112 protein-coding genes and 1 pseudogene (1 of these 113 running past the window's edge) are annotated in these 113146 nt (G+C 60.4%); 48 read left to right on the forward strand and 65 right to left on the reverse strand.

Going from position 1 to position 113146, the window contains the following annotated elements:
* Together lpxH and KW849_RS16870 are read right to left on the reverse strand one after the other, a co-directional pair.
* Positions 1-254, reverse strand: the beginning of a protein-coding gene (gene lpxH / locus KW849_RS16865; protein WP_218430461.1) for a UDP-2,3-diacylglucosamine diphosphatase. It extends 499 nt beyond the left edge of the window; only the first 254 of its 753 coding nucleotides appear in the window; it begins with the start codon at positions 252-254; the stop codon falls past the left edge of the window.
* Positions 251-754, reverse strand: coding sequence for a peptidylprolyl isomerase (locus KW849_RS16870; protein ID WP_218430462.1), 504 nt, complete (start codon positions 752-754; stop codon positions 251-253). The genes lpxH and KW849_RS16870 overlap by 4 nt, the downstream gene beginning before the upstream one ends.
* Positions 755-1006: 252 nt before the next feature.
* Between KW849_RS16870 and KW849_RS16875 the strand changes: the two genes are divergently transcribed.
* Entirely contained in the window at positions 1007-2704 is a 1698-nt protein-coding gene (locus KW849_RS16875) for a glutamine--tRNA ligase/YqeY domain fusion protein (protein WP_218430463.1), read from the forward strand.
* Between the two features lie 14 nt (positions 2705-2718).
* A complete protein-coding gene (gene cysS, locus KW849_RS16880; protein WP_218430464.1) occupies positions 2719-4101 on the forward strand; it encodes a cysteine--tRNA ligase in 1383 nt (460 codons plus the stop codon).
* A 150-nt stretch (positions 4102-4251) separates the two neighbouring features.
* Here the strand turns inward: cysS and KW849_RS16885 are convergent, their stop codons facing one another.
* The gene (locus KW849_RS16885) at positions 4252-6108 is read right to left on the reverse strand and encodes a sigma-54-dependent Fis family transcriptional regulator (protein ID WP_218430465.1); all 1857 of its coding nucleotides are present in this window, start codon (positions 6106-6108) and stop codon (positions 4252-4254) included.
* A gap of 362 nt (positions 6109-6470) precedes the next feature.
* On the opposite strand from KW849_RS16885, the gene KW849_RS16890 reads away from it, so the two are divergent.
* Genes KW849_RS16890 through KW849_RS16915 form a run of 6 tightly spaced genes read left to right on the forward strand, consistent with a single transcriptional unit; the run spans position 6471 to position 12426 of the window.
* The gene (locus tag KW849_RS16890) at positions 6471-7565 is read left to right on the forward strand and encodes an ABC transporter ATP-binding protein (RefSeq protein WP_108219067.1); all 1095 of its coding nucleotides are present in this window, start codon (positions 6471-6473) and stop codon (positions 7563-7565) included.
* Positions 7565-8680 carry an ABC transporter ATP-binding protein gene (locus KW849_RS16895; protein WP_218430466.1) on the forward strand — a complete coding sequence of 372 codons (1116 nt, stop codon included), beginning with the start codon at positions 7565-7567 and terminating at the stop codon, positions 8678-8680. Before KW849_RS16890 ends, KW849_RS16895 begins: the two co-directional genes overlap by 1 nt.
* Positions 8677-9543 (forward strand): carbohydrate ABC transporter permease, encoded by an 867-nt coding sequence (locus KW849_RS16900; protein ID WP_108219065.1) that lies wholly within the window; start codon positions 8677-8679, stop codon positions 9541-9543. Before KW849_RS16895 ends, KW849_RS16900 begins: the two co-directional genes overlap by 4 nt.
* A gap of 9 nt (positions 9544-9552) precedes the next feature.
* On the forward strand, positions 9553-10353 hold the full coding sequence (locus tag KW849_RS16905; RefSeq protein WP_108219064.1) for a carbohydrate ABC transporter permease: 801 nt from the start codon (positions 9553-9555) through the stop codon (positions 10351-10353).
* 10 nt (positions 10354-10363) lie between these two features.
* Positions 10364-10636, forward strand: coding sequence for a DUF2160 domain-containing protein (locus KW849_RS16910; protein WP_218430467.1), 273 nt, complete (start codon positions 10364-10366; stop codon positions 10634-10636).
* A 47-nt stretch (positions 10637-10683) separates the two neighbouring features.
* A complete protein-coding gene (locus tag KW849_RS16915) occupies positions 10684-12426 on the forward strand; it encodes an ABC transporter substrate-binding protein (RefSeq protein WP_218430468.1) in 1743 nt (580 codons plus the stop codon).
* Positions 12427-12609: 183 nt separating this feature from the next.
* On the opposite strand, the gene KW849_RS16920 is transcribed toward KW849_RS16915, so the two are convergent.
* Together KW849_RS16920 and KW849_RS16925 are read right to left on the reverse strand one after the other, a co-directional pair.
* Positions 12610-12795, reverse strand: coding sequence for a hypothetical protein (locus KW849_RS16920; RefSeq protein WP_218430469.1), 186 nt, complete (start codon positions 12793-12795; stop codon positions 12610-12612).
* Positions 12796-12943: 148 nt separating this feature from the next.
* Complete coding sequence (locus KW849_RS16925; protein ID WP_218430470.1) at positions 12944-13303, reverse strand: DUF6124 family protein; 360 nt, start codon at positions 13301-13303, stop codon at positions 12944-12946.
* A gap of 691 nt (positions 13304-13994) precedes the next feature.
* On the opposite strand from KW849_RS16925, the gene KW849_RS16930 reads away from it, so the two are divergent.
* Genes KW849_RS16930 through KW849_RS16940 form a run of 3 tightly spaced genes read left to right on the forward strand, consistent with a single transcriptional unit; the run spans position 13995 to position 16017 of the window.
* The gene (locus KW849_RS16930) at positions 13995-14222 is read left to right on the forward strand and encodes a hypothetical protein (protein ID WP_218430471.1); all 228 of its coding nucleotides are present in this window, start codon (positions 13995-13997) and stop codon (positions 14220-14222) included.
* Positions 14219-15631: a PAAR domain-containing protein gene (locus tag KW849_RS16935; RefSeq protein WP_218430472.1), complete on the forward strand. Its 1413-nt coding sequence runs from the start codon at positions 14219-14221 to the stop codon at positions 15629-15631. The genes KW849_RS16930 and KW849_RS16935 overlap by 4 nt, the downstream gene beginning before the upstream one ends.
* Positions 15628-16017 carry a hypothetical protein gene (locus tag KW849_RS16940; protein WP_108217842.1) on the forward strand — a complete coding sequence of 130 codons (390 nt, stop codon included), beginning with the start codon at positions 15628-15630 and terminating at the stop codon, positions 16015-16017. The genes KW849_RS16935 and KW849_RS16940 overlap by 4 nt, the downstream gene beginning before the upstream one ends.
* 73 nt (positions 16018-16090) lie before the next feature.
* On the opposite strand, the gene nuoN is transcribed toward KW849_RS16940, so the two are convergent.
* From nuoN to KW849_RS17055, 23 genes are all read right to left on the reverse strand, one after another.
* Positions 16091-17554 carry an NADH-quinone oxidoreductase subunit NuoN gene (gene nuoN / locus KW849_RS16945; RefSeq protein ID WP_218430473.1) on the reverse strand — a complete coding sequence of 488 codons (1464 nt, stop codon included), beginning with the start codon at positions 17552-17554 and terminating at the stop codon, positions 16091-16093.
* Between the two features lie 7 nt (positions 17555-17561).
* Complete coding sequence (nuoM, locus tag KW849_RS16950; protein WP_218430474.1) at positions 17562-19094, reverse strand: NADH-quinone oxidoreductase subunit M; 1533 nt, start codon at positions 19092-19094, stop codon at positions 17562-17564.
* A 39-nt stretch (positions 19095-19133) separates the two neighbouring features.
* Positions 19134-20987 (reverse strand): NADH-quinone oxidoreductase subunit L, encoded by a 1854-nt coding sequence (gene nuoL / locus KW849_RS16955; protein ID WP_218430475.1) that lies wholly within the window; start codon positions 20985-20987, stop codon positions 19134-19136.
* Positions 20984-21292: an NADH-quinone oxidoreductase subunit NuoK gene (nuoK, locus tag KW849_RS16960; protein WP_007946416.1), complete on the reverse strand. Its 309-nt coding sequence runs from the start codon at positions 21290-21292 to the stop codon at positions 20984-20986. The genes nuoL and nuoK overlap by 4 nt, the downstream gene beginning before the upstream one ends.
* A 2-nt stretch (positions 21293-21294) precedes the next feature.
* A complete protein-coding gene (gene nuoJ, locus KW849_RS16965) occupies positions 21295-21798 on the reverse strand; it encodes an NADH-quinone oxidoreductase subunit J (protein WP_218430476.1) in 504 nt (167 codons plus the stop codon).
* A gap of 9 nt (positions 21799-21807) precedes the next feature.
* Positions 21808-22353: an NADH-quinone oxidoreductase subunit NuoI gene (gene nuoI / locus KW849_RS16970; RefSeq protein WP_015094374.1), complete on the reverse strand. Its 546-nt coding sequence runs from the start codon at positions 22351-22353 to the stop codon at positions 21808-21810.
* 10 nt (positions 22354-22363) lie between these two features.
* Complete coding sequence (nuoH, locus tag KW849_RS16975) at positions 22364-23371, reverse strand: NADH-quinone oxidoreductase subunit NuoH (RefSeq protein ID WP_046037838.1); 1008 nt, start codon at positions 23369-23371, stop codon at positions 22364-22366.
* Positions 23368-26082 carry an NADH-quinone oxidoreductase subunit NuoG gene (nuoG, locus tag KW849_RS16980; protein ID WP_218430477.1) on the reverse strand — a complete coding sequence of 905 codons (2715 nt, stop codon included), beginning with the start codon at positions 26080-26082 and terminating at the stop codon, positions 23368-23370. The genes nuoH and nuoG overlap by 4 nt, the downstream gene beginning before the upstream one ends.
* A 137-nt stretch (positions 26083-26219) precedes the next feature.
* Complete coding sequence (gene nuoF, locus KW849_RS16985; RefSeq protein WP_108217848.1) at positions 26220-27575, reverse strand: NADH-quinone oxidoreductase subunit NuoF; 1356 nt, start codon at positions 27573-27575, stop codon at positions 26220-26222.
* Complete coding sequence (gene nuoE, locus KW849_RS16990) at positions 27572-28069, reverse strand: NADH-quinone oxidoreductase subunit NuoE (protein ID WP_129394523.1); 498 nt, start codon at positions 28067-28069, stop codon at positions 27572-27574. The genes nuoF and nuoE overlap by 4 nt, the downstream gene beginning before the upstream one ends.
* A 2-nt stretch (positions 28070-28071) precedes the next feature.
* Complete coding sequence (nuoC, locus tag KW849_RS16995) at positions 28072-29856, reverse strand: NADH-quinone oxidoreductase subunit C/D (RefSeq protein WP_218430478.1); 1785 nt, start codon at positions 29854-29856, stop codon at positions 28072-28074.
* Positions 29857-29930: 74 nt separating this feature from the next.
* Positions 29931-30605 carry an NADH-quinone oxidoreductase subunit B family protein gene (locus KW849_RS17000; RefSeq protein ID WP_007970441.1) on the reverse strand — a complete coding sequence of 225 codons (675 nt, stop codon included), beginning with the start codon at positions 30603-30605 and terminating at the stop codon, positions 29931-29933.
* Between the two features lie 10 nt (positions 30606-30615).
* Positions 30616-31029, reverse strand: a complete 414-nt coding sequence (locus tag KW849_RS17005; RefSeq protein ID WP_003223812.1) for an NADH-quinone oxidoreductase subunit A — start codon at positions 31027-31029, stop codon at positions 30616-30618.
* Positions 31030-31673: 644 nt separating this feature from the next.
* Positions 31674-32999 carry an isocitrate lyase gene (gene aceA / locus KW849_RS17010; RefSeq protein ID WP_057399864.1) on the reverse strand — a complete coding sequence of 442 codons (1326 nt, stop codon included), beginning with the start codon at positions 32997-32999 and terminating at the stop codon, positions 31674-31676.
* A 474-nt stretch (positions 33000-33473) separates the two neighbouring features.
* Entirely contained in the window at positions 33474-34235 is a 762-nt protein-coding gene (locus KW849_RS17015) for a secretin N-terminal domain-containing protein (RefSeq protein WP_218430479.1), read from the reverse strand.
* Between the two features lie 289 nt (positions 34236-34524).
* Positions 34525-34950, reverse strand: a complete 426-nt coding sequence (locus KW849_RS17020) for a GNAT family N-acetyltransferase (protein WP_095966499.1) — start codon at positions 34948-34950, stop codon at positions 34525-34527.
* Positions 34943-36112 (reverse strand): cupin domain-containing protein, encoded by a 1170-nt coding sequence (locus KW849_RS17025; protein WP_218430480.1) that lies wholly within the window; start codon positions 36110-36112, stop codon positions 34943-34945. Before KW849_RS17025 ends, KW849_RS17020 begins: the two co-directional genes overlap by 8 nt.
* Positions 36113-36198: 86 nt before the next feature.
* Positions 36199-37569, reverse strand: a complete 1371-nt coding sequence (gene purB / locus KW849_RS17030) for an adenylosuccinate lyase (protein ID WP_108217854.1) — start codon at positions 37567-37569, stop codon at positions 36199-36201.
* 124 nt (positions 37570-37693) lie between these two features.
* Complete coding sequence (gene hflD, locus KW849_RS17035) at positions 37694-38317, reverse strand: high frequency lysogenization protein HflD (protein WP_108217855.1); 624 nt, start codon at positions 38315-38317, stop codon at positions 37694-37696.
* Positions 38314-39447 (reverse strand): tRNA 2-thiouridine(34) synthase MnmA, encoded by a 1134-nt coding sequence (mnmA, locus tag KW849_RS17040; RefSeq protein WP_218430481.1) that lies wholly within the window; start codon positions 39445-39447, stop codon positions 38314-38316. Before mnmA ends, hflD begins: the two co-directional genes overlap by 4 nt.
* Before the next feature lie 59 nt (positions 39448-39506).
* Complete coding sequence (locus KW849_RS17045; RefSeq protein ID WP_218430482.1) at positions 39507-39953, reverse strand: NUDIX hydrolase; 447 nt, start codon at positions 39951-39953, stop codon at positions 39507-39509.
* A gap of 197 nt (positions 39954-40150) precedes the next feature.
* Positions 40151-42376 (reverse strand): NADP-dependent isocitrate dehydrogenase, encoded by a 2226-nt coding sequence (locus KW849_RS17050; protein WP_218430483.1) that lies wholly within the window; start codon positions 42374-42376, stop codon positions 40151-40153.
* Between the two features lie 339 nt (positions 42377-42715).
* Positions 42716-42883 (reverse strand): hypothetical protein, encoded by a 168-nt coding sequence (locus KW849_RS17055; protein ID WP_218430484.1) that lies wholly within the window; start codon positions 42881-42883, stop codon positions 42716-42718.
* On the opposite strand from KW849_RS17055, the gene icd reads away from it, so the two are divergent.
* Complete coding sequence (icd, locus tag KW849_RS17060) at positions 42882-44138, forward strand: NADP-dependent isocitrate dehydrogenase (protein WP_057399856.1); 1257 nt, start codon at positions 42882-42884, stop codon at positions 44136-44138. The genes KW849_RS17055 and icd overlap by 2 nt on opposite strands.
* 80 nt (positions 44139-44218) lie before the next feature.
* On the opposite strand, the gene cspD is transcribed toward icd, so the two are convergent.
* Positions 44219-44473, reverse strand: a complete 255-nt coding sequence (cspD, locus tag KW849_RS17065) for a cold shock domain-containing protein CspD (RefSeq protein ID WP_218430485.1) — start codon at positions 44471-44473, stop codon at positions 44219-44221.
* 224 nt (positions 44474-44697) lie between these two features.
* Between cspD and clpS the strand changes: the two genes are divergently transcribed.
* The 3 genes and pseudogenes from clpS to KW849_RS31365 form a co-directional block, all read left to right on the forward strand.
* Complete coding sequence (gene clpS / locus KW849_RS17070; RefSeq protein WP_032829596.1) at positions 44698-45060, forward strand: ATP-dependent Clp protease adapter ClpS; 363 nt, start codon at positions 44698-44700, stop codon at positions 45058-45060.
* 30 nt (positions 45061-45090) lie between these two features.
* Positions 45091-47361, forward strand: a complete 2271-nt coding sequence (clpA, locus tag KW849_RS17075) for an ATP-dependent Clp protease ATP-binding subunit ClpA (RefSeq protein ID WP_218430486.1) — start codon at positions 45091-45093, stop codon at positions 47359-47361.
* 288 nt (positions 47362-47649) lie between these two features.
* Positions 47650-47754, forward strand: a pseudogene (locus tag KW849_RS31365) (outer membrane lipoprotein carrier protein LolA); the annotation flags it as partial.
* Here the strand turns inward: KW849_RS31365 and infA are convergent.
* The 4 genes from infA to trxB all read right to left on the reverse strand — a co-directional run bounded on the left by infA (position 47728) and on the right by trxB (position 50524).
* Positions 47728-47946, reverse strand: a complete 219-nt coding sequence (gene infA, locus KW849_RS17080) for a translation initiation factor IF-1 (protein WP_002553999.1) — start codon at positions 47944-47946, stop codon at positions 47728-47730. The pseudogene KW849_RS31365 and the gene infA sit on opposite strands and share 27 nt — an antisense overlap.
* 111 nt (positions 47947-48057) lie before the next feature.
* Complete coding sequence (locus KW849_RS17085) at positions 48058-48765, reverse strand: arginyltransferase (protein ID WP_218430487.1); 708 nt, start codon at positions 48763-48765, stop codon at positions 48058-48060.
* A 56-nt stretch (positions 48766-48821) separates the two neighbouring features.
* Positions 48822-49502, reverse strand: a complete 681-nt coding sequence (gene aat, locus KW849_RS17090; protein WP_218430488.1) for a leucyl/phenylalanyl-tRNA--protein transferase — start codon at positions 49500-49502, stop codon at positions 48822-48824.
* 62 nt (positions 49503-49564) lie between these two features.
* Positions 49565-50524: a thioredoxin-disulfide reductase gene (gene trxB, locus KW849_RS17095; protein ID WP_218430489.1), complete on the reverse strand. Its 960-nt coding sequence runs from the start codon at positions 50522-50524 to the stop codon at positions 49565-49567.
* A gap of 306 nt (positions 50525-50830) precedes the next feature.
* Here trxB and KW849_RS17100 point away from each other — a divergent pair, with 306 nt between their 5' ends.
* From KW849_RS17100 to cysG, 6 genes are all read left to right on the forward strand, one after another.
* On the forward strand, positions 50831-53242 hold the full coding sequence (locus KW849_RS17100) for a DNA translocase FtsK (protein ID WP_218430490.1): 2412 nt from the start codon (positions 50831-50833) through the stop codon (positions 53240-53242).
* A 67-nt stretch (positions 53243-53309) separates the two neighbouring features.
* Positions 53310-53933, forward strand: a complete 624-nt coding sequence (gene lolA, locus KW849_RS17105) for an outer membrane lipoprotein chaperone LolA (RefSeq protein WP_057399851.1) — start codon at positions 53310-53312, stop codon at positions 53931-53933.
* 139 nt (positions 53934-54072) lie between these two features.
* Complete coding sequence (locus tag KW849_RS17110; protein WP_218430491.1) at positions 54073-55395, forward strand: replication-associated recombination protein A; 1323 nt, start codon at positions 54073-54075, stop codon at positions 55393-55395.
* Positions 55395-55769 carry a fluoride efflux transporter CrcB gene (gene crcB, locus KW849_RS17115; RefSeq protein ID WP_056723806.1) on the forward strand — a complete coding sequence of 125 codons (375 nt, stop codon included), beginning with the start codon at positions 55395-55397 and terminating at the stop codon, positions 55767-55769. Before KW849_RS17110 ends, crcB begins: the two co-directional genes overlap by 1 nt.
* A 16-nt stretch (positions 55770-55785) precedes the next feature.
* Positions 55786-57066 carry a serine--tRNA ligase gene (gene serS / locus KW849_RS17120; RefSeq protein WP_218430492.1) on the forward strand — a complete coding sequence of 427 codons (1281 nt, stop codon included), beginning with the start codon at positions 55786-55788 and terminating at the stop codon, positions 57064-57066.
* On the forward strand, positions 57067-58461 hold the full coding sequence (gene cysG, locus KW849_RS17125; RefSeq protein WP_218430493.1) for a siroheme synthase CysG: 1395 nt from the start codon (positions 57067-57069) through the stop codon (positions 58459-58461).
* 170 nt (positions 58462-58631) lie between these two features.
* Here the strand turns inward: cysG and KW849_RS17130 are convergent, their stop codons facing one another.
* From KW849_RS17130 to KW849_RS17165, 8 genes are all read right to left on the reverse strand, one after another.
* Positions 58632-59633 carry a glutathione S-transferase family protein gene (locus tag KW849_RS17130; RefSeq protein ID WP_218430494.1) on the reverse strand — a complete coding sequence of 334 codons (1002 nt, stop codon included), beginning with the start codon at positions 59631-59633 and terminating at the stop codon, positions 58632-58634.
* Positions 59634-59724: 91 nt separating this feature from the next.
* Positions 59725-60726, reverse strand: coding sequence for a glycosyl transferase family protein (locus KW849_RS17135; RefSeq protein WP_218430495.1), 1002 nt, complete (start codon positions 60724-60726; stop codon positions 59725-59727).
* Positions 60723-61058, reverse strand: a complete 336-nt coding sequence (locus KW849_RS17140) for a TusE/DsrC/DsvC family sulfur relay protein (RefSeq protein ID WP_218430496.1) — start codon at positions 61056-61058, stop codon at positions 60723-60725. The genes KW849_RS17135 and KW849_RS17140 overlap by 4 nt, the downstream gene beginning before the upstream one ends.
* Positions 61055-61348: a sulfurtransferase complex subunit TusB gene (tusB, locus tag KW849_RS17145; RefSeq protein ID WP_218430497.1), complete on the reverse strand. Its 294-nt coding sequence runs from the start codon at positions 61346-61348 to the stop codon at positions 61055-61057. Before tusB ends, KW849_RS17140 begins: the two co-directional genes overlap by 4 nt.
* Positions 61348-61710, reverse strand: coding sequence for a sulfurtransferase complex subunit TusC (tusC, locus tag KW849_RS17150; RefSeq protein WP_218430498.1), 363 nt, complete (start codon positions 61708-61710; stop codon positions 61348-61350). Before tusC ends, tusB begins: the two co-directional genes overlap by 1 nt.
* 1 nt (position 61711) lies before the next feature.
* On the reverse strand, positions 61712-62104 hold the full coding sequence (gene tusD, locus KW849_RS17155) for a sulfurtransferase complex subunit TusD (RefSeq protein WP_218430631.1): 393 nt from the start codon (positions 62102-62104) through the stop codon (positions 61712-61714).
* Between the two features lie 58 nt (positions 62105-62162).
* On the reverse strand, positions 62163-62492 hold the full coding sequence (locus KW849_RS17160) for a DUF6388 family protein (protein WP_218430499.1): 330 nt from the start codon (positions 62490-62492) through the stop codon (positions 62163-62165).
* 20 nt (positions 62493-62512) lie between these two features.
* Positions 62513-62761 carry a hypothetical protein gene (locus KW849_RS17165; RefSeq protein WP_008015571.1) on the reverse strand — a complete coding sequence of 83 codons (249 nt, stop codon included), beginning with the start codon at positions 62759-62761 and terminating at the stop codon, positions 62513-62515.
* A 150-nt stretch (positions 62762-62911) separates the two neighbouring features.
* Between KW849_RS17165 and KW849_RS17170 the strand changes: the two genes are divergently transcribed.
* Both KW849_RS17170 and KW849_RS17175 read left to right on the forward strand, forming a co-directional pair.
* A complete protein-coding gene (locus KW849_RS17170) occupies positions 62912-63262 on the forward strand; it encodes a hypothetical protein (protein WP_218430500.1) in 351 nt (116 codons plus the stop codon).
* Positions 63263-63549: 287 nt separating this feature from the next.
* Positions 63550-64143, forward strand: a complete 594-nt coding sequence (locus KW849_RS17175) for an NUDIX domain-containing protein (RefSeq protein WP_218430501.1) — start codon at positions 63550-63552, stop codon at positions 64141-64143.
* Positions 64144-64315: 172 nt separating this feature from the next.
* On the opposite strand, the gene KW849_RS17180 is transcribed toward KW849_RS17175, so the two are convergent.
* On the reverse strand, positions 64316-64831 hold the full coding sequence (locus tag KW849_RS17180; RefSeq protein ID WP_218430502.1) for a methylated-DNA--[protein]-cysteine S-methyltransferase: 516 nt from the start codon (positions 64829-64831) through the stop codon (positions 64316-64318).
* Positions 64832-64967: 136 nt separating this feature from the next.
* Here KW849_RS17180 and ggt point away from each other — a divergent pair, with 136 nt between their 5' ends.
* Entirely contained in the window at positions 64968-66695 is a 1728-nt protein-coding gene (gene ggt, locus KW849_RS17185) for a gamma-glutamyltransferase (protein ID WP_218430503.1), read from the forward strand.
* 69 nt (positions 66696-66764) lie between these two features.
* Positions 66765-67298 carry a cysteine hydrolase family protein gene (locus tag KW849_RS17190; protein WP_108217881.1) on the forward strand — a complete coding sequence of 178 codons (534 nt, stop codon included), beginning with the start codon at positions 66765-66767 and terminating at the stop codon, positions 67296-67298.
* A 125-nt stretch (positions 67299-67423) separates the two neighbouring features.
* On the opposite strand, the gene KW849_RS17195 is transcribed toward KW849_RS17190, so the two are convergent.
* Positions 67424-68326: a LysR family transcriptional regulator gene (locus KW849_RS17195; protein ID WP_218430504.1), complete on the reverse strand. Its 903-nt coding sequence runs from the start codon at positions 68324-68326 to the stop codon at positions 67424-67426.
* A gap of 199 nt (positions 68327-68525) precedes the next feature.
* Here KW849_RS17195 and KW849_RS17200 point away from each other — a divergent pair, with 199 nt between their 5' ends.
* The 7 genes from KW849_RS17200 to KW849_RS17230 all read left to right on the forward strand — a co-directional run bounded on the left by KW849_RS17200 (position 68526) and on the right by KW849_RS17230 (position 78008).
* Positions 68526-70025 carry a cytosine permease gene (locus KW849_RS17200; RefSeq protein ID WP_218430505.1) on the forward strand — a complete coding sequence of 500 codons (1500 nt, stop codon included), beginning with the start codon at positions 68526-68528 and terminating at the stop codon, positions 70023-70025.
* Positions 70022-70849, forward strand: coding sequence for a nitrilase family protein (locus tag KW849_RS17205; RefSeq protein ID WP_218430506.1), 828 nt, complete (start codon positions 70022-70024; stop codon positions 70847-70849). Before KW849_RS17200 ends, KW849_RS17205 begins: the two co-directional genes overlap by 4 nt.
* A gap of 101 nt (positions 70850-70950) precedes the next feature.
* The gene (locus tag KW849_RS17210; protein ID WP_218430632.1) at positions 70951-71970 is read left to right on the forward strand and encodes a helix-turn-helix transcriptional regulator; all 1020 of its coding nucleotides are present in this window, start codon (positions 70951-70953) and stop codon (positions 71968-71970) included.
* A 200-nt stretch (positions 71971-72170) separates the two neighbouring features.
* Positions 72171-73967 (forward strand): amidohydrolase, encoded by a 1797-nt coding sequence (locus KW849_RS17215; protein ID WP_218430633.1) that lies wholly within the window; start codon positions 72171-72173, stop codon positions 73965-73967.
* Between the two features lie 18 nt (positions 73968-73985).
* A complete protein-coding gene (locus tag KW849_RS17220) occupies positions 73986-75725 on the forward strand; it encodes an amidohydrolase (RefSeq protein ID WP_218430507.1) in 1740 nt (579 codons plus the stop codon).
* A gap of 108 nt (positions 75726-75833) precedes the next feature.
* Positions 75834-76574, forward strand: a complete 741-nt coding sequence (locus tag KW849_RS17225) for a TorF family putative porin (protein WP_218430508.1) — start codon at positions 75834-75836, stop codon at positions 76572-76574.
* 45 nt (positions 76575-76619) lie between these two features.
* Complete coding sequence (locus KW849_RS17230) at positions 76620-78008, forward strand: cytosine permease (protein WP_218430509.1); 1389 nt, start codon at positions 76620-76622, stop codon at positions 78006-78008.
* Between the two features lie 128 nt (positions 78009-78136).
* On the opposite strand, the gene KW849_RS17235 is transcribed toward KW849_RS17230, so the two are convergent.
* The 7 genes from KW849_RS17235 to KW849_RS17265 form a co-directional block, all read right to left on the reverse strand.
* Complete coding sequence (locus tag KW849_RS17235; protein ID WP_218430510.1) at positions 78137-78853, reverse strand: L,D-transpeptidase; 717 nt, start codon at positions 78851-78853, stop codon at positions 78137-78139.
* Positions 78850-79608 carry a M15 family metallopeptidase gene (locus tag KW849_RS17240; RefSeq protein WP_218430511.1) on the reverse strand — a complete coding sequence of 253 codons (759 nt, stop codon included), beginning with the start codon at positions 79606-79608 and terminating at the stop codon, positions 78850-78852. Before KW849_RS17240 ends, KW849_RS17235 begins: the two co-directional genes overlap by 4 nt.
* A 33-nt stretch (positions 79609-79641) precedes the next feature.
* Positions 79642-80631: a lipoyl synthase gene (lipA, locus tag KW849_RS17245; protein WP_218430512.1), complete on the reverse strand. Its 990-nt coding sequence runs from the start codon at positions 80629-80631 to the stop codon at positions 79642-79644.
* Between the two features lie 142 nt (positions 80632-80773).
* Positions 80774-82030, reverse strand: a complete 1257-nt coding sequence (gene glyA, locus KW849_RS17250) for a serine hydroxymethyltransferase (protein ID WP_218430513.1) — start codon at positions 82028-82030, stop codon at positions 80774-80776.
* A 29-nt stretch (positions 82031-82059) separates the two neighbouring features.
* A complete protein-coding gene (gene gcvH / locus KW849_RS17255) occupies positions 82060-82443 on the reverse strand; it encodes a glycine cleavage system protein GcvH (protein ID WP_218430514.1) in 384 nt (127 codons plus the stop codon).
* A 397-nt stretch (positions 82444-82840) separates the two neighbouring features.
* Positions 82841-84349, reverse strand: coding sequence for a sigma-54-dependent transcriptional regulator (locus KW849_RS17260; protein WP_218430515.1), 1509 nt, complete (start codon positions 84347-84349; stop codon positions 82841-82843).
* 68 nt (positions 84350-84417) lie between these two features.
* Positions 84418-85332, reverse strand: coding sequence for a LysR family transcriptional regulator (locus KW849_RS17265; RefSeq protein ID WP_008049321.1), 915 nt, complete (start codon positions 85330-85332; stop codon positions 84418-84420).
* A gap of 151 nt (positions 85333-85483) precedes the next feature.
* Here KW849_RS17265 and speB point away from each other — a divergent pair, with 151 nt between their 5' ends.
* The 5 genes from speB to KW849_RS17290 all read left to right on the forward strand — a co-directional run bounded on the left by speB (position 85484) and on the right by KW849_RS17290 (position 92292).
* Entirely contained in the window at positions 85484-86485 is a 1002-nt protein-coding gene (gene speB / locus KW849_RS17270) for an agmatinase (protein WP_218430516.1), read from the forward strand.
* A 55-nt stretch (positions 86486-86540) separates the two neighbouring features.
* Complete coding sequence (locus KW849_RS17275) at positions 86541-88052, forward strand: aldehyde dehydrogenase (protein ID WP_218430517.1); 1512 nt, start codon at positions 86541-86543, stop codon at positions 88050-88052.
* Positions 88053-88372: 320 nt separating this feature from the next.
* A complete protein-coding gene (locus KW849_RS17280; protein WP_218430518.1) occupies positions 88373-89947 on the forward strand; it encodes a cytosine permease in 1575 nt (524 codons plus the stop codon).
* Positions 89948-89979: 32 nt separating this feature from the next.
* The gene (gene betA / locus KW849_RS17285) at positions 89980-91668 is read left to right on the forward strand and encodes a choline dehydrogenase (RefSeq protein WP_218430634.1); all 1689 of its coding nucleotides are present in this window, start codon (positions 89980-89982) and stop codon (positions 91666-91668) included.
* Between the two features lie 165 nt (positions 91669-91833).
* Entirely contained in the window at positions 91834-92292 is a 459-nt protein-coding gene (locus KW849_RS17290) for a GNAT family N-acetyltransferase (RefSeq protein WP_218430519.1), read from the forward strand.
* Position 92293: 1 nt separating this feature from the next.
* Here KW849_RS17290 and KW849_RS17295 read toward each other — a convergent pair whose 3' ends face one another.
* Positions 92294-92611, reverse strand: a complete 318-nt coding sequence (locus tag KW849_RS17295) for an NIPSNAP family protein (RefSeq protein WP_218430520.1) — start codon at positions 92609-92611, stop codon at positions 92294-92296.
* Between the two features lie 230 nt (positions 92612-92841).
* On the opposite strand from KW849_RS17295, the gene KW849_RS17300 reads away from it, so the two are divergent.
* The 6 genes from KW849_RS17300 to KW849_RS17325 all read left to right on the forward strand — a co-directional run bounded on the left by KW849_RS17300 (position 92842) and on the right by KW849_RS17325 (position 96601).
* Positions 92842-93504, forward strand: coding sequence for an ATPase (locus KW849_RS17300; RefSeq protein WP_218430521.1), 663 nt, complete (start codon positions 92842-92844; stop codon positions 93502-93504).
* Between the two features lie 67 nt (positions 93505-93571).
* Positions 93572-93910 (forward strand): hypothetical protein, encoded by a 339-nt coding sequence (locus KW849_RS17305; RefSeq protein WP_218430522.1) that lies wholly within the window; start codon positions 93572-93574, stop codon positions 93908-93910.
* Positions 93911-94195: 285 nt separating this feature from the next.
* Positions 94196-95125: a Ppx/GppA family phosphatase gene (locus KW849_RS17310; protein WP_218430523.1), complete on the forward strand. Its 930-nt coding sequence runs from the start codon at positions 94196-94198 to the stop codon at positions 95123-95125.
* 23 nt (positions 95126-95148) lie between these two features.
* Positions 95149-95592, forward strand: a complete 444-nt coding sequence (locus KW849_RS17315; protein WP_218430524.1) for an arsenate reductase ArsC — start codon at positions 95149-95151, stop codon at positions 95590-95592.
* 62 nt (positions 95593-95654) lie between these two features.
* The gene (locus KW849_RS17320; protein WP_218430525.1) at positions 95655-96050 is read left to right on the forward strand and encodes a DUF1801 domain-containing protein; all 396 of its coding nucleotides are present in this window, start codon (positions 95655-95657) and stop codon (positions 96048-96050) included.
* Between the two features lie 161 nt (positions 96051-96211).
* Positions 96212-96601, forward strand: coding sequence for a c-type cytochrome (locus KW849_RS17325; RefSeq protein ID WP_218430526.1), 390 nt, complete (start codon positions 96212-96214; stop codon positions 96599-96601).
* 213 nt (positions 96602-96814) lie between these two features.
* On the opposite strand, the gene KW849_RS17330 is transcribed toward KW849_RS17325, so the two are convergent.
* From KW849_RS17330 to KW849_RS17375, 10 genes are all read right to left on the reverse strand, one after another.
* Positions 96815-97243 carry a nuclear transport factor 2 family protein gene (locus KW849_RS17330; protein WP_218430527.1) on the reverse strand — a complete coding sequence of 143 codons (429 nt, stop codon included), beginning with the start codon at positions 97241-97243 and terminating at the stop codon, positions 96815-96817.
* Positions 97236-97979, reverse strand: a complete 744-nt coding sequence (locus KW849_RS17335) for an SGNH/GDSL hydrolase family protein (RefSeq protein WP_218430528.1) — start codon at positions 97977-97979, stop codon at positions 97236-97238. Before KW849_RS17335 ends, KW849_RS17330 begins: the two co-directional genes overlap by 8 nt.
* A gap of 27 nt (positions 97980-98006) precedes the next feature.
* A complete protein-coding gene (locus KW849_RS17340; RefSeq protein WP_007988375.1) occupies positions 98007-98207 on the reverse strand; it encodes a helix-turn-helix transcriptional regulator in 201 nt (66 codons plus the stop codon).
* A complete protein-coding gene (locus KW849_RS17345) occupies positions 98204-98578 on the reverse strand; it encodes a hypothetical protein (RefSeq protein WP_218430529.1) in 375 nt (124 codons plus the stop codon). Before KW849_RS17345 ends, KW849_RS17340 begins: the two co-directional genes overlap by 4 nt.
* 140 nt (positions 98579-98718) lie before the next feature.
* A complete protein-coding gene (locus KW849_RS17350) occupies positions 98719-99291 on the reverse strand; it encodes a chorismate mutase (RefSeq protein WP_218430530.1) in 573 nt (190 codons plus the stop codon).
* Between the two features lie 80 nt (positions 99292-99371).
* Positions 99372-99656: a hypothetical protein gene (locus KW849_RS17355; protein ID WP_218430531.1), complete on the reverse strand. Its 285-nt coding sequence runs from the start codon at positions 99654-99656 to the stop codon at positions 99372-99374.
* A 79-nt stretch (positions 99657-99735) separates the two neighbouring features.
* A complete protein-coding gene (locus KW849_RS17360; protein ID WP_218430532.1) occupies positions 99736-100896 on the reverse strand; it encodes an iron-containing alcohol dehydrogenase in 1161 nt (386 codons plus the stop codon).
* 3 nt (positions 100897-100899) lie between these two features.
* Positions 100900-102291 carry an aldehyde dehydrogenase family protein gene (locus KW849_RS17365; protein ID WP_218430533.1) on the reverse strand — a complete coding sequence of 464 codons (1392 nt, stop codon included), beginning with the start codon at positions 102289-102291 and terminating at the stop codon, positions 100900-100902.
* A 7-nt stretch (positions 102292-102298) separates the two neighbouring features.
* The gene (locus KW849_RS17370; protein WP_218430534.1) at positions 102299-103672 is read right to left on the reverse strand and encodes a glutamine synthetase family protein; all 1374 of its coding nucleotides are present in this window, start codon (positions 103670-103672) and stop codon (positions 102299-102301) included.
* A gap of 238 nt (positions 103673-103910) precedes the next feature.
* Positions 103911-105500, reverse strand: a complete 1590-nt coding sequence (locus tag KW849_RS17375) for a winged helix-turn-helix domain-containing tetratricopeptide repeat protein (protein ID WP_218430535.1) — start codon at positions 105498-105500, stop codon at positions 103911-103913.
* Positions 105501-105761: 261 nt separating this feature from the next.
* On the opposite strand from KW849_RS17375, the gene KW849_RS17380 reads away from it, so the two are divergent.
* The 4 genes from KW849_RS17380 (at position 105762) to KW849_RS17395 (ending at position 109742) form a co-directional block, all read left to right on the forward strand.
* Entirely contained in the window at positions 105762-106514 is a 753-nt protein-coding gene (locus KW849_RS17380; RefSeq protein WP_218430536.1) for an SDR family oxidoreductase, read from the forward strand.
* 44 nt (positions 106515-106558) lie between these two features.
* On the forward strand, positions 106559-106972 hold the full coding sequence (locus KW849_RS17385; protein WP_218430537.1) for a cupin domain-containing protein: 414 nt from the start codon (positions 106559-106561) through the stop codon (positions 106970-106972).
* 92 nt (positions 106973-107064) lie between these two features.
* On the forward strand, positions 107065-108162 hold the full coding sequence (locus KW849_RS17390) for an HlyD family secretion protein (RefSeq protein WP_218430538.1): 1098 nt from the start codon (positions 107065-107067) through the stop codon (positions 108160-108162).
* Positions 108159-109742, forward strand: coding sequence for a DHA2 family efflux MFS transporter permease subunit (locus KW849_RS17395; RefSeq protein WP_218430539.1), 1584 nt, complete (start codon positions 108159-108161; stop codon positions 109740-109742). Before KW849_RS17390 ends, KW849_RS17395 begins: the two co-directional genes overlap by 4 nt.
* A gap of 69 nt (positions 109743-109811) precedes the next feature.
* On the opposite strand, the gene KW849_RS17400 is transcribed toward KW849_RS17395, so the two are convergent.
* The 4 genes from KW849_RS17400 to KW849_RS31375 all read right to left on the reverse strand — a co-directional run bounded on the left by KW849_RS17400 (position 109812) and on the right by KW849_RS31375 (position 112630).
* Positions 109812-110252: a phage infection protein gene (locus tag KW849_RS17400; protein WP_218430540.1), complete on the reverse strand. Its 441-nt coding sequence runs from the start codon at positions 110250-110252 to the stop codon at positions 109812-109814.
* 248 nt (positions 110253-110500) lie between these two features.
* Positions 110501-111193, reverse strand: a complete 693-nt coding sequence (locus KW849_RS17405; RefSeq protein WP_218430541.1) for an RES family NAD+ phosphorylase — start codon at positions 111191-111193, stop codon at positions 110501-110503.
* Entirely contained in the window at positions 111187-111591 is a 405-nt protein-coding gene (locus KW849_RS17410) for an antitoxin Xre-like helix-turn-helix domain-containing protein (RefSeq protein ID WP_218430542.1), read from the reverse strand. The genes KW849_RS17405 and KW849_RS17410 overlap by 7 nt, the downstream gene beginning before the upstream one ends.
* A gap of 904 nt (positions 111592-112495) precedes the next feature.
* Positions 112496-112630: a hypothetical protein gene (locus tag KW849_RS31375; RefSeq protein WP_256357258.1), complete on the reverse strand. Its 135-nt coding sequence runs from the start codon at positions 112628-112630 to the stop codon at positions 112496-112498.
* Between the two features lie 295 nt (positions 112631-112925).
* On the opposite strand from KW849_RS31375, the gene KW849_RS17415 reads away from it, so the two are divergent.
* Positions 112926-113120 (forward strand): hypothetical protein, encoded by a 195-nt coding sequence (locus KW849_RS17415; protein WP_218430543.1) that lies wholly within the window; start codon positions 112926-112928, stop codon positions 113118-113120.
* The last annotated feature ends 26 nt before the right edge of the window (positions 113121-113146 follow it).

A 113146-nucleotide genomic window follows, 5' to 3' on the forward strand; every position in this document is an offset into this window, starting at 1 on the left:
TTGCCGAGCAGGAAGTCGCGATTGCCGTGCATCAGAAAAATGGCCGTGCCGCTGTCGCTGAGGTCGCGCAGGGCCTGGCAGATGGAACGCTGGAAGGGTGTCATGGCGTCGTCGCCAATCCACACCTCGAAGAAGTCGCCCAGAATGTACAACGCACTCGCCGAGCGGGCGCGTCCGGCGAGCAAATCCAGAAACGCCCGGGTAATGTCCGGGCGCTCCTCTTCCAGATGCAAGTCTGAAATCAGCAATATCACTCAATGATCTCGGCTTTCTCGATGATCACGTCGTCTGCTGGTACGTCCTGGTGGCCGGCCTTGGAAGTGGTCGAAACGCCTTTGATCTTGTCAACAACGTCAGTGCCGGCGGTCACTTTACCGAATACCGCGTAGCCCCAGCCCTGAACGTTCTTGCCGCTGTGGTTGAGGAAGCTGTTGTCCGCCACGTTGATGAAGAACTGCGCGGAAGCCGAATGCGGTTCCATGGTGCGGGCCATGGCGACGGTGTACTTGTCGTTGGAAAGGCCGTTGTCCGCTTCGTTCTGGATGCTTGGACGCTTGTCTTTCTTTTCTTTCATGCCTGGCTCGAAACCGCCGCCCTGGATCATGAAGTTACCGATGACGCGGTGGAAAACGGTGTTTTCGTAGTGACCGGCTTTGACGTATTCGACGAAGTTGGCCACGGTGATCGGGGCTTTATCGGCGTTCAGTTCGAGGACGATGTCGCCGAAGTTGGTAGTCAGTTTGACTTGGGTCATGATCGTTACTCTTTATAAGGAATTCGTGGTGTTGGAACCTCATGTCCCGCCACCGGTTCAGCCTGTTTTGGCCAAGGTGCGCAGTTTAGCCTGCCAGACGCGAATTTCGAGGCTGTTTTTTCATTTGCGGCCTATTAAATGCGACGGTTTACAGAGTGCGCTCTGTCAGGTACTTGACGGCATCGGCTATGATAGCGGCTTTGTTTTGTCCGGCCTTCATTACGGCCACGCACTTGTACGTTCAAGGATCCTATGAGCAAGCCCACTGTCGACCCTACCTCGAATGCCAAGACCGGCCCTGCCGTGCCGGTCAACTTCCTGCGGCCGATCATCCAGGCAGACCTGGACTCGGGCAAGCACACGCAGATCGTCACCCGTTTCCCGCCTGAACCCAACGGCTACCTGCACATCGGTCACGCCAAGTCGATCTGTGTGAACTTCGGCCTGGCCCAGGAGTTCGGCGGCGTCACGCACCTGCGTTTCGACGACACCAACCCGGCCAAGGAAGACCAGGAATACATCGACGCGATCGAAAGCGACGTGAAATGGCTGGGCTTCGAGTGGTCCGGTGAAGTGCGCTACGCCTCGCAGTATTTCGACCAGTTGCATGACTGGGCGGTGGAGCTGATCAAGGCCGGCAAGGCCTATGTTGACGACCTGACCCCTGAACAAGCCAAGGAATACCGTGGCAGCCTGACCGAGCCGGGCAAGAACAGTCCGTTCCGCGACCGCTCGGTTGAAGAGAACCTCGACCTGTTCGCCCGCATGAAGGCCGGCGAGTTCAAGGACGGCGCACGCGTGCTGCGGGCCAAGATCGACATGGCCTCGCCGAACATGAACCTGCGCGACCCGATCATGTACCGCATCCGACATGCCCATCACCACCAGACCGGTGACAAGTGGTGCATTTACCCGAACTACGACTTCACCCACGGTCAGTCGGACGCCATCGAAGGCATTACCCACTCGATCTGCACCCTGGAGTTCGAAAGCCATCGTCCGCTGTACGACTGGTTCCTCGATAACCTGCCAGTGCCGGCGCACCCGCGCCAGTACGAGTTCAGCCGCCTGAACCTGAACTACACCATCACCAGCAAGCGCAAGCTCAAGCAGCTTGTGGACGAAGGTCACGTCAATGGCTGGGACGACCCGCGCATGTCCACGCTGTCGGGCTTCCGCCGCCGTGGCTACACGCCGAAATCGATCCGCAACTTCTGCGAAATGATCGGCACCAACCGTTCCGACGGCGTGGTGGACTTCGGCATGCTCGAATTCAGCATCCGCGACGACCTCGACCAGAGCGCCCCGCGCGCCATGTGCGTGCTGCGTCCGCTGAAAGTCGTGATCACCAACTACCCGGAAGGCCCGGTCGAGAACCTCGAACTGCCGTGCCATCCGAAAGAAGACATGGGCATGCGCGTTCTGCCGTTCGCCCGTGAGATCTACATCGACCGTGAAGACTTCATGGAAGAGCCGCCAAAAGGCTACAAACGCCTGGAGCCGAACGGCGAAGTGCGTCTGCGCGGCAGCTACGTGATCCGTGCCGACGAAGCGATCAAGGACGCCGACGGCAATATCGTCGAACTGCGCTGCTCGTACGATCCGGACACCCTGGGCAAGAACCCTGAAGGCCGCAAGGTCAAAGGTGTGGTCCACTGGGTGCCGGCCGCGGCCAGCGTCGAGTGCGAAGTGCGTCTGTACGATCGTCTGTTCCGTTCTGCGAACCCGGAAAAAGCCGAAGACAGTGCCAGTTTCCTGGACAACATCAACCCTGACTCGCTGCAAGTTCTCACTGGTTGTCGTGCTGAACCCTCGCTGGGCAATGCACAGCCGGAAGACCGTTTCCAGTTCGAGCGCGAAGGTTACTTCGTCGCGGATATCAAGGACTCGAAACCAGGTCAGCCGGTATTCAACCGTACCGTGACCTTGCGTGATTCGTGGGGCCAGTGATTCAAGGATTAAACGTGCTTACGATCTACAACACGCTCACCAAGAGCAAAGAAGTCTTCAAGCCGCTCGATGGCAACAAGGTGCGCATGTACGTGTGCGGCATGACCGTGTACGACTACTGCCACCTGGGCCACGGCCGCAGCATGGTCGCGTTCGACCTGGTGACGCGCTGGTTGCGCTTCAGCGGCTACGACCTGACCTACGTGCGCAACATCACTGACATCGACGACAAGATCATCAATCGTGCCCGCGAGAACGGCGAGTCGTTCGAAGCGCTGACCGAGCGCATGATCGCGGCGATGCACGAAGATGAAGCGCGCCTGAACATCAAGAAGCCGGACATGGAGCCGCGTGCCACCGATCATATCCCGGGCATGCACGCGATGATCCAGACCCTGATCGACAAGGGCTACGCCTATGCCCCGGGCAATGGCGACGTGTACTACCGCGTCGGCAAGTTCATGGGCTACGGCAAGCTGTCGCGCAAGAAGATCGAAGACCTGCGCATCGGCGCACGGATCGAAGTCGACGAGTCCAAGCAGGATCCGCTGGACTTCGTATTGTGGAAAGCCGCAAAACCGGGCGAGCCGAGTTGGGAATCACCATGGGGCGCCGGGCGTCCGGGCTGGCACATCGAGTGCTCGGTGATGTCGACCTGCTGCCTCGGCGAGACTTTCGACATTCATGGCGGCGGCAGCGACCTCGAGTTCCCGCACCACGAAAACGAAATCGCCCAGAGCGAAGCGGCCACCGGCAAGACTTACGCCAACGCGTGGATGCATTGCGGCATGATCCGCATCAATGGCGAGAAGATGTCCAAGTCCTTGAACAACTTCTTCACCATCCGCGACGTGCTCGACAAGTACCACCCGGAAGTCGTGCGTTACCTGCTGGTGTCGAGCCACTACCGCAGCGCCATCAACTACTCGGAAGACAACCTCAAGGACGCCAAGGGCGCTCTGGAGCGTTTCTACCACGCGTTGAAAGGCCTGCCGAACGTGGCGCCTGCTGGCGGCGAAGCTTTCGTCGAGCGTTTCACCACGGTGATGAACGACGACTTCGGTACGCCGGAAGCCTGCGCGGTGCTGTTCGAGATGGTTCGCGAGATCAACCGCCTGCGCGAGAGCGATCTGGATGCAGCGGCCGGTCTGGCAGCGCGCTTGAAGGAACTGGCGAGCGTGCTGGGTGTATTGCAGCTTGAAGCCGATGACTTCCTGCAGGCCGGTGCCGAAGGGCGTGTGGATGCAGCCGAAGTCGAGGCGCTGATCGCTGCGCGCCTGGCAGCACGTGCCGGCAAGGACTGGGCCGAATCCGACCGAATCCGCGATCAGCTCACCGCCATGGGCGTGGTGCTGGAAGACGGGAAGGGCGGGACGACTTGGCGTCTGGCTGACTGATAGCAGCTGTATTGGCTACAAAACAAAACCCGCCTTGTGCGGGTTTTTGTTTTTTTACAATCAAAAGATCGCAGCCTGCGGCAGCTCCTACACTGGGATTGCATACACCCTGTAGGAGCTGCCGCAGGCTGCGATCTTTTGATCTGGCTTTTAACCCTCCGACTGACGCAACCGCTTGTACAGGGTATTGCGACTAACCCCCAACCGCCGCGCCAGATGGGAAATATTCCCCCCCGCTGCCTGCAACTGCCGATTCAAATCCTCGGCATCATTCAGATCCACGGCCAACGGTTCCGGCGAGTCGACCGGCTCCATCTCCAGATCAACAAAAAAATCCTCCGGCAAATGCTCCGGCCGCACCGGTTGCTCCTCGGCCATGGCCAACGCCACCTGCATCACACTGCTGACCTGGCGCAAATTCCCCGGCCACGGGTGGCGGTCGAACAACTCCAATACCTCGCGGCTCAGTCCAGCCCATTGGCTGGGTTCGCGGTGCTGTTCCCACAGGCGTTTGAACAGTGCCTCTTTATCGCTGCGCTCTCTTAACGGCGGCAATTCCAGGGTCAGGCCGCCGATGCGGTAATACAGGTCTTCACGAAACCGCCCCAGTTGTACCTGTTCGCGCAAGGAGCGGTTGGTCGCGGAAATGATGCGGATATCCACCGGGAACAACTCGCTGCTGCCCACCGGCTGCACGCAACGCTCCTGCAACACCCGCAACAGTCGGGCCTGGGTCGGCAGCGGCATGTCACCGATTTCGTCGAGGAACAGCGTGCCTTTGTCGGCCTTGCGGATCAGGCCGATGCTGCCTTTCTGGTTGGCCCCGGTGAACGCGCCTTTCTCATAACCGAACAGCTCAGATTCCACCAGTTCGGCGGGGATCGCTGCACAGTTGACGGCGATGAGCGCTTGTTTGCTGCGCGAGCTGGCGTGGTGCAGGGCCTTGACGAAGACTTCCTTGCCGACTCCGGTTTCGCCGTGGATCAACAGCGGGATGTCTTTTTCCAGCAGGCGTTCGGCCTGGCGCACGGCTTTTTCCACGCGACTGTCGCCGAAGTGCAGGGTGTTGAGGTCGATCGCCGCTGGTGTCGGGTTTGCCGTGGCAGGTTCGGCGCTCTTGTTTTCTGAAAAAAGCCGCGGCTGGATCGGAACCTGCTTCGGCCTTTTCAGCAGGCACTGGAAGCGATTGCGTCCAGAGGTTTGCAGGGCGAAGGGCAGACCTTCGGGTTGATTCAACAATTCCAGCAACGAGACCTTGAACAGGCTTTCGACACTGACCCGCGACAGGCTGATGCCCAGCAGATTGTCGGCCCGGCGATTGGCCGACAGCACCTGGCCCGTCTCATCGAAGATCAGCAAGCCGGCCCACTGACTGTCGAAATTGTTCAGTCCGGTATTGAACGTCAACTGGAAATGCTGGCCATGGAACAGGTTGAGGATCAGCCGGTTTTCCACGGTCTGGCTCATCATCTTGACCATGCCCAGGGTGTGGGAGGGCGGCAGGTAGCTGTCACTGGACACGTCCAGCACCGCGATCACCTTGCGTTCGGCATCGAAAATCGGCGCGGCGGAGCCGGTCATGAAGCGGTTGGCCTTGAGGAAATGTTCATCGTGCTCGATGTGCACCGCTTGTTCACAGGCCAGGGCGGTGCCAATGGCGTTGGTGCCGCTGCAGCGTTCCATCCAGCTGGCGCCGGCGCTGAAGCCCCGGGCCAGTTTGGGTTCGATAAAGCGCTGCGTTCCCCACGACGTGAGCACCTGGCCCTGATGGTCGGCGAGCATGATCAGGCAATTGGAATTGCTCAGGATGTTCTCGTAGTAGGGCAGCACTTCCTGGTGGGTGGTTTGCACCAGTGAATGTTGGCTCTCCAGCAATTGCGCAATGCCCGCTGCCGGCAACTGATCGAATACCGGCGCGCTCTGATGACTGAGGCCGAACGCGCGGCAACGGGACCAGGAGTCCTGGATGATGGCGTCGTGGGACAGCGGCAATGCGGGTGCGGCCATGGCAGTCGATCTCTGAATCAGCATTCTTATTGTTTTTATGGGTAACGCCGATCCCGGTAGGAGCTGCCGCAGGCTGCGATCTTTTGATCTTGTTTTTGAACAGCAAGATCAAAAGATCGCAGCCTGCGGCAGCTCCTACAGGGGGGCGTGAACAGTCCGTAGAGTGTTGTTCACTATTGTTCACTGTCAATGGGTGAACTGTTCAATTGTTCATTTCAGATTGTTCATTTGTGTTCAGCAACGAACGTCGATTGACTATGCTTTTCAATAATTTCAAGTTAAATCAACAGCTTGTGATTTCTGGCATGTTTGTCGCTTTAGAGCTCTGGTCGCTTGACTCCAAATAATAAAAAGGCCGAGCCATGTCACTCACCCTGGAGCACGTCAGCCGTACCGTCGAGGGCCAGATCTGGATCGACGATGCCAACCTGAGTTTTGAACCCGGTTCCTTCAACGTTTTGCTGGGTCGCACCTTGTCCGGCAAAACCAGCCTGATGCGCTTGATGGCCGGTCTGGACAAGCCCGACAGCGGCCGCATCCTGATGAACGGCGTCGATGTCACCCAGCGCCCGGTGCGCCTGCGTAACGTGTCGATGGTCTATCAGCAGTTCATCAACTATCCGACGATGACCGTCTTCGAGAACATCGCCTCGCCGCTGCGCCAGGCCGGTGTATCCAGCGAGCTGATCCAGAGCAAGGTGCTGGAAACCGCGAAGATGCTGCGCATCGAGAAATTCCTCCAGCGCCATCCCCTCGAACTCTCCGGCGGCCAGCAACAGCGCACGGCGATGGCCCGGGCGCTGGTCAAGGACGCCGAGCTGATCCTGTTCGACGAGCCACTGGTCAACCTCGACTACAAGTTGCGCGAAGAGCTGCGCCAGGAAATGCGCGAGCTGTTCAAGGCGCGCCACACCATTGCCATCTACGCCACCACCGAACCCAATGAAGCCCTGGCTCTGGGCGGTACCACGACCATTCTTCATGAAGGCCGGGTGATCCAGAGCGGCCAGTCCTCGTCGGTTTATCACCAACCGCAATCGGTGCTGGCGGCCGAGCTGTTCTCCGAGCCGCCGATCAATTTGATGCCGGGGCGCATTGCCGGCAACGAAGTCAGTTTCGCCAATTTCGTGCACTTCCCGCTGAACGTCGATCTGCGCCCGGTGGGCGAGGGCGAGTTCCGCTTCGGCGTGCGGCCCAGCCATATCTCGCTGGTACCGAGCAATGATGATGATCTTGAGCTGGCGGTGACCGTCGAGGTGGCCGAGATCAGCGGTTCGGAAACCTTCCTGCACGTGCGCAACGAGCATTTCCTGCTGGTGCTGCACTTGCCGGGTGTCCACGAATACGATGTCGATGCGCCGATCCGCATCTACATCCCGACCCATAAACTGTTTGTGTTCGATACGCAGGGGCGCCTGGTCCAGGCGCCGGGCCGGCGTGTCACGAGGGTTGCCTGATGGCCGAAATCCGTTTGCAGAACCTGGCCCACAGCTACACCAAGACCCCGGCCGGACCTGAGGACTACGCGATCCGCGAGATGGATCACATCTGGGAGCAGGGCGGCGCTTACGCGTTGCTCGGTCCATCGGGCTGCGGCAAATCAACCTTGCTCAACATCATTTCCGGGCTGCTCAGCCCGTCCCAGGGCCATGTGCTGTTCGACGGCAAAGCGGTCAACAACCTGACCCCGGAGAAGCGCAACATCGCCCAGGTTTTCCAGTTTCCGGTGGTCTACGACACCATGACGGTGTTCGACAACCTGGCCTTCCCGTTGCGCAATCAAGGCATGGTGGAAGCGAAAATTTACAGTAAAGTGCAAGAAATCGCTGAAGTCCTCGACCTCCAGGCACTGCTGTACAAGAAAGCTCGCAACCTCACCGCCGACGAAAAACAGAAAGTCTCCATGGGCCGCGGGCTGGTGCGCGATGACGTGTCGGCGATCCTCTTCGACGAGCCGCTGACGGTGATCGACCCGCACCTGAAGTGGAAGCTGCGACGCAAGCTCAAGCAGATTCATGAGCAGTTCAACATCACCATGGTCTACGTCACCCACGATCAGCTGGAGGCCTCGACCTTCGCCGACAAGATTGCGGTGATGTACGGCGGGCAGATCGTGCAGTTCGGCACGCCGCGGGAGTTGTTCGAGCGCCCGAGCCACACCTTTGTCGGCTACTTCATTGGCAGTCCGGGGATGAACCTGATCGAGGTGCAGCCGCAACCGGGTGGTGTCGGTTTCGCCTCGACGCACTTGCCGCTGTCCGAGGCGATGCAGCAGCGTATTGCTGAATCGGAATGGAAAACCCTGAAAGTCGGCATTCGACCGGAGTTCGTCCATGTGTGGGACGAAGCCTTTGATGACGCGCAGCGGGCAAAGGTCGTACACGTCGAAGACCTGGGCACTTACAAGATCATGAGCCTCGACCTCGATGGTGCGCCCCTGAAAGTGCGCCTGGCCGAAGACAAACCGGTGCCGCAGGGCACGGCCTACATCAGTTTTCCGGCGCAATGGCTGATGGTCTATGCCGACGAATTCCTCCTGGAAACCCAAGCCAACATTGAGGGGCAGCCATGAACAAAGTGCAGAACAACAAGGCCTGGTGGCTGGTGCTGCCGGTGTTCCTGCTGGTGGCGTTCAGTGCGGTGGTCCCGATGATGACCGTGGTCAACTATTCGGTGCAGGACATCTTCGACCAGTCCAGCCGCTATTTCGTCGGCGCCGACTGGTACAAGCAAGTGCTGCTCGACCCGAGGCTGCACGACTCGTTGCTGCGTCAGTTCATCTATTCCGCCTGTGTGCTACTGATCGAAATTCCGCTGGGCATCGCCATTGCCCTGACCATGCCGACCAAGGGCCGCTGGTCTTCGGTGGTGTTGATCGTGCTGGCGATCCCGTTGCTGATCCCGTGGAACGTGGTCGGCACCATCTGGCAGATCTTCGGCCGCGCCGATATCGGTCTGCTGGGGGCGAGTCTCAAGGCCATGGGCATCAGCTACAACTATGCGGCGAACACCATGGACGCCTGGGTCACGGTGCTGATCATGGACGTCTGGCACTGGACCTCGCTGGTGGCGCTGCTGTGCTTCTCCGGGTTGCGGGCGATTCCCGACGTGTATTACCAGGCGGCGCGGATCGACCGTGCCTCGGCCTGGGCGGTGTTCCGGCATATCCAGTTGCCCAAGCTCAAGAGTGTATTGCTGATCGCGGTGATGCTGCGCTTCATGGACAGTTTCATGATCTACACCGAACCGTTCGTACTCACGGGCGGCGGTCCTGGCAATGCCACGACCTTCCTCAGTCAGACCTTGACCCAGATGGCTGTAGGGCAATTCGACCTGGGGCCGGCAGCGGCCTTCTCGCTGGTGTACTTCCTGATCATCCTGTTGGTGTCCTGGCTGTTCTACACCGCCATGACTCATTCCGACGCCAACCGCTGAGGCCCGGCCATGAGCAAGAGAAAGCTTATTCCGCTGCTGATCTACATCCTGTTCCTGCTGGTGCCGATCTACTGGCTGCTGAACATGTCCTTCAAGAGCAACACCGAAATCCTCGGCGGCCTGACGCTTTTCCCACAGGATTTCACCTTGGCCAACTACAAGGTGATCTTCACCGATCCGAGCTGGTACACCGGCTACATCAACTCGGCGTACTACGTGAGCCTGAACACAATCATTTCCCTGACCGTGGCGCTACCGGCGGCCTATGCTTTCTCGCGCTATCGCTTTCTGGGTGACAAGCACCTGTTCTTCTGGCTGCTGACCAACCGTATGGCGCCACCGGCGGTGTTCCTGTTGCCGTTCTTCCAGCTGTATTCCTCAATCGGGCTGTTCGACACCCACATCGCCGTGGCCTTGGCCCACTGCCTGTTCAACGTGCCGCTGGCCGTTTGGATTCTCGAAGGCTTCATGTCCGGCGTGCCCAAGGAAATCGACGAAACCGCCTACATCGATGGCTACAGTTTTCCCAAGTTCTTCGTGAAGATTTTCATCCCGCTGATTGGCTCCGGCATTGGCGTCACGGCGTTCTTCTGCTTCATGTTTTCCTGGGTCGAACTGCTGCTGGCGCGAACCCTCACTTCGGTGAACGCCAAACCGATCGCCGCGGTGATGACCCGCACGGTCTCGGCATCCGGTATCGACTGGGGCGTGCTGGCGGCGGCGGGGGTGTTGACCATCCTGCCGGGCATGCTAGTGATCTGGTTCGTGCGCAACCATGTGGCCAAGGGCTTTGCCCTGGGCCGGGTATGAGGAACTGATGATGGAATGGATGAGCTGGACCACCCCCACGGCGGCATTCTTCAGCGTGATTGCCCTGATCCTGGTGGTCATGACCACCTGGGAATTGCGTTCGCCGAGCATCCTTCGGCGTGGTTTTCTGCCGATTGCCACCACCCGTGGCGATCGCTTGTTTATCGGTCTTCTCGGCAGCGCCTACCTGCACTTGCTGGTAATCGGCGTCACCGACTGGAGCATCTGGGTCGCCTTCGCGTTGTCCCTGGTGTGGCTGTTGGCTGTGATGCGTTGGGGCTAGTCGAATCGCTCGGCAATGTTGCTCCGAAACTTAAACAGGAGGTCTCTATGTTCGACAAAAACAATAAGCTGCGACATAGCATTTCATTGGCAGCCATGCTGGCACTCAGCGGTTTGAGCGCTTCGGCCTGGGCCGATGCCTACGAAGATGCCGCGAAGAAATGGATCGGCAGTGAATTCAAGCCGTCCACACTCACGGCCGAACAACAACTGGAAGAGCTGAAGTGGTTCATCAAGGCGGCGGAGCCATTTCGCGGGATGAACATCAAGGTGGTGTCGGAAACCATCGCCACCCACGAATACGAGTCCAAGGTGCTGGCCAAGGCTTTCACCGAGATCACCGGGATCAAGCTGACCCACGACCTGCTGCAGGAAGGCGACGTGGTGGAAAAACTGCAGACCGTGATGCAATCGGACAAGAGTATCTATGACGGCTGGGTCAACGATTCGGACCTGATCGGCACGCACTTTCGCTACGGCAAGACCGAATCGATCACCGACCTGATGGCCAATGAAGGCAAGGACTTCACCTCGCCGACCCTGGACATCAAGGATTTCATCGGTATTTCCTTCACCACCGCACCGGACGGCAAGATCTATCAACTGCCTGACCAGCAGTTCGCCAACCTCTACTGGTTCCGCGCCGACTGGTTCGAGCGTCCGGAGCTGAAAGCCAGGTTCAAGGAAAAGTACGGCTACGAGCTCGGCGTGCCGGTGAACTGGTCAGCCTATGAAGACATCGCCAAATTCTTCAGCGAAGACGTCAAGGAAATCGACGGCAAACGCGTCTACGGGCACATGGACTACGGCAAGAAAGACCCGTCCCTGGGCTGGCGCTTCACCGATGCCTGGTTCTCCATGGCCGGTGGCGGCGACAAGGGCATCCCCAACGGCTTGCCGGTGGACGAGTGGGGCATCCGCGTCGAGGACTGCCATCCGGTGGGTTCCAGCGTGACCCGCGGCGGCGACACCAACGGGCCGGCGGCGGTGTTCGCCACCACCAAGTATGTGGACTGGATGAAAAAGTACGCGCCACCGGAAGCGGCTGGCATGACCTTCTCCGAATCAGGTCCCGTGCCCTCCCAGGGCAACATCGCCCAGCAGATCTTCTGGTACACCGCGTTCACTGCCGACATGACCAAACCGGGTCTGGCGGTGATGAATGCCGACGGCACGCCGAAATGGCGCATGGCGCCTTCGCCGCGTGGGCCGTATTGGGAAGAAGGCATGAAGCTGGGGTATCAGGACGTGGGTTCCTGGACCTTCATGAAGTCCACGCCTGAGAAGCAAAAACTCGCGGCCTGGCTGTATGCGCAGTTCGTGACCTCGAAAACCGTTTCGCTGAAGAAAACCATCGTCGGCCTGACCCCAATCCGCGAGTCGGACATCAACTCGCAAGCCATGACCGACCTGGCGCCGAAACTCGGTGGCCTGGTGGAGTTTTACCGCAGCCCTGCCCGCGTGCAATGGACCCCGACCGGGACCAACGTGCCTGATTATCCACGCCTGGCGCAGTTGTGGTGGAGCCACATCGCCGAAGCCGCCAGCGGCGAGAAAACCCCGCAACAGGCACTTGATGGCTTGGCCAAGGATCAGGACGCAATCATGACCCGTCTGGAACGCTCGAAGGCACAAGCCACCTGCGCGCCGAAAATGAACCCTGAGCGTGATGCACAATACTGGTTCGACCAGCCGGGCGCCCCGAAGCCGAAACTGGCGAACGAGAAGCCTAAGGGCGAGACCGTGAGCTATGCCGAACTGCTGAAATCGTGGGAGGCGGCGCGTAAGTAAGTTGGTTGTATTGTGAAAGGCGAACGGCACCGGAAGGTGCCGTTTTCATTTGTGCCTGATCCACCGCTTCCGGGCGGCGGTCTGACGAAGAGGCCATGCCAGACGGCCAGCTTTTCCAGCCGAAAAAACATCTGTCAGAAACGCTGATCGCTGAGCTGGCTAACCGCTTATGGAACAGAGATCTTATTCGTGGGTGCCTTCGAAATCATCATGTGTGTCATCAGGCAGAGGCGCGTCGAAGTCTTCGGGAAGCACCAATTTAACTTTCATCGCTCCTATACGTTGGTGACAGGGTTCAGCATCACTCAGACGCTCAGTAGCCAACGCATCAAAGTCTTCTACGGGTTCGGAAAAGCTGTCACGGTTCATTTTCGTTCTCGCATTAATATCGTCATCCAGCAGCTTGAGGCACAACCTTTAGATGTCAGAGCTCCAAGCACCATTGGCGGGGTACAAACTAGTCCGCTAATGGTGCGTTGTGCCTGAAAGTCGGCCGAAGCCACAGCTACCGGGACTATTAAGGTGGGTCAAGTTGGTCCAGCGCGCGATTGACCGCAAGTTCGCCCAGCATGATGACTTGCGCAATACCTAGTAGGGAGTTGCGCCTGGGCCCATCCATATGGTCCGCCAAATCCATGGTCATGACATTTGCCGAGGCCAGCGACTCGCAAGCATGGGCCAGGAGGGTTTCGGTATCTAGTTCGGGATTGACGATGAACATCGTGCCGGGTGTGCGCGGAGTGTCCATGATGGGGACCTCTGGCTTCAGGTGATAGTCGATGTCGCGCTCTGCGGCTTCGTGAAGGCTTTTTGAATCGAGGGTTTCGTACGGGGAAGCCGGATCGGTGTCTGGCGGATTAGGTGTGACCTTGAACATAGATGGAACTCCGATGCTATTTAAAAGGAGCCATCACCACCTCGCTACCAAACGAAGGGTGGCGACCATACGAAGGTTGGTAGACCGGGCATCGGAACCGGCGCTCCCGAAGGAGCCCTGCGCATGGCCACCATAAAAATACCGCCAAACATTGGACAGCAAAAAGGTGACGCTATGCGTCGATGCTACGGGTCTACCAAACCCGGTCACTGTTTTTTTCAGCGACCGGCAAACGATAGAACCCATGTCAAAGACGCACAAGCCGGCGGATTCTGTCTTACCTGTAGGTAACGCCGCAAGGTGTTGTAGCTTTAACGAAGTAACTCTCCGAAACGATTAAACATGAGTGTTTAAATTTCTTTGAGCGCCGCGCAGGTGAGCAGGGGGGTGTCACGCAGTCTGGGAAGATGTCGTTATTAGTCTACCCATCGGGCTACGCTCGCTCGTGAAAAACACCACACACAGCGCGCTTCAACTGCACAAAAGATACTTCTTGTAACTACCGTTGTAGGAAATGGGTTGTTTGTTATTGCGAAAATTCCTATTTGTTCATTTTGGCTATGCCATTGGATTGCGTTCAGCACGCGACCCACCGTCTTATTCGTCGTTGCCCAATATTCTCTCTGCTCAGCGCTTCTGCCGAGATGAGAAGGAAAGGCAACTCAAACCGATGAGGATAAGGAAGTTGCAAATGAATGCACCTGTGCACCCCTTGTATACCAACGAAGTCTCCGCTGAATTTCTTTGCAGTCTTGACGCCCCCCATTTCACTGAAGAGCGACTTGCGCAATTTTGCGACGAAGCTCTGGCAGTTGTTCGCCAGGGGCAGGCATACATGGACGCTCATCCCGCTCACGCCATTTACCGAATCGCAACCGAGGACTTTCTGCCTTCCATCAAGGAGGAAGAACATCAATGAACGAAGGACATTTCATTGGCCTGCATGACAAGACCACCTGTGGCGGCAAGGTCCTGGATGGTGACACCCGGATCATGATGTACGGCATTGCCCATGCCCGCGAGGGTGATCGAGTCACCTGTGGCAAGGACGGCAAGACTTACAAAATTGTCGGTGGCATTTCGCACATGATCAGTCATGGCAAAGCCATGGCGGGCACGCTGGACAGCCACAGCGATTGTCCCTGCAAGGCCCGACTGATCCCCGCGGTGGTCACGGCCACCTATCGCAACGCTAACCCCGCACCGCGAACGGACAGGAGCGTTGTGCAACCCGTTTCCAGTGCGGCAACCAGTCAACCGGCCGCGCCACGTCAGCCTGGTTTCGCCCCTTCGAACCCTCCAGCGCCTGTCATATTCGCCCGCGCGGAACCTCAAGAACCGGGTTTCTATGTGGTGCCCAAAAGCATGACCCGCGAAGCCCTGGAGGCGACGCTTTTTGCCTCGCCTGACCCTCAGGTGATGAGCAAGTTTCGGGCACTCAACCCAGCGTCAGACAACATCAAGGCTGGTTCGCTGATCGTACTGAGCGATCCGAATAACACCTCCTGCACCTACCAGGAAGCCCAGTTGATGCAGGCCGCGCAACAGGTCAAGGCGGCTCTCGACCCTCTTTCACCAGAGGAAGCGGAGTTAATGTTCCGCCACGCTGCGGAAATCGCCAGTTTTACCGGCCCGACTTCGACCTGGCTTGGCGTCAGCGCGGCGGTGATGGAAAAGCACCTGACCCGACTGCGCGACACTTTGCAAGCCATGGAGCGCCTGCATCAGGAAACCTATCGCCAACACGGCCACCTCAAATCACCGCAGTTCTTCGCCGAGCGCCAGCGCCTGCTCGCCCAGTTGGACGCTCACCTGCTGAATTCCACTCGACTGCGTGGCTACACGACATTGGGTGATCATCCCAAGCTTAAAACGGCGCTCGGTATTTCCAGTCGTAGCCTGGTGCATCACTGGGATAAGGCCGGAGCGCCGGGACAGATTCCAGGTTATGCCAATCATGTGAATGCGGTTAGTCGGGCGGCGAAGTACATGGGCGCTGGTGGTTACATTGGCATTGGCATTGGCGGAGTTTCTTCGTTGCTGGCTATTCAAGAAGTTTGTGTTGGTGACTCTGGAACGGCTTGTGAGAAGGTTAAATTTACTGAAGGAGGGAAATTTTTCGGATCCACAGCAGGTGGGATGGCGGGCGGGGTGGGCGTGCCTTGGGCTGGTCGTTCTGTTTGCTTGGCGCTAGGGGCTAGCACGGCAGTAGGTGGAGTGATCTGCTTTGCGGCCTTGGTAGGGATTGGCACATGGGTGGGGACAGAAGAAGGGGGTAGGGGGGGCGAATACGTAGGTGAGAAAATATTTGAAGTAAAGCAGCCATGACCAGCATCGACACATGGTCTCCGTGGATTGCAATTACTGTTGCCGGCGGCCCAATTCTGGTGGGCGTTGTGAACATCGCTTACTGCTTCTACCTGAGCCGCCGTCATCTGGATGCCATGATGGAAGCCTTGAAAAACAGTCGCCACATCCTCATTTGGGGGCCAGTATGGCGGCGCCAGGGCTGGTTTGGAGGGTATGCGCTGGTCTCTACAATTGCCGGTATGGTGGTGTGGCCGAAAGCGTACATCCGCTATGGCCAAGTGGCCTCTGAAGATATCGAGAATTTTCCGCCTCACCTGAAACGTCTTCTGGTCATTTATGCAGTGGGTGTGACCGTCACTCTAATTGGGATGACGATTACATACGTGCTACTGGAACTCAGATAACTCGATGGACCCATAACGCAAAAACGGCACCCGAAGGTGCCGTTTCTGTTTTCTACCAAGTGTCGCTAAGCGATCAACCCGCTAGCCCCGACTGTTGAACCAGGTTCAGCAGCGGTTGCGGGTACAGGCCGAGGAAGAAGGCCAGTACCGCGATGGCCAGCAGCATCACGCCGCCCGCACGTTGTTCCCAGTGCAGTTGGGCGTCGACGCGACGCAGGTTCGGTTCGATCAGGTACAGGGTGACCATGACACGCAGGTAGTAGAACACGCCGATGGCGCTGCCCAGTACCAGGGAACCGACCAGCCACCACTGATGCGACTCGACACCGGTGGCGATGATGTAGAACTTGCCGATGAAGCCCGCGGTCAGCGGGATACCGGCCAGGGACAGCATCATCACGGTCAGGACAGCGGTCAGGTACGGACGGCGCCAGAACAGGCCGCGGTATTCGTACAGGGCGTCTGCGTCACGACCTTTGTACGGCGAGGACATCAGGGTGATCACGCCGAACGCGCCAAGGCTGGTGATCACGTAGGTGACCAGGTACACGCCGATGGCTTCCACCGCCAGACCCTTGCTCGCCACCAGGGCGATCAGCAGGTAACCGAAGTGGGCGATGGACGAGTAACCCAGCAGACGCTTGAGGTTGCTCTGGGTCAGCGCCAGCAGGTTACCGAACAGGATCGACGCGATGGCGATGATGGTCAGCACGTCGCTCAGCACGCCGCTGCTCGCCGCAGGCGAGATCTGGAACAGGCGCACCATTACGGCGAACACGGCCACTTTGGAAGCGGTTGCCAGGAACGCTGCGACCGGTGCCGGAGCACCTTCGTACACGTCTGGAGTCCAGAGGTGGAAGGGTACCAGCGACAACTTGAACGCCAGGCCGATCAGCATCATGCCCAGGCCCAGTTGTGCCAGCGAGCTTGGCAGGCCGGTGGCCGCCAGGGCCTGGCCGATACCGACAAAGCTCAGGGAGCCGGCGTCAGCGTAGAGCAAGGCCATACCGAACAACAGGAACGCGGAACCGGCTGCCGACAGCACCATGTACTTGATACCGGCTTCCAGCGAGCGCTTGTTGAAGAAGGCATAGCCCACCAGGCCGTAGACCGGCACCGACAGCAGTTCCAGACCGACGAACAACCCGGCCAGGTGCTGCGCGCTGACCAGCACCAGGCCACCGGCGGCGGACATCAGGATCAGCAGGTAAAGTTCTTCACGGTTGCCCGGGTAACCCGTGCCACCGTCGCCGAGGTAGGCGTGGGCGAGGGTGACGCAGGCGAGGGTGGCGACCAGGATCAGCGCCATGTACAGGCAGGCGAAGGTGTCGATCTGCAGCAGCGGCGTCACGGCCAGGGGCGCGACTTTCAAGGCAGGCAGGATCGACAGCAATGCCAGGTTCAGACCCGCCACGGACAGCAGGAAGGTCTGGGAGTGGTTGCGGCGCCAGGCGATCGCCAGCATCACCACGATGATCGTGGCGCTGGTGATCAACAGCGGCGCTAGCGCGATAAAGTGTTGAGTCGTGAATTCCATAGCGCTCTTACCGGGCCGAAGCGAGTTGAGTGAAGGCGGTGCCGAGCCATTGCTGCACGCCATGCATCGTAGCGGCAGAGGTATCGAGGAACGGCTGCGGGTACACGCCGATGTAAATCAGCAGTGCGGCCAGACCGACCACCATGATCATTTCGCGACCGTCCATGCCATGCAGCACCGCGTCCGATTTCGACGGGCCGAAGAAGGCACGGTGGATCATGATCAGCGAGTAGACCGAACCGAACACCAGGCCGGACGTGGCGATCACTGTGACCCATGGCGCGCTGGCGAAGGTGCCGATCAGGATCAGGAACTCACCGACGAAGTTACCGGTCGCCGGCAAGCCCAGGGACGCAGCGGCGAAGAACAGGCTGAGGGCCGGCAGGTAGGCGATCTTCGACCACAGGCCACCCATCTCGCGCATGTCGCGGGTGTGGGTGCGTTCGTACAACTGGCCACTCAGGATAAAGAGTGCTGCCGCCGACAGACCGTGGGCCAGCATCTGCATCACTGCACCCTGCAGCGCCAGTTGGCTGCCGGAGTAGATGCCGATCAGTACGAAGCCCATGTGGGAAACGGACGAGAAGGCGATCAGACGCTTGATGTCGGTTTGCGCGAATGCCAGGAACGCACCGTAGAAGATCCCGATCAGACCCAGGGTCATCGCAAACGGCGCGAACTCGGCCGAGGCATTCGGGAACAACGGCAGGGCGAAACGCAGCAGGCCGTAGGCCGCGGTTTTCAGCAAGATACCGGCGAGGTCGACGGAACCTGCGGTCGGCGCCTGGGCGTGAGCGTCAGGCAACCAGGAGTGGAACGGTACGACGGGCAGCTTGACCGCGAAGGCGATGAAGAAGCCGAGCATCAGGATGTACTCGGTGGTCATCGACATCTTGGTCTTCAACAGATCGGCGTAGTTGAAGGTAATCACGCCGGTATCGTTGAAGTTGACCAGTACCAGGCCCAGGATCGCCACCAGCATGATCAGGCCGGAAGCCTGAGTGAAGATGAAGAACTTGGTCGCCGCGTAGATCCGGGTTTTCTTGCCGTCCGAAGAACTGTGACCCCAGAGCGCGATGAGGAAGTACATCGGCACCAGCATCATTTCCCAGAAGAAGAAGAACATGAACAGGTCGAGGGCGAGGAACACGCCGACGACACCGCCCAGGATCCACATCAGGTTCAGGTGGAAGAAGCCCACGTGACGCTGGATCTCTTTCCACGAGCAGAGTACCGAGAGGACACCCAGCAGGCCGGTCAGCAGGATCATCAACAGCGACAGGCCGTCGAGGGCCAGGTGCACGTTGATGCCGAAGCGCTGGATCCAGACGTGTTTGTACTCAAGCGCCCAGGTCGGATCGGCGCCAGGCTTTGGTGCAAATGAATAGTCACCGTTGGCCCACAGCCAGAGGCCGAGGGAGAGCAGCAGGGACATGGTGATCAGCGCAATCCAGCGCGGGAGGGTGGCGCCGAAGCGCTCACCCATCCAGCACAGCAGGCCGCCGATGAAGGGGATCAGGATTAGCCAAGGCAGAATCATGACGGGTTCGTTTCCTTTCGCAAATTCGCAAGGTTCATATCAGACCGCTACCAGCACGACGGCGCCGATGACCAGCACGGCACCAGCAGCCATCGAGGCGGCATACCAACGCAGTTGACCGGTCTCGGTACGGCTCAGGGCGGTGTGACCGCCTTTGGCCATGCGCGGGATCAGACCGATGGTCTGGTCGAGCGGGTCTTTGCGCAGGATGTGGCTGATCGCCAGGTACGGCTTGACGAACAGTTTGTCGTAGATCCAGTCGAAGCCCCAGGCAGCGAACCACCAGGCCGAGAGGACACGGCCGATGCCGCTGTTGGCGATGGCGGTGACGAAGCGACGCTTGCCGAGGAACAGCAGCGCGGCCAGCAGGATACCGGACAGGGCGATGGCGCCCGAAGCGATTTCCAGGCTGTGCTTGGCTTCGCCGCCGGCATGGCCGACGCTTTGCGGCAGCACGCCGTGCAGCGGTGGAACGATCATCGCGCCGATGGCGGTGGACAATACGATCAGTACCGACAGTGGCAGCCAGTGGGCAATGCCGTGACCGGCGTGGGCTTCGGTCTTCACCTCACCGTGGAACGCGATGAAGATCAGGCGGAAGGTGTAGAGCGAAGTCATGAACGCGCCGACCAGACCTGCATAGAGCAGACCGTTGTTGCCGCTGGCGAACGCTTCCCAGAGGATTTCGTCCTTGGAGTAGAAGCCCGCGGTCACCAGAGGCAGGGCCGCCAGGGCCGCGCCGCCGACGATGAAGCTGGCGTAGGCCAGTGGCAGTTTCTTCCACAGACCGCCCATCTTGAAGATGTTCTGCTCGTGGTGGCAGGCAACGATCACCGAACCGGACGCAAGGAACAGCAGGGCCTTGAAGAAGGCGTGGGTCATCAGGTGGAAGATTGCGCCGTCCCAGGCACCAACGCCCAGGGCCAGGAACATGTAGCCGATCTGGCTCATGGTCGAGTAGGCGAGGATACGCTTGATGTCGGTCTGAACCAGGGCTGCGAAACCTGCGAGAACCAGGGTCACGCCACCGACGATTCCTACTAGATGCAGGATTTCCGGCGCCAGGGTGAACAGGCCGTGGGTACGGGCGATCAGGTAGACGCCAGCGGTCACCATGGTCGCGGCGTGGATCAGTGCCGAAACCGGAGTCGGGCCGGCCATCGCATCCGCCAGCCAGGTTTGCAGTGGCAGTTGCGCGGATTTACCGACAGCGCCGCCCAGCAGCATCAGGGTGGCCATGACCATCCAGAAATCGCCGGACTGGAATTTCTGCGGAGCCAGCACCAGCAGTTCCTGGATGTTCAGGGTGCCCAGTTGGGCAAACAGAATGAACAGGCCGATGGCCATGAACACGTCGCCGATACGGGTCACGATGAAGGCCTTGAGTGCGGCGTTACCGTTGTTGCGGTTGCTGTAGTAGAAACCGATCAACAGGTACGAGCACAGGCCCACGCCTTCCCAACCGAAGTACACGAACAGCAGGTTATCGGCCAGGACCAGGAACAGCATGCTGGCGATAAACAGGTTGGTGTAGGCGAAGAAACGCGAGTAGCCGTCTTCACCGCGCATGTACCAGGAGGCGAACAGGTGGATCAGGAAGCCCACGCCCACCACCACACCGAGCATGGTCACGGACAGGCCATCCAGGTGCAGGGCGAAGTTCGGCGTGAAGCCTTCCACCGCCATCCATTGCCACAGCACCTGGGTGTAGTGGCCGCCTTCCGGCGGGGCGACATTGAATTGCCAGATCACATAGGACGCGACGATCGCCGACAAGCCGATGGAGCCGACGCCGATCAGCGCCGAGAGGTTTTCCGAGAGGCGGCCACGAGAAAACGCCAGCAGCACAAAACCGATCAGGGGGAACAGGAAAGTCAGATAGAGAAGGTTCATCCGCGCATCTCACTGGCAGCGTCGATATCGAGCGTGTGGAAGCGGCGATACAGTTGCAGCAGGATCGCCAGGCCGATACTGGCCTCGGCGGCTGCCAGGCTGATCACCAGGATGAACATGATCTGTCCATCCGGCTGCGCCCAGCGGCTACCGGCAACGATGAACGCCAAAGCGGAGGCATTCATCATGACCTCCAGGCTCATCAGCACGAAGAGGATGTTGCGGCGGACCATCAGGCCGACCAGACCGAGGCAGAACAGGATGCCGGCGACCGCCAGACCATGCTCCATAGGGATAGCAGGCATCGTCATTGCTCCTTGGCTTCGTTACGGCCCAGATGGAACGCCGTGACGGCTGCGGCGAGCAGCAGCATCGAGGCGAGTTCAACCACCAGCAGGTAAGGACCGAACAGGCTGATGCCCACGGCCTTGGCGTCTACGGTGGTGTGGCCGATGGCTTCACCGGTCTGGTGGGAGAACAGCACGTACAGCAGTTCCACCAGGAGCAGCGCGGCGAGGAGGACCGGGCCGCCCCAAATGCCGGGCTTGAGCCAGACGCGCTCTTGCTGAACCGAGGCCGGGCCCAGGTTCAACATCATCACCACGAACACGAACAGCACCATGATGGCGCCAGCGTAGGCGATCACTTCCAGGACACCGGCAAACGGTGCGCCGAGGACGAAGAACGTCATCGCCACGGCGATCAGCGAAATGATCAGGTAGAGCAGGGCGTGCACAGGGTTGGTGTTGGTGATCACGCGAAGCGTGGACACCACAGCGATACCCGATGCGAAATAGAAAGCGAATTCCATCTTTCTTCCTTAAGGCAGCAAGCTCTTCACGTTGATCGGCTGGGCTTCATTCTGCGCGGAGCCTTTGGGCTTACCGGCAATCGCCATACCTGCAACACGATAGAAGTTGTAATCAGGGTTTTTGCCGGGGCCGGAGATCAGCAGATCTTCTTTCTCGTACACCAGGTCCTGACGTTTGAACTCGGCCATTTCGAAATCCGGCGTCAGCTGGATCGCGGTGGTCGGGCAGGCTTCCTCGCAGAGACCGCAAAAGATGCAGCGCGAGAAGTTGATGCGGAAGAAGTCCGGGTACCAGCGACCGTCTTCGGTTTCAGCTTTCTGCAGCGAGATGCAACCGACCGGGCAGGCCACGGCGCACAGGTTGCACGCTACGCAACGCTCTTCGCCGTCGGGGTCGCGGGTCAGGACGATACGGCCACGGTAGCGCGGCGGCAGATAGACCGGTTCTTCCGGGTACTGCAGCGTGTCGCGCTTGCGGAAGGCGTGGCCGAAAATCATCACCAGGCTGCGAAGCTGGGTGTAGAAGCCATGCACGATGTCAAAAATGTACTTCATGATTCTTTCCTCACTGAGCCGCGACGGCGGGCGTGTTGAGCAACACGATCGCAGCGGTCACCAGCATGTTGACGAGGGTCAGCGGCAGGCAGAACTTCCAGCTGAAATCCATCACTTGGTCATACCGTGGGCGCGGAATCGAGGCGCGCAGCAGGATGAAGAACATGATGAAGAACGCGGTTTTCAACGCGAACCAGATGAACGGGATCTGCGGCAGGATGCCGAACGGACCGTGCCAGCCACCGAAGAACAAGGTCACCAGCAGCGCCGAGATCAGCACGATGCCGATGTACTCGCCGACGAAGAACATGCCCCATTTCATGCCGGCGTATTCAATGTGGTAACCGTCGGCCAGTTCCTGTTCCGCTTCCGGCTGGTCGAACGGGTGACGGTGAGTCACGGCGACGCCAGCGATGAAGAAGGTCAGGAAACCGAAGATCTGCGGAATGACGAACCACAGATTCTGCGCCTGGTATTCGACGATATCGCGCATGTTGAACGAGCCAACCTGGATCACGATGCCCATCAGCGACAGGCCCATGAACACTTCGTACGACACGGTTTGCGCCGAGGCCCGCAAGCTGCCCAGCAGGGCGAACTTGTTGTTGCTCGACCAGCCGGCGAACAGCACCGCGTAGACTGACAGACCGGCCATGGCGAAGAAGAACAGGATGCCGATGTTGATATCCGCCACGCCCCAGGTCGGGGTGATCGGGATGATCGCGAAGGCAATCAGCAAGGCGCTCATGGCCACGACCGGCGCCAAAGTGAAGATCACTTTGTCGGCGAACGGTGGCGTCCAGTCTTCCTTGAAAAACATCTTGATCATGTCGGCGGCGATCTGGAACGCGCCGAACGGACCGACGCGGTTCGGACCGTAACGGTCCTGCCAGAGGGCGAGCAGGCGACGCTCGACCCAGCTCAGCAGGGCGCCGCAAACCACCACGGCGAGCAGAATCACCACGGCCTTGAGGACCGCGATGATGATGTCGATCACTTCAGGAGTGAACAAGGTCATTGCGCTGCCTCCTGCAGACCGTCAACGGATTGGCCAAAGATGGCTGGCGGAATACCGGCGATGCCCGCAGGCAATGCCACCAGACCGGCGCCCAGCTCTTCGTTGATGCGCAGCGGCAGACGCAGGGTCTGGCCGGCGACGTTCAAGCTCAGCATGGCGCCGTCGTTGACACCCAAACGGTCGGCTTCAGACTTGGCCAGTGCAACATAAGCAGCGGGGATGCGTTCCTGAACCGGAGCGGCTTTCGAAGAGTTCTCTTCGCTGCCGAACAGGTGGAAGAACGGCACAACCTGCCAGGTGCCCTGGGCCGGGTTGAACGCGCGCGGAACACTGGCGAACCAGTTCAGCGAGTCACCGCTGGTTTCGATCAGGCGGGTGCCCGGGTCACCAGCGCGGATGTGACCACCGACTTCGTCCTGGAACTTGTTCCAGGCTTGCGGCGAGTTCCAGCCCGGAGACCAGGCGAACGGCACTTGCTGACGCGGTTCGGCCGAGCCCGAGTAACCTTCCATGGAGAAGGCGAACGCGGTGTCCTTGTCCTGCGGGGTGCGCGGTTCGTGCACGTTGATGTCGGCACGCATGGCGGTACGACCGGAGTAACGCAGCGGTTCGCGGGCCAGTTTCATGCCCTTGATGCGGAACGCGGCGGACGGTGCGGCATCAACGATGCGGTTCAGGATCGAGGTGCTGGAAGCGACGGCGGCGGTGGCGTGGTCCAGTTGGGTCCAGTCGATCGGCTGGTTCAGCAGGGTCGCGCGCAGGGCATGCAGCCAGCGCCAGCCTTCGTGAACCAGGATGCTCGCATCCATGTACTTCGGATCGAACACCTGGAAGAAGCGCTGGGCGCGGCCTTCCTGGCTGACCAGCGTACCGTCGCCTTCAGCGAAGCTGGCGGCTGGCAGAACCAGGTGCGCGCGATCGCTGGTGGCAGTCTTCTGATGGTCGGCCACGATCAGCACTTTGGCGGCGGTCAGGGCGGCATCGACTTTAGCTTTGTCGGTACGGGTGTACAGATCGTTTTCCAGCACGACGATGGCGTCGGCTTTACCATCGATCACGGCTTGCAGCGCGGCGTCGACCGATTCGCCACCGAGCATGGCCAAGCCGAGGCTGTTGGCCTCTGGCACGATCAGGCTGATAGAACCGTTCTTCTCGCGCAGCTTCAACGCTTTCGCAATGTTGGCAGCAGCCTCAATCAGCGCTTTGGAGCCCAGGGAAGTGCCGGCGATGATCAATGGACGCTTGGCGGCGAGCAGGGCGTCGGCAATGCGCTTGGCCAGCTCAAGGGCTTCGGCGTCCAGACCTTCAACGGCAGGAGCGCTGGCGTCGAGGGCGTGAGCCACGGCGAAACCGATGCGGGCCAGGTCGTCTGGAGCGGCGTGAACGCACTCTTCGGCGATGTCGTCGAGCTTGGTTTCAGCCAGGCTTGCGATGAACAGCGGGTTCAGCGCGTGCTGGCCGATGTTCTTCACTGCGGCGTCGAGCCAAGGCTGGACGCGCATGGCGTCGGCCATGTCTTCGGCCTTGCCCTTGACCGATTGACGCAGGGACAGGGCCATGCGTGCAGCAGTCTGGGTCAGGTCTTCACCGAGGACGAACACGGCGTCGTGGTCTTCGATGTCGCGCATGTTCGGCACTGGCAGCGGGCTGTCTTTGAGCACTTGCAGGACCAGGCGGATGCGCTCCAGCTCGGCAGCTTCGATACCGGAGTAGAAGTGTTCGGCGCCCACCAGTTCGCGCAACGCGTAGTTGCTTTCGAGGCTGGCGCGGGGCGAACCGATACCGACGATGTTGCGACCGCGCAGCAGGTCGGCGGCTTTATCCAGCGCTTCGTCGAGGCTCAGCTTGGCGCCGTTGGCCAGCAATGGCTGACGCGGGCGGTCTTCACGGTTGACGTAGCCATAGCCGAAGCGGCCACGGTCGCACAGGAAGTACTGGTTCACCGAACCGTTGAAACGGTTTTCGATGCGACGCAGTTCGCCGTAACGCTCGCCCGGGGAGATGTTGCAACCGCTGGAGCAGCCATGGCAGATGCTCGGCGAGAACTGCATGTCCCACTTGCGGTTGTAGCGCTCGGAGTGAGTCTTGTCGGTGAACACACCGGTCGGGCAGACCTCGGTGAGGTTGCCGGAGAACTCGCTTTCCAGGGTGCCGTCTTCAACGCGACCGAAGTACACGTTGTCGTGGGCGCCGAATACACCGAGGTCGGTGCCGCCGGCGTAGTCTTTATAGAAGCGCACGCAGCGGTAGCAAGCGATGCAGCGGTTCATCTCGTGGGAAATGAACGGGCCCAGTTGCTGGTTCTGGTGGGTACGCTTGGTGAAGCGGTAACGGCGCTCGTTGTGGCCGGTCATTACCGTCATGTCTTGCAGGTGGCAGTGACCGCCTTCTTCACAGACCGGGCAGTCGTGAGGGTGGTTGGTCATCAGCCATTCAACGACGCTGGCGCGAAACACTTTCGCTTCTTCGTCGTCGATGGAGATCCAGCTGCCGTCGGTGGCGGGGGTCATGCACGACATGACGATCCGACCACGCTTGTCGTTCTCGTCGGTGTACTGCTTGACCGCGCACTGGCGGCAAGCGCCAACGCTGCCAAGGGCTGGGTGCCAGCAGAAATAAGGGATATCGAGGCCTAGCGACAGACATGCCTGTAACAGGTTGTCTGCCCCATCGACTTCGAGCTCTTTGCCGTCTACGTGGATAGTGGCCATGGTTCAAAGTTCTTCGTTGGCCCGGTGTCAGCGGGCGTGGCTAATGGAATCTTGTTATCCGCGTGAATCAACACAGCCGTTAAAGGCGTCATCACACGAAAAGCGAAGGGCACGGACCCTTCGCCTTTTTTAAGCGTTTACGCGCCGACCAGGATCGGCCTTGCCAGAGGCGGGACGGCGGCGCTGACAGGCGCGATACCGGCTTCGAACTCTGGACGGAAGTATTTGATTGCACTGCCCAACGGCTCCACGGCACCCGGTGCGTGTGCACAGAAGGTCTTGCCAGGGCCGAGGAAACCGACCAGACCCAGCAGGGTCTCGATGTCGCCGGCTTGCCCTTCACCGTTCTCGATCGCGCGCAGCAGCTTGACGCTCCATGGCAGACCGTCACGGCACGGAGTGCAGAAGCCACAGGACTCGCGGGAGAAGAACTCTTCCATGTTGCGCAGCAAAGACACCATGTTGACGCTGTCGTCCACCGCCATGGCCAGGCCGGTACCCATACGGGTGCCGACTTTGGCGATGCCGCCGGCGTACATTTGTGCGTCCAGGTGTTCCGGCAACAGGAAGCCGGTACCGGCGCCGCCAGGCTGCCAGCACTTGAGCTTGTAACCGTCGCGCATGCCGCCGGCGTAGTCTTCGAACAGCTCGCGACCGGTGACGCCGAACGGCAGTTCCCACAGCCCCGGATTCTTGACCTTGCCGGAGAAGCCCATGAGCTTGGTGCCCATGTCTTCACTGCCTTCGCGAGCCAGCGACTTGTACCAGTCCACGCCGTCGGCAATGATCGCCGGCACGTTGCACAGGGTTTCGACGTTGTTCACGCAAGTCGGCTTGCCCCACACGCCAACGGCGGCCGGGAACGGAGGCTTGGAGCGCGGGTTGGCGCGGCGGCCTTCGAGGGAGTTGATCAGTGCGGTTTCTTCACCGCAGATGTAACGCCCGGCGCCGGTGTGGACGAACAGCTCGAAATCAAAACCCGAACCCAGGATGTTCTTGCCCAGCAGGCCAGCAGCCTTGGCTTCTTCCACGGCACGGTTGAGGTGCCTGGCGGCGGTGGTGTATTCGCCACGCAGGAAGATGTAGCCACGGTAGGTTTTCAGGGCGCGGGCACTGATCAGCATGCCTTCGATCAGCAGATGGGGCAGTTGCTCCATCAGCATGCGGTCTTTCCAGGTGTTCGGCTCCATTTCATCCGCGTTGCACAGCAGGTAGCGGATGTTGATGGATTCGTCCTTTGGCATCAGGCCCCACTTAACGCCCGTGGGGAAGCCTGCACCGCCGCGACCCTTGAGGCCGGAATCTTTCACGGTCTGGACGATGTCGTCCTGGGCCATGTCGGCGAAGGCCTTGCGCGCTGCGGCGTAACCGTTCTTGGCCTGGTATTCGTCGAGCCAGACGGCTTCGCCGTCGTCACGCAGACGCCAGGTGAGCGGGTGAGTCTCGGCCGAACGCTTGATGCGGTTGGCAGGACCGAAGGAAGTCAGGGTCATACGTAGCCCTCGAGCAGTTTGGCAACGCCTGCTGGCTGCACATCACCGAAGGTGTCGTCGTCGATCATCAACGCCGGCGCCTTGTCGCAGTTGCCGAGGCAGCAGACCGGCAGCAGGGTGAAACGACCATCGGTGGTGGTCTGACCCAGGCCGATGCCCAGCTTGTTCTGGATTTCGCTGACCACGGACTCATGGCCGCCGATGTAGCAGACCATGCTGTCACAGACGCGAATGATGTGGCGGCCGACCGGCTGACGGAAGATCTGGCTATAGAACGTCGCCACGCCTTCAACATCGCTGGCCGGGATGCCGAGGATCTCGCCAATGGCGTACAGGGCGCCGTCCGGCACCCAGCCGCGTTCCTTCTGAACGATCTTCAGGGCTTCGATCGACGCCGCGCGCGGGTCTTCGTAGTGATGCAGCTCGTGCTCGATGGCCGAGCGCTCGGTTTCACTCAAGGTGAAACGGTCTGTCTGGATAAGCGTGCTGTTCATGCTTAGCGGTCCACGTCGGCCATAACGAAATCGATACTACCCAGGTACGCAATCAAGTCCGCGACCATGCTGCCTTTGATCACCGAAGGGATCTGCTGCAGGTGCGGGAAGCTTGGGGTACGAATCCGGGTGCGGTAGCTCATGGTGCCGCCATCGCTCGTCAGGTAATAACTGTTGATGCCCTTGGTCGCTTCGATCATCTGGAAGGATTCGTTGGCCGGCATGACCGGGCCCCACGAAACTTGCAGGAAGTGCGTGATCAAGGTTTCGATGTGCTGCAGGGTGCGCTCTTTCGGCGGCGGCGTGGTCAGCGGGTGATCCGCCTTGTACGGGCCTTCCGGCATGTTGCGCAGGCACTGGTCGATGATCCTGATGCTCTGGCGCATCTCCTCGACACGCACGATGCAGCGGTCGTAGGCATCGCCATTGGCGGCCAGCGGCACTTCGAACTCGAAGTTCTCGTAGCCCGAGTACGGGCGCGCTTTACGCAGGTCGAAATCGCAACCGGTCGAACGCAGGCCGGCACCGGTGACACCCCATTCCAGGGCCTCTTTGGTGTTGTAGTCGGCGACGCCGATGGTCCGGCCACGCAGGATGCTGTTGTCCAGTGCGGCTTTCTGGTATTCGTCCAGACGCTTGGGCATCCACTCGACGAAATCCTTGACCAGTTTTTCCCAGCCGCGCGGCAGGTCGTGGGCGACGCCACCGATGCGGTACCAGGCCGGGTGCAGGCGGAAACCGGTAATGGCTTCGATCACCGTGTACGCGCGCTGACGGTCGGTGAACGTGAAGAACACCGGGGTCATGGCGCCGACGTCCTGGATGTAGGTACCCAGGAACAGCAGGTGGCTGGTGATTCGGAAGAACTCGGCCATCATGATGCGGATGACGTCGACCTTCTCCGGCACCTTGATGCCGGCCAGCTTCTCGACAGAGAGCACGTACGGCAGGTTGTTCATCACGCCGCCGAGGTAGTCGATACGGTCGGTGTACGGGATGAAGCTGTGCCAGGACTGACGCTCGGCCATTTTCTCGGCACCACGGTGGTGGTAGCCGACGTCCGGTACGCAGTCGACGATCTCTTCGCCGTCCAGCTGCAGGATGATGCGGAACGCACCGTGCGCGGACGGGTGGTTCGGGCCGAGGTTGAGGAACATGTAGTCCTCGTTCGGGCCGGAACGCTTCATGCCCCAGTCTTCCGGCTTGAAGCGCGCGGACTCTTCCTCGAGCTGCTGCTTGGCCAGGTTCAGGGTGAACGGGTCGAACTCGGTGGCACGGGCCGGGAAGTCCTTGCGCAGCGGGTGACCTTCCCAGGTCGGCGGCATCATGATGCGCGACAGGTGCGGGTGGCCGGTGAAGTGGATGCCGTACATGTCCCAGACTTCACGTTCGTACCAGTTGGCATTTGGCCAGATGCTGGTGACGGAAGGCAGGTTGAGGTCGCTCTCGGACAAGGCGACCTTGATCATCACGTCACTATTACGTTCGATCGACATCAGGTGATAGAACACGGAGAAGTCGACGCCGTTCGGCAACCCTTGACGCTTGGTACGCAGACGCTCGTCCACGCCGTGCAGGTCATAGAGCATGACGTACGGCTTGGGCAGGTTACGCAGGAAGGTCAGGACTTCGACGAGTTTGGCGCGGGCAACCCAAAGCACCGGCATGCCGGTGCGGGTAGCCTGGGCGGTGAACGCCTCCGGGCCAAAGCGGTTGTTCAGTTCGACGACCACATCCTGGTCGTCTGCCTTGTAAGGCGGGATGTACAGAGCACTGCCTGTAGTCATGGTTATTTTATCGCTTTCGGTCAACGTAAAGAATGAAGCCAGGTTCTCGTTCCATGGAAAGAGGCAGATCTGGATCAGACTTCGTCGGGGCTGCGCAGGTTGGTTACCTGAATACGCTGTTCGCGGCGCTTTTCCTTTTCGGAAGGCATCTCGGCGCGGTACACGCCTTGATCGCCAACGACCCAGGAAAGTGGGCGACGCTCCTGGCCAATCGACTCCTGCAACAGCATCAGGCCTTGCAGGAAAGCTTCAGGGCGGGGCGGGCAGCCAGGCACGTAGACGTCCACGGGCAGGAACTTGTCCACCCCTTGAACGACGGAGTAGATGTCGTACATGCCACCGGAGTTGGCGCACGAACCCATGGAGATGACCCATTTAGGCTCGAGCATTTGCTCGTAGAGACGCTGAATGATCGGCGCCATCTTGATGAAGCAGGTACCGGCGATAACCATGAAATCCGCCTGGCGCGGTGATGCCCGGATAACCTCGGCGCCAAAGCGCGCGATGTCGTGGGGCGCCGTGAAGGCGGTGGTCATTTCCACGTAGCAGCACGAAAGACCGAAGTTGTACGGCCACAGGGAGTTCTTGCGCCCCCAGTTGATCGTGCCGTTAAGCACGTCTTCGAGCTTGCCCATGAAAATGTTTTTGTGGACTTGATCTTCTAACGGATCGGAAACGGTTTCCCGCTGGCCAATCGGATACTGCTCGTTAGGAGCATCGGGGTCGATCCTGGTGAGATTGTATTGCATTGCCAAAGCCTCATTGTTTCAGCTTCGCTTGCCGCTTGCGCCGAGCTTCCGGAGCCCAGTCAAGGGCGCCCACTCGGAATAGGTAGACAAGGCCTGCCAACAGAATTGCTATGAAAACGAGAGCTTCGACGAATCCGGTCCAGCCGCTTTCGCGGACGGACACAGACCAGGCAAAGAGAAAGAGGGCTTCGATATCGAAGATCACGAAGAGCATCGCGACCAGATAGAATTTGGCTGAGAGCCGCAAGCGGGCGCCACCTGTAGGTAGCATGCCGGACTCGAACGGTTCGTTTTTGCTGCGACCCCAGGCTTTTGACCCGAGGAGGCTGGAAACACCGAGCATGAAGGCGCAGAGGCCGACAACGCCTAGAAGGAAAATGGCAAAGCCCCAGTTGTGGGCCATGAGTCCTGTCGCTTCGGGCATGCTGGTAATCCTTAACAGAGAGCAAAGGTCTCTGAGCTTGAAAAGAAACAAAAGCAGTGACGATATGTCGCAGCAATCAATCCCGCTGATTTTATGGCTAAACACCCGGCAAGTAAAATTCCTGTAGCGAAATTTATTATAGGAATAAGGACATAGCGGGCCTCAAAACCCCCACAGGCCTTGCGGCTTGGGCATTAGCCGGCATTTCGTCAATTATGTTTTGTAGGGAATGTAACGAACATTATTGTCCATAAATGATAATCAGTATTGTTTGCAGTGGTTTTTAAACTGCTTGGCCTTCGGATACTCGGGAAGTTGTCTTATATGAGCGTTACAGCAAGTAGCGGCGGAGTGCGTTTTAGCGGGTTTTTCTGACGTTGGTGGCGCTCTGGATCAATGTTTCGCCCGGCCATCGCCGGTCCCTGTAGGAGCTGTCGAGTGAAACGAGGCTGCGATCTTTTGATTTTGTTTTTCAGGAGCAAGATCAAAAGATCGCAGCCTGCGGCAGCTCCCACAGGGTTTTGTGGTGTTTGGGGGAGGGTGCAGGCAAAAAAACGCCCCGAACCAGTCGGGGCATCAGATGTGCAGCGCTGCGGTTAGCTTTCTATTCGGCCCGCAACGGCTGTTGACTCAAGCGAAGCAGATCAGTGGAACTGTTCTTCTTCGGTCGAACCGGTCAGTGCGGTTACCGAGGACGAGCCACCCTGGATCACGGTGGTCATGTCGTCGAAGTAGCCGGTGCCCACTTCCTGCTGGTGCGCCACGAAGGTGTAACCCTTGGCGGCGTCAGCGAATTCCTGCTCTTGCAGCTTCACGTAGGCAGTCATGTCGTTGCGGGCGTAGTCGTGCGCCAGGTTGAACATGCTGTGCCACATGTTGTGAATGCCGGCCAGGGTGATGAACTGGTGCTTGTAGCCCATGGCGGACAGTTCGCGCTGGAACTTGGCGATGGTCGCGTCGTCCAGGTTTTTCTTCCAGTTGAAGGAAGGCGAGCAGTTGTACGACAGCAGTTGGTCCGGGTATTCCTTCTTGATCGCTTCAGCGAAGCGACGAGCTTCTTCCAGGTCCGGCTTGGCGGTTTCGCACCAGATCAGGTCGGCGTATGGAGCGTAAGCCAGACCGCGAGCGATGGCCTGATCCAGACCGGCGCGCACTTTGTAGAAACCTTCCTGGGTACGTTCGCCGGTCACGAATGGCTGGTCGTACGGGTCGCAGTCCGAAGTCAGCAAGTCGGCGGCGTTAGCGTCGGTACGGGCCAGGATGATGGTCGGAGTACCGGCAACGTCGGCCGCCAGACGGGCAGCGGTCAGCTTCTGTACGGCTTCCTGGGTAGGAACCAGTACCTTGCCGCCCATGTGGCCGCATTTTTTCACGGAAGCCAGTTGGTCTTCGAAGTGAACGCCGGCGGCGCCTGCTTCGATCATGCTCTTCATCAGCTCGTAAGCGTTCAGAACGCCGCCGAAACCGGCTTCGGCGTCAGCCACGATTGGTGCAAAGTAGTCGATGTAGCCGTCATCGCCCGGGTTCTTGCCGGCTTTCCACTGGATCTGGTCGGCACGACGGAACGAGTTGTTGATGCGCTTGACCACGGTTGGAACCGAGTCCACCGGGTACAGCGACTGGTCCGGGTACATCGATTCGGCGGAGTTGTTGTCCGCAGCCACTTGCCAGCCCGACAGGTAAATCGCCTGGATGCCGGCTTTGACTTGTTGTACAGCCTGGCCGCCGGTCAGGGCGCCCATGCAGTTGACGAAATCTTTCTCAGGACGGAAGGCTGGCTTGGCACCCTGGGTGACCAGGTTCCACAGCTTCTCGGCGCCCATTTTTGCAAAGGTGTGCTCAGGTTGAACCGAGCCACGCAGGCGGACGACGTCAGCAGCGGAGTAAGTGCGTGTCACGCCTTTCCAGCGCGGGTTTTCAGCCCAGTCTTTTTCGAGGGCTGCAATTTGCTGTTCGCGTGTCAGTGCCATGGGAGATAAACCTCGTCGCGTCTTTATGAAAAGTTGTTCTGCGGTGGAAAATTCCTGCGCTCGCTGACCAGAAGCTTAAGCGGTCAAGTCGGATTCGGCGGGGAGGGCGACGGGATGAACGATGGGCTCGAGGGGAAGTGAGCAGGTAAAGGCGAACTGCGGGCGCATTCGGGCGTCGTGGGCCTTGGTGCGAACATCAGTGTGGTGCCGGGTTACCTATTACGCTTCCGTCCCTCGGGACAACTTCGTTCCAGTCGACAACCTCGTCAAACACACCTTGTGGGCGGTACAGACACGAAGCGGTTCGCGGGGGTAGGTGCGAACATCGCCTCGAAGGCCCTTGCCAGGGCCTCTGATTAGCGGGAGCGAGGCCATCATGCCTTCGCTTTTTTGGCTCGTCAAACGTTTTGTAGTGCTTTTTTTCAGGCACTACATCTTTGGTCTAATACGACTCGTCAGTCAGTTTTTGGTGCTTTAGTCCAGGGTGTCGACTTTCACCCGCAAAGTCATGTCGTTGCGACTCTGGGTCGAGTAGCTGCGGGTCAGGCCCTGTTTGTCGGCCTGGGTCTGACCATTGACCCCGGCCAGCAGGATCCACTCACCGAGGTGGCCGGTGACGGTTGTGTCGGTACTTTGTACGTTCACTACATCGGGACGTTCCTGGCTCATGCGGTCACGGTTGGTGCTGATCGACAGGTGAACGATGTCGCCGGTGACGTTTGCCGTGACGTAGAAACCCTGAGTGACATTGCGGTATTGGGTCTCGCTGCTGTAGCCGCCGTAGGAATCAGTCTGCGAGCTGGTAATCGGCACGCTCTGGCCGACCTGGATCAGTGCTGGTGCGCCTTCGCTGGCCTGCACTTGCTGAATGCCGCCGTCGCGACTGTCGGTGCTGTAGTTGATGATGCGGTTCTGGCTGGGCTTCGCACCGTTCACCGAGTAATTCTGGTCGCCCTGGAAGTTGTTGTCGCTGGTGTCGACGGTGATCAGCAGACGCTTGGGAGCTGTGTCGAGTTGCGAAAGAAGGGCTTTAAGTTCGTCGATCTTGCGCTGATCGGCGTTGACGATCAGCTGATTGCCGTAGGCGCTGACCTGGCCGTTCTTGCCGACGAAATCCTGCGCAACGGGCAGCATATCTGCGCTGGTGCGGTAGTTCAGTGGCACGATTTCGGTGGCCGCCAAGACCGAAAAACTGCAGGTCACCAGCAGCGTGGTGAGCAGGGTGCGTAGGGACATATCCGTTATCTCCGCCAAATAAACAAAGCCCGTAGGAGCTGCCGAAGGCTGCGATCTGTTGATCTTGCCCCTGGGTTTTTATTGATAGTGCCAGTTTGTCGGCCCGGGATGGGGCAAGTTGAATGGTAGACAGCAAAACGCCCCGGCATCCGGAGATGGCGGGGCGTTTTGTGGTGTTGTCGAGTGCATTTGTGGCGAGGGAGCTTGCTCCCGCTGGGTCGCGAAGCGGCCCTAAATTATTGGGGCTGCTGCGCAGCCCAGCGGGAGCAAGCTCCCTCGCCACAGGGTATCAGGCCGAATGCCGAACCATGTCCACATGCGGAATCCCGGCTTCCAGGAACTCCTCACTGACCATGTGAAAGCCCAGGCGCTCATAGAACGCCGTGGCTTGTACCTGGGCGCTGAGCATCTGCTGCTTCAGGCCGCGCTCTTCAGCTTCGCCAATTACCGCTTGCATCAGCGCATCGCCAACTTTCAGGCCGCGCCAGTCCTTGAGTACCGACACCCGGCCAACGTGCCCATCGGGCAGCAGGCGGGCGGTACCAATTGGAAAGTCGCCTTCGTAAGCGAGGAAATGCACTGCATCGATGTCATCGGCATCCCATTCCAGTTCAGGCGGAACGGACTGCTCGGCGACGAACACCGCTTCACGAATGCGCCGGATCTCGGCGTTGTCCTTTTGCCAGTCTGCGACACGTACGTGAATCTTATTCATCGGCAAACCCCAGGCTTCCTTGCTTGACCAGTTCGCACAGCAGTCCGCGGCCGTCTTCGTCGCTCAGCCATTCGCCAAGGTTATCGGCGTGCAGCGAGTCGGCGGCGCAGATCATCTTCAGCAGTTCGCGCAGCTTGCCTGGCAGGTAACGGCTCTGACCGCTGGCGAACAGCAGCAGGTCGTCATCGACTTCAGACCACGCCAGGCGTGCGCTCGGGTTGCGAATCAGGATCGCGCCTTGCTCCAGGGCGGACATGAAGTCGTCTTCTTCGACGTCTTCCGGGCCCACCACCAGTTCCGGGTAGCGTGGCTCGGTCATGAACTGGCCGAACCAGGTCAGCAGCAGGCGCTCGTCGCTCATGTGCTCGGCCAGCAGGCCTTTCAAGCGGTCGAGTGCGTCGCGCTGGATCTGGTGAGGGTCAGCAGTCGGCGCGGCGTCGGCGTCGGTGTAGCGTTCTTCGTCCGACAGGAACTGGCTGAGGAAGTCAGTGAAATGGGTCAGCACTTCAGCGGCGCTCGGCGCGCGGAAACCGACGGAGTAGGTCATGCACTCATCAACGGCGACGCCGCAATGGGCCAGGCGTGGCGGCAGGTAGAGCATGTCGCCCGGTTCCAGCACCCATTCATCGGTGGCTTCGAATTCGGAGAGGATCCGCAGGTCGGCGTGGGCCAGCATCGGGCTCTCGGTGTTGCACATCTGGCCGATCTTCCAGTTGCGCTTGCCGTGGCCTTGCAGCAGGAACACGTCGTAGTTGTCGAAGTGCGGACCAACGCTGCCACCCGGCGCGGCGTAGCTGATCATCACGTCGTCGATGCGCCAGCTCGGCAGAAAGCGGAAGTTTTCCAGCAGTTCGCTGACTTCCGGGACGAACTGATCCACGGCTTGCACCAGCAGGGTCCAGTCACGTTCAGGCAGCTTGCTGAATTCATCTTCGGCGAACGGGCCGCGACGCAGTTCCCACGGACGCTCGCCATTCTCGATGATCAGTCGCGATTCGACTTCTTCTTCCAGCGCCAGGCCGGCCAGTTCGTCGGCGTCGATCGGGCTTTCGAAATCAGGAATGGCCTGACGGATCAACAGCGGCTTTTTCTGCCAGTAGTCGCGCAGGAATTCCCGTGCCGTGATGCCGCCCAGAAGTTGAAGAGGAATATCAGGATTCATGTGTAACCTATTGAAAAAATGCACTTTTCAGACGGGAATAAAAACGCCCGGCGCGGCCGGGCGTCTTAAAGGGGTCTAGCGGTCGATCAGATGCGTCTGGCTTGTTCTACAGCGTTGCCGATGTAGTTGGCCGGGGTGAGCAATTTCAGCTCGGCCTTGGCGGCGGCTGGCATGTCCAGGCCGTCAATGAAAGTCTGCAGCGCTTCTGGGCTGATGCCCTTGCCGCGGGTCAGTTCTTTCAGCTTTTCGTACGGGTTTTCGATGTTGTAGCGACGCATCACGGTCTGTATCGGCTCGGCCAATACTTCCCAGCAGGCGTTCAGGTCAGCGGCTATCTTCTGCTCGTTGAGCTCAAGTTTGCTGATGCCTTTCAGGCTGGCTTCGTAGGCGATCACACTGTGGGCGAAGCCGACACCGAGGTTGCGCAGTACGGTGGAGTCGGTCAGGTCGCGCTGCCAGCGGGAGATCGGCAGCTTGCTCGCCAGGTGCTGGAACAGTGCGTTGGCTATCCCTAAGTTGCCTTCGGAGTTTTCGAAGTCGATCGGGTTGACCTTGTGCGGCATGGTCGACGAACCGATTTCGCCAGCGATGGTGCGCTGCTTGAAATAGCCCAGGGAGATATAGCCCCAGATGTCGCGGTCGAAGTCGATCAGGATGGTGTTGAAGCGCGCGATCGCGTCGAACAGCTCGGCAATGTAGTCGTGCGGTTCGATCTGCGTGGTGTAGGGGTTGAAGCCCAGGCCCAGCTCGTCTTCGATGAAGGCGCGGGCGTTGGCTTCCCAATCGATCTCAGGGTAGGCCGACAGGTGGGCGTTGTAGTTGCCGACAGCGCCGTTGATCTTGCCCAGCAGCGGAACGGCAGCGACTTGAGCGATCTGGCGCTCCAGGCGGTAAACCACGTTCGCCAGTTCTTTGCCCAGGGTGGTCGGCGAGGCCGGTTGACCGTGGGTGCGCGACAGCATCGGTACGTCGGCGAAGCGGATCGCCAGTTCGCGGATGGCGTTGGCGGTCTGGCGCATCAGCGGCAGCATCACGTCATCACGGCCTTCGCGCAGCATCAGGGCGTGGGACAGGTTGTTGATGTCCTCACTGGTGCAGGCAAAGTGGATGAACTCGCTGACCTTGGCCAGTTCCGGCAGCTTGGCCGCTTGCTCTTTGAGCAGGTATTCAATGGCCTTGACGTCGTGGTTGGTGGTGCGCTCGATCTCTTTGACGCGCTCGGCGTGCTCCAGAGAGAAGTTTTCCGCCAGGGTGTTGAGCACCGCGTTGGCTTCGGCGGAGAATGCCGGCACTTCGCTGATGGCAGGGTGAGCGGCCAGGCGCTGGAGCCAGCGCACTTCAACCAGGACGCGGGCACGGATCAGGCCGTACTCGCTGAAAATCGGGCGCAGGGCCTGGGTTTTGCCGGCGTAGCGGCCGTCAACAGGGGAAACCGCAGTGAGCGAAGAGAGCTGCATGGGGTGTTCTCGGACAGTCGGGCAACGAAATGGGGCGCGTATCATACATGAAAAAATCCGCCGGTCCGTCGCCAACTGACCGGCGTATTACGCGTATTGCTGAGTTCGGTGCTGTTGATGCGGATTATTCGTTACGCATCAACGGGTAAAGCTCTTTGAGCAATTTGCGGCGGCTGATCACCAGCTGCCAGCGATGACCGCCCAATTGCCGCCACAGGCGCGCCGATCGGATGCCGGCCAGCAGCAGGGCACGAATTTTCGAGGCATTGCTCGGTTGTTGCAGGTTGCGCATGTCGCCGTGCACCTGGATGCGTTGGCGCAGGGTGCTGAGGGTGTCCTGATACAGTGCGCCGCAGGCGGCGATCACGTTTTCGTGGGCCGGGCCGAAGTGTTCGACCTGGGACTGGATCTGCGGCAGACGCTTGCCGATCACGTCGAGCATGTCATTGCGCTTGGCCAGCTGACGCTCAAGGCCGAGCATGGCCAAGGCATAACGCAGCGGTTCGCGCTGCAGGGCGCTTGGGTCGCGTTCGAGGGCGCCGATCAGCGCGCGGTAGCCTTCACGCAGGTTGATGTCGTCGCCGCCGTAGACTTCCAGAGTGTCCTTGGGGTCGCGGATCAGCAGGCTACCGAGCATGCAGGTCAGTCCGGCTTCGTTGGTCTGGCCGGACTTGGCAATCCTGTCCACCAGCACGGCGGCGAGAAACACGCCGCCCAGTGCTGTCAGTTGCTCCTGAATCGGGTTCATAGGGCCTGGCCCTTGCTCGTCCACGGCTGCGCCACTTCAATCACGCCGCCGCCGAGGCAGATTTCGCCGTCGTAGAACACCACGGACTGGCCCGGAGTGACCGCGCGTTGCGGATCATCGAAGGTTGCGCGATAACCCGTGGCGGTTTTTTCCAGGATGCACGGCTGGTCGCTCTGGCGATAACGAACCTTGGCGGTCAGCTTGCGTGGCTGGCTCAGATCGATCGGGTTGACCCAGTAGATATCGGAAGCGAGCAGGGCGCGGGAGAACAGCCACGGGTGATCGTTGCCCTGGCCAACGATCAGCTCGTTGTGTTCCAGGTCCTTGAACAGCACGTACCACGGCTCATCGCTGGCATCTTTCAGCCCGCCAATGCCCAGGCCCTGGCGCTGGCCGATGGTGTGGTACATCAGGCCGTGGTGACGGCCGATGACTTCACCTTCGGTGGTCTTGATCTCGCCCGGTTGCGCTGGCAGGTACTGCTTGAGGAAGTCGCTGAAGCGGCGCTCGCCGATAAAGCAGATCCCGGTGGAATCCTTTTTCTTCGCGGTCGCCAGCTCGTATTTCTCGGCAATGGCGCGCACTTGCGGTTTTTCCAGCTCGCCGACCGGGAACAGGGTCTTGGCGATCTGTTCGCCGCCGACGGCGTGCAGGAAGTAGCTCTGGTCCTTGTTCGGGTCCAGGCCCTTGAGCAGTTCGGTGCGGCCGTCGATGTCGCGGCGACGCACGTAGTGACCGGTGGCGATCAGGTCGGCGCCGAGCATCATGGCGTAGTCGAGGAACGCCTTGAACTTGATTTCACGGTTGCACAGGATGTCCGGGTTCGGCGTGCGTCCGGCCTTGTATTCGGCCAGGAAATGCTCGAACACGTTGTCCCAGTACTCGGCGGCGAAGTTGGCGGTGTGCAGCTTGATGCCAATCTTGTCGCACACGGCCTGAGCATCCGCCAGGTCATCCATGGCGGTGCAGTATTCCGTTCCATCGTCTTCTTCCCAGTTCTTCATGAACAGGCCTTCCACCTCATAGCCCTGCTCGATCAGCAGGAGGGCGGAAACGGAAGAGTCCACGCCGCCGGACATGCCGACAATGACGCGCTTCTTTTGTGTGTCAGAAGGGGCTGGATCACGCATAGGGATTCAATGAGTGTCTTGAAAAAGGACGCGATTCTATCAGGCTGGAGCCTGCATGGCTAAAGAGAAGGACGGATCAATTCGAGGCTGAAGTTCTGGCCTGCCAGATAGTCGTCGATGCAGCGGATGATCAGCTCGCTGCGCCAGTTGTCGCGCTGCTCGATTAATTCCTCGCGGGTCAACCACTTGGCGCCGACGATGCCGTCGTCCAGTTGATAATCCGGGTGGTGTTTGAGCGGTTTGGCGATAAAGCAGACCCGCTGGTAGGTCACGCCGTTGCTGGGTGCGGTGTAGAGATAAATGCCCAGTACGCCGGTCGGCTCGACGTCCCAGCCGGTTTCCTCGAGGGTTTCGCGCGCGGCGGCTTCGGTCAAGGTTTCGTTCGGGTCCAGATGACCGGCGGGCTGGTTGAGCACCACACGCCCGTGCTTGAGTTCTTCGACCATCAGGAAGCGACCGTTGTCTTCGACGATGGTGGCGACGGTGATGTGGGGTTTCCAGTCCATTAGCCTTCCTCAATTTCCAAGGTGTAAATACGGTCAAATGTAGGAGTGAGCCTGCTCGCGATAGCGGTGGGTCAGGCGAATCAATGTTGAATGATATACCGCTATCGCGAGCAGGCTCACTCCTACAGGGAATTGTGTGGATTCTGAAAACACAAACCCCGGCACAGGGCCGGGGTTTGTGATGTTCCCTTACAACCTTACACCAGCGCAGCTACCGCCGCGTTGAAGGTTGCGCTTGGGCGCATGGCCTTGCTGATCAGTTCGGCGTCGGCGTGGTAGTAACCGCCGATGTCCACTGGCTTGCCCTGAACGGCGTTGAGTTCGGCAACGATGGTCGCCTCGTTCTCGGTCAGGGTCTTGGCCAGGGTCGCGAACTGCGCTTGCAGTGCAGCGTCTTCGGTCTGGGCAGCCAGGGCTTGAGCCCAGTACAGCGCCAGGTAGAAGTGGCTGCCGCGGTTGTCGATGTTGCCGACTTTGCGCGATGGCGACTTGTTGTTGTCCAGGAACTGGCCGGTGGCCTGGTCCAGGGTCTTGGCCAGCACCAGCGCCTTAGGGTTGTTGTAGGTCACGCCCAGGTGTTCCAGGGACGCGGCCAGGGCCAGGAATTCACCTAGCGAATCCCAGCGCAGGAAGTTTTCTTCCAGCAGCTGCTGAACGTGCTTCGGAGCCGAACCGCCGGCGCCGGTTTCGAACAGGCCACCGCCGTTCATCAGCGGCACGATCGACAGCATCTTGGCGCTGGTGCCCAGTTCCATGATCGGGAACAGGTCGGTCAGGTAGTCGCGCAGTACGTTGCCGGTCACCGAGATGGTGTCTTTACCTTCGCGGGTGCGCTGCAGGGTGTACTTCATCGCGTCGACCGGCGCCATGATCTGGATGTCCAGACCGGCAGTGTCGTGATCCTTCAGGTAAGCCTGAACTTTCTCGATCACCACGCCGTCGTGGGCGCGCATCGGGTCCAGCCAGAAGATCGCCGGGGTCGCGCTTGCGCGAGCACGGTTGACGGCCAGTTTAACCCAGTCCTGGATCGGCGCGTCTTTGGTCTGGCACATGCGGAAGATGTCGCCGGCCTCGACAGCCTGTTCCATCAGCAGGGTGCCCTTGCTGTCGGTGACGCGAACAACGCCGTCAGCCTTGATCTGGAAAGTCTTGTCGTGGGAGCCGTACTCTTCGGCTTTCTTCGCCATCAGGCCAACGTTCGGCACGCTGCCCATGGTGGTCGGATCGAACGCACCGTTGGCTTTGCAATCTTCGATCACAGCCTGGTAAATGGTGGCGTAGCAGCGATCCGGGATCACAGCCTTGGTGTCGTGCAGCTGGCCGTCGGTGCCCCACATCTTGCCGGAGTCACGGATCATCGCCGGCATCGAGGCGTCGACGATCACGTCGCTCGGCACGTGCAGGTTGGTAATGCCTTTGTCGGAGTTGACCATCGCCAGGGAAGGGCGAACGGCGTAGACCGCCTGGATGTCAGCTTCGATGGCCGCTTGCTGTTCAGCAGGCAGGGCCTTGATGCGAGCGTACAGGTCGCCGATGCCGTTGTTCAGGTTGAAGCCGATCTGTGCCAGCACGTCAGCGTGCTTGGCCAGTGCGTCTTTATAGAACTCGGCAACGATCTGGCCGAACATGATCGGGTCGGAGACCTTCATCATGGTGGCTTTCAAGTGAATCGACAGCAGCACGCCTTGTGCCTTGGCGTCTTCGATTTCGGCCGCGATGAAGCTGCGCAGGGCGTTTTTGCTCAATACCGCGCAATCGAGGATCTCACCGGCTTGTACGCTGGTCTTTTCTTTCAGGACGGTGGCGGTGCCGTCTTGAGCGATCAGTTCGATTTTCACGGCGTCAGCGGCGTCGATCAGGGCGGCTTTTTCGCTGCCGTAGAAATCGCCGGTGTTCATGTGCGCGATGTGGGACTTGGAATCCTTGGCCCACGCGCCCATTTTGTGCGGGTGCTTGCGTGCGTAGTTCTTGACCGACAGCGGCGCGCGACGGTCGGAGTTGCCTTCACGCAGAACCGGGTTCACGGCGCTGCCCTTGATCTTGTCGTAACGCGCCTTGGCTTCTTTGTCGGCGTCGCTGGTGACGGTCTCAGGGTAGTCCGGCAGTGCGAAGCCCTGGGCTTGCAGCTCTTTGATCGCGGCTTGCAATTGCGGAACCGAGGCGCTGATGTTCGGCAATTTGATGATGTTGGCTTCAGGCGTAACGGCCAGGGCGCCCAGTTCGGCGAGGTGGTCGGCTACGGCTTTGTCGCCCAGTTGCTCGGGGAAGCTGGCCAGGATGCGCCCTGCAAGAGAGATATCGCGGGTTTCAACGGCGATATCAGCCGAGGCGGTGAACGCCTCTACGATAGGCAACAGTGAATAGGTGGCGAGGGCAGGAGCTTCGTCGGTGAAGGTATAGATGATCTTCGAGCGGGTGGGCATATTCGGATTAACTCTCTCTTCTTTGCTAAAGCGTGCGCAGAAACTCGAGGGCGCCGGGTAAGCGCGTTCGTTCAAAGTCATCCATGAGCCGAATATCGAGGTTTCGTTGCTGTGATGTTGGGTGCATCAGTAGGGCGTCAAGTGGCCGGACTGCGATAACAGGCCGGCTTTGGGCGGAAACGCTCGTCGCTTTTCATCAAGCGGCAGGCCGTTTTACCCGTCGTGACCCTTTGGTCAGCGGCGGCATTATACATAGGTAGCTGGCAATCTGCCGATGGTTCATACGCAACGAATGTCGTCCATTGGTCTAAAGGTCGCAGGGGCGAACAGGGCGTAAGGTCATTCGTCGTGCTTGAGTTTGGCGCTTTTCCCTTTGCTTTCAGGCTTGTAGCTCGCCAGATGCAAGGCTTTGCCGCCGATGGGCGGAACATAGGGTTTGCGCGCCGATTCAACTGGGTTACGCTCGAACCAAGCCAGATGTTCAATCCAATCAATGGAGTTCAGCATGGGTTACAAGAAGATTCAGGTTCCAGCCGTCGGCGACAAAATCACCGTCAATGCAGACCATTCTCTCAATGTTCCTAATAACCCGATCATCCCCTTCATCGAAGGCGACGGCATTGGTGTCGACATCAGCCCGGTCATGATCAAGGTTGTCGATGCTGCTGTTAAGAAGGCTTACGGTGGCGAGCGCAAGATTTCCTGGATGGAAGTGTACGCCGGGGAGAAAGCGACTCAGGTTTACGATCAGGACACCTGGCTGCCTCAGGAAACCCTGGACGCGGTAAAGGACTACGTGGTTTCCATCAAGGGCCCGCTGACCACGCCAGTCGGTGGTGGCATCCGTTCCCTGAACGTGGCCCTGCGTCAGCAACTCGACCTGTACGTCTGTCTGCGCCCGGTGCGCTGGTTCGAAGGCGTGCCCAGTCCGGTCAAGAAGCCAGGCGATGTCGACATGACCATCTTTCGCGAGAACTCCGAAGACATCTACGCCGGCATCGAGTGGAAGGCCGGTACGCCGGAGGCCACCAAGGTCATCAAGTTCCTCAAAGAAGAAATGGGCGTGACCAAGATCCGTTTCGACGAGAACTGCGGCATCGGCGTCAAGCCGGTATCCCTGCAAGGCACCAAGCGTCTGGCGCGCAAGGCCCTGCAATATGTGGTCGACAACGACCGCGATTCGCTGACCATCGTGCACAAAGGCAACATCATGAAGTTCACCGAAGGTGCCTTCAAGGAATGGGCCTACGAAGTGGCGGCTGAAGAGTTCGGCGCGACCCTGCTCGACGGCGGTCCGTGGATGCAGTTCAAAAACCCGAAAACCGGCAAGAACGTTGTCGTCAAGGATGCCATTGCCGATGCCATGCTCCAGCAGATCCTGCTGCGCCCGGCCGAGTACGATGTGATCGCGACCCTGAACCTGAACGGCGACTACCTCTCCGACGCCCTGGCGGCGGAAGTGGGCGGTATCGGTATCGCGCCGGGTGCCAACCTGTCCGACACCGTGGCCATGTTCGAAGCCACCCACGGTACGGCACCGAAGTACGCCGGCAAGGACCAGGTCAACCCGGGCTCGCTGATTCTCTCTGCTGAAATGATGCTGCGCCACATGGGCTGGACCGAAGCGGCCGACCTGATCATCAAGGGCACCAACGGCGCGATTTCCGCGAAGACCGTGACCTATGACTTCGAACGTCTGATGGAAGGTGCGAAGCTGGTGTCGTCTTCCGGTTTTGGTGATGCGCTGATCTCGCACATGTAAGAAAACGCAGGTACATGAAAACCGCCTGATTCAAAAAGTTGAGTCAGGCGGTTTTTTTATGACTGGTTGACGCTGCGCTGTTAAGCCGTAACGGTCTGTTCAGTGGTGGACGTGGTGGCCTTCGAAGCATCCACCGGGTTGCCGATGTTGATCGCGTGCAGGCCTTTGGGGCCCTGGATGATGTCGAATACGACAGCTTGCCCGGCTTTCAGGGTTTTATAACCATCCATTTTAATGGCTGAGTAGTGGGCAAACAGATCTTCTGTCTTGCCTTCCTCGTTGATGAATCCGTAACCCTTGGCATTGTTGAACCACTTCACCTTGCCGACAGCCATACCCAACTCCCTCTGCAACAGACTCCATCACTGGAGTATCATCCAGTACATCCGCAGTCGAATCTGTAAATAAGATTGACTCCGCGGACCTTTTTTACCCACTGTGGGCTCTATTGTTTGTAACACCGTTTTGCCGATAGTCAAGCTGACCGGGCAGTCGGAGTTGAAAACGCTGATAGCCGCCCCCACCACTGTATTTGAACCACTGACGAACCTTTCTTTCCATGCATGCAATCAGCCAGATTCGACTAACATTCAATCAGGATCGCCCTGATTTACACGACGACGATTCCACAGGCATTGCTGTTCAGGAGGCAAAGCCTGCACTTCAGGCGCCGCCGATGTACAAGGTGGTTTTGTTCAACGATGACTACACACCGATGGATTTCGTCGTCGAAGTGCTCGAGGTGTTTTTTAACCTGAATCGCGAGCTGGCGACCAAGGTCATGCTGGCCGTCCACACAGAAGGACGGGCAGTATGTGGAGTGTTTACCCGCGACATCGCCGAGACCAAGGCCATGCAGGTCAACCAGTACGCCAGGGAAAGCCAGCATCCGCTACTCTGTGAAATCGAGAAGGACGGTTAATCGCCGACCACTTGGGTATGAGGTGAAGCTATGTTAAACCGCGAGCTCGAAGTCACCCTCAATCTTGCCTTCAAGGAAGCCCGTTCGAAGCGTCATGAGTTCATGACCGTCGAACACCTCTTGCTGGCCCTATTGGACAATGAGGCTGCCGCCACCGTTTTGCGTGCGTGCGGCGCAAACCTCGACAAACTCAAGCATGACCTGCAGGAGTTCATCGACTCCACCACGCCATTGATCCCCGTGCATGACGAGGATCGCGAAACCCAGCCAACCCTGGGCTTCCAGCGTGTCCTGCAGCGTGCTGTGTTTCACGTACAGAGCTCGGGCAAGCGCGAAGTGACCGGTGCCAACGTGCTGGTCGCGATTTTCAGTGAGCAAGAGAGTCAGGCGGTGTTCCTGCTGAAACAGCAGAGCGTCGCCCGTATAGATGTCGTCAACTACATCGCCCACGGCATTTCCAAGGTGCCAGGGCATGGCGATCACTCTGAAGGTGAGCAAGATATGCAGGACGACGAGGGCGGTGAATCTTCTTCCTCGGGTAATCCCCTGGATGCTTATGCCAGCAACCTCAATGAGTTGGCGCGCCAGGGTCGTATCGATCCGTTGGTGGGGCGTGAGCTTGAAGTCGAGCGTGTCGCGCAGATCCTGGCGCGTCGGCGCAAAAACAATCCGCTGCTGGTGGGCGAGGCGGGCGTGGGTAAAACCGCGATTGCCGAAGGCCTGGCCAAGCGCATTGTCGACAACCAGGTGCCGGACCTGCTGGCCAGCAGCGTGGTTTACTCCCTTGACCTGGGTGCCTTGCTGGCCGGCACCAAGTACCGTGGCGATTTCGAGAAGCGCTTCAAGGCGTTGCTCAATGAGCTGAAAAAACGTCCGCAGGCGATCCTGTTCATCGACGAGATCCACACCATCATTGGTGCGGGTGCCGCATCCGGTGGTGTCATGGATGCCTCGAACCTGCTCAAGCCGCTGCTGTCATCCGGTGATATCCGTTGCATCGGTTCGACCACCTTCCAGGAGTTCCGCGGCATCTTCGAGAAGGACCGTGCCTTGGCCCGGCGCTTCCAGAAGGTCGATGTGTCGGAGCCTTCCGTGGAAGATACCATTGGTATTCTGCGCGGCCTGAAAGGTCGTTTCGAAAGCCATCACAATATCGAGTACAGCGACGAAGCCCTGCGCGCGGCTGCCGAGCTGGCATCGCGTTACATCAATGATCGGCACATGCCGGACAAGGCCATTGATGTCATTGACGAGGCGGGTGCCTATCAGCGTCTGCAGCCGGTGGAAATGCGCGTTAAACGCATCGAAGTGCCTCAGGTCGAGGACATCGTTGCGAAGATTGCGCGGATTCCGCCAAAACACGTCACCAGCTCCGATAAAGAGCTGCTGCGTAACCTCGAGCGTGACCTGAAATTGACCGTGTTCGGTCAGGATGCCGCGATCGATTCGCTGGCAACCGCGATCAAGCTGTCCCGTGCCGGCCTCAAATCCCCTGACAAGCCTGTCGGTTCGTTCCTGTTCGCAGGGCCGACCGGTGTCGGTAAAACCGAAGCGGCACGTCAGTTGGCCAAGGCGTTGGGTGTCGAGCTGATTCGCTTCGACATGTCCGAATACATGGAGCGCCACACCGTATCGCGTCTGATCGGTGCGCCTCCAGGGTATGTCGGGTTCGATCAGGGTGGTCTGCTGACCGAAGCCATCACCAAGCAGCCACACTGCGTGCTGTTGCTCGATGAGATCGAGAAGGCGCATCCGGAAGTCTTCAACCTGCTGTTGCAGGTCATGGATCACGGTACGTTGACCGATAACAATGGGCGCAAGGCGGATTTCCGTAACGTGATCGTCATCATGACGACCAACGCCGGTGCCGAGACTGCAGCCCGCGCTTCGATCGGTTTCACCTATCAGGATCACTCTTCCGATGCGATGGAAGTGATCAAGAAGAGCTTCACGCCGGAATTCCGCAACCGTCTGGACACCATCATCCAGTTTGGTCGCCTCAGCCATGAGGTCATCAAGAGTGTGGTGGACAAGTTCCTTACCGAGCTTCAGGCGCAGTTGGAAGACAAGCGTGTGTTGCTGGAAGTCACCGATGCAGCCCGCAGCTGGCTGGCCGAAAGTGGTTACGACGCGGCGATGGGCGCTCGCCCAATGGCTCGCCTGATCCAGGACAAGATCAAGCGTCCGCTGGCGGAGGAGATTCTCTTTGGCGAACTGGCCGAACATGGCGGTGTGGTGCACATCGACATCAAGGACGGCGAGCTGACCTTCGAGTTCGAGACCACGGCCGAGATGGCCTGACGTTCAGAAGCAAAACAAAAAGGCGCCGAGAGGCGCCTTTTTGTTGCCTGCACGCGAATCCCCCTGTAGGGGCTGCCGCAGGCTGCGATCTTTTGATTTTGTTTTTTAAGATCAAAAGATCGCAGCCTGCGGCAGCTCCTACAGGGGCAGATGTTCCGGAGTTTTTCAAGGCGGATTTCGGTGGCGGCTAAATCGCAGGCAAACAAAAACGCCCGGCATGAGCCGGGCGTCTTGTGTTGACTTGATTAGCGAGTGAGCTCCATCTCTGTAGGAGCGAGCTTGCTCGCGATGGTCGTCAACGATGTTGCGGGGAATCTGACTTGGCGCGGTGCTCTCAGGTTTTTCGCGAGCAAGCTCGCTCCTACCTTAGCGAGCGCGGTAAGTGATGCGCCCTTTGCTCAAGTCATAGGGCGTCAGCTCGACGCGCACTTTGTCGCCGGTAAGAATACGGATGTAGTTCTTGCGCATCTTGCCGGAGATGTGCGCGGTTACGACGTGCCCATTTTCCAACTCCACACGAAACATGGTGTTGGGCAGGGTGTCGACGACAGTGCCTTCCATTTCGAAGCTGTCTTCTTTCGACATGCAGTAAAGCCCTCGGTGTCCAATGAATGGCCCGGTGCAACTGCGCCAGGCAAAAGCGGCGTGCATTGTGCCCGAAAAGTGGGGTTTAAGCCAAGGGGTTTAGGGCTGGCTCTAGTTTAGAACCACCCAGCGCTGATTAATCAGCAACTCAATGGGGCGATATTGAGTCTTGTAGTTCATCTTTTTGCAGTTTTTGATCCAGTAGCCGAGGTAGACCGCCTCCAGCCCCAGCCGGCCGGCCTCGGCGATTTGCCAGAGGATTGCGTAGCGCCCAAGGCTGCGACGCTCTTCGGCGGGTTCGTAGAAGGTGTAGACCGCCGAAAGACCGTTCGGCAGTAAATCGGTGACGGCGACGGCCAGCAGCCGGCCGTTCAGGCGAAATTCATAAAAACGTGAAAACGGCAGGTCCCGCACCAGGAATGTCGAAAACTGGTCGCGACTTGGCGGGTACATGTCGCCATCGGCGTGACGCTGTTCGATATAGCGCTGGTAAAGGTCGAAGTACTCTTCGTTGAAGCGGGGCTTGGCGGGGCGCACCTGCAAATCCGCGTTGCGCTTGAAGATGCGTTTCTGTTGCCGGTTGGGCGTGAACTGTCCCACGGGAATACGCGCCGGAACGCAGGCATTGCAATTCTGGCAATGCGGTCGGTAGAGATGGTCGCCACTGCGACGAAACCCCATCTCCGACAGGTCTGCGTAGACATGCACATCCATGGGCTGACTAGGGTCGAGGAACAGGGTTGTGGCCTGCTCCTCGGGCAGATAACTGCAAGAGTGCGGCTGAGTGGCATAGAACTTCAAACGCGCCAACTCGGTCATGATCAACCCTCGGATAGTGCTTTTGAATAAGTGTAAGCCACACGGGCAAAAGTCGCTCAGCAAACCCAGGTGGCGGTGTTGGGTTGGTCCAGGTGCCTGGCCAGATAGATCGCAAATTCACGGCGGGGAATGGCTCGGGCGCCCAGGCTGTGCAGGTGGTCGGTAGGCATCTGGCAATCGATCAGCACGAAGCCCGATTCTTTCAGATGCCGCACCAGTGTGGCAAAACCGAATTTCGAGGCGTTGTCAGCGAGGCTGAACATGGACTCGCCGAAAAACAGCTGGCCCATTGCCAGGCCATACAACCCGCCGACCAGTTCATCCCCGTCCCACACTTCCACCGAGTGCGCGTGCCCGCGCCTGTGCAATTCGATGTAGGCGTCCTGCATGGCCTCGGTGATCCAGGTGCCGTCAGCGTATTCCCGGGGGGCTGCACAGGCTCGGATGACGGCGGCGAAGTCCTGGTCAAAGGTCACTTGATAGCGTTGCTGGCGCAGCAGTTTGTTCAGGCTGCGCGAGACATGCAATTCGTCGGGAAACAGAACCGTGCGCGGGTCCGGCGACCACCAGAGAATCGGCTGGCCTTCGGAAAACCAAGGGAAGCAGCCGTGGCGATAAGCCGAGATCAGCCGATCGGCGGACAGATCGCCACCGGCAGCCAGAAGCCCGTTGGGGTCGCGCATGGCCTTTTCCAGCGGTGGGAAAAGCAGGGTATTGCGTTGTAACCAAGTCAGCATGGCATCCGGGCTTGCAGAAGGGGAGGGCAGTGGCGGGTGTTGGCCCGCCGTAAAGTTTGCCTTCAAACGGCAGGAATGTCGTCGAGGTATTTTTCGGCGTCCAGCGCCGCCATGCAACCGGCCCCGGCAGACGTAACGGCCTGGCGATAAACGTGGTCGGCTACGTCACCGGCGGCAAACACACCTGCAATCGCCGTAGCGGTGGCATCGCCTTCGCTGCCACCCTTGACCAGCAGATACCCGTCGCGCATTTCCAGTTGGCCCGTGAACAGGTCGGTATTGGGTTTGTGGCCGATGGCGATAAACACCCCGGCCAGCGGCAGTTCTCTGGTTTCGCCGGTGTGGCTGTCCCGCAGGCGGGCGCCGGTCACGCCGCTGGCATCGCCGAGCACTTCATCCAGATTCTGGTTCCAGTGCAGGCGGACATTGCCGTTGGCGGCCTTTTCGAAGAGTTTGTCCTGGAGGATCTTCTCCGAGCGCAGCTTGTCGCGCCGATGGATCAGGTGCACTTCCTTGGCGATGTTCGACAGGTACAAAGCTTCCTCGACCGCAGTATTACCGCCACCGACCACCGCAACCACCTGATTGCGATAGAAAAATCCATCACAGGTCGCGCATGCCGAAACCCCTTTGCCAGCAAATTTTTCTTCCGACGGCAGACCCAGGTATTGCGCAGAAGCGCCGGTGGCAATGATCAGTGCGTCGCAGGTGTAAGTCGCGCCATCGCCGATCAGTTCGAACGGCCGTTGTTGCAACTTGGCGGTATGGATGTGGTCGTAAACGATCTCGGTGGCAAAGCGCTCGGCGTGTTTTTGCATGCGGTCCATCAGCACCGGCCCGGTCAGGCCTTCGACGTCGCCTGGCCAGTTATCCACCTCGACGGTGGTGGTGAGCTGGCCACCTGCCTGTATGCCGGTAATGACGACGGGATTGAGGTTGGCGCGGGCGGCATAAACGGCTGCGCTGTAACCGGCAGGGCCGGAGCCCAGGATAATCAGGCGTGAATGCTTCGCTTCGCTCATAAAAACACCTCATAAGCCTTTGTCACAAAAGAGAATGCATGCTCAAATTGAACGGCATGTCATGTGCTGTTGACTATGCTACACCCGAGGGGCTCAAGCATGGCGTCGTGCGTACAAACCCGTACAATGCCCTGCGTGTTACCTATATTCAGTGCGCGCCGTGTTTATAAAAACCGGGGCGTAGTGTTAAAAGTAGTCCCGGTAACACGTGTTAACTTTTTTACCTGCCTGGATTGGGTAGTTTTTCGGCAGTTTTTATAGACATTCACCAGATGGACGCGCCATTGGCGCAGGAAAAGAAGCGTTTTGAAGAAATCCACCGCAGCACCTAAACCAGCCGTCGTTCCGCTCTGGCGCCAGCACTTGCACTACCGACTCAAGGAAGGTGCGCTGATCGCCATCGGTGCCTTGTGCCTGTTCCTGATGATGGCCTTGTTGACCTATGGCAAGGATGATCCGGGCTGGAGTCATAACAGCAAGATCGACGACGTGCAGAACTTCGGCGGTCCAGCGGGCTCCTACAGCGCCGATATCCTGTTCATGGTGCTGGGTTACTTCGCCTACATTTTCCCGTTGCTGCTGGCGATCAAGGCGTACCAGATCTTCCGCCAACGTCACGAACCGTGGCAGTGGAGCGGCTGGCTGTTCTCCTGGCGCCTGATCGGCCTGGTGTTCCTGGTGCTGTCGGGTGCCGCTCTGGCCCATATCCATTTCCATGCCGCGACCGGTTTGCCGGCCGGTGCGGGCGGTGCGCTGGGCGAAAGCCTCGGCGACCTGGCCAGGAACGCCCTGAATATCCAGGGCAGCACGCTGCTGTTCATCGCGCTGTTCCTGTTCGGCCTGACCGTGTTTACCGACCTGTCGTGGTTCAAGGTCATGGACATCACCGGCAAGATCACCCTTGATCTGTTCGAGCTGTTCCAGGGCGCGGTCAATCGCTGGTGGGCGGCCCGTACCGAGCGCAAGCAACTGGTCGCCCAATTGCGTGAAGTCGACGACCGCATGGATGAAGTAGTCGCGCCGACCGTCACCGACAAGCGCGAGCAGGCCAAGGTCAAGGAACGCTTGATCGAACGTGAGCAAGCCCTGAGCAAGCACATGTCCGAGCGCGAGAAACAGGTGCCGCCGGTGATTGCGCCCGCGCCGCCAAAGCCCGTCGCACCGAGCAAACGCGTCGAAAAAGAGAAGCAGGCGCCTCTGTTCGTCGACAGCGCCGTGGAAGGCACCTTGCCGCCAATCTCGATTCTCGATCCCGCGGAAAAGAAACAACTCAATTACTCGCCCGAATCCCTGGCGGCGGTCGGCCACCTGCTGGAAATCAAGCTCAAGGAATTCGGCGTTGAAGTCACGGTGGATTCGATTCACCCAGGTCCGGTAATTACCCGTTACGAAATCCAGCCGGCGGCCGGCGTCAAGGTCAGCCGCATTTCCAACCTGGCCAAAGACCTGGCCCGTTCCCTGGCCGTGACCAGCGTGCGCGTGGTGGAAGTGATTCCGGGCAAGACCACGGTCGGTATCGAGATTCCCAACGAAGACCGGCAGATCGTGCGTTTCTCCGAGGTGTTGTCGACCCCCGAGTACGACAACTTCAAATCCCCGGTCACCCTGGCCCTGGGCCACGACATCGGCGGCAAGCCGGTCATCACCGACCTTGCGAAAATGCCACACTTGCTGGTGGCTGGTACCACCGGTTCCGGTAAGTCGGTGGGTGTGAACGCGATGATCCTGTCGATCCTGTTCAAGTCCGGCCCGGAAGACGCCAAACTGATCATGATCGACCCGAAAATGCTCGAACTGTCGATCTACGAAGGCATTCCGCACCTGCTGTGCCCGGTGGTCACCGACATGAAGGACGCTGCCAACGCCCTGCGCTGGAGCGTCGCCGAAATGGAGCGACGCTACAAGCTGATGGCCAAGATGGGCGTGCGAAACCTGTCGGGCTTCAACGCCAAGGTCAAGGAAGCCCAGGACGCCGGCGAGCCGTTGAGCGATCCGCTGTACAAGCGCGAAAGCATCCACGACGAAGCGCCGCTCCTGCAAAAACTGCCGACCATCGTGGTGGTCGTCGACGAATTCGCCGACATGATGATGATCGTCGGCAAGAAGGTTGAAGAACTGATCGCCCGTATCGCCCAGAAGGCGCGGGCGGCCGGAATCCACCTGATTCTTGCGACCCAGCGTCCGTCGGTGGACGTGATCACCGGTCTGATCAAGGCCAACATCCCGACTCGTATGGCATTCCAGGTATCGAGCAAGATCGACTCCCGGACCATCATCGACCAGGGCGGTGCCGAGCAGCTGCTGGGCCACGGTGACATGTTGTACATGCCGCCGGGCACCAGCCTGCCGATTCGTGTTCACGGTGCATTCGTGTCCGACGATGAGGTTCACCGTGTGGTGGAAGCCTGGAAGCTGCGGGGCGCGCCGGAATACAACGACGACATCCTCAATGGTGTCGAAGAGGCGGGCAGCGGCTTCGAAGGCAGCAGCGGTGGCGGCGACGGTGACGATCCCGAGGCCGACGCGCTGTACGATGAAGCTGTGCAGTTCGTGCTGGAAAGCCGTCGCGCCTCCATTTCCGCGGTTCAGCGCAAGCTGAAGATCGGCTACAACCGCGCCGCGCGCATGATCGAAGCCATGGAAATGGCCGGGGTCGTGACATCCATGAACACCAACGGTTCGCGTGAAGTCCTGGCCCCGGGCCCGGTGCGCGACTGACCCGAGCATGAAAGGGGTGGCGCCCATTGGCGTCGCCCGCACTCCCACGAATGTTATGAGGACTCCCATGCGTCTGATCCGCATGCTGTTGCTGCCGGTACTGGCTTTGACCACGCTCCAGGCTAACGCCGATGACAAGGACGTGGCGCGCTTGACCCAACTGCTGGAAAAATCCCAGACCCTGACCGCACGTTTCTCGCAACTGACCCTCGATGGCACCGGCACCCAGTTGCAGGAAACCGCCGGCGACATGTCCCTGCAGCGTCCGGGCCTGTTCTACTGGCACACCGACGCGCCGGCCGAGCAGACCATGATCTCCGATGGCAAGAAGGTCACCCTGTGGGACCCGGACCTGGAACAGGCCACCATCAAGAAGCTCGATCAGCGCCTGACCCAGACCCCAGCGTTGCTGCTGTCCGGTGACGTGTCCAAGATCAGCCAGAGCTTCGACATCAGCGCCAAGGAAGCCGGCGGCGTGATCGACTTCACCCTCAAGCCGAAGACCAAGGACACCCTGTTCGACAGCCTGCGCCTGTCGTTCCGCAACGGGCTGGTCAACGACATGCAGTTGATCGACAGCGTTGGTCAGCGCACCAATATCCTGTTCACCGGGGTGAAGGCCAACGAGCCGATCCCGGCCTCCAGGTTCAAGTTCGACATCCCGAAGGGTGCGGATGTGATCCAAGAGTAAAACGCCGAACCTGTGTAGGAGCGAGCTTGCTCGCGAAAAACCCAGGCACGCCGCGGGGTGTCAGATTGACAGCGTTACCGTTGACGACCATCGCGAGCGAGCTCGCTCCTACATGACTACAGAGGTTTAACAGTACGCCATGGACCTGTTTCGCAGCACCCCCATCGCCCAGCCCTTGGCCGCCCGCCTGCGCGCGGCCAATCTGGACGAGTACGTCGGTCAGGAACACGTGCTCGCTCGCGGCAAGCCCTTGCGCGAAGCGCTGGAGCAGGGTGCTCTGCATTCGATGATTTTCTGGGGCCCGCCGGGCGTGGGCAAAACCACGCTGGCGCGGTTGCTCGCGGAAGTTTCGGATGCGCACTTCGAAACGGTCTCAGCGGTGCTGGCCGGGGTCAAGGAGATCCGTCAGGCGGTGGAAATCGCCAAGCAGCAGGCCGCGCAGTACGGCCGCCGTACCATCCTGTTCGTCGACGAAGTGCATCGCTTCAACAAGTCCCAGCAGGATGCGTTCCTGCCGTACGTTGAAGACGGCACGCTGATTTTCATCGGCGCAACCACGGAAAACCCTTCGTTCGAACTCAACAACGCCTTGCTCTCCCGGGCGCGCGTCTATGTGCTCAAGAGCCTCGATGAAGTGGCCCTGCGCAAACTGGTGCAGCGCGCACTGACCGAAGAGCGGGGTTTGGGCAAGCGGAACCTGACCCTCAGCGACGAAGGCTTCCAGATGCTGCTGTCGGCCGCCGATGGCGATGGTCGGCGCTTGCTCAACTTGCTGGAAAACGCCTCGGACCTCGCCGAAGACAACAGCGAAATGGGTGTCGACCTCCTGCAAAGCCTGCTCGGCGATACCCGCCGGCGGTTCGACAAGGGCGGCGAAGCGTTCTATGACCAGATCTCCGCGCTGCATAAATCGGTGCGTGGCTCCAACCCCGATGGCGCGCTGTACTGGTTCGCGCGGATGATCGACGGCGGTTGCGACCCCTTGTACCTGGCCCGGCGCGTGGTGCGCATGGCCAGCGAAGACATCGGCAATGCCGACCCTCGCGCCCTGAGCCTGTGCCTTGCGGCTTGGGAAGTGCAGGAGCGCCTCGGCAGCCCCGAAGGCGAACTGGCGGTGGCCCAGGCCATCACTTATCTGGCCTGCGCGCCAAAGAGCAACGCGGTGTACATGGGCTTCAAGACCGCACTGCGCGCCGCCGCCGAGCACGGTTCTCTGGAAGTGCCGCTGCACCTGCGCAACGCGCCGACCAAGCTGATGAAGCAGCTGGGCTACGGCGATGAATACCGCTATGCCCACGATGAGCCGGACGCCTACGCCGCCGGAGAAGACTATTTCCCGGAAGAACTCGACCCGATTCCGTTCTATCAGCCCGTGCCCCGTGGCCTGGAATTGAAGATCGGTGAAAAGCTCAATCACCTGGCGAAACTCGACCGTTCAAGCCCCCGGCAGCGGAGAAAATAGTGCTTCCTTTGATCGTTGCGGTTTCCGTCGGCGGGATGGCCGGCACGTTGTTGCGTTTTGCCACGGGCAACTGGATCAACGCGAATTGGCCGCGGCACTTCTATACCGCGACGCTGGCCGTTAATATCGTGGGCTGTTTGCTGATCGGCGTTCTATACGGTCTGTTTTTGATACGCCCGGAGGTGCCCATCGAGGTGCGTGCCGGGTTGATCGTCGGCTTCCTCGGGGGGCTGACGACTTTTTCATCCTTTTCACTGGATACGGTGCGCCTGCTGGAAAGCGGGCAAGTGCCGCTGGCCCTGGGCTATGCGGCGCTCAGCGTATTCGGCGGGCTGCTTGCCACCTGGGCCGGCCTGTCCTTGACCAAACTTTGATAAACGAGAAACCGACATGCTCGATTCCAAACTGTTACGTAGCAACCTTCAGGACGTAGCGGACCGCCTGGCATCCCGTGGCTATGCCCTGGATGTTGCGCGCATCGAAGCGCTGGAAGAACAGCGCAAGACCGTCCAGACCCGCACCGAAGCACTGCAGGCTGAACGTAATGCGCGTTCCAAATCCATCGGTCAGGCCAAGCAGCGCGGTGAAGACATCGCGCCGCTGATGGCGGACGTCGAGCGCATGGCGGGCGAATTGAGCACCGGCAAAGTCGAACTGGACGCGATCCAGAGCGAACTGGACTCGATCCTGCTGGGTATTCCTAACTTGCCGCACGAATCCGTGCCGGTCGGTGATGACGAAGACGGCAACGTCGAAGTGCGCCGCTGGGGCACGCCGACTGCCTTCGATTTCCCGGTTCAGGACCACGTGGCCCTGGGCGAGAAGTTCGGCTGGCTGGACTTCGAAACCGCCGCCAAGCTGTCCGGCGCCCGTTTTGCCCTGCTGCGCGGTCCGATTGCCCGTCTGCACCGTGCCCTGGCGCAGTTCATGATCAACCTGCACGTCACTGAGCACGGCTACGAAGAGGCCTACACGCCTTATCTGGTCCAGGCCCCGGCGCTGCAAGGCACCGGCCAGCTGCCGAAGTTCGAAGAAGACCTGTTCAAGATCGCGCGCGAAGGCGAAGCCGACCTGTACCTGATCCCGACCGCCGAAGTGTCGCTGACCAACATCGTCGCCGGCGAAATCGTCGATTCGAAACTGCTGCCGATCAAGTTCGTCGCCCACACGCCGTGCTTCCGCAGTGAAGCCGGCGCATCGGGCCGCGACACACGCGGCATGATCCGCCAACACCAGTTCGACAAAGTCGAGATGGTGCAGATTGTCGAGCCATCGAAATCCATGGAAGCGCTGGAAGGCCTGACCGCCAACGCCGAGAAAGTCCTGCAACTGCTGGAACTGCCTTATCGCACCCTGGCCCTGTGCACCGGCGACATGGGCTTCAGCGCGGTCAAGACCTACGACCTGGAAGTGTGGATCCCGAGCCAGGACAAGTACCGCGAAATCTCGTCGTGCTCCAACTGCGGCGACTTCCAGGCCCGTCGCATGCAAGCGCGATTCCGCAACCCGGAAACCGGCAAGCCGGAACTGGTGCACACCCTGAACGGCTCCGGCCTGGCAGTGGGTCGTACCCTGGTCGCGGTGCTGGAAAACTACCAGCAGGCTGACGGTTCGATCCGCGTACCGGACGTGCTGAAGCCGTACATGGGCGGCCTTGAGGTCATCGGCTAAATGAACTATCTGCCGCTGTTTCACAACCTTCGCGGCAGTCGTGTGTTGGTCGTCGGTGGGGGGGAAATTGCCTTGCGCAAATCCCGCCTGTTGGCCGATGCCGGTGCGCTGCTGCGGGTGGTTGCACCTGAAATCGAAGCACAACTGCGCGAACTGGTTGCCGGCAGCGGTGGCGAGTGCCTGTTGCGTGGTTACGCCGAAACGGACCTGGAAGGTTGCGGGCTGATCATTGCCGCCACCGACGACGAGGCGCTGAACGCACAAGTCTCCGCCGATGCCCATCGGCGTTGCGTGCCGGTCAACGTGGTGGACGCGCCGGCCCTGTGCAGCGTGATCTTCCCGGCCATCGTCGACCGTTCTCCGTTGATCATTGCAGTGTCCAGCGGCGGCGATGCGCCGGTGCTGGCACGCTTGATCCGCGCCAGGATCGAAACCTGGATTCCTTCCACCTACGGTCACCTGGCTGGTTTGGCGGCGCGTTTCCGTCATCAGGTCAAAGGCCTGTTTCCCGATGTGCAGCAGCGTCGGGCGTTCTGGGAAGATGTTTTCCAGGGCCCGATTGCTGACCGGCAACTGGCCGGACAGGGGGGTGAAGCCGAGCGGTTGTTGCAGGCGAAGATCGATGGCGAAGCGCCAGTGGCGACCGGTGAGGTCTATCTGGTGGGCGCAGGCCCGGGCGACCCCGACCTGCTGACCTTCCGCGCCTTGCGTTTGATGCAGCAAGCCGACGTAGTGCTATACGACCGCCTGGTGGCGCCGGCGATTATCGAACTGTGCCGTCGCGACGCCGAGCGGGTTTACGTCGGCAAGCGCCGTGCCGATCACGCGGTGCCACAGGATCAGATCAACCAGCAATTGGTGGATCTGGCCAGACAAGGCAAGCGCGTGGTGCGATTGAAGGGCGGTGATCCGTTCATCTTCGGTCGTGGTGGTGAAGAGATCGAAGAACTGGCGGCCCAGGGCATCCCGTTCCAGGTCGTGCCGGGGATCACGGCGGCCAGCGGTTGCGCGGCCTACGCCGGGATTCCGCTGACTCACCGCGATTATGCGCAGTCGGTACGCTTTGTCACCGGGCACCTGAAGGACGGTTCCACCGATTTGCCCTGGGCCGATCTGGTGGCCCCGGCGCAAACCCTGGTGTTCTACATGGGGCTGGTGGGCTTGCCGATCATCTGCGAGCAGTTGATCAAGCATGGTCGCGGTGCCGATACCCCGGCAGCGTTGATCCAGCAGGGCACCACGGTCAACCAGCGGGTGTTTACCGGCACCCTGGCAGACCTGCCACGGCTGGTAGCGGAGCATGAAGTGCATGCGCCGACATTGGTGATCGTCGGTGAGGTGGTGCAACTACGCGAGAAACTGGCGTGGTTCGAAGGGGCTCAGGGGCAGGTCTGATTTGTGGCGAGGGGACTTGCCCCCGTTCGGCTGCGAAGCAGCCGTATAATCAGCAAACGCGGTCTTTCAGTAAGACCTCGCTATCCGATTTCAGGGCCGCTTCGCGCCCCAACGGGGGCAAGCCCCCTCGCCACAATTGATCTCACCCACTTTCAAGCTTCAGTTTGATCTCATGCCTTGCGCCAAACCCCTTTCCCGCTCAACCGCCCCCGATCATGGGCCGCGGTGAAGTCCTGGGCCGGCCCTTTCGGCACCACACCCGTCGGGTTGATGGTGCGGTGGCTGGCGTAGTAGTGGTTCTTGATGTGGGTGAAGTCCACCGTCTCGGCCACCCCCGGCCACTGATAGATCTCGCGCAGCCAGTTCGACAGATTCGGATAATCGGCAATCCGCCGCAGGTTGCACTTGAAGTGCCCGTAGTACACCGCGTCAAAGCGAATCAGCGTGGTGAACAGTCGGATGTCCGCTTCGGTCAGGTACTCGCCAGCCAGATAGCGGTTGGCACCCAGCAGCAGCTCCAGTCGATCCAGCTCGGCAAACACATCATCGAACGCTTCTTCATAAGCCTGTTGTGACGTGGCAAACCCGGCGCGATACACGCCATTGTTCACCGCCGGATAAATCCGCTCGTTCAACGCATCGATCTCACCGCGTAGCGGCGCCGGGTAGAAGTCCAGGTCGTTACCGGTCAAATCGTCGAAGGCACTATTGAACATGCGGATGATTTCCGATGATTCATTGCTGACGATGCGCTTTTGCTGTTTGTCCCACAGTACCGGTACGGTGACGCGGCCGGTGTAGTCGGCGGTGTCGGCGGTGTAGCGCTGGTGCATGAATTCGAAGTGATCGAGCTTGTCGCCGGTCGAACCCAGGTTCTGGTCGAAGGTCCAGCCGTTTTCCAGCATCAACCAACTGACCGCCGAAATGTCGATCAGGTTTTCGAGGCCTTTGAGTTTGCGCAGGATCAGCGTGCGATGGGCCCAGGGACAGGCCAGGGACACGTACAGGTGATAGCGTCCGGGCTCGGCCGCAAAACCGCCGACGCCGGTCGGTCCCGGCTTGCCGTCAGCGGTCAACCAGTTGCGACGCTGCGCCTGTTCACGCTGGAACGCGCCGTCCTTGCTGCTTTCGTACCACTTGTCCTGCCAGCGGCCATCCACTAACAATCCCATGTTCAAGACTCCCGAAACCCATAATCGTTGGGGTTGAGTCTATTCCGATGAGTTCGAACAAAAAGCGCAAAGATCGGGCGTAAATGATCGATTAAATCGATTTATCCCGCGCGGCCCAGTATTTTTCAGCGGTTTCGAAGGCCTCGTCGCGGGGCTGTCCGAGGCCACGCAGGGCCAGGGCCATGGTCGAGATCAGGGCCATTTGCGGGTAGCTGTCGACCACGTCGCCACGCCACACCGCTTTCAAGTGCTCAGGATCGAGCGATGCGGGTTTGACGTGACGCTGCGCGGACAACTGCGGCCATTCCTCGTCCCAGCTCTCGCCGCCGGTGGTGCCGTACAGATGGCTGTCGGCGTCCGGGTTGACCTCGATTTCGCCGCCATCGCCCTTGATCACGATGGCGGTGTCACCCAGCAGGCCGCTGGCATCGCGATGTACGGCCTGATAACCCGGGTGGAAAATGCTCTGCAGGCCGCAACGCGCGCCCAGCGGATTGAGAATCCGCGCCAGCGAGTGGATCGGCGAGCGCAGGCCCAGGGTGTTGCGCAGGTCGATCATGCGTTGCAACTGTGGCGCCCAGTCCATCAAAGGCATGAAGGCCAGGCCGCCGTTATCCAGTGCCGAGCCGACTTGTTGCCAGTTGCGGCACAGCGGGATGTTCAATTCGCCCAGCAGTTGCTCGCTGTACAAGCGGCCGGCCGTGTGGGCACCGCCGCCGTGCATGAAAATCCGCACGCCGTTTTGTGCCAGGCACTTGGCTGCCAACAGATACCACGGCAAGTGCCGCTTCTTGCCGGCGTAGGTCGGCCAATCCAGATCCACCGCCAGCGCCGGAGGATTCAGGCGTTCGCGCAATGCCTCGGTGAAGCCCGCCATCTCTTCGGCGCTTTCTTCCTTGTGCCGCAACAGCATCAGGAATGCGCCGAGTTGGGTTTGCTCGATCTTTTCATCGAGCACCATGCCCATGGCCTCGCGGGCCTCGACCCGGGTCAGGTCACGGGCGCCGCGTTTGCCTTTGCCAAGGATCCGCACGAATTGGGCGAACGGATGTTCGGCGGGCGTTTGAAGTGTCAGTGCTGGGTAATCAGTCATAAGCAATTCGTCGGTTTGGGCAGGCCCGCCAGTTTCGCGGCGAGTTTGGCGGGAGTGCCTTTGAACAGTCGGTTCAGGTGCAGGCTGTTGCCTTTTTCCGGGCCGAGTTTCAGGGCGGTGTACTTGATCAAAGGGCGGGTGGCCGGCGACAGTTGGAACTCGGCGTAGAAACTGCGCAACAGTTCGAGGACCTCCCAGTGTTCGGGCGTCAACTCGATGTCTTCGGCAGCCGCCAGGGCACTGGCCACATCGGCTGTCCAGTCACTCAGTTCGACCAGGAAACCGTCCTTGTCCAGTTCGATGGCGCGGGCGCCGACCGTCAATGCATTCATAGCCAACTGTTGACCTTGTCGTAGTGAATCGACAGTTCGACGAAGGCCGGGTAATCGATGGCGCGGGCCCAGTCTGGAACCGCAAGCGCACGGGCCTGGGCATCTTCAGCCAGGACGAACAACTTCAGGCCGCGTGCACTGAGCACCGTGAACGGTGCGGTGGCTGGCTGCAACGCATAGGCGGCATCTCCGGACAGCAGCAACCCGTCGTTGGCCCCGATCACGCGCAGGCAACTGGTCAGGCGTTCGTCGCCGAACGGGGAATGAGACAACACATGCAAAGTCGACATCAGAGGGTGATCACCTGGTCGTAACGGTCAATGAGGGCGGTGATTTCAGGGGCGGTCAACACCTGGGCTTCTTCCAGCGACAGGCCGCTCGGGTCGAGGCCGCGCTGGGTGATGCTGTCGCCGCAGGCGAACAGTTCCTCGACACCGAACATCGGCAGGGCCTGCAGGTTGGCGCTCAGGTCTTTCTGTTGCAGGGCCTTGGCGTTCTGGCCGGCGGCCAGCTGGAACACGCCGTCATTGAGAAACAACAGGCCGATCGGCAGATCGAAGGCACCCCCGGCCAGCACGATATCCAGTGCTTCCCGTGCGCCCGGGCCGGACCAGGGCGACTGGCGGCTGATGATCAACAAGGATTTGGCCATGTCATGCGCCTCCGAAACAGATCAAGCGGTCGGCATCCTGCGTCGCATCATGCAATTGACCCAGGCCGGACAACTCCCACGGTGCACCGACAGCAACCGCCTCGCGCTGATAGCGCCTGGCTTCTTCCTCGTTCAACACGCCACGACGCAGCGCGGCGGCGATGCACACCACGCCATCGAGTCGATGGTCGCTGACAAAGGTGCGCCATTGCTCGGGCAAGTCCAGTTCATCCTGGGGCGTGACCACACTGCCGGACGCGTTGTAGACGCCGTCCTGGTAGAAAAACAGCCGGACAATCTCATGCCCGCCGGCCAGCGCCGCTTGGGCGAACAGCAAGGCGCGGCGCGAGGAGGGCGCATGGGCGGCGGAAAATACGGCAATGGCGAATTTCATGACGGGCTCGATCAGCGAAACTGCGGTCATGATAATGCTTTATCGACGAGAGTGCTGGCTACGGTGCTATCCCGTACAGGTCGCAATACTCCAGCCAATCCATCCCTGCCATCTCCGCTACTTCCCGGTGCACTTCCCGGCGCTGCGTTTCGTAGTCTTCGGCCGTGGCAGCCGTCAGTTGCAGCGTCAGCTCCCAGGCGAACAATCCTAGCCGTTCTGCCTCGGCTTCGAAGGCCTCATGCAAACGCTCATCACGGTACTGCGCCGGGGTTTCGCCCTTGACCTGGGCCAGCAACGGGTTGAGATGATCGAGGTCGTGGCGCAACTCGGGGCGTTCGTCGAGAAACCGCTTCAGTGCCTGTTCATATTGTTGCTCGGTTGCCGCCATGGTCACTCCTTGAGTGGGGATTACGAAGACTGCTTCTTGCTGGCCTTGGCCGCTGCCGCCAGGCATTCGAGGGCAAACTGTTCGGTGTAGGTCATCTGGATCGGCGTGGTTTCGCCTTTGACGGTTCTTTCGCCATCGAGGATGTAGCGAATCCGCTTGTCGGTGACGCCGATTCGCTTGGCTATCCAGGAAGGCGTCTGACCGATCTGGCTGATCAGCTTGTCGGCATATTCAGTGCTCGGTTTGTAGAACTCGGCATTAGGTGTCATCAGATTTCCAGTCAGGGGGGGGCGATGCGGCGTTATTGGCGCGACAGGGTGCGCGAATCGTTGCGTGCTGTCGCGGTATAAATGCAGTAAAGCAGAACGATAGGGGCTGCCCGGGTGATAAAGTCCGCTTTTTCCTGATGAGTGAATGCAATGCGAATTCTGATGGTGGCGCTGGCCGTGACGTTGCTGGCGGGATGCGCGGGCTCGGCGATGAACGATGCCCGCACCAAGGCCCCGTACAAGACCCTGAACTCGGAAAAACCGGCAAAGGAAGTCGCCCAGTGCGTGCAGTTTTCCTGGCAGGACGAGGCCGTGTTCGGCGTCGATGCCGCTGCGTATTTGCAGGCAGGCGAGAAGGGTGGCACGACCGTTTACACACGTTCGGCAGAGTCGTTTGTGGACGTGACCACCGATGCTTCGGGCACGACGTTGAGCTACTACGCCCAGAAGGATGATTTCGTGGCCAAGCGCCGGTTGGCGGCGTTGGCGACTTGCCTCTGATTTGAAGGTTTATTGCATACCCCTGTAGGAGCGAGCCTGAACTGGCCTAATGATTTTGGACACTTCAATCGGGCGCTATGATGGCGCCCAAATCTGAGGTGTTTGGATATGCGTAAATCTTATTCCAGTGAGTTCAAGCTCAAAGCCGCAGCCTATCCCGGTCGCAGCGATTGTTCCATCCCCGGAAAAATTGAACCGTCGCCAACGCGCAGCTTGGCTGAGGGGGCAAATGCTGTCTGTTTTCACTTAACATGTGCACCCTCAGACAAATAACAGGACGCGTTGTCATGTCGAACACAGCCGAGCGGGTCAACATCCTTGAGTCTCAGGTGTTGTCCCACGACTGGTACCTGCTCAGGAAAATCACCTTCGATTACCGCCGCAATAACGGCGAGTGGCAACGCCAGACGCGAGAGGTCTATGACCGTGGCAATGGTGCGGCGATTCTGTTGTACAACCGCGAAAAGAGAACCGTGGTACTGACCCGGCAGTTTCGCTTGCCGGTGTTCGTCAACGGCCACGATGGGTTGTTGATCGAAGTGGCGGCGGGGCTGCTGGAAGGCGCGGCGCCTGAAGACCGCATCCGCGATGAAGCCGAGGAAGAGACGGGTTACCGCGTGCACCATGTGCAGAAGGTGTTCGAGGCCTACATGAGCCCGGGTTCGGTGACGGAAAAGCTGCACTTTTTCATCGCTGAATACGATACAAAGTCGAAAGTCAGCGCCGGCGGTGGACTGGAGGCGGAAACCGAAGAGCTGGAAGTGTTGGAGTGGGCGTTCGAGGACGCGCTCGAAGCGTTTTACCGTGGCGAAATCTGCGACGCCAAGACCATCATGCTGTTGCAGTATGCGGCGATGAAAAACCTCTTCGCCCCAACCTGACTCTATGGTGAAGACATTCCCTTGTGGCGAGGGGGCTTGCCCCCGTCCGGCTGCGTAGCAGTCGTAAAAAACGGAGAACGCGACCTTTCTGGAATACAGGGGGGTGTATGGATTTGGGACCGCTTCGCGGTCCAACGGGGGCAAGCCCCCTCGCCACAAAAGCGGTGTTCCGTTAAAACAGGTCATCCATACGGCTCGCCCCTGACCACTCACCACCTTCGAGCGTCAGCAACAACTCCTTCGCCTCAAGCCCCCCGGCAAACCCGGTGAGCTTGCCCGACGCACCTATCACCCGGTGACACGGCGCCACGATCGAAAGCGGGTTCTTGCCATTCGCCGCACCCACCGCCCTGACCGCCGCCGGGTTGCCGATCTGCTCGGCGATCTGGCTGTAGCTGCGGGTCTCGCCGAACGGGATGGTCAGCAGCGCCGCCCAGACCTTCTTCTGAAATTCCGTGCCGGCAAAATCCAGATCCAGTTCGAAGCGATCGCGGGTGCCGGAAAAATATTCGCGTAGCTGCGCAGCCGTGCGCACCAGGATCGGATTGCCCGGCGCTTCGCTCATCGGGCCGAGGCGCACCCGGCCGGGTTTGTCGTTTTCCCAGAGGATGGCCGCCAGTCGCGAACCGTTCGCCACCAGCTTCAACTGGCCCACGGGTGAAGCCACGGTGGTGCAGGTATAGGTCATGCCAAGGCTCGCGCAAAATTGCTGAACAGGCGTTAAGGATACTGTCTCGACGGGGAGGCGCAATACGTAATCCCGACCATACTTGCCTACTGCTTTCGAAACGTTCCCCTGTTTAATAACAAGAAGAGACCGACTGATGAAGTACGAACCTTTTGTCAAATCGCTGATAGCGACCTCGTTGGCGCTCAGCTGCCTGACAGCTCACGCAGCATCTGTGGCCCCGGCTACCGGGGAAAACGGCATGGTGGTCACGGCCCAGCACCTGGCCAGCCATGTGGGCGTGGATGTGCTTAAGAAAGGCGGCAACGCCGTGGATGCGGCGGTCGCAGTCGGCTATGCGCTGGCGGTGGTGTACCCCGCGGCAGGCAACCTCGGCGGTGGCGGTTTCATGACCATTCAACTGGCGGACGGGCGCAAGACCTTCCTCGACTTCCGTGAAAAAGCCCCGCTGGCCGCAACCGCCAACATGTACCTGGACAAAGAGGGCAACGTCGTCCCCGATTTGAGTACCCGTGGCCACCTGGCCGTGGGCGTGCCGGGCACCGTTTCGGGCATGGAACTGGCGCTGTCCAAATACGGTACCAAACCGCGCAAGGAAATCATCGCCCCGGCCATCAAGCTGGCCGAAGACGGTTTCGTGCTGGAGCAGGGTGATGTCGATCTGCTGGACTACGCCACTGACATGTTCAAAAAGGACATGAAGGATTCCGGCTCGATCTTCTTGAGCAAAGGCGAGCCGATGCAGGTCGGGCAGAAACTGGTGCAAAAGGACCTGAGCAAAACCCTGCGGGAGATCTCCGAGAAAGGCGCCGACGGTTTCTATAAAGGTTGGGTGGCCGACGCCATCGTCACCTCCAGCCAGGCCAACAAGGGCATCATCACCCAGGCCGACCTCGACAAATACAAGACCCGCGAACTGGCGCCCATCGAGTGCGACTACCGTGGCTACCACGTGGTTTCCGCACCGCCACCGAGCTCCGGCGGCGTGGTGATCTGCGAGATCATGAACATCCTCGAAGGCTATCCGATGAAGGATCTGGGCTACCACTCGGCCCAGGGCATGCACTATCAGATCGAAGCGATGCGCCACGCCTATGTGGACCGCAACAGCTACCTGGGGGACCCGGATTTCGTGAATAACCCGATTGCCCATCTGCTGGACAAGAACTACGCGACCAAGCTGCGTGAAGCGATCAAACCACAAAAAGCTGCGGTATCCAGCGAACTCAAGCCCGGTGTAGCGCCCCATGAAGGCAACAACACCACCCATTACTCCATCGTCGACAAATGGGGTAACGCGGTGTCGGTGACCTACACCCTCAACGACTGGTTCGGTGCCGGCGTGATGGCGAGCAAGACCGGGGTCATCCTCAACGATGAAATGGACGACTTCACCTCGAAAATCGGCGTGCCGAACATGTACGGCCTGGTGCAGGGCGAGGCCAACGCCATCGCGCCCGGCAAGGCGCCGTTGTCGTCCATGAGCCCGACCATCGTCACCAAGGACGGCAAAGTGGTGATGGTGGTCGGTACGCCGGGTGGCAGCCGGATCATCACCGCGACCTTGCAGACCATGCTCAACGTGATCGACTACGGCATGAACATCCAGGAAGCGGTGGATGCACCGCGGTTCCACCAGCAGTGGCTGCCGGAGGAAACCAACCTGGAAGCCTTCACCACCAGCCCGGACACGGTGAAAATCCTCGAAAGCTGGGGGCACAAGTTCGCAGGGCCACAGGATCCCAACCACCTGGCGGCGATCCTGGTCGGCGCGCCGTCCCTGGGCGGCAAACCGGTCGGCAAGAACCGTTTCTACGGGGCGAATGACCCACGGCGTAACACCGGGTTGTCGCTGGGTTATTGAGGGTTGTGTCTGGAGGGGGACGGGCTTATGTTCGTCCCCTGACCACTCGGCATATCAAGGAAGGAAATCATGACCACTGCGTTGTTAATCATCGACGTTCAACAGGCTTTGTGTTCCGGTGAATACGAGTGTTTCGAGATCGGACGGGTTATCGACACCATCAATGACCTTTCTGCCCGGGCGCGCAAGGCGGGAGCGCCCGTGGTACTGATCCAGCACGAAGAAACCGGTAGTCCGCTGGCGCATGGTGCTGCCGGCTGGCAACTGGCCGAAGGGCTGCAAACCTCGCCCAAGGACCATCGCGTGCGCAAGACCACCGGGGATTCGTTCTACCAGACCAATCTGCAAAAACTGTTACCGGAAGAGGACTTCGAGCGCCTGGTCATCTGCGGCCTGCAGACTGACTATTGCGTCAATGCCACCGTGCGCCAGGCGCTGAAACTGGGCTACGACGTGGTGCTGGCGGGCGACGCCCATTCCACCGTCGACAACGGCAACCTCAGCGCCGAAGACATCATTGCCGAGCACAACAAGGACCTGGCGCACCTGACCGGTTCCGTGGCGCGGATCGATGTGATACCGGCCAAAGACATCCATTTCTGAACCCACCACATCCCCCTGTAGGAGCGAGCTTGCTCGCGAAGGCGTCGTTACAGTCAATATTGATGTTGACTGATACACCGCTTTCGCGAGCAAGTCGGATCGCCGCACCGCCGCTCCCACAGGATCTATACCGCTCCGAATATCTCAATCAACTCATTGAGAAACGCACTCACCAGGTCCCGCTGCCGCGATGAATGCCGCACGGCCGCATGAAAGCTCACCTCATAGCGCAACAGGTCCGGGTTCAGCGGGTGCAACTGCCCCAGTTGTTCATGACGGGTCGCGTAGTGTTGTGGCAGAAACCCCAGGTGCTGGCCGGACAGAATCAGCAGGGCCGCGCCGTCCATGCTGTCGGTGAGCACCGTCAGGCGTTCGATGGACGTGGGGGCCGGCATTTCCGGCAGCGGATGGCTCGGCCAGACCCAGTCAAACCCGCTGACATCCTCCCGGGTCAGTGCGCCGACTTGCCCGAACAGCGGATGCGAGGGCGCGCAGTAGGCAATCTGGGTTTCCGGGAACAGCGGGAAATAATCGATGCCGGGCAAGCGATGCCAGAAGTAACCGATGGCCAGGTCGATATGGCCGTTGATGATTTTTTCTTCCAGCAGCGACGACGACAGTTCGGTGAAATGGAAGTACAGCCCCTCGTGCCGCGCCCGCAGACGGGCGATGGCCTGGCCGATTTTCTTGTTCGCCACCGGGTCGATTTGCCCCAGCAGTCCGATGTTGATACTGCCCGAGACTTTGCGGTTGATGTGTTGCACCTCGACCTGAAAACCTTCGGCCGCCGCCAGCAAGCGCCGGGCCGCCTCGATGAACTGAGTGCCTTTGGGCGTTACCGAAAACCCGCCGCGCCCGCGTTCGCACAGACGGAAACCGACCCGCGTTTCCAGCGTCGCCAACTGCGCGCTGATCGTGGGTTGCGTGGTGTTGAGGGCGGTTTGCGCCGCCGAGATGCCGCCCGCCTCGACGACGGTCAGAAATACCCGGATCAGACGCAGATCCAGCTCCGTTACAGTTCCCAGCATGGGGGCTCCCGATTCTCGCTTACATAGATACTGATCTATGTGAACAGTGTGCCTGCGATATTTTATTGGCGGAACTCACGCCCTACATTGCCGTGAAACCAGCGTCATCGTCAGCTTATTCTGGAGTTTCACCTGATCTGGACGTCGTAGCGAGCGCTGTACCCACAAAAATAACAATCAACAGCATAGGAACAATCGTATGTCAGGTTCCCCAGTGTCTGCGCACGCCACCGAGGCGAGCGGCGGGATGGCCATCGAAGGCCACTCCATCGATTACATCCCGGAAAACGAACGTCACGCCAGACTCAGCAGCCAGGGCCCATTCTGGTTTCTCGGCAATTTCCACTTCTTCACCATCTCCATCGGCTTTGTCGGCCCGAGCCTCGGCTTGTCGGCGCTGTGGACCATGCTCGCCGGTGCCCTGGGCATCATGTTCGGCACCATCTTCATGGCGTTCCACGGCTCCCAGGGCCCGGAAATGGGCCTGCCGCAGATGATCCAGTCCCGCGCCCAGTTCGGATATCGCGGGGTGATCCTGGCGCTGATGGCGACGATGTTTGTGTTCGTCGGTTTCAACGTGGTGAACATTTCGCTGATCATGAACGGCCTTGAACACGTGTTCGGCATTGACCCGACCATCGTCGCCGTGGCCGTGGTGCTGATCGGCGCGCTGTTGTCGATCTACGGCCACGACCTGATGCACAAGGCCTTCAAGTGGGCCTTGCTGGCGACCTTGCCGCTGTACGCACTGGTGACCATCGCCCTGATGTTCGGCGCAGGTTCCGAAGGCGTCACCCCGGCGGCCGATCTGGGCTTCAACTGGGTGGCCTTCGCCACGTTGTTCGCCATCGGCGCCAGCTACAACATTTCCTACGCGCCCTACGTCTCCGACTATTCCCGTTACCTGCCGAAAAATACCAGCCGGGCGAAACTGATCGCGGCGGTGTTCATCGGCGCCTCGTTGTCTGGCAGCTGGATGATCGGCCTCGGTGCCTGGCTGGCGCAGGAGCTGAAAGCCGCTGACGCGCTAGTGGCGTTGAACCAGGTCGGCTCCTCGATGGTGCCGGGGCTGGGCAACCTGTTGGTGATCGTCTCGGTGGCGGGTTTCCTGCCGATCATCGCGCTCAACACTTACAGCGCTATGCTGACGCTGCTGACCGGTGTCGACTCGATCAAAAAAATCACCCCGACACCCCGTGCCCGTGTGCTGTCGATCAGTGTGATCAGCGTCATTCTGTTGACCTGCGTGCTGTCGATCAAAGGTGATGGCATCGCGCTGTTGAACACCTTCCTGGTGTTGTTGCTGTACTTCCTCGTGCCGTGGACCGCGGTCAACCTGGTGGACTACTTCTTCGTGCGCAAGGGCCGTTATGCGATCCCGCACTTCTTCACGCCGAAGGGCATCTACGGCGCCTGGCAATTTCGCGGCATCGTTTCGTACCTGATCGGTTTCGCCGCCATGGTGCCGTTCTTCTACATCTTCGATGCCGCCGCCGGCAAAGAGGTGTTCGTCGGCCCGCTGGCGCGAGTGCTGGAAGGCGTGGACATCGCCTGGCTGGTGGGTCTGGTGGTCTCGGGCCTGACCTATTACCTGCTCAGTCGCTCGATTGATCTGGCCGCCGAACGCCGGGTGATCGATGCGCTCAGCGAGAGCGACATCGTCGCCATGACCCATTCATCTGCGGAGGCAGGGCGTTGAGCAGTGTCAAAAATACCGTGGTCGCCTGTTGCCAACTGGCACCGAAAATCGGCGACCTGGCCTACAACCGCACGCTCACCGAACGCGCGATTCGCCAGGCAGCCTTACAGGGTGCCCAGGTCGTGGTGCTGCCCGAGCTGGTGCAGAGCGGTTACCTGTTCACCGACCGCTTTGAGGCGCTGTCGCTGGCGGAAACCACGGATGGCCCGATAGTGCAGCTTTGGCAGGCCCTGGCCCGTGAGCTGAACCTGGTGATCGTCGGCGGATTCTGCGAGCGCCTGCCCGGTGATGAACTGGCCAACAGCGCGGCAATGATCGACGCCAATGGCCTGCGCGCGGTGTACCGCAAGGCGCATCTGTGGGATGCCGAGAAGGACGTCTTCACGGCCGGCGATGCGCCACCGCCGGTGGTCGAAACGCTGCATGGGCGGCTGGGCATGCTGATTTGCTACGACCTGGAGTTCCCCGAGTGGGTGCGTCTTCCGGCGCTGGCCGGGGCCGATCTGCTGTGTGCGCCGGTCAACTGGCCCGACGGTCCGCGGCCGCAGACCGAGCGCCCGGCCGAAGTGCTGCGGGTGCAGGCCAATGCCTCGGTCAACCGCATGTTCATCGCCGCCTGCGATCGCTATGGCCATGAGCGCGGGGTCGGCTGGGTCCAGGGTTCGGTCATCGTCGATGCCGACGGTTATCCGTTGGCCGGGCCGGCAGAGCAGGGTGGCGAGCAGATGTTACTGGCCACGCTGAACCTTGCCGAGGCACGCAACAAGCGCATCAGTGCGCGCAATGACCTGCATCTGGACCGCAGGCCGCAGTTGTACGGTTGAGCGGCTGTTTGTAACTGCTGATGTCACAGCGAACTGGACGCCATTCCCGGCCCTATGGCATCGTCGAGACAACAGGCCATGCAGTGAACGGGATCGCAATGATGGAGGAGGGAAAGAATATCGACGATACGTCGCTGGCCACGCTGAAGGCGTTCAATCATTGCGTATTGCACCTTGGCCGGCTGGCGCGGGAGAGCGGGGCGTCGCGATTCATCGCCGATGGCCTGCAGGCATTCGGTCAACTGGTGCCCTTCGCGTCGGCCTGGTGGGGCGAGATGTCTACGCCGGGTCCTGATGTTACTCCCCAGAGCTGGATGCACGGCAGCATCAATCTCCCCGAATCCTTTGCCGCCGAGTGGCATCCGGTGGCGGCAAACGATCAGTTCTCCCATGCCACGCTGACCCGCCCCGGCGAGGTGGTGCGCGACAACGGGTTCAACGACCCGTGCGAGGCGGTCAACGATTTCGCCCGGCGCTATGATCTCTACCACTTGATGAGCATCACCTACGAGCTGCCCGAAAGCGGCCTGATGTTTTTCGTCTGTCTCTACCGTGGCCTGGATGAGCAGGCGTTCGAGGAGAACGAAGCCGAGCTGTTTTCGGCATTCTGCGATCACCTGTTCCAGCTGTGGCGGTTCCAGGTTCAGGACATGATTCGCTTCGATAGTGAAAACGGCGCGAGTGATTTTGGCGTGGCGCGCATGGACGGCAGTCTGCTGTATGTAGGTGCCAGGTTGTGCGCCGCCATTCAATGCGAATTACCCGGCTGGAGCGGTTCAATGCTGCCGGGCGAGGTGATCGCGCAACTGCCGAAGGCGCCCTGCGTGATCCGCCTGGGCCGCTGCGCCCTGACCCTGAGCCCCAACGCCGAACACGTCATCCTTTCCCTCGATGCGCCATCAGGCGGAGATGGCCTGGCACCACGAGAACGCACCGCAGCGATGCTGTTCGCTGCCGGCCACTCCTACAAGGAAATCGCCAAAATCCTCGCCCTGAGCCCCGCGACCGTGCGCACCTATTTGCGTAACTGCTACTTGCAGCTCGGTGTGAAAAGCAAGGTGGAACTGGGTTCTGTCCTGCGTTCACCCAATGCCTTGACGGAGTCCGTGCGCCGGGATTAACCCAGCCGTTTCAACTATTTGCCTGACCCCTCCTCATTTGCAGAGGTCCATTCGAACGCTGCGCCCTATAGGGTAGGCCCTGTCTATCAGGGGCTGGCGCAATCGCTTCGGGCCGCTTCAAAACAATAAGAACAGGGGTGAGGCATTTGAGACTTTCCAGGTTGTTCATCGCCGTTGCGGCGACAACGGCGTTTTCCTGCATGGCGTTGGCGGCGACACCCGCCGACACGGTCATGCGCAATGGCTACGTCTACACCGTCGATGACCAGAATTCCGTGCAGCAGACCATTGCCATTTCGGGCGGCAAGATTGTCTATGTCGGCAGCGATGCCGGGATCGACGCCTACATCGGCAAGCAAACACAACTGATCGACCTGGCCGGGCGCATGCTGATGCCGGGCTTCGTCGATGCGCACATGCACCCCGGGGATGGTGGTCGGGCCATGACCTTGTGCGACCTGAAATACCAGACCCTGACCCGCGCGCAATTTCAGGCGAGCATCCAGGCCTGCCTCGATGCCGACAAGGACAAGGGGCCGGATGTGTGGCTGGAAGTGGGCAGTTGGGATCGCATCGGCATGACCGGGCTCGATGGCGACGCCGACAAATCGACCCTGGATGCACTCAAGACCCAGCGTCCGATCCAGGTGCGCTCCACCGATTTCCACACCGTGCTGACCAACTCTCGCGGCCTGGAGCTGGCCGGCATCAACAAGAACACCGCCGACCCCGAAGACGGCAAATACCGACGCGACAGCGCCGGCAACCCGAACGGCATCTGTGAAGACGGCGCCGCCGAATCATTGGCCACCGTGGTGCCGGCGGCGACCGACGCGGAAAAACTCAACCAGATCCGGGCGGCCCTCGACGCCATGCGCCAGCAAGGCATCACCAGTTTCTTCGATGCGCTGTCGGGACCTGAAAACGGCAAGGCCTTCACCCGCTTGCAACAGTCCGGCGAGTTGACCGCCCGGGCCTTGCTGGCGATCAAACTGGACCCGGCCGCCGCTGCTGCTGACCCGGTGAAAACCATCGCCGAGGCCAAGGCCCTGGCCAGCACCTACGACCAGGGCGAAGTGAACGTCGCACCGGGCGTGAGCATGCGCCACGTCAAACTGTTCATGGACGGCATCATCAATGCCCCGGCGGACACCGGCGCCATGTTGACCCCGTACCTGCACAACAGCGGTACCGACCAGGCGCCGAAATGGACCCCGGGCAAGAACCTGGGCGAACTGTACTTCCCGCCGCAAGTGCTCAATCCGCTGTTGCTGCAAGCGGTCAAGGCCGGTCTCGATCCGCACCTGCACGCCACCGGTGAGCGTGCGGTACGCGATGCACTGGACAGCGTCGCCTACGTGCGCAAGGCGCTGCCCGGTCAGGACTTCCGCCCGGCCATCGCTCACGCCGAGTCGGTCGATCCTGCCGACTACTCACGCTTCAAGGCACTGGACGTCACGGCCACCATGTCGTTCCAGTGGGCCCAGCAAGCACCGTCCACGGTCGATGGCACCAGTGATCACCTTGGCGCCGCGCGTTTTGCGCGCATGGAACCCTCGGGCAGCATCGCCCAGGCCGGCGGCCGAGTAGCGTTTGGCAGCGATTGGCCGGTCGATCCGCTGGATGAATTCCTGGCGCTGAAAGTCGGTGTCACCCGTTCCGGCGACCCCACCAATCCGCACAGCTATGGCCCCAAGTATGCCGGGCGACTCAACGCCGATCCGGCGCTGTCGCGAGCCGAAGCGCTGCGCAGCATAACCCTCAGTTCCGCCGAACAGCTGAAGCTGGATGCGGTGCTGGGTTCGGTCGAAGTCGGCAAGTTCGCTGACCTGATCGTGCTCGACAAGAACTTCATGCAGGTGCCCGAGGAGGAACTGGGCCGCAATGACGTGCTGCTGACGCTGGTCGGCGGCAAGGTCGTGTGGGCCAAGGCGCCGTTCCTTGGGCTGGCGCCGCAGGTTGCTTCCCAAGTCGTCACTTCCCGATCCGTCCAATAAAAACCAGAGAGCGTTCCGATGCGATTCATTCCAAACCTGTTAGCCGCCGCGCTGGCTTTGTCCTCGGTACAAGCGATGGCCGCCGCCGACCTTGTGTTGTTCAACGGCAAGGTCTTTACTGCCGAACCCGGCCAGGCGCTGGTGCAGGCGGTTGCGGTGCAAGACGGCAAGATTCTGAAAGTGGGCAGCGATGCCGAAATCAATGCACTGGCCGATGCCAAGACCCAGCGCATCGACCTGGCGGGCAAGGTGTTGATGCCAGGCATGATCGACACCCACAGCCACCCGGTGGTGGCGGCGTTCGACAGCATGAAGGCCAACCTGCTGGACGAGGTCAAACCCTTGCCGGAACTGGAGCAATGGTTGATCGAAGAAGACAAGGCCGGACGTGCCCGGGCCGGTGATGTGATCAGCGTGGCCGGGGTCAGTTCGGCCTACTGGGAGAAGAGCCGTGAACTGGGCAAGCTGTTCAACCAGGGACGTTGGGCCGATCAGCCCATCGTTTTCAGCGGCATCGACGGCCACACCGGTTGGGCCAACAACGCGATGCTCAAGCGCTTGAACATTGACGCGGCACTGGTGAAAAGCCTGCCGGAGAAAGAACGCGGTTACATCGGCCATGAAGCGGACTTCACACCGAACGGCTACTTTGCCGAATCCCGCTGGGACGTGGTGCGCAACGGTATTCCGGCGCCAAGCCCGGAGGCCATGCTCAAGGCCGCTCGCGAGGCGGTGAAGATCAACAATCAATTCGGCGTCACCGCCTGGATGGATGCGGCGGCGAACGGCGGCAGTGAAGATTCGCTGTTCGATTTCCATGCCACCGCAGAAAGTGTCGGCGTGCTGCCGCTGTACAAGGAACTGGCGCAGAACGGCGAACTCAGCGCCCACGTCGCCGCGTTGATGGTCACCAACCCGAAGAGCAAACCTGCCGACCTGGAGGTGATCGCCACGGTGATGAAGCAGTTCGAGGGCGTGCCCAACCTGACGTTCCCCGGCATCAAGGTGTTTGTCGACGGCATTCTCGAATTCCCGGGGCAGACCGCTGCGGTCATCGTGCCGTTCAAGAACAGCCATAAAAATGGTCAGTTGCTGACCGACCCGGCGCACTTCGGCGAACTGGTGGTGGCGGCGGAAAAACGTGGCTGGATCGTGCACATGCATGCCGTCGGCGACCGCGCGGTGCGTGAAGCGCTCAATGGCGTGGCGTATGCGCGCAAGCTCAGCCCGACGCCCGTGCCCCACAGCATCGCGCACCTGCAACTGGTCAACCCCAAGGAGTTTCCACGCTTCAAAGAACTGGGCGTGATCGCCTCGATGCAACTGCTGTGGGCCACCGGCGAGTCCTATACCGTCGAACTGGTCAAGCCTTACATCAGCGCCTTTGCCTACGGTTACCAGTATCCCGCACGGTCCTTGCATAACGCCGGCGCGACGATTGCCGGTGGCAGCGACTGGCCGGTGTCGAGCGCCAACCCGTTCAACGCCATTGCCCAGGCCAGCACGCGCAAGGGGCCGTTGGGCGTACTCAATGCCAAGGAAAGCATCGACCGCCAGACCATGTTCTACGCCTACACCCTCAATGCGGCGAAAACCCTGCGCCTGGAGCAGCAGATAGGTTCGCTGGCACCGGGCAAACAGGCTGACCTGATCATCCTCGACCGCGACGTGTTCAAGGTCAGCGATGACGACCTGTTCGAAACCAAAGTCCTGAACACCTTCTTCGCCGGCAAGCAGGTCTACGCCCCCGCGTCCTGACCTGCGTAAACCCGACACACGTAACCAACTGCCAGCCCCTCGTAACGCGAGGGGTGTGGCATCGCCATGCCTGAAATTCCCCGTACGCCATAACAACAAGAGAACTGTATGAACGCACTTTCAGCATTGACCCTCGCCGCACTGGCACTGGCCCCCCTGACCAGCCAGGCCCTGGCCCTCAACGATGATTTCAGCCTGGACATGACCCTGGGCATCGTCAGCGACTACCGCACCCGCGGCATCTCGCAAACACTGGGCGATCCGGCGGTGCAGGGCGGCGCAACGCTGCTGCACAGCAGCGGGCTGTACATCGGTGCCTGGACTTCCAACGTGGATTTCGGTGGCGGCTTCGATACCCGGCAGGAGCTTGAGTACTACGCGGGTTATTACTGGCAGGCGACCGACGCCATCAGCCTGGACCTGGGCTACATCAAGTACGACTACCCGAAAAATTCCGAATTCAACCTCAGCGAGGTCTATGCCGTCCTTGACCTGTACGGCGTGAAGCTGGGTGCCTATTACTCCAAGGACACGCCGAACTTTTTCGGCGAGGACCAGGACACCCTTTACACCTACTTGGGCTACAAAATCGATTTGCCGGCCGAAGTCGGCCTGGACCTGCGCTTTGGGCGCAACGATGTGAATGACCCCGCGTTCTGGTCCGCCAGTGGCGATAGCCGTGAGTCTTACTACGAGTGGGAAGCCAAGCTGACCCGCGACTTTGTCGGCGTGACTTGGGGGCTGAGCTATGTCGACACCGACCTGACGAAAAGCGAGTGCAGTGGCTGGTATGGCTATGACGATCTGTGCTCGGCCACGGTCGTTGCAAGCGCCACCAAAAGCTTCTAAGTTCATCCCCGACAACAAAAACAGTTCCTCAAAGGAAACATCGTCATGAGTGCGCAACGAAGTCCCCTGATCGAGACCCGCTCGATTGATTTCATTCCCGAGGCTGAGCGTCACGGCAGTCTCTACAGCCAGTTCACCCTGTGGCTTGGTGCCAACCTGCAAATCACCGCTATCGTCACCGGCGCCCTGGCCGTGGTGCTGGGCGGCGATGTGTTCTGGTCGTTGATCGGCTTGCTGATCGGGCAAGTGCTCGGCGGTGCCGTGGTGGCGTTGCACGCAGCGCAAGGGCCGAAGCTCGGGCTGCCGCAGATGATCTCCAGCCGAGTGCAGTTCGGGGTGTATGGCGCGGCGATTCCGATTGTCCTGGTGTGCCTGATGTACCTCGGTTTCAGCGCGACCGGTGCGGTGCTGTCGGGGCAGGCGATCGCGCAGTTGATCAGTGTCAGCGACAGCGCCGGCATCCTGATTTTCGCGGCGTGCATCGCGTTCCTGACGATCTTCGGTTATCGGGTGATTCACCTGGTCGGGCGGGTGGCCAGCGTGCTGGGCATCATCGCCTTCGCCTACCTGTTCACCCGGTTGATGACCCTCAACGACATCGGCCTGCTGCTCGACAATCGTCATTTCGGCTGGAGCACTTTCCTGCTGGCAGTGTCGCTCTCGGCGTCCTGGCAGATCGCCTTCGGCCCCTATGTGGCGGACTACTCGCGCTACCTGCCGAGCAAGACTTCGTCGTGGAAAACCTTCGCCGCTGTCGGTCTCGGCACGGTGTTGGGAGCGCAGACTTCGATGGTGCTGGGGGTATTCGCCGCCGCACTGGCCGGGGCGAATTTCCGTGGGCACGAAGTGGCGACCATTGTCGGCCTGGGCAGCACCGGGGTGATTGCGTCCTTGCTGTACCTGAGCATTGTCTTCGGCAAGGTCACGGTGTCCACCCTCAACGCCTACGGCAGTTTCATGTGCATCGCCACCATCATCAGTGGCTTTCGTCGGTGCCTGGAAGTCACCGCCCGCCAGCGCATGCTGTTCGTGCTGCTGATTGTCGCGGCATCCACCACGCTGGCATTGCTGGGGCAGTACTCGTTCCTCAGCTCGTTCAAGTACTTCATCCTGTTTTTGCTGACGTTCTTCACCCCGTGGAGCGCGATCAACCTGGTGGATTACTACTTCATCAACAAGGAGCGTTACGACATCCCGGCGCTGTCCGACCCGGCTGGGCGCTACGGTCGCTGGAATGTCCTGGGGATCAGCGTCTATGTGATCGGCGTGTTGATCCAGTTGCCCTTTGTCGATACCCATTTCTACTCCGGGCCGATGGTTGCGCAACTGGGCGGGGTGGATATTTCCTGGATCGTCGGGCTGCTGGTGCCGGGTGTGATCTATTACGCGCTGGCCAAGCCGTCGATGAGTGCGGTGGCGGTTGAGCGGGGTTAATCAGAGAGAACGATGAGCTCTTGTGGCGAGGGAGCTTGCTCCCGTTGGGGCGCGAAACGGCCCTAAAAGATGGGCCTGCTGCGCAGTCCAACGGGAGCAAGCTCCCTCGCCACAGGGTTCAGCGTTGACTAGCGCTTTGGTAGTTTCCAGCGCTCACGCAACTGTTCGTACTGCGCTTCGGGCAGTTGCACCAGCACCGGAGATTTGCCCGGGTCCAGCCAGTCGAACAGTTGCGCGATGTTCGCCGGATCCATGGCTGTACAACCACGGGTCGGTGCACTGGGGCCGCGCCAGATATGGAAGAAAATGCATGAGCCGGCAGCGGGCGTGGCCGGGGTGTTGTGCTGGATGACGATGCCTTGGCGGTACAGCTCATCCGAGCGGCGCATCCGTTCGGAGCTGTTCCAGCCTTTATCGACCACTGCTCCGTCGACCAATTCGTTGTAACGCGTGGACTGGCTGTCATCCACGCATTCGATGGTCGGCGTCAACGCTAGATACGGCAGGCGGGTGTCGGCCGAAGGCGCGTAGCCGAACGCCGTGCCCAGCTTGAACATTCCAGCCGGTGCCTTGCCGTCGCCTTCCTGTTTGACCGGCCCTTCAGGCTGCCCGATATCAAGCAGCCCCTTGCCCCAGCCCATGCCGTTCTTGCCGAGCACTACTGCAAAGGGCGCTTCGAATTTCTGGAAGGTCTGCCTGTGCCGTTCATAGCGCTGGGCAGTGGCCTGGATGTCATCCCAGCCTTTACTGGTGACCACGATCAGTTGATCGCTGCCATCGAGTCCCTGGGCCATTGCGGCCAGCGGAAAAAACGCCATCAACAGGGCCTTGAGCAGAATGTTCATGGTGCAAGCGGCGTGATGGGGAAGTCCATGACGTCCGGCTTCGGCGGATTCCCGCTGTACGTGAAGTGCCACCACTCGGCCGAATAACCCACGAAGCCTTCCTTGGCCATGGCACTGGTCAGGCGCTGGCGATTGGCTTTGGCCGTGGCGTTGATCAGCGCCGAGTTGGTGTGCGCCCGCTCATCGAAGCAATCGAAACCGGTGCCCATGTCGAGCGCGCCGTCGTGCCAGCGCTCGCCGTAAGGCGCCGTGCAATCCACCGGTTTGACGGAAGGCGTCCAGGTATCGGCAGGCAGGGCGTCGGGGCCGGTCAGGGTCAGGTCGACAGTGTTGCCTCGGGAATGATTGGACACCCGGGCGACATAACCCAGGCGCCAGAAGTCTTGCTTGTCGACCCGTGGATAGAACTCGGTCTTGAGCGGGTCGCCGGGTTCGCTGGCGAAACGGCCCATGTCCGCCACCGCGCGGGTCGGGCGATAGCAGTCGAATACCTTCAAGCCGTAGCCTTCGGCTTGCAGTGCGCTTTGCACTCGGGCCAATGCCTTCGCAGCGTCCTGCGACAGCAGACACTCCGCCGCCTGGTAGCCGTCGAGCGGATGCCCGGTGAAGTTGTGCGCGCTGGCGTAGCGGATGTCCTGCTCGATGCCCGGGTCGACGCCGCGCACATTCACCATGTGCCCGGGTTTCGATTCGTCGGCCATGCACGGCGTGGCAAGACTCAGGCACAGCAACAACAGGCAGGGTGAACGAAACATCGGAGACGGCTCCATGCATGACCAGTCATTCCATCATGGCTTGAAACCGTCCGTACCTCCATGAAGTTGTTGATCGGCGTGATAGGACGAACGCACCAGCGGCCCGGACGCCACGTTCCTGAAACCCATGCGCGTACCTTCCTCGGCGAACCAGGCAAAGGTGTCCGGGTGCACGAAACGCTGCACCGGCAAGTGACTGCGCGAGGGTTGCAGGTATTGGCCGAGGGTCAGCATGTCGATGTCGTGCTCGCGCATGCGTTGCATGACCTCGATGACTTCCTCGTCGGTTTCGCCAAGGCCCAGCATCAGGCCGGATTTGGTCGGCACATGGGGCACCGCTTGCTTGAATTTCTGCAGCAGGTCCAGCGACCACTCGAAGTCCGAGCCCGGCCGCGCGGCCTTGTACAGACGCGGTACGGTTTCCAGGTTGTGGTTGAACACATCCGGTGGCTCATGGGCGGTGATCGCCAGGGCCACGTCCATGCGTCCACGATAATCCGGCACCAGGGTTTCCAGTTGCACGCCGGGCGACAGCTTGCGGATCTCCCGCAGGCAATCGACAAAGTGTTGGGCGCCGCCGTCGCGCAAATCGTCGCGGTCCACCGAGGTGATCACTACGTACTTCAGGCGCAGTTCGGCGATGGCCACGGCCAGGTTCATCGGCTCGTTGGCGTCCAGCGGTTTGGGCCGGCCATGGCCGACATCGCAGAACGGACAGCGGCGGGTGCAGATGTCACCCATGATCATGAAGGTCGCGGTGCCACCGGAAAAACACTCGCCGAGATTCGGGCACGAAGCTTCTTCGCAGACGCTGTGCAGTTTGTGCTTGCGCAGCAGTTGCTTAATGCGGTCGACCTCGGGAGAGATCGGCATGCGCACGCGAATCCAGTCGGGTTTGCGCGGGAATTCATCCGTGGGAATGATCTTCACCGGAATCCGCGCAACCTTTTCCGCGCCGCGCAGTTTGGTGCCGACCTCTACTTTGACCGGACTTTTGCCGGTCGATTCGACAATGGCATTCATCGTTATTTCCTTGTGCATAGAACCTGTAGGAGCGAGCTTGCTCGCGAAGAACCCAAAGGCACCGCGTTTATCCTGAATGCGCGCGTGATCGTTGGCGACCATCGCGAGCAAGCTCGCTCCTACAGGGGGGAGTGTGGTGTGCTCAGTCGCGGTAGACCGGGAAGTCGGCGCACAGGGCAGCCGCCTGACGTGCGACATTGGCTTCGATATCGGCATCGCCCAGGTGATCGAGGATGTCGCAGATCCAGCCCGCCAACGCGATGCTTTGCGCTTCCTTGAAACCACGGCTGGTGATCGCCGGCGTGCCGATGCGCAGGCCGGAGGTCACGAAGGGCGATTGCGGATCGTTGGGCACGGCGTTCTTGTTCACGGTGATGCCGGCACGGCCGAGGGCCGCGTCGGCGTCCTTGCCGGTGAGGCCCTGGCGGATCAGGCTGACCAGGAACAGATGGTTGTCGGTACCGCCGGACACCACGTCATAACCGCGCTCGATAAACACCTGCGCCATGGCCTGGGCGTTACGAATCACCTGCGCCTGATAGGTCTTGAACGCCGGCTCCAGCGCTTCCTTGAAGCACACGGCCTTGGCGGCGATCACGTGCATCAGCGGGCCACCCTGACCGCCGGGGAATACCGCGGCATTGAGCTTCTTCTCCAGCTCCGGGTTGGCCTTGGCCAGAATCAGACCGCCACGGGGGCCGCGCAGGGTCTTGTGGGTGGTGGTGGTGACCACGTCGGCGTAGGGCAGCGGGTTCGGGTACAAACCGGTCGCCACCAGGCCGGCGACGTGGGCCATGTCGACGAAGAAGTACGCGCCAACCTTGTCGGCGATCTGGCGCAAACGCGGGAAGTCCAGGGTCTTCGAATAGGCCGAGAACCCGGCGATGATCATCTTCGGCTGGTGCTCGACGGCCAGGCGCTCGACTTCGTCGTAATCGATCAGACCGGTGCTGGTGTCTATGCCGTACTGCACGGCGTTGTACAGCTTGCCGGAAAAGCTCACCTTGGCGCCGTGGGTCAGGTGGCCGCCATGGGCCAGGCTCATGCCCAGCACGGTGTCGCCGGCTTGCAGCAGGGCCAGATACACCGCCGCGTTGGCCTGGCTGCCGGAGTGCGGCTGGACGTTGGCGTAGTCGGCGCCGAACAGTTGCCTGGCGCGGTCGATGGCCAGCTGCTCGACCACATCGACGTGCTCGCAGCCGCCGTAGTAACGCTTGCCCGGATAGCCTTCGGCGTACTTGTTGGTCAGGCCGCTGCCTTGTGCCTCCATCACCCGCTGGCTGGTGTAGTTTTCCGAGGCGATCAGTTCGATGTGGTGTTCCTGCCGCGCATCCTCGGCGTTCATCGCCGCCAGCAGTTCGTCGTCGTAGCCTTGGATCTGGTCGTGCTTGCTGAACATGGTGTGGTCCTTTTTCGGATTCGGGGGCTTCAAGCGTCGGCGTGTTCTGCGGTCAGGCGTTCATAGGCGTCTTGATCCAGAAGATCGCCCAGCGCCAGGGCATCGACCGGTTTGAAGCGAAAGAACCAGCCTTCGCCCAATGGGTCTTCGTTGACCAGTTCCGGGGTGCTCTCCAGTGTCGTGTTGATCTCGACCACTTCACCGTCCAGCGGCATGCCGATACTGCTGGCGGCTTTCACCGATTCCAGTACCGACACTTCAGCGCCTGCGTCGAAAGCGCCCAGTTCAGGCACCTGAACGAACACCACATCCCCCAGCGCCTGCTGGGCAAACGCGGTGATGCCGACGGTGACCAGGCCATTGCTCTCAAGGCGCAACCATTCGTGTTCGACGGTGAAACGCAATTCGCTCATATCAACTCCATATTGTTTTAAGGCTCGTGGCGGGGCGACGAGCGGGGTTGCAGGAGTGATAGCAAGGGCGGTGCCAAGGTTGATTAGTTGTTTTAAATCAATTGTTTGGCGTGATTTTGTGAAGTGCGAGAGATTTCATCCGTATTGAAATCAGTACGGACAAGCAGGGCTGTGGGCGCAGACGCCGTAAATGTGGGGTGGGAAAGGTTTTGTCTTGATTTCGCTACGCTGTATCGATTTAAAGACGCTGACGTCACGCATGGGGGTAGGAGCTGCCGAAGGCTGCGATCTTTTGATCTTGATCTTGATCTTGATCTTGATCCGATCAAGATCGCTGAAAATCAAGATCAAAAGATCGCAGCCTTCGGCAGCTCCTACAAAGAGCCGTGCAACGGCATCAGGCCTTGTTGGGGATCCCGTATTTGCGCAAGCGAATCGCTATCGCGCTATGGGACGTCTGCAACCGCGCCGCCAGCAATCGACTGGACGGATAACTGCGATAAAGCTGTTCCAGCAGGTTCTTCTCAAAGTCACCAACCGCCTCTTCCAGGCTGCCGACTTCGCCGTCGTTTTGCCGCTCTACCGCCGTGCGCGCAATATCCAGGTCGTCGATGTCCACCAGCGGGTTTTCGCAAATCGCCGCCGCGCGAAAGATCACGTTTTGCAGTTGCCGCACGTTGCCCGGCCAGCGGTTGCCGAGCAGGGCGCTGAAGGTGCTCGGTGCCAAACGACACGCCGGCCGCTGGATCTGCGCGCAGGCCTGTTGCATGAAGTGATTGGCCATCAGCAGGATGTCGTGACCGCGCTCGCGCAGCGGTGGCACTTGCAGATTGAGCACGTTGAGGCGGTAGAACAGGTCCTCGCGAAAACGCCCTTCGGCGACCATTTTTTCCAGGTCGCGGTGGGTGGCGCTGAGCACCCGCACATTGACCCGGACTTCCTTGTCGCCACCGACCCGGCGGAAGCAGCCATCGCTCAAAAAGCGCAGCAATTTGGCTTGCAGGTACGGCGACATTTCCCCCACTTCATCGAGGAACACCGTGCCCTGATCCGCCAGCTCCAGCAGGCCGAGCTTGCCGCCGCGCTGCGCGCCGGTGAAGGCACCGGGGGCATAGCCGAACAGCTCGCTTTCGGCGAGACTCTCCGGCAGTGCCGCGCAGTTCAGGGCCAGAAACGGCGCATCGTGCCGTGGGCTGATGGCATGACAGGCGCGGGCCACCAGCTCCTTGCCGGTGCCGGTTTCACCCTGGATCAGCAGCGGCGCATCGAGGGCTGCCACCCGCTGCGCGCGGGCCTTGAGTGCACGTATCGGCGGTGATTCACCGAGCAGCGCATCGAAGCCTTCGGCATGGTCATGGTGCAGCGCCGACAGGCGTTCACCGATGCGATTGGGTTGATACAGGGTGAGCAGGGCGCCGGCGTCGGTGATCGGCATCGCGTCGAGCAGCAACGTCTGGCCGCCGAGGCTGACCTCGTGCATCGGCAGGCGGAAATGCTGAGCGATCAAGGTGCGCTGCAAATCGGCATCGTCGAACAGCGCGGTCAACGATTCACCGGCCGGTTCGCGGCCGCAGAGGGCGATCAGCGCCGGGTTGGCCAGCAGCACATGGCCGCGGTCATCCACCGCCAGCACCGGGTCGGAACTGGCTGCCAGCAATGCGTCCAGTTGCAGACGCCGGCGTTGCCCCGGAAGGATGTCGACCATGGTCACCGCTTGCACGCCGCGCACATCGAAAAGCGCCTCGCGCAACTCCTCCAGCACCTCGGCGCCGAGGGTCGGCGCATCGATGTAGACATTGGGCGGCACCATCTCCACAGCGTCCAGATTGAAACTGCGTCCACCGAGCAGGGCCAGCACTTCCTGGGTGATTCCGACGCGGTCGATGAAAGTGACGTGGATGCGCATGACGGGCCTGCAAGGTTGGCGAACCAAATCAGTATGCCCGGCAAAATTTGAATTTGGCGAGTGTCACATTACGGCTGACCGGTTTTACGGGCGCTGGCGGCCAGGTCTTCAAGGAACGCCTGGAGGATCGGTGGCGGTGCCGTACCGCGCCGGGTGATCACGTCGAACGGCGATTTCAGACGCAGGCTCGCGGGTGCCAACTGGTGCATCTCGCCGCTCTTGACCCATTGGGCGGCGAAGTGCTCAGGCAGAAAACCCAGGTAGGCACCGGAAATGATCAGGATCGCGGTGGCTTCGATATTGTCCACGGTGGCGGCCGCCTTGCTCACGCCCAGGTGTTCGAGGTCGTATTGCTGCATGTAGCCGCGTACGACGATGCGCCCAGCAGCGACTTCTTCGAGCAGCTCCTCACCTTCTGCGTGGCTGCCATACAACGGGTGACGCCGCCCGCAATACAAGCCCAGGGCTTCCTGGTACAGCGGCGATTGCAGCAGCCCCGGCACATGGATCGGGAAGTGCCCGATGGCGAGATGAAGGCGACCGTCGAGCACCCGCTCTTCGAGCTCTGCCGGGGTACCGACATACACGTTCAGGTGCACGTCATGCCCGCGGGAGACGAAGCGCTGGGTGGTGCGTGGAATCGGCGAATCCGGGTCGGTAATCGTGGTGTCGATGATCCCCAGGTTGAGCTTGCCGCTGATGTGCTGTTTGAGTACGTCGGCGTCCATGCAGAAGTTTTCCACCGCCGACAGCAGGCGCTGGGTGGCTTCATGGATGGCCACCCCTTGTTCGGTCAGGCGAAAGCCGCTGCGCCCGCGCTGGCAGAGCTTTACCCCCAGGCGGGTTTCCAGATGGGTCATCTGTTCGCTGATGGTCGACTGCCCGGCGTTCAACGCGGCTTGCGCAGCGGAAAAGCCGCCGCAGCGGACGATCGTGGCAAACACCCTGAGCAGTTTCAGGTCGACATCGTGCAGCTGGATCATCTTGGACCTCCGGCCTGTGGATGCATCGGGAATGCCGATATGAGTATCTGATGTTTAGCATTTTTTCCACGAAAACCTGCGCCCATAGTCTTTCCAACGGCGGTCGCCTTGCAGTCCGTCAAGCCGATAACAAGAAGTGGAGAGGCTAGAAATGTCGAACAACGGTTATGAATCCGGTCGCCTGAACCTGCCATTCGTGGGTCATTGCACCTTTGGCAAATCCCCGGTGTGTACCGATTGGGATGCCCTGGATGCCGACGTCGCGGTGCTGGGTGTGCCCAACGACATGGGCACCCAGTGGCGCTCCGGCGCACGCTTCGGACCACGCGGGATTCGCGAAGCATCGACGCTGTTTTCCTTCGGCCACGCCGGCGCCTATGACCACGAAGATGACGTGATGTACCTCACCGCATCGGACGTGCGCATGGTCGACGTCGGTGATGCCGACATCGTCCACACCGACATGGTCACCAGCAACAGGAACACCGAATACGCCGTGCGCAAGATCCTCGATGCCGGCGTGATGCCGGTGGTGCTCGGCGGCGATCACTCGGTACACGCGCCAGTGATCAAGGCCTTCGAAGGCCGCGGCCCGATCCACATCATTCACTTCGATGCGCACCTGGATTTCGTCGACGAACGCCACGGTGTGCGCTACGGCCACGGCAACCCGCTGCGCCGCGCATCCGAAATGAACCACATTGTCGGCATGACCCAGATGGGCATCCGCAACGTGTCGTCGTCCAACCGCGACGACTACGAAGCAGCCCATGAAGCCGGCTCGAAAATCCTCTCGGTGCGTGACGTGCGTCGCCTTGGCGTCGAGGGTGTGCTGGCACTGATCCCGCAGAACATCAACTACTACATCACCATCGACATCGACGGTTTCGACCCGTCCATCGCCCCGGGCACCGGCACCCCAAGCCACGGCGGCTTCCTCTACTACGAAGTGCTGGAAATCATCCAGGCCCTGGCCAAGCGCAGCAAAGGCAACATCGTCGGCATGGACCTGGTGGAAGTGGCGCCGGTGTACGACCCGACCGGCATGACCTCGATCCTCGCCGCGCAACTGCTGCTCAACAGCATCGGTTTCATCTTCCACGAGCGTGGCAAGGTGCGGGCCGCCGCCGAGAGCGAAGCCACGCCAGCCTGATCATCGAAACCACTAAAGCCCGGCAGGACCTGACTGCCGGGCGGAGAGAACAAAAATGGACACGATCGTCAAAAGTTACCTGCAAAAATTCGGCGTCAGCGAAGCCACCCAGACCTTCCTCAGCAAGGTCCAGAAGATGTTCATCGGTGGCGCCTGGGTCGAAGCCAGCAACGGCGAAACCTCCGATGTTATCGAGCCGTCGACCGAAGGCCTGATCACCCGCATTCCCATGGGCACTACCGATGACCTGGACCGCGCCGTGCAAGCCGCCCGCGCCCAGTTCGACGGCGGCGCCTGGCGCCAGGCCAAACCGGCCGAGCGCGAGCGCATGATGCAACGCCTGGCCGACCTGATCGAGCAGAACGCCGCGGAGCTGGCGGAAATCGAATCCATCGACATGGGCAAGTCGGTTGCCTTCGCCAAGGACGTGGACATCCAGGGCACCGTCGATACCCTGCGTTACTTCGCCGGCTGGGCCACCAAGCTCCACGGCCGTACCGTCGAACCTTCGCTGCCGGGCAATTACCTGGCCTATACCCGCAAGGAAGCGGTCGGCGTGGTCGGCGCTATCGTGCCGTGGAACTTCCCGCTGCAGACCATGGCCTGGAAGCTTGGCGCGGCGCTGGCGACCGGTTGCACCGTGGTGGTCAAGCCCGCCGAACTGACTTCATTGTCGGCCCTGCGTTTCGCTGAACTGGTGCAGGAAGCGGGCATCCCCGACGGCGTGATCAACATCGTCACCGGGCGCGGCAGCGTGGTCGGTGCGGCCATGGCCACCCACCCCGGCATCGATAAATTGACCTTCACCGGCTCGACCCCGGTCGGCCAGACTGTCGGCCGTGCAGCGCTGGATGACATGAAGCGCCTGACCCTCGAACTCGGAGGTAAATCACCGGTGATCGTCTGCGCCGACGCCGACATCCCGGCCGCCGCCCAAGCGGTCGCCAACGGCGTGTTTTTCAACTCCGGGCAGGTATGCGACGCCGGTACACGGGCCTATATTCATAGCAGCGTCTACGACGAATTCCTGCGTGAGCTGATCGCCTACACGCGCACCCTGAAAATGGCCCCGGGCCTGGACCCGGACTGCTTCATCGGCCCGCTGGTTTCGGCCCTGCAAAAGCAGCGCGTGACCGAGTACATCGAAACCGGCAAGGCCGAAGGCGCCGAACTGGTCTACGGCGGCCAGCCGGTCGATGGCCCTGGCTTCTTCGTCGAGCCGACCATCTTCGCCCACTGCCGCAACGACATGCGCATTGTCCAGGAAGAAATCTTCGGCCCGGTGCTGGTCACCGCACCGTTCGACGACGAGGAAGAGGCACTGGCCCTGGCCAATGACTCGCCCTACGGTTTGGCGGCGGCACTGTATTCCAACGACCTGGGCAAGGTGCACAGCCTGATTCCACGCTTGAAAGCAGGCTCGGTCTACGTCAACGCCCACGGCACCCTCGATCCGTCGATGCCGTTCGGTGGCTACAAGCAGTCCGGATTCGGCAAGGACCTGGGCGCCGAGCAGCTCGAGTACCTGCTCGAAACCAAGGCGGTGTGGATCACGCTGCCAGGCTGATGCTGCCCTTGTGTAGGAGCGAGCTTGCTCGCGAAAGACGTCAGAGCGCCGCGCTCATTCAGGCAGCCCTCGTCATCGTTTACGACCTTCGCGAGCAAGCTCGCTCCTACATATTTTCGGTTCCAGCAACAACGCCAGGTAGGCACGGGCAACTGACTCAAACCCTGTGGGAGCGAGCTTGCTCGCGATGAGGCCAGCACATCCAATATTGATGTTGACTGATCTTGCGCAATCGCGAGCAAGCTCGCTCCCACAGGGGAGTCATTCACCCGAAAGAACGCGGTTATCTCGTCATGATCTTCCAACAATAAGAGTCCATCATGAACACTAACGCCAAGTCCGCCACGAGCGTGTCCAGCCTCGACGAAAAATCCGTCGTCGAGGGGCATTCGATTGACTTCATCCCCGAGAACGAGCGCACTGACAAGCTGGCCAGTCAGGGTCCGTTCTGGTTCCTCGGCAATTTCACCTTCTTCACCATGACCATCGGCTTCGTCGGCCCAAGCGTCGGCCTGACCGCGCTCTGGACCACGCTGGCCGGTACGCTGGGCATCATGTTCGGCACACTGTTCATGGCATTTCACGGCTCCCAGGGCCCGCACCTTGGCCTGCCGCAGATGATCCAGTCCCGCGCGCAGTTCGGCTATCGCGGGGTGATCCTGGTGCTGCTGGCGACGCTGTTCGTGTTCGCCGGCTTCAACATCGTCAACCTGGTGCTGATGATGCAGGGGTTGCACACGCTGTTCGGGTTCAACCCGGCGGTGATCGCGGTGGCGGTGACCATACCGGCGGCGGTGCTGGCGATTCTCGGCCATGACTGGATGCACCGCAGCTTCAAATGGGCGCTGTACCTGTCGTTGCCGCTGTATGGCCTGGTGACCGTGGCGGTGGTGATGGGCTGGGTGCCGGATGCAGTGCTGCCGGCACTCGCGGAAGGCGAAGTGGCCCGTGAGCCGCTGGGTTTCAACTGGACCGGTTTCATCGCGCAGTTTGCGGCGGCCGCGAGCTACAACATCGCCTATGCGCCTTATGTGTCGGACTACTCGCGCTACCTGCCGAAAAACACCTCCAGCGGCAAGCTGATCGCCGTGGTGTTCCTCGGGGCGTCGCTGTCCGGTGCGTGGATGATTTCCGTGGGTGGCTGGCTGGCCGATCACCTGCACTCCACTGACGTGCTGGTGGCCCTGGGGCAAGTCGGCAACACCGTGTCGCCGCTGGTGGGTACGGCGGTGGTAGTGGTCACCATCCTGGCGTTCCTGCCGGTGATCGCGATGAACATCTATAGCGCCAAGCTGACCACGTTGACCTGTGTCGATTCGATCAAACACATCGAACCAACCCGCAAGGCACGCATCCTGGCGATCGGCTTTGTGATCCTGCTGCAACTGGGCGTGGCCCTGAGCATCCAGAGTTCCGGCAAAGGCCTGTCGGTGCTGGGGATCTACCTGGTGGTGATGCTGTACTTCCTGGTGCCCTGGACCTCGGTCAACCTCACCGATTACTTCTTCGTGCGCAAGGGCCGCTACGCCATCCCGCACTTCTTCATGCCCCACGGCAACATCTACGGCAGCTGGGGACTGCGCGGCATCGCCGCCTATGCCATCGGTTTTATCTCGATGATCCCGTTCTTCTACATCTTCGACGGCGTTGAACAGCGCGAGGTGTATGTCGGCCCGCTCGCCAAGGCGCTGGGCAGCATCGACATCGCCTGGCTGGTCGGGTTGATCGTGTCGGGCCTGGCCTACTACTGGCTGAGCCGCTCGATCGATCTCAAGCGCGAAGAAGCGGTGATCCAGCAGATCGAGAAAAACTCCCCGCAATACACCACCGGCGACACGCTGACCCACAAGCAGCAGCCACCGCGGGTATTCACTGAATCGACGGTCGGGAGATAACTATGACCACGCAAAGAATGACCACGCAAAAAATGGCTACGCAAAAATACGACTACATCATCATTGGCGCAGGCTCGGCAGGTTGTGTGTTGGCCAACCGCCTGAGCGAAGACCCGGCCACCTTGGTGCTGGTCCTGGAATTCGGCGGCAGTGACAAGAGCGTAGTGATCCAGATGCCGAGCGCATTCTCGATTCCGATGAACACCAAGAAGTACAACTGGCGCTACGAGACCGAGCCGGAGACCCATCTCAACGGCCGGCGCATTCACTGCCCACGGGGTAAGGTGCTGGGCGGTTCGTCGTCGATCAACGGCCTGGTGTACATCCGTGGCCACGCGCTGGACTTCGACGAGTGGGAATCCCTGGGTGCCGAAGGCTGGGGTTATCGCAACTGCCTGCCGTACTTCAAGCGTGCCGAGAGCTACGAGTCGGGTGGCGACAGCTATCGCGGGCAGACCGGGCCGCTGCACACCACCAACGGCAACCACATGAAAAACCCGCTGTACGGTGCCTGGGTCGAAGCCGGCGCGGAGGCGGGCTACATCAAGACCGAAGACTGCAACGGCTACATGCAGGAAGGTTTCGGTGCCATGCACATGACCGTGAAGAACGGCGTGCGCTGCTCCACGGCCAACGCCTATCTGCGCCCGGCCATGGGCCGTCCGAACCTGACCGTGATCACCCATGCGATGACGCGCCAGATCATCCTCGAAGGCAAGCGTGCGGTGGGGGTCATGTATGACCAAGGTGGCCAGACTCACCAGGTGTATTGCAACCGCGAAGTGCTCATCTCGTCCGGTCCGATCGGTTCGCCGCACCTGCTGCAACGTTCGGGCATCGGCCCGGCGGACGTGCTGCGCAAGGCCGGGATCGGCGTACGCCATGACCTGCCGGGAGTAGGTGAGAACCTGCAGGATCACGCCGAGGTGTACATCCAGTTCGGCTGCAAGGAGCCGGTGACCCTCAACAGCAAGATGGACCCGCTGAGCAAGCTGATGATCGGTCTGCGCTGGCTGCTGTTCAAGGATGGCCTGGGCGCCACCAACCATTTCGAGGCTGGTGGTTTCATCCGCTCGGAGAAGGGCCTGCGCTGGCCGGACATTCAGTTCCACTTCCTGCCGGCGGCGATGCGCTACGACGGCAACAAGCCGATCAAGGGCCACGGCTTCATGGTGCTCACCGGGCCGAACAAACCGAAAAGCCGTGGTTATGTGCGCGTGCGTTCGGCCGATCCGTACGAGCATCCGGAAATCCGCTTTAACTACCTGGAGCGGGAAGAGGACCGCGAAGGTTTCCGCCGCTGCATTCGCCTGACCCGCGAGATCATCGGCCAGAAAGCCATGGACCGCTTCCGCGATGGCGAAATCGCCCCGGGCGCGCAGGTGACCAGCGATGAAGACCTCGACGCCTTCGTGCGCGACAACCTGGAAAGCACCTACCATCCCTGCGGTTCGTGCCGCATGGGCGAGGATGACATGGCGGTGGTTGATTCCGAATTGCGCGTGCGTGGCATCGCCGGTCTGCGGGTGATCGATTCGTCGGTGTTCCCGACCGAGCCGAACGGCAACCTCAATGCGCCGACCATCATGCTCGCCGAGCGCGCCTCGGATCTGGTGCGTGGGGTGCAGATGCTGCCGTCAGCGAATGTGCCGGTGGGGCTGGTCGAGGGTTGGGAGAGCAGCCAGCGGACCTCCTTGCCAGGGCGTAACGTCCGCGTCTGATCCAGAAGCAAAGATCGCAGCCTGCGGCAGCTCCTACAGGGAAACACATTCCAATGTAGGAGCTGCCGCAGGCTGCGATCTTTTGATCTTGCCTGGAAAAATATCCCTTCCTATTCCACACCATTGCTAGTCTGTAATTCCTTGAGACCGCAATGGAGCACCCTCATGGCTATTCAGGCCCTGCGCGCCGACGCATCGCACATCGACCAGATCGCCCCTTTGTTTGACGCCTACCGGATGTTCTACAAGCAGCCGTCGAACCTTTCGCAATCACGCGCCTTCATCGCCGAGCGCATCGCCCGGGATGAATCAGTGATATTTCTTGCCCGGGGCAGCGACGGTGAAAACTACGGCTTCGTCCAGCTGTTCCCGACTTTTTCCTCGATCGATGCCCATCGCACCTGGCTGCTCGGTGATCTGTTCACCACGCCCGCCGCCCGGGGCAAAGGCGTCGGCACACTGCTGATGAACACCGCCCGGGATTTCGCGAAGCTGGCCGGCGGCAAAGGCATGACCCTGGAAACCGCCACCGACAACTTCACTGCCCAACGCCTGTATGAATCCCAGGGCTGGGTGCGCGACACCGGCTACTACACCTACTGCCTGGATCTGAAAAAAGACTGACTCAGCGATCCTGCTCGCAAAACACCGGGCGCATGAATGAACGCTCGTAGCTGAGGATGAATTTCCGCTCTTCGGCGTACTTGAACGCAGCGATGCACTCGGGATCGTTCATCGACTGCTGCCGGTAATGTTCGTACGCCGCCAGGCTCGGAAAGGTGAACAGCGCCAGGGCAATGTTGTTGGCGCCTTCCGAAGGCAAAAAGTAGCCGTGGTGCTGGCCGCCGAATTTTTCCACCAGGGGCATCCACAGCTTGCCGTAGTGCTCGAATGCGTCGAGCTGGTAGGGGTCGAGTACGTATTTCAGGTAGCAGGTCACCATTGTTTCGTTCCTTGATCAGGTTTGGAGTGCAGGCGCCACTGTAATCAACCGTGGGCGCCCGGCACAGCCGCTTGTTCGACATTGACCGGTAAGTTTGCGCCAGAAGCATGCACTGGCGGCCCCGCACTATCGGTTCAGTCAATAGTCACCATCAAGAATCGCAAGTTCTGTTTTTTGCGCAAAGGCGGAAAATCGCCTGCATTGAACACGCTGCTCAAGGAACCTGCGCGATGAAAATCTTGACCCGACTGGCTGTGATTGCCCTGTTGCTGAGCAGTGTTGCATCCACCGCATCAGCCTACGCCGAGGACGCACGCGCCTGCCATCTGCCGCCCATCAGCGGGAGCCAGGGCGGTTTGCAATACGGTCAGACGGTCGGGGTGCTCTACAGCGAGAACACCGTGGAAAACCTGCAATACCTTGAGCAATACCACTCGGTGGCCGTCAATGGCGCGAAAAACGCACTGGATGCGCGGATTCGCCAGGCGTTCGTCAACAGCTCCGATCCGGACCTGGCCATCGACTGGCTGATGACTTCGTTGCACCACACCTTTGTGTCGGTGACGGTCTACGACAACCTCGATGCCCTGGTGCAGGCCCATCCAGACGTGGTGGTGATGCTCGATACCCACAACCAGTTGCTGACCCAGCGTAACGATCGGGTCGAGGCGCGTTTCGCCGCGCGGTTCTACGACGCCAACCTGCAGTACATCGGCAAGGCCGAAGGCGCGGTGGAAAAACAACTGCCGTCGGTGTGGGTGCATGACAAGACCGCCCCCGAGATCGCCGCGCAAATCGAACAGCAACGCGACCTGCAACTGGCCGCGCTGAAACAGTTCGATACGTCGTTGAAGGCGCTGGTATCAGCCGGATTGACCGCAGCAACCAATTAATTGGCCCTGCGTCCATTGAACGGTGGGCAACCCAACTCACCATTGATTTCTTTTCAGGACCTGATTCATGCGCACTTTATTTGCCCCGACCCTGGCCTTCTCCTCGCTGCTGCTGGCCGGTTGTGCCACGCCGAACGATCCGACGCTGACTTTGCAGACCAGCAAGTCGCCCGAAGAGTACACCCATTGCGTGGTGCCGAAGTTGCAGCACGATGCGCTGGTGCCCACGGTATCGCAGACCCAGCGCAGCTACCGGATCGTCGTATCGAGCAAAGTGGCGGCGGACAACGTGCTTGAAACCTACAAAGCCTCGAATGGCGGCAAGGTGTTCCTGTACGAGCGCAAGCTGCTGGCCTCGGCGTTTGTGCCGTCGACGTTCGAGCGTGCGGCGCAGGAGTGTCTGTAAGCAGAATTTCAGGCAAAAAAAAGCCACCAGAATTGGCAGCAGAAAGTTAAAGCACGCATTGAATGACTTGAGTATGGCACCCGGTTCATGACGATTCGATGACGGCTTGATGGCCATTCATCAGGATGCCGGTAATTCGCGGACTGCCAACTAATAGTGGTGTGGGTCAGATCTCCCGGCGCTGTCATCTGGGTGTAATCGAAGCAATGGCAAGATCCTCGCAATCCGTCTTAAGTGCCCGATGGCCGCCAGTCCGCCGGCAGATGAATGTGCAAGGACCCCTCCATGAAAGACTCCCCGCTGTTTGCCGCCATCGACCTGGGTTCCAATGCGTTTCGCCTGATGATTGGCCAGTCGGTGAGACGGAACCAGCAGATGGTCATCCAGGAAGTGAAAACCCTGCGTGAACCGGTCCGTCTGGCCGAAGGCCTGCAGGGCGGGGCGCTCGATGAGTTGGCGCTGGACCGGGGTTGGCAGGCGCTGGCGCGATTCGGCAAGAAGTTGCGTGGTTTCGAGGCCGGGCGGGTGCGGGCGGTGGCCACCAGCGCAGTGCGCGAAGCGGACAACGCGCCGCTGTTCCTGGCCAGTGCCGAACGCCACCTGGGCTTTCGCATCGACGTCATTTCCGGCGAAGAAGAGGCGCAACTGGTCTATGCCGGCGTGGCCCACACCCTGCCGGCGCAAAGCACGCGGCTGGTGGTGGATATCGGCGGCGGCTCCACGGAGATGATCATCGGCCGTGGCGACCAGCTGCTGGTCACCGAGAGCATTGCCATCGGTAGCGGCACTTTCGGTGCGCGTTACTTCCACGGCGGGTGGATCGTGGCCGAAGCGCTGCTGGAGGCCGAACGCGCGGCCACCGTGCAATTCGAACGTATTGCCCGCCGTTACCGCGCCATGGGCTGGCAACAGGCGGTCGGCTCTTCAGGGACTGCGCGGATGCTGGCCAAGGTGCTCAAGGCCAACGGCCTCAATGATGGCGGTCAAGGCGGCATCACCTACGGCGGCCTGTTGCGCCTGTCGTTGCGCCTGCTGGAAGTCAAACATGTGAAACACCTCAAGTTGGCCGGTTTGCCCACCCATCGCCTGAGCATTCTGCCTGGCGGCCTGGTGGTGATGCTGGCGGCGTTCAAGGTGTTCGGGATCACACACATGATTGCGTCTGAACCGGGTCTACGGTTCGGCGTGCTGCATGGATTGATGAGCAAACACTAAAGTCCGCCAGCCGAGGTAAACCCATGACCGACCCCTGTCGCGTGCTGTTCGTCTGCGCCAGAAACGATGTCCGCTCACCCATGGCCGAAGCCCTGCTGCGCCACACCGATCCTGCCGACTTCCAGGCCTTCAGCGCTGGGCTTGAGGCCACCGAGATCGACCCGCGCACGTTCGAATCCCTCGATCACATCGGCGTCGATGCCAGCGGCTTGCGCAGCAAATCCCTCGAGGATTTCGAAGGCCAGGCGTTCGACTACGTCATCACCCTGTGCGACAAGTCCTCCGAAGAGGCCTCACGCATGCCGTTTACCGCTGAAGTGATGGTCTGGAGCTTCGAAGACCCGAGCACCAGCGAAAGACACGACCCATTCCGCCATACCCTCCAGGAAATCGGCGACTGCATCAAAATGTTCGTCACCGTGAAAACCCGCTCCGTGCCCCCGGTGCCGTCAGTCAACGATTCCTGAAAACCTTCGAACAGCGTCTACCCTCATCGGTCACAACCATCATGATGAGGGTCGAAACGGTGATGAAAACGGACAACGTTGAAACAAACGAAGCCTCGGCGCTGATCGACGAACGAATCCGGGAACTGGCCGACTGGCGCGGCGAAACCCTGGCCCACGTCCGCAAGATCATCCGCCAGGCGGACCCCGAAGTGATTGAAGAGTGGAAGTGGCGGGGCGTGCCGGTGTGGTCCCATGCCGGCATCATTTGCACCGGCGAGACCTACAAGCAAGTGGTGAAGATGACCTTCGCCAAGGGCGCTTCGCTGGACGATCCGTCGAAGCTGTTCAATGCAAGCCTTGAAGGCAATACCCGGCGTGCCATCGATATCCGCGAGGGCGAGCGGATCGATGAAGCGGCGCTGAAGGCGTTGATTCAGGCGGCTGTGGCGCTCAATACATCTCGCACCAAAAAATAAACCAGTGCACGGCCCTCTGTAGGAGCGAGCCTGCTCGCGATGAGGGAGTGTCAGTCGACATCAAAGGTGTCTGACAGATCGCAATCGCGAGCAGGCTCGCTCCTACAGGGAATGCGCAGGACATGTTCCAATAGCGAGCACTCGCAGACTGGAAACGCAACATGAAGAAAATCGCAGCACTGACCCTCGCCTCGGCGCTCACCACTGGCCTGTTCAGCACTCCCTCCCTTGCCGCAGGCGATGTCCAGGCCGGGGAAAAACTGTTCAAGCGCCTCTGCAGCGGCTGCCATCAGATCGGCGAGTCGGCCCGTGCGTCCTTCGGTCCGCAACTCAATGGCGTGATCGGTCGCCACTCCGCCGTTACCACGGACTACGTGTATTCCGATGCGATGAAATCCGCCAACCTGGTCTGGAACCGCGAAACCCTGATCGCCTATCTCGAAGCGCCGAAGAAAGTCGTCCCCGGCACCCGCATGATTTTCTGGGGCCTTAGTGATCCGGAAAAAATCGAAGACCTGCTGGCCTACCTGCAAACCTTCCCGGCGCAATGATCGACCTGCCGTCCGAACTCTACCCGTAGCGCAAGGGGGGCAGTTCGACATCGACGTAATCTCCGCCGATGGTGTGACGATTCCAGGTTGTACACAAACTTGTAGGAGCGAGCCTGCTCGCGATTGCGGTGGGTCAGTGAACAACATATTGACTGACACTCCGCCATCGCGAGCAAGCTCGCTTCCACAGGGATTTTTGGTGAGTCAGATAAGTCAGGCCTTGCCGGCCTTCAGGTAAGCACCAAGGCGCCGCCCCATTTCCTCACCCAACGCTTGCAAGCCACTCAACGGCCGCACCATCACTTCAAATTCGACAATCTTGCCCTGTTCGTTGAAGCGGATCATGTCGATGCCCTTGAGCTCTTTCCCGCCGACCCTGGCGCTGAATTCGAGAATCACGTTCAAGCCATCCGCCGTCGCCAGCTCGCGGTGGTAGGCAAAATCCTCGAACACGTTCATGACCGTGTTGAGGATCATCGACACCACTGGCGCCCCCGGATACGGCGTGTGTGCCATCGGCGAACGGAACACCGCCTGCGGATCGAGCAATTCAGGCAAGCCGCTCAAGTCGCGGTTGCCGATCATCCCGTGCCACTGTTTCAGGGACGCTGCGACGTTGGGGTTCAGGTTCAGCTCAGACATCTTCAACTCCTGTTTTTATTGTTGTGGTGCGAAAGCGTTGGTCGATGACCCCGGCGGCATCGTCGGCCCATTGACGGTAAAGCATCGGCCCCGGATGAAAGCCATCGCTGGCCATCAGGCCCGGTTCAGGCGCCAGAGGGATGGTCAGCATCGTACATAGATCCACACGATCTGCCAGACCCGCCAAATGTGCATTGAAACGCCGCGCCCTGTACCCCAGAAACCAGCGCAGTGGTTGCGGCAGCGCGGGGAACAAATGCATCGGTGGAAGCGGTGACACCACAATCTGCCTCACCGCGAATTTGTCACACAGCAGCGCCATCAAGCGCTGCTGCCGAGTTAGCCACTGATCCAGGGTGAGTGAGCTGGTGACATCGTTGACGCCAATCGACAACAGCGCCACATCGAACGGCTCGGGGGCGTGCTGTTCGAGCAACTCCAGCAACCCTTGGGAGTCCAGACCCGAGCGCGCCCAGAGTTTCCACGACACCTGATAATCATCGGCCAGACGCTCGACCAGCCGACCGCTGAGGGCTTCACCTTGAGTCGCCGCACCCACGCCTGCAGCGGCGCTGTCGCCGACAATCAACAACCTCAGAACGTCGCCACTGCCGACCTTGCCCTGACGCTCGCCCTCGGCCTCCGGCAACTTGGGCGTCATGCGCCTGGTGTAGAGACCTTGCGCCAGCAACACCGGACCGAGGAAGATTTTAGCGAGGGTCTCAGTGTGGCTCATGGGCAGGCGCCTGATTGAAGAGGGAGATTACCCTGCGAACTCATCATCGAAAATGCTCTCAATAGGCAGTGCAAATGCCCGGGCAATCTGAAACGCCAAGGGCAGGCTGGGATCATAGCGGCCATTTTCGATAGCATTGATGGTCTGTCGCGAAACATTCAGCAGGGCCGCCAGATCGACCTGAGACCACTTGCGTTCGGCACGCAGTTCCTTGAGACGGTTTTTCATTGATAGCGCCGCTTGGCAAGTCTGAGCCCGATCATCCACATCAGGCCCATCACTGGCCACACACAAACCCAGGACACGTGGGGAAAGCCGACATTCTCCAGAAAGCCGTAGGTGAAGGTCAGCAATGCCGAAGCGGAAAAGGCAAAACCGAGCGCTTCGTACTGGATACGCAAATGCATTTCGTCCAGCGTGCGCATATTGCGCACCACCGCCCAGCACATCAGCCCCGCAGGAATCACAGGCAATAGCGTGATGACGATCTTCAGCGCCATGGCCATTTCTTGATGGTCTTTAAGCAAGATCACCGACACCAGCAACAGCACGGTGTACAGCGTAATCGCGACGCCCATTTCGATGTAGTAGCGCTTCATTGCATCCTCCTGATGTAAAAGTCCCTTTACATACTCACCGGAGATTTCGCGAATGTAAAGGGTGTTTTACATTGATGAGGCTGGCCCATGAAAAAAGCCCAGCTGATTGGGCCGGGCTCTTCGTCTGCATCACTTCACTGTCATCGACTCACAACACACAGCTCCCCGGTCGCACGAATCATCGCCTGGCCATGCAGGTAATCCTTGATCAGCGCGGAGCGTTCGGTGGCCAGCCATTGCGGGCAGTTCGGGTCTTTGCGGTAGGGCAGGAACGCGGCGTACTGCTGGAGCAGCAGGTTTTGCAATTTGTCGAGCTTGGGCCGGATGTCGTTAATGAGGTCCGGCCGTGGCGTGTCCGGTGCCTTGTGCGCCGCTTGCCATTGCGCGAGCCGGCCGTATTGCACCAGTTTGCTGGCTTCGATCTGGGCGGCGATCAGGTCGGCGACATCATCAGGGTCGAGCTGGTGCTGGGTGGCTTGCTTGCGGGCATTGGCGATGACTTGCGCTTCCCGGGCGTTGTCCTGGACCGGTTTGCGGCTGTCCCACTTGCTCAGCGCCACCAGTTCGCTTATGTACAGCCGCTCATTCATCGTTGCCAGCAAAGGTTGCAAGGCATCGGGCGCCGGGGGCGGCGTGTCCGCTTGCACACAGCCAGCGAACCAGCTGAGCAGGGTGCAGGCCAGCCAGTACGGCAGGCGTGGGGAACGGGGCATGGCAGAACCTCCTTGGACGCTGAAATCACTCCGGCTTGTGTATCACAAGTGCAGCCAGGGAACGACAGGGTGCGATGGATTCAACCCAGCAGCCGTTCAATCTGTGCCAGTTCCCAGGTGCTGAGCAAACTGACCGGGTCGGTACCGAAGCGTTGCCCGCTGTCGAACGCATACTCGCGGCCATCGGGGCTTTGGCCGTGCAGGCAGTGGCGCAAGTGGCCGGCGTCGACGTCGAGCAGCAGGCGCCAGCCGTCGATGTCGACCCGTACTGACTCGCAAGCGTCGTCGACTCGCTTGAAGGTGCAAATGCCTTGGGCGGCATCGCGCAACGGTTGGTAAACCTCGCGGGCGGTGAGGGCGGGCACAGGTGTCTCCGGGGTGAAATCGGGGAGGCACAGGATAATTCATCTGCGTGCAAAAAAGCCCGGCTGATAAGGCTCGCTCCTACAGGCGGCCGTGAAATGCCGCGTCGAAAATCCTTGCCACACCGTCCCGGGTCAATGGCAACGGGTTGCCGCCGGCGCAGGGGTCGACAATCGCCATGTCCGCGATCAGGTCGGCCTGCCGGTCATCCACGCCCAGTTCAACCAGGGTATGGGGTACGCCGATGTCCTTGCGCAGCTTGAGCACGAAGGCCATGAAACTGTCGAAGCCGGGGGAGGGCAGGCGCAGGTATGCCGCCAGGCGGGTGATGCGCTCCTCGATGGCCGTACGATTGAACTGCAGGACATAGGGCATGAAGGTGGCATTGGTCATGCCGTGATGGGTGTCGTACAGCGCCCCCACCGGATGCGAGAGCGCATGCATCCCGCCCAGGCCTTTCTGGAAGGCCGTGGCGCCCATCGCCGCCGCCGCGAGCATTTGCGCGCGGGCCTCAAGGTCCGACGGCGTGTGTACCGCCTTCACCAGCGAATTGGCCACCAGGCGCATGCCTTCCACGGCAATGCCGTCGGCCAGGGGGTGAAAGCCGGGGGCGCAGTAGGCTTCCAGGCAATGGGATAACGCGTCCATGCCAGTGCCGGCGGTGACCTTGGCGGGCATGCCGACCGTGAGGGCCGGATCGCTGATCACCACGCGCGGCATCATTTTCGGGTGGAAGATGATGCGTTTGGTGTGGGTGGTCTCGTCGATGATCACCGCCGCACGACCGACTTCGGAACCGGTTCCCGCCGTGGTTGGCACGGCAATGATCGGGGCGATGCGGCTGTCGTCGGCGCGGGTCCAGTAGTCGCCGATGTCCTCGAAATCCCAGACCGGGCGGGTCTGGCCGCTCATGAAGGCAATCAGCTTGCCCATGTCCAGGCCACTGCCGCCGCCGAACGCGATCACGCCGTCGTGCTGGCCGGCACGCCAGGCGTCGAGCCCGCCGGCCAGGTTGGCTTCCACCGGGTTGGGCTTGAGGTCGCAAAACAGCGCCACGCCAAGACCGGCGGCGCGCAACGCATCCAGTGCCGCCGTGGTGATTGGCGCACGCGCCAGGCCGCTGTCGGTCACCAGTAACGGGCGCTGGATACCCTGGCTGCGACAGACGTCGGCCAGCTCGGCGATGCGCCCGACACCGAACCGAACGCTCGTGGGGTAGTTCCAGTTTCCTGTCAGGTTCATGGTCTACACCTCGTGACGCAGATGAAAGGATTTGGCCCGGGTCAGGTGCTCGTAGCCCAATGGCGACAGGGTGACGCCGCGCCCGCTGTTTTTCACGCCGGTCCAGGCCAGAGCCGGGTCCAGGTAATCGCAGCGGTTCATGAACACCGTGCCGGTGGCGATTTCGTTGCCCAGGCGTTCGGCCGCCGCGAGGTCCCGGGTCCAGATGGAAGCGCTGAGCCCGAACTCACTGTCGTTCATCAAGGCGATGGCTTCTTCATCGCTGGTCACCGGCATGATGCCGACCACCGGGCCAAAGCTTTCGTCGCGCATGACCGACATTTGATGGGTGACATCGACCAGGACCTGCGGCGCGAGGTAGGCGCTGCCCGGTACGTCGGCGGGAAATGCCTGCGGATCGATCAGCGCCGTCGCGCCCTGGGCCATAGCTTCGGCGATCTGGCCACGAACGAAGAAGGCGGCGCCCGGTGTCACCAGCGGGCCGAGGGTGGTGGCTTCGTCCAGCGGGTTGCCCAGTACGTACTGGCGGGTCAATTCGGCGAAGCGCTCGACAAACACGGGGAAGATTTTCTGGTCGACATAAATGCGTTCCACGGCACAGCAACTCTGCCCGGAATTGAAGAAGCTGCCGTCCACCAGATTTTCCACCGCCTGTTCAAGGTTGGCGTCTGCCCGGACATAGGCCGGGTCTTTTCCGCCGAGCTCCAGGCCCATGCCGAGAAATCGTCCGCTGGCGACGCTTTCCATGACTTTGCCAGCCTCCACGGAACCGGTGAAGTTCACTTGCTGCACGCGCCCGCAAGCAATGATCGCCCCGGTCGACACATGGTTGAGCAGCAGATTCTGGAACAGCCCTTCGGGCAGTTTTGCGCGACGCATGGCCTCGGCGAAACGCTCGCCCACCAGCAAGGTTTGCGACGCGTGCTTGAGGATCACGCTGTTGCCGGCCATCAGCGCCGGGATGATCGTGTTCACCGCCGTCAGGTAGGGGTAGTTCCACGGGGCGACCACCAGCACCGTGCCCAGCGGCTCGCGTTTGATGTAGCGTCGAAAACCCGCCTTGGGCGCAGGCTCTACAGCGGCCAGGGCCTGTGGAGCGATGGCGATCATGTGTCGGGCGCGTTCGGCAAAACCGCGCAGCTCGCCGGCGCCGTAACGCACCGGGCGGCCCATCTGCCAGGCCAGCTCCGGCACGATGTCCGCCTGCATCGACAGCATCGCGTCCACCGCGGCACTGCAATAGGCCGCACGTTCGCTCAGTGAGCGGCGTTGCCATGACGCCTGTGCATTGGCAGCGGCCGTCAGTGCCTGCTCGACCTGCTGCGCATCGGCCACCTCGCGTTCGACGTACATCCGGCCATCGACCGGGGAGATCAGTTGTACCTTCTCAGTCATGATGTTCTCAGTAGCGCTCGAAACCGCGCTGCAATTCCCAATCGGTGATTCGCCGGTCGTACTCTTTCTGCTCCCACTCGGCGGTGTGCACGTAATGGTCGACCACCTCATCGCCGAACGCCTCGCGCAACATACTGGAGGTTTTGAGTGCGGCGCTCGCCTCGCGCAGGGTCTTGGACACTTCCGGCAAATGCTCATCGAGGTAGGCGTCGCCTTCGAACGGTGGCGCCAGGTCGAGCTTCTCGTCGATACCCGCCAAACCTGCCGCGATCAACGCGGCGAAGGCCAAGTAGGGATTGAGGTCGGCACCGCCGATGCGGCATTCGATGCGGATGGCCTTGCTGCCTTCGGCACACAAACGGAAGCCGGCGGTGCGATTGTCGCGGCTCCACACCGCCCGCGTCGGCGCAAAGGTGCCAGCCTGGAAGCGCTTGTAGGAGTTGATATAGGGCGCGAGAAAACAGGTGATGTCGTTGGCATACTTGAGCTGCCCGGCGACCCAGGCCCGCATCAGTTTTGACATGCCGAACTCGGCTTTTGCGTCGAAGAACAGCGGCTTTTCGGCGTTCTTGTCCCACAACGAATTATGGATGTGACTGCTGGAACCGGCAGCGTCGTAGCGCCACTTGGCCATGAACGTGATCGCCTTGCCCTGCAACTGCGCGATCTCCTTGCAGGCGTGCTTGATGATGACGTGGTGGTCGGCCATGGTCATGGCATCGGCGTAGCGGATGTTGATCTCTTCCTGCCCCGGGCCCCATTCACCCTTGGAGTTTTCCACGGGAATGCCCGAGGCCTGCAAATGCTTGCGAATCGCCCGCAGCACTGGCTCTTCGCGGGTGGTCTGGAGGATGTTGTAGTCCTCGATGTAATGGCCGGCGGTCTTCGGTTTGTGATAGTTGCGCTGGTGGATCGCCTCGTAACTCTCGTCGAACAGATAGAACTCCAGTTCCGAGGCAAACATGCCGGTATAGCCGCGCTCGCGCAGGCGCTCGACCTGCTTTTTCAGAATCGCCCGAGGGCTGTGGGGCAGGTCCTGGCGATGGTGATGATCGAGCACGTCGCACAGCACCAGTGCCGTGCATTCAAGCCAGGGCACGCGCCGCAGAGTGGACATGTCGGGCTTGAGCACGAAATCGCCATAGCCCTTGCTCCAACTGGCCGCGGCGTAACCCGGCACCGGCTCCATGTCGATGTCATCGGCCAGCAGGTAGTTGCAGCAGTGGGTTTCTTCGTGGCCGCTGTCGATGAAAAACTCGACCTGGAAGCGCTTGCCGACCAGGCGTCCCTGCATGTCGACCATGCAGACCAGCACGGTATCGATTTCGCCGGCAGCCGCGGCGCGCTTGAGTGCATCAAAGCTGAGGAGGGGCTCGGTCATCACGGCAATCCTGCGTGAAGGGTTTGGGCCAGTCTGGGATAGCTGTTGCAGACGCTCTCCAGAAAAAACCAAAACCTGCAGAACCGAGCATCATGAGCAACGAGTTGCTCAAAGCTTAGCCTACCCTGTAGGAGCGAGCTTGCTCGCGAAGGTCGTTAACGATTACGCGTGATTACTGGCTAAACGCGGTGCTCTTGAGTTCTTCGCGAGCAAGCTCGCTCCTACAGGTTAGCTACCTTCACTCTGGCAATCCCGCCAGCCGCAGTCCATCGACGAAACGGGCGAAATCCTCGGGCCGTTGAATGGGCAGCCAGCCCTTGAGGGTGCCCAGGCGCAAAGAAGAATCCAGCTTTTGCAGACGTTGCATCGCCCACTTCGCTTTATCCATTCGACTGCCAAGCGCATGACTGGCCGCCACCAGCGCCGCCGCGACCAGCAGGCTGGGCAGGTTGCCCAGGGCCTTTTCCGCCCAGTCCGCAGCGGCATCGAAGTGCCCGGCGAAGAAATGCGCGAGCGCCATCCCGACCTGCATCCTGAACATTTCCGGATCCAGCGGACTCAAGCGAACGGCATGCTGCAAATGCTCGATGGCAGCGTCCGTTTCACCGTGCAGCGCCCGCAGGATACCGCCCAGAAACCAGGCGGGGGCGAGGTTGGGATTGAGCAGGCGCGCCCGGTCGAGCAGTGCAATGCCGGCGTCGACTTCGCCAGCGAGATGAGCAAGGGCATGTCCGCCGCGCGTCAGTGCAACCGCATCATCGCGGCCAAGGGTTACTGCCAGACGCGCCAGCCGTATGCCCTCGGCGGTTTCCGCAGGCCGATCGCCCATCCAGCCATTGAGCTTGCGCCAGAAATGGCACCAGGCAGCCATGCCATAGGCCGAGGCAAACTCCGCATCGAGTTCGATGGCCTGGTAGAACATCGGCAGCGCCTGCTCGATGGCTTCCCGGCTGCCGCTGTGCAGTTTTGCCATGCCGCGCAGGTAGTAGTCATAGGCGTCCAGGCTTTCCGTCGGCTTGCGCTTGGCGCGTTCGATTTCCGCCCGTTCCAGTTGCGGCGCGATCGCGCCGACGACGCTCTCGGTGATTTGGTCCTGCAGCTCGAAGATGTCGTCGAGCAGGCCTTCGAAACGCTCCGCCCAGATGTGCGCTCCGCTCGTCGCATCGATAAGTTGCCCGGTAATGCGCAGCCTGTTCCCGCACTTGCGCACGCTACCTTCGAGCACGTAGCGAACGCCCAGCTCCTGGCCAACGCCCTGGGCGTCCACCGCCTGGCCCTTGTAGGTGAAGCTCGAATTGCGCGCGATGACGAACAGCCAGCGGATACGCGACAGGGCGGCGATGATGTCCTCCACGACGCCATCGGCGAAGTATTCCTGCTCCGGATCGCCGCTCAGGTTCTGGAAGGGCAGGACGGTGATCGAGGGTTTGTCCGGGAGAGCAAGGGTAGCGGAGGAGATTTGTTTCGTGTCAGCGCTCGAGCGTTCATTGATGTCAGGCTGTCGCGCTTGCCCGGTCATGTTGCCGTTGATCTGGCCAACGAAGCGGTAGCCCTTGCGGGCGACGGTGCGCACCAGGCGCTGCTCTTCACCGGTGTCACCGATGGCCTTGCGCACCGCATTGATGTGGCTGGTGATCGTCGATTCGGAAACGATCCGGCCGCTCCACACCGCCTTGAGCAATTCGTCCTTGCTGAGGACCCGATCGGGATTGCTGACGAACAGCAGCAACAGGTCGAAGACCTGCGGGCCGACGGCCACGACCTGCCCGCGCAAGGTCAGCTCCCGGCGCTCCTGATCGAGTACGTAGTCTTCAAACGCGAATGACAAGATGAGCATCCCCTGGCGAAGCGCCCTCAACGCCGTGTCCCAGGCGGCTGGCGGTTGGTAACTGGGGAGGATGATACGGCAGCTCGACACCCGCTGCACCGTCCGCGCCAGGGTGTGCTGGACGAACAGCCTCTTCTTTGGACATAAATCCAAGCGTTCGCCAAGGTAAACCCAAGCTCGGCGCAAGGACTTGCCTCACCCGTGCAGGCAATCTCTCTCTACACCGACGCAATGGTTGCAGTCGACAAGTGGAGAAAAGTCATGAAGATCGTCGTCATCGGAGGCTCCGGCCTCATCGGATCGAAACTTGTGAACACCCTGCGCGAGCGCGGCCATGATGCGCTCGCCGCCAGCCCCAGCACGGGCGTGAACAGCATTACCCGCGAAGGCCTGGCCGCAGCGATGGATGGCGCTGATGTGGTGGTCGACGTGGCGAACGCGCCGTCGTGGGAGGACCAGGCCGTTCTCGATTTCTTTGAAACGTCGAGCCGTAACCTGCTGGCCGCCGAAGCCGCGGCCGGGGTTCGTCATCATGTTGCCCTGTCGATTGTCGGCAGCGAACGGCTTCCCGATACCGGCTATTTCCGCGCCAAGGTCGCGCAGGAAGCCCTTATCAAGGCGTCCGGCATGCCTTACACCATTGTGCGTGCCACGCAGTTCTGCGAGTTTGCCGGCGGCATTGTCCAGTCGTTCACCGTTGGCGATGAGATTCATGCTTCGCCGGCGCTGATCCAGCCGATTGCGTCCGACGACGTGGTGGCGGCGTTGGCCGATGTCGCTCTGGCAGCACCGGTCAATGGCACCGTTGAAGTCGGCGGCCCGGAAACCATGCCGATCGACGAAATGGCCAGGCGCTTTCTGCGAGCGACCCAGGACAACCGCAAGGTCGTACCGGACGTGCACGCGCGTTACTTCGGTGCCGTGCTCAACGATCAATCGCTGGTCACCGGCAAGAACGCACGCCTGGGCGCGATCCGCTTCGACGACTGGCTGGCCCGGTCGACAGCGCAGTAACGGCTCGCACCCTCGCATTTCCCTACGCATCCAGGAGAAATCCCATGGTTACCCGATTGCTAATGGCCGCTGTCTTTGCAGCACTTTCGATCAGCGCCGCATCGGCCGCCGAGCCGCCCCACGGCAAGGTCACGGTGGTGTTCGACCGCCCCATTCCCAACATCCCTGGCAAGAGCATGAGGGGCGTGGTCGTCGAGTATGGGCCGGGTGCCGCGTCACCGGCCCACACCCATCCGAAAACGGCCTTCATCTATGCAACGGTGCTGGAGGGCGCGTTTCGCATCCAGGTCAAAGGCCAGCCGGAAAAGATCTACAACGTCGGCGAAAACTTCGTAGAGGAGCCGGGTTCCGTGCACCTGGTCAGCGCCAACGCCAGCGACACCCAACCGGCGCGCCTGTTGGCGGTGTTCGTCCTCGACACCGAAGAAAAGGTGCTCGTAACGCCGATCAAACAGTGAGCCGATCAACGCGCTCATGAAGGCTCGACAGCCGGGCGGCAGACCCTGCCGCCCGGCTGTCTGGTTCTTGGCACTGAACAGGAAATGAAAAAATGAACTCGCTCCAGGACAAGGCCGCCATTGCCACCGGCGCAAGTAGCGCAACGCCTGTGGTCGTGGTGCGGCGAAGCAAGCGCAAGACCATCGGCCTGTTGCTGTGCGTCGCGGCCTTGATGGTCGTGGCGGCTTGGGGAGCCCTGGCGTTTTCCAGTGGCGTGACCTCGACCGACAATGCCTATGTCCGCGGGGATGTCACCTCGCTCGCCGCCAAGGTGGCCGGCTATGTCACGGCGGTAGAGGTCCGGGACAACCAGTCCGTGCGTGCTGGTGATGTGCTGTTTCGTATCGATGACCGCGACTATCGCGCCAAACTCGCGCAAGCCGAGGCCAATGTCAGCGCCGCCCAGGCGCGCCTGACCCATGTCGATGCGCAGATCCAGCTTCAGCATGCGCTGATCAGGCAGGCCGAAGCACAAAGGCGCTCGGCCACCGCCGACATGAGCCTGGCGGCCAAGACTCACGACCGCAGCCGCAAACTGATCGTCAGCAATGCGGTGAGCCAGGCCCTGGTCGATGAAACCGGCACGGCGCAATCCAGAGCCGTGGCCTCGGTGTCGGCCGCCTCGGCCACGGTCGAGGCGCAACAGCAACGCATCGCGGTGTTTGTGGCCGAGCGCGAGGCTGCCGTGGCCGCCGTGACCCAGGCACAGGCCGCGCGAGATCTCGCCCGGATCGATCTCGATCACACCGTGGTACACGCGCCGGTGGATGGCGTGGTCGGTAACCGTCAGGTTCGCCTCGGTCGTTTCGTCACGCCGGGCGTTTCCCTGCTCGATATCGTGCCGGTCAACGATGTGTGGGTCGTGGCGAACTTCAAGGAAACCCAGCTCGAACATATCCGCCCCGGTCAGTCCGTGCGCGTCACGGTCGATGGCTACCCCGATGCGGCACTCGATGGCGTGGTCGACAGCTTTGCACCGGGCAGTGGCTCGGCGTTCAGCCTGCTGCCGCCCGACAACGCCACCGGAAACTTTGTGCGTGTCGTGCAGCGCGTGCCGGTGAAGATCCGCCTGGCCCACAATCCGCTGCCGGGGCGCATCGTACCGGGCCTGTCCGCGCGGGTGGAGGTTGCGCAAGGGGCCGGTTCATGAAAAGCGCCAGACTGAGCCGCGTCAGGACAACGAATGGCGTGCTGCTCATGGTGGGCATCGTGCTGGCGACGTTGACGGAGGCGATCGCCAGCACCGTGCTGGCCCTCGGCCGCAGCGACATCATCGGCGACACCTATGCCACACCTGACGAGTTCGCCTGGCTGGATGTCGGCTACATCGCGTTCAAGCTGATCGGGTTCATGCTTGCCCCTTGGCTGATGCAGCGGTTTTCCGCGCGCAACGTGATCATCGGCGCCACCCTGGTCATGGGCCTGACGTGTTGCGTGGCCGCTGTTACCGCCCGGCTGGAGCTGCTGATCGCACTGCGCATCCTGCAAGGCTTCGCTGGCGGTACTTTGTTGGTGGCGGGTCAGGCGCTCATTTTTCGCGGTTATCCGCGGGGCCTTCAGCCGATCCTGCAAGCCCTGTTCGCCATGGCGGCCGTGGTCGCGTCGGCGACCCTCGCACCGGCCCTGCAAGGGTGGTTGATCGACAGCCAGTCCTGGACCTGGATTTTCTTCAGCGTGGTGCCGCTGGCCCTGGCGGCGACGGGCCTCTTGCTCATCGCCGACCACCCCATGCCCGCCAGGGTCCGGCAACATTCGTTTGACTGGCTCGGCTGTGCACTGATCGGTGCTGCGCTGTTGTGTTTCACCTACGTGCTCAGCCAGGGCAGCCGCTGGGATTGGTTCGATGAGCCGCGGATCCTGATACTGACGGTGCTCGGCGGCGCCGCGCTGCTGGCCTTTCTCGGCCAACAGATCTTGGCCAACGGCCAGGGGCTGCTCGACTTCAGCCTGTTCAAAACAAGCGATTTCACCTTTGCCTTTTGCGTCAGTTTCGTCGCCGGAGCCGCGCTGTTTGGCAGCGCCTACCTGATCCCGGCGTTCGCCCTGTCGGTACTCGCGTTCACACCGACCGATGCCGGCCTGCTCCTGTTGCCCAGTGGCGGTTTTTTTGTCGGCTCGTTGCTCATCGCTGCCTGGTTGATCAAAGTCCGCCGCCTGCCGCCGGTGGCGACCGTGCCCTTGGGCATCCTGCTGATCATGGCGGCGATGTGGATGCTGTCCGGCTCCACCAGCGAAAGCGGCGCCGGCGACATGATGGCGGCCATCCTGTTGCGCGGCCTGGGCCTTGGCTTCCTGTTTCTGTCGATCACTCTGATCGCCTTCAGTCACCTCAACAGCCGCAACCTGGCCAGCGGCATCGGCCTGTTCAATACGGGGCGGCAACTGGGTGGCTTGATGGGCGTCGCGGGGCTACAGACCTTGATCGACCATCAGGTTGTCAGCAATGGCGTGGTCCTCGGCGCCAACGTCACCCCGGGAGGGCACGCGCTCATCGAACGACTGATGACCACAACCGCGATGCTGGCGGGGAAGGGCATGGATCAGGTGGCCGCTGGCCGGGCAGCCACCAGCCTGCTGGGCAAGGCGGTGTCAGGTCAGGCCACGGTGATCGCCTTCGATACGGCGTTCTTCGCCGTGACCCTGTTGTTCGCCTTTGCCGCGCCCATTCTGGTCGCCATCAAGATCGGTCTCTCGCGACACGCGAAAGTGCACGGACAACCAACGAATTGATGGCCCGCACGAAAAAGCCCGGCGGGTGAGGCCGGGCTTTTCGTTGAGTCCTGCGGTAAAGCACTGCATTCAGACAGCGCGGCTTTCGATCAGACGATCCGAACCGCCTTCAGCGACACGGTTTTGCAGGAGCTTGTCGGAACCGCCTTCGGCAACGCGGTTTTGCAGGAGCTTGTCGGAACCGCCTTCGGCAACGCGGTTTTGCAGCAGCTTGTCGGAACCGCCTTCGGCGACGCGGTTTTGCAGGAGTTTGTCGGAACCGCCTTCGGCAACGCGGTTTTGCAGCAGCTTGTCGGAACCGCCTTCGGCAACGCGGTTTTGCAGCAGCTTGTCGGAACCACCTTCAGCCACACGATTCTCGATCAGGCGATCGGAACCACCCTCGGCCACACGGCTTTCAATCAGACGATCCGAGCCGCCTTCAGCGACCACAGGTTGAGCAGAGGTAGCGGCGAAAGCGTTAACTGCGAAAACCGAGAAAGCGATGCTGAGGAGGGTCTGGCGTTTCATGATGGTGTGCTCCGGGGTGCTTATGGGTTGGTATGGAGCAGATGTTACGCCGGGGATTTTTTAAGAGAACTTCATTGAAATGATGGTGACTATCGATGCAGTCAATGGATCGAACACCGTGTGTGCAAACACTGCTTTTTGTGGCGAGGGAGCTTGCTCCCGCTGGGTCGCGCAGCGGCCCCAAATCGAGGACTGCTACGCAGTCCAGCGGGAGCAAGCTCCCTCGCCACAAAGTTATCGCAAGGCAATCAGGCTTCGCTGATCTGGCTCACGCTGGTGATCTGCCCATTCCAGACCATCTCGTAATGCGCCGCCTGCACAATCGACGAAACCGGCCTCGGCGTCATCAACGCCCAACAATGACTGCCCGGCATGCGCACCGAGTGATAACGCAGCCCCGAGCAACCTGTCTTGCGAACATCCAGGCCAAGGCGCCGGGCGTCGCTGTAATCGTCCGGCGCATACACCGGATCGGTCAGCGGCAGGGCGGTGGCGTCCTTTATCCCCCCATCATCAAACGAGCACGCCAATCCCCGAAACACAAACCGCTCATAGTTCAGGCTCGGCACCTTCGACCAATACAGCGCCTGGTGATGCCGGACCTCGGCCAGCGCCGCTTCCATCGAATCCGCCAGGTACAACACGCCAAAACTGCCGTCACTGAAGCGCGAACCCGCCGGGTTGACGTGGGTAAAGGGCGCAATGGCGTATGAGCAGCCCGCAATCCCGAACGGAATCTCGCTGCGCGCAATCAACTCAAGCTGTCCCAGCTCATTCTTCAACCGCGGATTGGTCAGCGCCTGAATCTCGAACAACAGCTCGAACTCATCCGCGTCCGCCACATCATCAAACAACGCAATCGGCGGAAACTTCGAATTGACCAGGCGATAAGCCTGCAACGACTGACCGGCAAACACCGCCAGCTCACTGGCCATCACCATTGCGCACCCCGTAGCATGTCGATGCGGCGGAAGGTTTCATACAACGCAATCATGTCGCCCTGAGCCATGATCTCCAGCGGCGAACGCCCGTTGAAAAACTCGTTGTCATTGGCCATCGAGGCAAAGCCGTAGACGTTGTCCGGGTTGTCGAACACCAGCCGCAACGTCGCGTGAATGTTCAGCACAAAACTGATGCGCTGCATCTGGTCCGCATCCAGCGCCACCGCCCAATTCGGGTCACGCTGCCGGGCGCGGGTGTAGGTGCTGCGGGAAATACGCAGGATGCGACAGGCCTGGTCGCTGGTGGCTTTCCACTTTTCCAGAATACCCACGGCGGCACGCAGGCCGGTGACGCACTGGTTTTTGCTGAAGGATTGGGGTTGCAGGGGGACGGCCATGTTTGTGTCCTTTGGTTGCATCTATAGATTCAAATGTAGATTTATTGAGTCTGTAGAGCAATATTGGTGCGACGGATGGGCCTAACATGTCAATGCAATTGGGCCGTGATTTTGCTGAAGCTATGTGTTACTGAAACCGACGATGCAGGTCTGGAAAGACATCCTGGGCAAACCAGGCGGGCAGGCCGGGGGGGGGGGGGAACCGGGTCCAGCCAGGATTTCGAGGTGAATAAGGACATAGCAGTTTGTATCGCCAGAATTGTCTTCACATTTTATTTCATATAGAAAATCGTTTAAAAAGCTTTATTTTGTTGGTTTTTATATGGATTTGTGGAGCTTTTTAACTGAGCTGCCTTCACGTTTTATTTCACAATTTTATTTAAAAAACTCCAGGATTCTGGAATGCCAATCGCCAGCAAATACAAATCAGGCGCCCGTATTTACTTCGCTGCGACGCCCTCAAGTAGCGCCTGCACTTGCCTGGCCTGCGGGTTGCCCGCCGCTTTTCCATTGGGAATAAACGCCGCGCCCACGACTGCATCACTGATGAAACGTCCGCCCCGGTGCATCCAGCCGAGTCGCAATAGGCGGCAAACGCCGACTGCTCAACGCCAGCGTCTGCACATCATCCGCCGTGTTCTGCGCAATGCTCTGCACCGACTGCAAGCGCCCGACAAGCTCCCTCGCCACAGGTCTTTTAACGCGGAGCCATTTAAGCAAATCGATTGCCGGCGTGGTCGAGGTGTATTTGAGAAACCGTGGAGAGCGTAGCCCTTGGCCGTCATTCCAGGCGGGTACGACGTCGCTTGTGGAAAAACAATGTCCGATATAGAGGCAAGTAATGCCGAAGTGATGGGGGAGTACGACAGACTCCATTGCAAAGTCTGTGGTACACCCGAGGCAATTACGATTTCTTCGGCGGATAGTTGCCGCGCAAGCGACCGGACTTGTTGCCGGTTTTGCTCGGCAGGCTCGGCACAACCGGACGGGATCTGGGTTGGGGGTTGGAGCGGCTTTGGGGTTGAGGTTGTTTGCTCATGATTCGCCTCCTGAATTTTCAGGGTTTCGCGAAATGGTTTACTGATGAAGTTTAGCTAATTGACTGTGGGCTGGGTCGTTTGGCTCTTGGGGCGTGTGTTGTGAGCGATCGGCTTTTCTTTTTCAGCCCCATTGATAGACCCCCTTACGCAATCCTCGGATTTTGCCTACAACTTCGGCAGGAATAACCCGCTATTCCAAAGATGAAAAACGGGAAATATTGACGGCGCAGAAAGGGGGGGATCACCGGTCGTTCGGGGAGAACCTGTTGAACAGCAAGCCCGAAGGGATGATCCATGCTACAAAACGACCGCGACAATCTGGAACTCGATAAACTGCAACTCGAAATCCGAAGGTCCATGGCCGAAACCCGAAAACTCACGGCAGAAGAGCGCAAGTTCAGGCAAGAGACCTTCTGGTACCCGATCGCGGTGGGGGCTGGTATGGTGACCGCTATCGTTGCCGCTGTCAGCCTTTGGGCGAAGTTTTGAGCATTCGTACCCGCCACAGCAGACAC

The organism is Pseudomonas sp. PDM26, assembly GCF_019219185.1.
GTDB lineage: Bacteria > Pseudomonadota > Gammaproteobacteria > Pseudomonadales > Pseudomonadaceae > Aquipseudomonas.

What these genes read in the sequence shown, in the direction of transcription:
- KW849_RS16870 (WP_218430462.1), bottom strand. Translation starts at nt 754, where the DNA reads ATGACCCAAGTCAAACTGACTACCAACTTCGGCGACATCGTCCTCGAA.
- KW849_RS16875 (WP_218430463.1), top strand. Translation starts at nt 1,007, where the DNA reads ATGAGCAAGCCCACTGTCGACCCTACCTCGAATGCCAAGACCGGCCCT.
- KW849_RS16885 (WP_218430465.1), bottom strand. Translation starts at nt 6,108, where the DNA reads ATGGCCGCACCCGCATTGCCGCTGTCCCACGACGCCATCATCCAGGAC.
- KW849_RS16890 (WP_108219067.1), top strand. Translation starts at nt 6,471, where the DNA reads ATGTCACTCACCCTGGAGCACGTCAGCCGTACCGTCGAGGGCCAGATC.
- KW849_RS16895 (WP_218430466.1), top strand. Translation starts at nt 7,565, where the DNA reads ATGGCCGAAATCCGTTTGCAGAACCTGGCCCACAGCTACACCAAGACC.
- KW849_RS16900 (WP_108219065.1), top strand. Translation starts at nt 8,677, where the DNA reads ATGAACAAAGTGCAGAACAACAAGGCCTGGTGGCTGGTGCTGCCGGTG.
- KW849_RS16905 (WP_108219064.1), top strand. Translation starts at nt 9,553, where the DNA reads ATGAGCAAGAGAAAGCTTATTCCGCTGCTGATCTACATCCTGTTCCTG.
- KW849_RS16910 (WP_218430467.1), top strand. Translation starts at nt 10,364, where the DNA reads ATGGAATGGATGAGCTGGACCACCCCCACGGCGGCATTCTTCAGCGTG.
- KW849_RS16915 (WP_218430468.1), top strand. Translation starts at nt 10,684, where the DNA reads ATGTTCGACAAAAACAATAAGCTGCGACATAGCATTTCATTGGCAGCC.
- KW849_RS16920 (WP_218430469.1), bottom strand. Translation starts at nt 12,795, where the DNA reads ATGAACCGTGACAGCTTTTCCGAACCCGTAGAAGACTTTGATGCGTTG.
- KW849_RS16925 (WP_218430470.1), bottom strand. Translation starts at nt 13,303, where the DNA reads ATGTTCAAGGTCACACCTAATCCGCCAGACACCGATCCGGCTTCCCCG.
- KW849_RS16930 (WP_218430471.1), top strand. Translation starts at nt 13,995, where the DNA reads ATGAATGCACCTGTGCACCCCTTGTATACCAACGAAGTCTCCGCTGAA.
- KW849_RS16935 (WP_218430472.1), top strand. Translation starts at nt 14,219, where the DNA reads ATGAACGAAGGACATTTCATTGGCCTGCATGACAAGACCACCTGTGGC.
- KW849_RS16940 (WP_108217842.1), top strand. Translation starts at nt 15,628, where the DNA reads ATGACCAGCATCGACACATGGTCTCCGTGGATTGCAATTACTGTTGCC.
- nuoN (WP_218430473.1), bottom strand. Translation starts at nt 17,554, where the DNA reads ATGGAATTCACGACTCAACACTTTATCGCGCTAGCGCCGCTGTTGATC.
- nuoM (WP_218430474.1), bottom strand. Translation starts at nt 19,094, where the DNA reads ATGATTCTGCCTTGGCTAATCCTGATCCCCTTCATCGGCGGCCTGCTG.
- nuoL (WP_218430475.1), bottom strand. Translation starts at nt 20,987, where the DNA reads ATGAACCTTCTCTATCTGACTTTCCTGTTCCCCCTGATCGGTTTTGTG.
- nuoK (WP_007946416.1), bottom strand. Translation starts at nt 21,292, where the DNA reads ATGCCTGCTATCCCTATGGAGCATGGTCTGGCGGTCGCCGGCATCCTG.
- nuoJ (WP_218430476.1), bottom strand. Translation starts at nt 21,798, where the DNA reads ATGGAATTCGCTTTCTATTTCGCATCGGGTATCGCTGTGGTGTCCACG.
- nuoI (WP_015094374.1), bottom strand. Translation starts at nt 22,353, where the DNA reads ATGAAGTACATTTTTGACATCGTGCATGGCTTCTACACCCAGCTTCGC.
- nuoH (WP_046037838.1), bottom strand. Translation starts at nt 23,371, where the DNA reads ATGACCTTGTTCACTCCTGAAGTGATCGACATCATCATCGCGGTCCTC.
- nuoG (WP_218430477.1), bottom strand. Translation starts at nt 26,082, where the DNA reads ATGGCCACTATCCACGTAGACGGCAAAGAGCTCGAAGTCGATGGGGCA.
- nuoF (WP_108217848.1), bottom strand. Translation starts at nt 27,575, where the DNA reads ATGACCCTGACTTCCTTCGGTCCTGCCAACCGCATCAAGCGTTCGGCC.
- nuoE (WP_129394523.1), bottom strand. Translation starts at nt 28,069, where the DNA reads ATGAACAGCACGCTTATCCAGACAGACCGTTTCACCTTGAGTGAAACC.
- nuoC (WP_218430478.1), bottom strand. Translation starts at nt 29,856, where the DNA reads ATGACTACAGGCAGTGCTCTGTACATCCCGCCTTACAAGGCAGACGAC.
- KW849_RS17000 (WP_007970441.1), bottom strand. Translation starts at nt 30,605, where the DNA reads ATGCAATACAATCTCACCAGGATCGACCCCGATGCTCCTAACGAGCAG.
- KW849_RS17005 (WP_003223812.1), bottom strand. Translation starts at nt 31,029, where the DNA reads ATGCCCGAAGCGACAGGACTCATGGCCCACAACTGGGGCTTTGCCATT.
- aceA (WP_057399864.1), bottom strand. Translation starts at nt 32,999, where the DNA reads ATGGCACTGACACGCGAACAGCAAATTGCAGCCCTCGAAAAAGACTGG.
- KW849_RS17015 (WP_218430479.1), bottom strand. Translation starts at nt 34,235, where the DNA reads ATGTCCCTACGCACCCTGCTCACCACGCTGCTGGTGACCTGCAGTTTT.
- KW849_RS17020 (WP_095966499.1), bottom strand. Translation starts at nt 34,950, where the DNA reads ATGAATAAGATTCACGTACGTGTCGCAGACTGGCAAAAGGACAACGCC.
- KW849_RS17025 (WP_218430480.1), bottom strand. Translation starts at nt 36,112, where the DNA reads ATGAATCCTGATATTCCTCTTCAACTTCTGGGCGGCATCACGGCACGG.
- purB (WP_108217854.1), bottom strand. Translation starts at nt 37,569, where the DNA reads ATGCAGCTCTCTTCGCTCACTGCGGTTTCCCCTGTTGACGGCCGCTAC.
- hflD (WP_108217855.1), bottom strand. Translation starts at nt 38,317, where the DNA reads ATGAACCCGATTCAGGAGCAACTGACAGCACTGGGCGGCGTGTTTCTC.
- mnmA (WP_218430481.1), bottom strand. Translation starts at nt 39,447, where the DNA reads ATGCGTGATCCAGCCCCTTCTGACACACAAAAGAAGCGCGTCATTGTC.
- KW849_RS17045 (WP_218430482.1), bottom strand. Translation starts at nt 39,953, where the DNA reads ATGGACTGGAAACCCCACATCACCGTCGCCACCATCGTCGAAGACAAC.
- KW849_RS17050 (WP_218430483.1), bottom strand. Translation starts at nt 42,376, where the DNA reads ATGCCCACCCGCTCGAAGATCATCTATACCTTCACCGACGAAGCTCCT.
- icd (WP_057399856.1), top strand. Translation starts at nt 42,882, where the DNA reads ATGGGTTACAAGAAGATTCAGGTTCCAGCCGTCGGCGACAAAATCACC.
- KW849_RS17055 (WP_218430484.1), bottom strand. Translation starts at nt 42,883, where the DNA reads ATGCTGAACTCCATTGATTGGATTGAACATCTGGCTTGGTTCGAGCGT.
- cspD (WP_218430485.1), bottom strand. Translation starts at nt 44,473, where the DNA reads ATGGCTGTCGGCAAGGTGAAGTGGTTCAACAATGCCAAGGGTTACGGA.
- clpS (WP_032829596.1), top strand. Translation starts at nt 44,698, where the DNA reads ATGCATGCAATCAGCCAGATTCGACTAACATTCAATCAGGATCGCCCT.
- clpA (WP_218430486.1), top strand. Translation starts at nt 45,091, where the DNA reads ATGTTAAACCGCGAGCTCGAAGTCACCCTCAATCTTGCCTTCAAGGAA.
- infA (WP_002553999.1), bottom strand. Translation starts at nt 47,946, where the DNA reads ATGTCGAAAGAAGACAGCTTCGAAATGGAAGGCACTGTCGTCGACACC.
- KW849_RS17085 (WP_218430487.1), bottom strand. Translation starts at nt 48,765, where the DNA reads ATGACCGAGTTGGCGCGTTTGAAGTTCTATGCCACTCAGCCGCACTCT.
- aat (WP_218430488.1), bottom strand. Translation starts at nt 49,502, where the DNA reads ATGCTGACTTGGTTACAACGCAATACCCTGCTTTTCCCACCGCTGGAA.
- trxB (WP_218430489.1), bottom strand. Translation starts at nt 50,524, where the DNA reads ATGAGCGAAGCGAAGCATTCACGCCTGATTATCCTGGGCTCCGGCCCT.
- lolA (WP_057399851.1), top strand. Translation starts at nt 53,310, where the DNA reads ATGCGTCTGATCCGCATGCTGTTGCTGCCGGTACTGGCTTTGACCACG.
- KW849_RS17110 (WP_218430491.1), top strand. Translation starts at nt 54,073, where the DNA reads ATGGACCTGTTTCGCAGCACCCCCATCGCCCAGCCCTTGGCCGCCCGC.
- serS (WP_218430492.1), top strand. Translation starts at nt 55,786, where the DNA reads ATGCTCGATTCCAAACTGTTACGTAGCAACCTTCAGGACGTAGCGGAC.
- cysG (WP_218430493.1), top strand. Translation starts at nt 57,067, where the DNA reads ATGAACTATCTGCCGCTGTTTCACAACCTTCGCGGCAGTCGTGTGTTG.
- KW849_RS17130 (WP_218430494.1), bottom strand. Translation starts at nt 59,633, where the DNA reads ATGGGATTGTTAGTGGATGGCCGCTGGCAGGACAAGTGGTACGAAAGC.
- KW849_RS17135 (WP_218430495.1), bottom strand. Translation starts at nt 60,726, where the DNA reads ATGACTGATTACCCAGCACTGACACTTCAAACGCCCGCCGAACATCCG.
- KW849_RS17140 (WP_218430496.1), bottom strand. Translation starts at nt 61,058, where the DNA reads ATGAATGCATTGACGGTCGGCGCCCGCGCCATCGAACTGGACAAGGAC.
- tusB (WP_218430497.1), bottom strand. Translation starts at nt 61,348, where the DNA reads ATGTCGACTTTGCATGTGTTGTCTCATTCCCCGTTCGGCGACGAACGC.
- tusC (WP_218430498.1), bottom strand. Translation starts at nt 61,710, where the DNA reads ATGGCCAAATCCTTGTTGATCATCAGCCGCCAGTCGCCCTGGTCCGGC.
- tusD (WP_218430631.1), bottom strand. Translation starts at nt 62,104, where the DNA reads ATGAAATTCGCCATTGCCGTATTTTCCGCCGCCCATGCGCCCTCCTCG.
- KW849_RS17160 (WP_218430499.1), bottom strand. Translation starts at nt 62,492, where the DNA reads ATGGCGGCAACCGAGCAACAATATGAACAGGCACTGAAGCGGTTTCTC.
- KW849_RS17165 (WP_008015571.1), bottom strand. Translation starts at nt 62,761, where the DNA reads ATGACACCTAATGCCGAGTTCTACAAACCGAGCACTGAATATGCCGAC.
- KW849_RS17170 (WP_218430500.1), top strand. Translation starts at nt 62,912, where the DNA reads ATGCGAATTCTGATGGTGGCGCTGGCCGTGACGTTGCTGGCGGGATGC.
- KW849_RS17175 (WP_218430501.1), top strand. Translation starts at nt 63,550, where the DNA reads ATGTCGAACACAGCCGAGCGGGTCAACATCCTTGAGTCTCAGGTGTTG.
- KW849_RS17180 (WP_218430502.1), bottom strand. Translation starts at nt 64,831, where the DNA reads ATGACCTATACCTGCACCACCGTGGCTTCACCCGTGGGCCAGTTGAAG.
- ggt (WP_218430503.1), top strand. Translation starts at nt 64,968, where the DNA reads ATGAAGTACGAACCTTTTGTCAAATCGCTGATAGCGACCTCGTTGGCG.
- KW849_RS17190 (WP_108217881.1), top strand. Translation starts at nt 66,765, where the DNA reads ATGACCACTGCGTTGTTAATCATCGACGTTCAACAGGCTTTGTGTTCC.
- KW849_RS17195 (WP_218430504.1), bottom strand. Translation starts at nt 68,326, where the DNA reads ATGCTGGGAACTGTAACGGAGCTGGATCTGCGTCTGATCCGGGTATTT.
- KW849_RS17200 (WP_218430505.1), top strand. Translation starts at nt 68,526, where the DNA reads ATGTCAGGTTCCCCAGTGTCTGCGCACGCCACCGAGGCGAGCGGCGGG.
- KW849_RS17210 (WP_218430632.1), top strand. Translation starts at nt 70,951, where the DNA reads ATGGAGGAGGGAAAGAATATCGACGATACGTCGCTGGCCACGCTGAAG.
- KW849_RS17215 (WP_218430633.1), top strand. Translation starts at nt 72,171, where the DNA reads ATGGCGTTGGCGGCGACACCCGCCGACACGGTCATGCGCAATGGCTAC.
- KW849_RS17220 (WP_218430507.1), top strand. Translation starts at nt 73,986, where the DNA reads ATGCGATTCATTCCAAACCTGTTAGCCGCCGCGCTGGCTTTGTCCTCG.
- KW849_RS17225 (WP_218430508.1), top strand. Translation starts at nt 75,834, where the DNA reads ATGAACGCACTTTCAGCATTGACCCTCGCCGCACTGGCACTGGCCCCC.
- KW849_RS17230 (WP_218430509.1), top strand. Translation starts at nt 76,620, where the DNA reads ATGAGTGCGCAACGAAGTCCCCTGATCGAGACCCGCTCGATTGATTTC.
- KW849_RS17235 (WP_218430510.1), bottom strand. Translation starts at nt 78,853, where the DNA reads ATGAACATTCTGCTCAAGGCCCTGTTGATGGCGTTTTTTCCGCTGGCC.
- KW849_RS17240 (WP_218430511.1), bottom strand. Translation starts at nt 79,608, where the DNA reads ATGTTTCGTTCACCCTGCCTGTTGTTGCTGTGCCTGAGTCTTGCCACG.
- lipA (WP_218430512.1), bottom strand. Translation starts at nt 80,631, where the DNA reads ATGAATGCCATTGTCGAATCGACCGGCAAAAGTCCGGTCAAAGTAGAG.
- glyA (WP_218430513.1), bottom strand. Translation starts at nt 82,030, where the DNA reads ATGTTCAGCAAGCACGACCAGATCCAAGGCTACGACGACGAACTGCTG.
- gcvH (WP_218430514.1), bottom strand. Translation starts at nt 82,443, where the DNA reads ATGAGCGAATTGCGTTTCACCGTCGAACACGAATGGTTGCGCCTTGAG.
- KW849_RS17260 (WP_218430515.1), bottom strand. Translation starts at nt 84,349, where the DNA reads ATGCGCATCCACGTCACTTTCATCGACCGCGTCGGAATCACCCAGGAA.
- KW849_RS17265 (WP_008049321.1), bottom strand. Translation starts at nt 85,332, where the DNA reads ATGATCCAGCTGCACGATGTCGACCTGAAACTGCTCAGGGTGTTTGCC.
- speB (WP_218430516.1), top strand. Translation starts at nt 85,484, where the DNA reads ATGTCGAACAACGGTTATGAATCCGGTCGCCTGAACCTGCCATTCGTG.
- KW849_RS17275 (WP_218430517.1), top strand. Translation starts at nt 86,541, where the DNA reads ATGGACACGATCGTCAAAAGTTACCTGCAAAAATTCGGCGTCAGCGAA.
- KW849_RS17280 (WP_218430518.1), top strand. Translation starts at nt 88,373, where the DNA reads ATGAACACTAACGCCAAGTCCGCCACGAGCGTGTCCAGCCTCGACGAA.
- betA (WP_218430634.1), top strand. Translation starts at nt 89,980, where the DNA reads ATGGCTACGCAAAAATACGACTACATCATCATTGGCGCAGGCTCGGCA.
- KW849_RS17290 (WP_218430519.1), top strand. Translation starts at nt 91,834, where the DNA reads ATGGCTATTCAGGCCCTGCGCGCCGACGCATCGCACATCGACCAGATC.
- KW849_RS17295 (WP_218430520.1), bottom strand. Translation starts at nt 92,611, where the DNA reads ATGGTGACCTGCTACCTGAAATACGTACTCGACCCCTACCAGCTCGAC.
- KW849_RS17300 (WP_218430521.1), top strand. Translation starts at nt 92,842, where the DNA reads ATGAAAATCTTGACCCGACTGGCTGTGATTGCCCTGTTGCTGAGCAGT.
- KW849_RS17305 (WP_218430522.1), top strand. Translation starts at nt 93,572, where the DNA reads ATGCGCACTTTATTTGCCCCGACCCTGGCCTTCTCCTCGCTGCTGCTG.
- KW849_RS17310 (WP_218430523.1), top strand. Translation starts at nt 94,196, where the DNA reads ATGAAAGACTCCCCGCTGTTTGCCGCCATCGACCTGGGTTCCAATGCG.
- KW849_RS17315 (WP_218430524.1), top strand. Translation starts at nt 95,149, where the DNA reads ATGACCGACCCCTGTCGCGTGCTGTTCGTCTGCGCCAGAAACGATGTC.
- KW849_RS17320 (WP_218430525.1), top strand. Translation starts at nt 95,655, where the DNA reads ATGAAAACGGACAACGTTGAAACAAACGAAGCCTCGGCGCTGATCGAC.
- KW849_RS17325 (WP_218430526.1), top strand. Translation starts at nt 96,212, where the DNA reads ATGAAGAAAATCGCAGCACTGACCCTCGCCTCGGCGCTCACCACTGGC.
- KW849_RS17330 (WP_218430527.1), bottom strand. Translation starts at nt 97,243, where the DNA reads ATGTCTGAGCTGAACCTGAACCCCAACGTCGCAGCGTCCCTGAAACAG.
- KW849_RS17335 (WP_218430528.1), bottom strand. Translation starts at nt 97,979, where the DNA reads ATGAGCCACACTGAGACCCTCGCTAAAATCTTCCTCGGTCCGGTGTTG.
- KW849_RS17340 (WP_007988375.1), bottom strand. Translation starts at nt 98,207, where the DNA reads ATGAAAAACCGTCTCAAGGAACTGCGTGCCGAACGCAAGTGGTCTCAG.
- KW849_RS17345 (WP_218430529.1), bottom strand. Translation starts at nt 98,578, where the DNA reads ATGAAGCGCTACTACATCGAAATGGGCGTCGCGATTACGCTGTACACC.
- KW849_RS17350 (WP_218430530.1), bottom strand. Translation starts at nt 99,291, where the DNA reads ATGCCCCGTTCCCCACGCCTGCCGTACTGGCTGGCCTGCACCCTGCTC.
- KW849_RS17360 (WP_218430532.1), bottom strand. Translation starts at nt 100,896, where the DNA reads ATGAACCTGACAGGAAACTGGAACTACCCCACGAGCGTTCGGTTCGGT.
- KW849_RS17365 (WP_218430533.1), bottom strand. Translation starts at nt 102,291, where the DNA reads ATGACTGAGAAGGTACAACTGATCTCCCCGGTCGATGGCCGGATGTAC.
- KW849_RS17370 (WP_218430534.1), bottom strand. Translation starts at nt 103,672, where the DNA reads ATGACCGAGCCCCTCCTCAGCTTTGATGCACTCAAGCGCGCCGCGGCT.
- KW849_RS17380 (WP_218430536.1), top strand. Translation starts at nt 105,762, where the DNA reads ATGAAGATCGTCGTCATCGGAGGCTCCGGCCTCATCGGATCGAAACTT.
- KW849_RS17385 (WP_218430537.1), top strand. Translation starts at nt 106,559, where the DNA reads ATGGTTACCCGATTGCTAATGGCCGCTGTCTTTGCAGCACTTTCGATC.
- KW849_RS17390 (WP_218430538.1), top strand. Translation starts at nt 107,065, where the DNA reads ATGAACTCGCTCCAGGACAAGGCCGCCATTGCCACCGGCGCAAGTAGC.
- KW849_RS17395 (WP_218430539.1), top strand. Translation starts at nt 108,159, where the DNA reads ATGAAAAGCGCCAGACTGAGCCGCGTCAGGACAACGAATGGCGTGCTG.
- KW849_RS17400 (WP_218430540.1), bottom strand. Translation starts at nt 110,252, where the DNA reads ATGAAACGCCAGACCCTCCTCAGCATCGCTTTCTCGGTTTTCGCAGTT.
- KW849_RS17405 (WP_218430541.1), bottom strand. Translation starts at nt 111,193, where the DNA reads ATGGTGATGGCCAGTGAGCTGGCGGTGTTTGCCGGTCAGTCGTTGCAG.
- KW849_RS17410 (WP_218430542.1), bottom strand. Translation starts at nt 111,591, where the DNA reads ATGGCCGTCCCCCTGCAACCCCAATCCTTCAGCAAAAACCAGTGCGTC.
- KW849_RS31375 (WP_256357258.1), bottom strand. Translation starts at nt 112,630, where the DNA reads ATGAGCAAACAACCTCAACCCCAAAGCCGCTCCAACCCCCAACCCAGA.
- KW849_RS17415 (WP_218430543.1), top strand. Translation starts at nt 112,926, where the DNA reads ATGCTACAAAACGACCGCGACAATCTGGAACTCGATAAACTGCAACTC.